A 115,343-nucleotide genomic window follows, 5' to 3' on the forward strand; every position below is an offset into this window, starting at 1 on the left:
ACATAGCCTTCGCGACAACCCAGCCAAACTCCCCGTTCAACATCCTCTCTTGTTCGCGCGTCAGGTACATTACATTCAACACCGCTTAAAGTACATGATATACCAACCCGGAGGATAAAAGTGGGGTGTTACCCTGCCCCGGACTCTCGCCAGCTTCGCCTGGAGGAGTAGACGGGTGGGTGTATCCCACAAAGTTTTTCGCGTAGTCTCTACTGTATTTAGTCTATTTTTACTACCCCACCGTAATACCCCTAACAGGGTAGGCGACGAATGCCGTTCACCACGTACCACCTAGCCTCAGGGTTTCTGGTGGGGCTCCCGCTTAGAAGGAGGGTCCACTTACCGACCCTCTTGGTCGCGACGACTATACCAGTCGACCTCGGGTCTGTCCTCCTAGTCCTTGGCGGAATAGACGCTAGACCTCACGGGTTGACGCATGGTTTCGTCGTCGCGGCCCTTCTAGGGGTACTCACGGCCATCGTTGTCTACGTGCTCGACCGCTACTTGAAAGTCCATAAGACCCTGTACAGAGCATTCTACCTGGCTCAGGGCGACGAGGAGTTCCACAAGTATATTGCCGGAGGAGTTATCGGCGCGCTCCTCCACGTAGTTCTAGACGCGCCGTTATACGAGGACATGAGCCCCTTCGAGCCCTTTGTCTCGGGCGTAAACCCGTTCCTCCTCTCGGGCACTCAATTAACGCTGCCCCTATACGACTTAGTCTTGTACGCCGGGCTACTGGCGTACCTCGTATTCTTCTACGAGATGTCGAGAAGGGCGCTGGGGGGACCGGTGGCAAGGTTGCAGCTAGGTGTCCTTGTTATCTTAGTAGCCATATTACTCGCCCCCACCACGGTCGATGTCGAACTCCTATTCGGAGAGCCCGAGGCGTTTATACCCCTGGGTGTTGGGGTTCTCGGTGTAGTTCTCGCCGTGCTATCTCTCGTGGAGATGAGGTTGATGAGCACTGTACGGGCAGGCCTCGTACTCTCGGTGACGGCAACCCTACTTGCCACCGCCTACGCCGACCTGGGAGGCCTGCTACTCTCCTCTACGGCCGCTACTCTGGTCTACACTGGAGTCGCTGCGATAATAGTTTTGTTGAGGAGCCCGCTGACCCGTATCCGCATCACGTTTATGAATAAGTCTCTTAAAGCCGTAGACCTCCTATTGATGGGGTGGTTGAGCGCGTTGCTAATTGTGGGGGTCCCTGTCTTCGTCGCTGCCTTGTTTACAATACTGGTGGAGTCGAGAAGGCTGGCGGGCCTAGAGCCTCTGGCACGCCCGCGCTGAGCGCGCTCTTCGAGCCGCTACGTGTACGCGTCGGTCTCTAGTACTCGATGTACTCCTCCTTGAAGTCCTCTGTCAGCCTTATGGTGGAGGCCCTCACAACTCTCACGGGGAGTTCCGGGCAGGGGGTTCTAGCGAGTAGTTTACCCGCGTCGAAGTCTATCTTCTCCACGATACCCGGGCACTCGCTACCCTTCCCGTCGGAGAGCGAGACGTAGAGCCCTCTCTCGAAGCCCTGCGGGTAGACTGTCAGCTTTTCTCTCCCCAGGCTAGCCGACAGCTCCTCGTAGACTCTCCTGGTGTCGCCTCTAGCCACTACGAAGTACTTGCCGCCTAGTACACTGCTGTACACCACCCTCTCGTCGTGTAAGTCGACTCGAGCCCCCTGGAGCAGGGGCATGTCTACGAAGACCAGCTGGTTGAGGTCGTACTTCACCATGGCCGCGTTGGCGAAGAACTCCCTGTACCTGTCGCTCCGGTACTCTCTCCTCTCAGACCTGTCCCTCACCTTCTTCACGCTGGGCGACGGGACAGTTCTGTACTTGACCCCCAGTCTCTCGAGGGCTGAAAAAGAGGGGTCTGAGCCGCCCACGTGGACCAGGTAGTCTGGTCTCACCTCTACCACGAGCTTGGTCTTGTACAGGACCGCTCCGACCTCCTTCATCCAGCCGTCAGTGTCGACCACAACGGGTGTCCTACCCTCGCTGACAGCCTGCTCCACCAGCCTCTTGACGTAGTTGACTATTGCGTCCGTGCTCCTCTGGGGCTTGTTGTCCCCGACAAAACACATTCTCACGGGCTTTAGCCCCCTGTTCCACAGGGTCTGCTCGCTCGGGTAGGCGAGTGATACGTAGCCCGGGGGCGCAACGTCGGCTTGACCTACGTCCGCGTCTACGAGAGCCGGCCTCATCCCCCTCTCGAGGGCCTTGTTGAGGAGAAGCGTCGTGAAAGAAGACTTGCCAGAGTCTACTTCGCCTATAACCACTACTACTGTAGGGTTACTGCTCACGATTTCCTCGCTAAGCTTAACCCACTCGAAGTAGGCCTCGTTGTCCTCGAGCCTCTTAATCTGCGCCTCGTTGACCATGCTCAAGTCGAGCTCCGAGTCCTCGAGAGCTACCACAGCGTAGCTCTTCAGCCTGTGGATTATGACCCTCTCCCCTACGACGACCTTCTTGCCCAAGATCTCTACCGTGCCCCTCAAGAGCGTGAACGCCATCGGCCCGAACAACTTGACGCCCTCACCTTTGTTCAGCTTAAGAGTCGGCACAGCCGCTCACACCACTCGTAGTGGGTTTCACCAGGCCTTTTTACATGTGATGGTAACTTGGTGGGCGTCTATTAAGCTTCCTACAGGAGGAGAATTCCAATAGCGGGCCCGCTGTTAGGGCACGCCGGCCCTCCTATACTTGGACCACGGCTCATTGAAGGGTTTCGTCGCGATCACTATTAGTTTGTCCCCGACCCCCTCCGGGCTCCTTGGGTCCAGCGTACTAGCCTTGGCGTTCCTCAGCACGACGACGTCTTCGCCGGGCTTGCTGCGCGTCGCTATAGCCCACTCGACCTGTAAGGGGTCGTCGACGTCTATGTCCTCGTCTACGACTACGACCACCTTCATGCTGGGGTGGGCCGTGAGGGCCGCCAGGGCCGCGCTGAGGGCCTCTCCCCTAGTAGACTGCTCGATGGCTATGACCCCTATGAGCCAGCTGCCGCCGCCGACAGCCAGCCGGACTGCCCTGACGCCCGGCGCCACCTTCTTGACACTCTCGTAGATAAGCGGCTCTCTCGGGAGGCCCATCAAGTAGAAGTGGTCGCTTGTCGCCGGCACTATGGCGTGGTACACCAATCTGCCCTGGGCGTTAACGTAGTAGGCAACGGGCTTGAAGACGTTCTGCCTCCTCCTCTCGTCTACTAGACTCAGTATGTCGACGAAGGGGCCCTCCCAATCCTCCTCCCTGGAGATGACCCCCTCGACAACCAGCGAGGCGGTGACCGGTACAGGTATGTTGAACAGAGGAGTCTTGGCCACCCTGTTCACCCCGCTTAGGGCTGCCCCTATCCCCACCTCGAAGACGCCGTAGGGTGGGCTCATGGCGGCCGCGATCTCCTGGTAGACGTCTAGGCCTAGCACCATAGCCACGGGCAGGTCTCTACCCGCCTCGAAAGCCTTTTTCACCATGTAGTGCAGGTGCCTCGGGACGATCCTGAGCGTAGCCCTGTCGTCGTCGATGTACATGACCCTGTGGAAACTCGAGTTGCAAACGCCCTCCCAGCACGCTATGAAAACAGCGCTGGTCAGGTAGGGGCCCCCGTCCTCGCGGTAGAACTTGATGAAGGGGAGGTCTCGTAGAGCCATGTCGGCTCTCCTGAAGCTGCCGGCGAAGTCCACAACCTCGAGCTGTGAAGGGCTGTAGTACGCTCTCAGGAGCTTCTCGTACAGCTCGGAGTCGCTCCTCGCACCCACCAGCTCGTATACGTCTCCCCGGTCCCTCAGTATATTTGAGACGCACTCCCACTCCTTGCCCTTGAGCCTGAACACTACTCTCTCCCGCCTATGCCCGTAGACCGCCCTCGTGGGCTCGTATTCGGGGTCTAGGTCGCCGGCAAAAAACGTGTCTTTGCGCCCCTTTAAAGAGTCCACTAGCGAGGCGAGCGTGGTCAAGTAGACGCCCTCTACACTCATCAGCTAACGTAAATTAATCTCTGGCGAGACGGAGACTTAACCTTATCTGGCGTCGGTAGCCGGAAGTGCTATAGCACCTCGACCCCCTGCTTCAAGGCTATCCTCAGGGCTGCCAGGACGTCCTTATTGCCTCTAAGGTACTGCCTGTTCACGACGAGGCCCTTCAAGAGGAGCCGGGCGCTAGCCCTACTGTGTGAGGGCGTGGTGTTGTACTCGCTCACGAGCTCTACTCTAACACCCGGGACCCTTATCTTGACGTCTCTGGCTATTTCGAGCCCCCGACCGTGAGCCCCCACTCTAACGACGACGGATGTCGCCGGGACGCACTCTACCAGCTCCCTCACTTTGCCGACCAGGTCGTCCATGAACCCCCAGTCTACTACAACCGAGTCGCCTAGAGCTATGAACGCGTGCCTCGAACCCGGGTCGACCCCTATTGTCAGGCTACCGTACTCGCTTTTCATGAGAGAGGCGAGCACTGCCTTCTCCAGCCCTCTACAAGTCCTCTCCGGGTCGTAGACCACTGTTAAATCCCTCCTGGCGCCGACCTCGTCTCTTATCTCGCTAGAGTCCGTGTAGACGACGCTGTACTCAGGTACCTCGCCGAGCGTGTAGTAGAAGGAGAACTTGATACCCCTCCTCCTGAGCTTGTCGACGACTTCTCTAAACCACTTAGGGTCGTATACTGCGACTACCAGGTTCCTGTACAGCAATACAACCACTTCTATTATTAAAGGATACAAGAGTAGATTATAGGTTGTGAGCGATACAAAGACCCGTAGCCATCACCAGAGGTTTCGCGGGCTTGCGCGTGCCGACCGAGTTGAGGAGGCTGGTCTCCGGGTCTCCTACAACCCTCTTCTACGGCCCGGCAGCCGCTGGTAAGACGAACATATTGATCAGCCTGGCAAGAGAGTTCTGCGTCTTCGGGAAGAGGTGCGTGTTCATAAGCACCGAGGGCACCCTCCACTACGACAAGATAGCTAAGGCCGGCGTAGGTTTCGGGAACGTAGAGTTCGCGGACGTGGTGGACTTCGACGTCTTCGCCGAGCTGCTTCTCAAGCTATCATCGGCAACGGTATTCAACTACGTCTTTATAGACAGTATTAACGCCCTCTACAGGCCGATTGCTACTAGGGCCGACGTGCTGTCCAAGTACCTATTTACTCTCGCCAAGCTCTACAACTATAGCCTCAGGGGTGGTAGGGTGGTCGCCTCTGCGCAGGTGAGGGTGGGGGAGGACGGCGAGTTGGAGGCCTCGGGCTTCAAGCTACTAGACTACTACTTCGACACTATCTTCCAGGTCAACTTCGAGGGCTCCAAGAGGTTTATTAGACTCGAGAAGCCCCCTAACCAGAAGCTTAAAGTGTACTTTAGGGTAGGTGACGAGGGTGCTGTATTCTACTGACAGCACCCTGGTGGTCCTAGTCGAGTTCGTGCTTGTGTACTACCTCTCCCCGATGGTGGCAAACAGCGCCCCCGTCCTAGTCAGAGGGAGGACTCTCATCGACGGGGGGAGGCTGTTCCTGGACGGTAGACCGGTCTTCGGATCCCACAAGACCTGGGAAGGCTTCCTCGCAGGGGTAGTAATGGGTTTCACCTCCTCGTGTACTGTAGGCCTGGTTTTCGAGAGTCTGCCCCTCACGTTCCTCAACATGGGCGGCGTAGTAGCGGCATTACTAGGGGACCTGGTAGGGGCGTTCGTGAAGAGGAGGCTGGGTATCGAGCCGGGAGAGCCCCTGCCAGTCGTAGACCAGCTCGACTTCGCCCTCGCTGCGACGCTACTATACCTCCTCCTAGACGCGGGTTTCGCGTCGCGCCTAGACCTCGTGGTAATGTCTCTGCTTATTATACTCGTACTCCACTTGCTGACAAACAACGTCGCCTTCGTGCTCGGGTTGAAGAATAAAAGGTGGTAACGTTTTTAACCATTAATAAAATGGTAGTTGAGGAGGGTGCTTACTCGTGAAGATACCCAAGGTGATTGTGACCTACTGTCCGAGGTGCAGGAGGCACACCGAGCACACCGTGACGATCTACAAGCACGGTAAGAGGAGGAGCCTGGCCGAGGGCGAGAGGAGGTACGCCAGGAAGAAGCAGGGGTATGGTTCCAAGAGGAAGGCCGAGCAGAAGAGGTTCGCTAAGACTACCAAGAAAGTTGTGCTGAAGCTGAAGTGTAAAGAGTGCGGCTACACCCTCCACAGGGAGGGTATTAGGCTGAAGAAAGCCGAGCTCGTAGAGGTGGCCAAGTAGTGAAGAAGCGGCTAATCCCGGTACCCCAGCCCAGGAGCAGGTTCTATAGGGTTATCTGCAAGACATGTGGAGCGGAGAACGTAGTCTTCAGCCACTCGACGTACCCGGCGAGGTGCAAGGTCTGCGGCACAGTCCTAGTCAAGCCGACAGGGGGCCGGGCTATCGTACTCAAGGACAAAGCCGAGATAGTAGCCGAGCTAGGCTGAGACATAACCCGCTCTTGTCCCGAACCCTCCCTGCTCGACTGTTCTTCGTTGCGGGCCGTTAGAGTCGGCGCTGCGCTCGCTACACAAATTTTTTTAAGACTAAAGTACGTACCAGTAATTTAGGGAGGTGGTGTTTGCACTATAAGGGTGTTCTAGTCGCATTAGCTCTCATACTTCTCAGCCTTCTACCAGCTACAGTAGTCTCGTCTTACGCGCAACCAGGCGACGGCGTCTACTCGGTTAAGTACATAGTGGTCAAGGTCTCCCAGGTACCGGCGTTGATCGGCTGCAGACAGGACAGTCTAAGGGCGGTCACCTATCTACCGGGCGGGGGCATAGTACACGGACGCCTCTTCATCGCCCCCAGAGAGTTCGTCGCGTCCAATAGTACGCTAAAGGGGCTGATCGAGATCCCAGTACTCGGAAACGGCCTGGTCGACGCGGACACCGTGCTCATGGTCCAACTACTCGTACCTCAAGCAGGGAAAGACCAGCACGCGGCGTACCAGCCTGGAGTAGGAGAGACCTTCCCATGGCCGGTTGAGTACGCGAAAGACAGGGTTAGAAGCAGGGCGATTGTACAGGTAGAGCCGGGCAGCCTCGTAATCGACCCCGCTAGGGGATTAGAGTACGCTCAAGCACCGATGACTCTAGGGCTCTACTGTGATAGAGACCCGAGGGGCTCTAACGCTGTCTTCGATAAGGACGTCCTCCAAATTCTGAAGTACGCTGTTGAGAAGGGGGTGTTCTCGGCGGTTAGGATAGTCAGGGAAGAGCACTTTAAGGGGTTTGTTGTAGACCTCAAGAGAAACTCCATTAGCGCTGTGCTTTCTGACAACCAGTACAGTACAGAGTCGGTGAGTAGTCAAGGCCTGATCGTTATTGAGGGCGGTGGCGGGCCAAGCCAGCTCTATCAGTTTGTCTACCCGCTCGTACCGCCCGAGTTCGCGAAGTATTTGGCGGGGGGCATCTCCTACAACTCCATCTATCTAGGTCCCTACGTCTACAATGTGAAGTTGAATATCAAGTTCTCGGCGGTTAGCCCCGGTAGCGTCTTAGAGGTAAAGTATGTGCTCAAGAACATCGACCCCACGACAGGCCGGGTTTTGAGCATACTCGAGTCGAAAGACTTGTTCTTCGAGGCCCCTACAACGCCGACTCTTATTACGTTGTACCCGTCCAACGTCGATTACTACGGTAATTTGAGCATGGACATCTCGTTGAACACGTGGGTGAAATCGTCGGGCACGTTACAGAGCGGGGGGAACATCTCGCTTAGGACACTGTCCGTCTACGTGGAGAAGCTCTACCCCGAAATGCCGATACCACAGACGAGGAGAGCCGTGCAGGTCTTGTCTACAGGAGTCCAGTCCAGCATACTGCCTTCCAACACCAGCAGCTACTTCAGGGACGCGGGGGCCTACTTCTACGTGCCCTACACTATCTCGCTGTCGGCTACGCTTATCAACGGGCAGTACTTGAACTACATTACAGGCAACGGTAGTATAAAGGTCAGGGTCGTAATAGACAACGTCAGCCCCTTTGGTACTTCAACACCCTTCAGCGGCTGGGTGGCCATATATGTCAACAACTGGCTTTACACTAACAAGACTGTGTCCAGCCGCCTCGTAGGGAGCGTATACATGGCAGACACCTACACCGAGGTACCAATCGAGCTGGCCCTCGCGTATTTCGAGATGGCGGCGGGACCTCTCCTGACTATTACAGTTAACGCGACAGACATTTACGGCTCCCGGTCTTATATAAGGGCGTACGTCGACGCCTGGGTCGAAGAGTGGTACGCTCCAGAGGTGTGGAACCCCTACAACCCGTGCCCCTGGATAATCTACCAACCCTCTTCAATCCAGGTGTTCGCGCAGGCGATAGAGAGCGACCTGAGAGTTGTTGATCATCCCACAACCATACTTGGCGTTAGCTTGGCGGGGGTTAATCTAGGTGTTGTCACAAGAGCAAGCACGTGGCTGGCCTTTGAGATAAAGGCCTCAGGCGTGAGAACAAGTAATCTCGTCACCGGCGTACACTCGATAAACCTACGAATCAGGATGCCCCTCGAGATGGCCCGATACGTCGGCCCCTCTGCCATCTTTAAGTCGGGTGCTTCAATAGGAGGGGAAGAGACTGTCGTACAGCTAGCTGGTATTACACACTCTCTGATATCTTTCATCTTTAACGTCCTGGAGTACGCTGGAAAAATCAGTTCGGACGTCGCGTTGGTGATTGATACCGTTTTCACCATTCTTGGTATACTATTGGACGTCAGATCGGGGGGTGTTAGCGGGGAGAACCTCCGTACGTGGAGCGACGGGCAGTTCTACTACGTTCTCTACGAGTGGTCCCCAGCCTTCCAAACTGTTGAATGGGCCTCGGCTAGGATTTATTTGAACTCTGGAGGGGTCGCTATCCCGTCCAACAGATCGTACGTCATTTACGTGTCGGGTAGCGTGAACGGGAAGGAGCTCGGCGAGTTTCCTGTGAGTGTGTACTTGTTGCCCCCTCCCATCCCAGAGTACGACGAGCCTAGTGGTGTATATGGTGTATTCAATGCCTGGTGGTAGTCTCAGGCTACTACTAAACATTCTCGAGTACATCGGGGTCGTCACTCTGCTTGTTCTGCCCGCATCCTTCGCATACTCGTTTGTGATTAAGAGCTACTTACTAGCGTTCCAAGACGACAGAGTGCTACCCTACGTGACGGGTCTTGAGTTCACCCTGGCACTCTTCCTCCCAATCTTTCTCCTGCTCCTCCCACTATACGTGGCCGCTAGGGAGGGGGCGCTCGTGCCACCCGTAGTGATACGTATAGTGAGGAACACTGCCTTCGTGTTCGCGCCGTATACCATGTATTCTCTAGTGGGAATCCTGTTGTCAGCCTTCGGTATTAGGAGGTTGATCGACCCCGTTGTCTCGTTCTTTATCGTGGGGGTTATCCTCTCGCCGATTCTAGGGTTCCTTGTTTTGGCGATCTTCTTTCTCATGCCGGCTCTCTCGTGCTTCATAGTACACTACGACGGAGAAGTAAGGTGGGGTGCCTACAGGTACCTCTGGAGCATCGTCAAGTCCCTGTGGGTTAGATCGCTGGCAGGCTCCCTGCTAGCCCTATTCGCATCGGCTATTGTAGGCCGAGCCCTCTTCTTAACTCTGGCACCCCTCTTTCCCAGCTTCTTCCTCGAGAAGGTCGTAAGCTACACTGCGTACGACTGGTGGATAAGGGGCTTACTTGACAAGTACATCCTGAACTACCTCAGCGTTGTCCTGGGCATCCCCAGCACTATAGTCTACAGCGTGATAGCTATAGAGGTCGTGAGAGGTAAGTGTAGGTCGGTCACAGCCCCAAGCGCGTGAAGCCTCCGGCAGAGGCCTTTTTTAACAATTGGTTTAACCCGAAGTGCGGGGGGTGGGATTCGAACCCACGCAGGCCTACGCCATCGGGTCCTGAGCCCGACCCCTTTGACCTAGCTCGGGCACCCCCGCTCAGTTAATATATTTATTTGGAGACCCGTTTTAAGCAAGGAGGGTTTGCCTAAAGCGCCGGGGGCGGGATTCGAACCCGCGTGCCCCGTATGGGGCAGTAGGTCTCTCGCTCTAGCCGGAACTCGAGCCTACCCCCTTAGGCCGCTCGGGCACCCCGGCTCAACATATTCTATATTGTTAGAGCGGTTTAAATCGCTCGTTCTACTAGGGACTTCACGAAGCCCGTGAAAACGGGGCTCGGGCTCAGCGGCCTGCTCTTGAACTCCGGGTGGAACTGGACTCCTAGGTAGAACCTGTGCCCCTTCAACTCGACCACCTCGACAAAGCCCTCATCGCTCCAACCCGTGGGTTTGAGGCCCGCCTCGCTGAGCTTGTCGACGTACTTGGGGTTCACGGTGTACCTGTGCCTGAACCTCTCGTAAACAGGTGTAGTGCCGTAGAGCCTCCATACCAGGCTGTCCTTCTCGAGGTTCACCTTGTGGGCGCCTAGCCTCATAGTCCCGCCCAGCCTGCTCACGCCCCTCTGCCAGGGTATCAAGTCTACAACCGGGTGCTCTGTCCCCGGGTCTAGTTCCGTGCTGTTAGCCCCCTCCAAGCCGAGCACGTTCCTCGCCGCCTCTACCACCATGAGCTGCATGCCGAAGCATATCCCCAGGACGGGCTTACCCTCCTCCCTGAGCTTCTTCAAAGCCCTAATCTTGCCCTCGGCCCCCCTCTTCCCGAAGCCTGGTAGTATGACGGCGCCGTCGTACTCGTCGAGGACGTCCAGGTTCACAAGGCCGCTCTCTATGTCGGTCGACTCGATCCAGCCCAGGTTGACCCTCGCTCCCACCTGGGCGGCAGAGTGCCTCAACGCCTCCACGATACTTATGTAGCTGTCTCTGACCTTGGTGTACTTCCCCACCATGGCTACTTTAACTTCCTTACTGGCACTCCTCGCCTTCTCGGCTAGCGAGGACCAGTCGCCTAGGTATGGCTCCCTGTAGTCTAGCCTTAGCACTTCTGCCACGTACTTGAGTAGCCCCTCTCTGTGGAGGATTAGTGGCACCTCGTAGACAGATGAGACGTCGGGGTCGCTGAACACCGCCCTCTGAGGCACGTTGCCGTAGAGGGCTATCTTCGCCTTCTCCTCCTCGTTTAGCATCCTACCAGACCTCACCACTATCGCGTCTGGCTGTATACCGATCCTCCTGAGCTCCTGGACGCTGTGCTGGACGGGCTTGGTCTTCAGCTCGCCAGTGGATATGATCGGGGCCAGGGCCACGTGAATGAACACCGTGTTCGAAGGCCCCTCCTCGAGCCTCATCTGCCTAATTGCCTCTAGGAAGGGGAGGCCCTCTATGTCCCCTACCGTACCTCCTACTTCGACTATGAGTACGTCTGAGCCGCGACTCCTCGCCACCTCTCTGATCCTGCTCTTGATCTCGTCTGTCACGTGGGGGACGACCTGGACGCACTGCCCCAGGTACTCCCCTTCCCTCTCCTTCTCCAGGACTGAAAGGTATATCTGCCCCGCAGTGATGTTGTTCAGCCTCGACATGTCCTTACCTAGGAACCTCTCGTAGTGGCCTAGGTCGAGGTCTGTCTCGCCACCGTCCCCGGTCACGAAGACCTCTCCGTGCATGTAGGGGTTCATAGTACCAGCGTCTACGTTCAGGTAAGGGTCTATCTTGACAGCGTCGACGTTGTACCCAGCTCTACTGAGGAGCAAGCCTATAGATCCCACTATAACGCCCTTGCCCAGGCTCGAGAGGACTCCTCCTGTTACAAAAATGTACTTGACCAAGTGCCCTTGCCTTAATTAGCCTTACGTTACTTTATAAACTTGAAGCCAGATATGTTGATACATGGTCGACAAGACTTCTCTAAAGTACGTTACATGGGATGAAATACACAAAGCTCTAGCAGTGCTATCCAGGAGAGTGAAGGAGACCTTCAAGCCAGACATACTAGTGGCGATCGCTAAGGGGGGGTACATCCCGGCCCGTATACTCTCGGACTTCCTTAACGTCGGCGAGATAGGGTTCGTGGAGATAAAGTTCTACAAGGAGATCGGTAAGACGAGGGAGAGGCCTGTTGTCTACCAGTTCTCGCTCAGGAACATCGAGGGTGTCAACGCCCTACTAGTAGACGACGTCGTCGACTCGGGTAGGACCCTGCAGACGGCGACAAACCTCTTATCGAACTTCGGCGCGAAGGAGATCCGTAGCCTCGCCATATACGTCAAGAAGTGGAGCCCGGTCCTGCCCGACTACTACTGGGAGGTCTCGGACAAGTGGATCGTCTTCCCGTGGGAGATATGTGAGACGGCTCGCGAGGTCGGCGGCGGCAACCTGCCACCAGAGGTGGGTGTTGTAGAGCACTGCTACTAGCAGTGCTACAGCACGAGGGCCGTTATCACGGCCACCGACAAGACGGTCAGTAGTACCGAGTAAACCACGTAGACGCCCTCGTCGAAGACCATGAGGCTGAACATGTCCATTACCCTCCACAGCTCCGTGTTGGGCTCCTTGATGTGCACGTGAGCCCACCAGCTGGTCGGGAACATGAAGACCCAGAACGCGATGTAGGCTATGTAGACCATCGATGCCACCATTCTACGCCTGGACCCGCCCACCTGCAGGGCCGCCAGCCCTATCCCCGGCACGAAGTACTGGTAGTTCACTCTCCAGTACGAGGTCGTGAAAGCCAGGTAGAGGAGGAGTGCCAAGAGGCCCGCGTCGCGCTCTCTGGTACTAGTGAGCCAGATTGCCACCAGTACGTTTAAGACCAGGTAGAAAACCCACCAGTACGAGACGACCCACTCGTAGTCACCCCCACTGTACTGGTGCATGTATGTGGCTAGGCTCGACAGCCCGTTGAAGCTGTACACAATCGGGTAAGTGTACCCTGGTTTCAGCGAGGCGAGCACCTCGAAGGCCTTGGACAGGGTCTGGCTGTAGTAGGCTGCGAAGGGCGCGAAGGGCGATAATGCGCCCAGTACGAATGCCGCGAGACCGGATAGCCTGCTCTTTAAGCACTTGTCCTCCACCAGACTGGAGACCAGTACGCCTAGTGAGGCGGGGGCTACGTTGGGTTTGAAAGTCGCGGCTAGCCCCGCCAAGGCCAGGCTCGGCAGGCGCCTACCCGACCTGTACAGGTAGAGGGACGCGAGTATGAGGCTCAGGGGTATTTGGTCGAACATGCCGTAGACCGAGGAGGTGTATATGACCGCGGGGTTTAGGTAGTAGAGGGCAAAACCCACTAGCGCGGCCCGGCCGCCACTGTACCTGGACAGAATGAGATAGATCAGGACGCCCGACACGACGTCGAACGCTACAAACAAGCTCTTACACGCGACCACCCACTCGACGGGGACGTAGACGTAGTAGTTCCCGCTATTCCAGTACGCCAAGACAGGTTGTCTAAGTAGAGCCCTGAGAGGTGCTAGTAGAAGTACTAGCTGGGGGCCGTAAACATAGGGCCAGTTGTAAGGCCACCCCTCCTCCGCGTAGAGCTTCGCGTCCGCGTACTTGTAGAATTCGAGTCCGTGTCTCAGGAAGGTGTCGGAGAAAGAGGCGAACTGTGCTATATCGCTTCCCGAGGTGTACGGTACGAAGACCAGCCGTATCATTAGGCCTGCTACCAGCATCAGCGAGAAGGCGTAGTCCCTAGCGAGCCCCCTCAACATTTAGGAGGACCCGTGTACTAGTGGGGCGGCTGTAGCTAATAAAAGTTAAAGCGACTCACGGCTTGACGCTGAAGTACAGCCTCTTCTTACCCTTACCTTTATTCTCTACCCTGAGCAGGGCTATCTCGCCTATCTCGAGGGTGTTCTTGACGTGGGGCCCGCCGTCGGCCTGTACGTCTACCCCTGGTATCTCCACTATCCTCAGCTTCTCGACTCTCGGCGGCGCCCTGGAGGCCAATTTCACGATCCCGGGTATCTTCATGGCCTCGTCGTAGGGTAGCCAGTACACCTTCACCTCGATGCCCCTCTTCACGACGTTGTTTGCCATCTCGACAGCCCTCTGGAAGAGCGCCTTGTCCGCCGACTCGAGACTGTAGTCGTCGTAAGCGTACTCGGGGCTGACGTTGCCGCCCGTGATCAGCGCGTTGTACTCGCTGTACATGATCGCCGATATTATGTGCGCCGCCGTGTGCAACCTCATCAGCCTGTACCTCCTCTCCCAGTCCAGGACCAGCCTAACGACGTCGCCTGGCTTCAACTGGAGGTCGCCCGCGATCTCGTGGGCCACGTCGCCTGTGTCTCGGTCGTAGTATACCGACTCCACTCGAGCCGAGGACCCGTCCTTCACAATAAAGCCCTTGTCGTTGTCTACGCCACCGCTCCGCGGGTGGAAGATCGTCCTGTCTAAAAAGACCTTGTTCCCGACGACGTAAACGACTTTGGCGTCCAGCTCTTTGATGTACGAGTCGTGTTGATACACCAGCTCTGTCAAACAGTCCACCTACCACTCGTGTAACAGTAGCCGGGCGGGGATTCGAACCCCGGTCACGGGGTCTCCTCCCTGTGTGAGGACCAAAGCCCCGCATCCTTGGCCGCTAGACGACCCGGCTACTGGTAGGAGATATTACTTGCGTAGCTTATTAAACTTGGGACCGAAAAGTTTATTAACCCCCAGGATAAGGGTTTAATAGAGTGTGCCTAGGTGATCGTATTTAAACTTTACTCTTCTAGGGGGTGACCGTTTTGAGCGGTGAAAAAACCTCCTCTACTCCTAGTCAAAGCCCCAACGTTTCGAAGTGCCCTCCTAACAAGATCATTTTCGACCATGGTAAAGGCGAGTACGTCTGTCTCGAGACCGGCGAGGTGATCGAGGAGAGGGTCATAGACGAGAGAGCCGAGTGGAGAGCTTTCACGCCAGAGGAGAGGGAGAGGAGGGCCCGCACGGGTGGGCCTATTACGGGTACTGTGCACGACATGGGCTTTGCGACTTCGATAGACTACGCTGACAAAGACGCCTCCGGGAGGAGGATCATAGAGAAGAAGGCTCAGCTACAGAAGCTGAGGAAGTGGCAGGCGAGGACCAGGATTCAGAGCAGTGTGGACAGGAACCTCGCCCAGGCCTTGAACGAGCTGGAGAGGATCGCAGAGCTCCTAAACCTCCCCACTCACGTCAGGGAGGAGGCTGCCAGGATCTACCGCATGGCTGTCGAGAAGGGCCTGGTAAGGGGCCGTAGTATAGAGAGCGTTATAGCAGCCGCCGTCTACGTAGCCTGCAGAGAGGCGAGGGTCCCGCGCTCGCTCGACGAGATAACGAAGTACACGAGGATACCCAGGAAGGAGATCGCGAGGTGCTACAGGCTACTACTGAGAGAGCTGGGCATCAAGGTCACCGCAGTAGACCCGATAGACTTCATCCCCAGGATAGCCCACGCCCTAGGGTTGAGTGGCGAGATAATAAAGAACGCTACGGAGATCCTGAACAAGGTGAGGAACAAGGGGGTGACCGCTGGTAAAGACCCAGCCGGGCTGGCCGCCGCGGCCGTCTATATAGCCGCTATAACGGCGGGCGAGAAGCGTACACAGAAAGAGGTGGCCCACGTCGCTGGAGTAACCGAGGTCACCGTGAGGAACAGGTACAAGGAGATAATCGACGCTCTGGGGATCCAGGAGAAAATGGAAGAGTGAGAGAAAAACCTTTTTTGCTCAGTCTATTATAATCACGTTCTCGGGTGGGAACCCGAACTCGTTAACGAGGATCTCCTTGACCCTATGCCTGTGGTCTCCCTGTAGCTCTATAACACCGTCGTCTCTATAAGTTCCTCCGGCTGCGAGCTTCGTCTTCAGTGTCTTGGCAATACTCTTCAAGACGTCTTTTTCCTGTGGTAGGCCTTCGATCACCGTCACGGCCTTGCCGAACTTCCTCATGTCAACCCTTATCTTTATGATCTGCTCTTCGCGGCCTAGTTGTTCGCATATCTCCGGGGGTAGCCCACCACAATCCAGCTCTTTTGCCACCATTACTTTATCCAACCTTTGATCCGAGGTATTCCGTATCTACTTTTATCCTAGTAGCCTTAAAAACTTATTTAAACAATAAGAGTCTATCCCGGGGATGTGTCGGTTGGTCAAGTACGTGTGTGGCAGGTGCGGCTACGTCTTCGACGAGGAGGAAATGAGGGTTTACAGAGGTAGGATTAAGTGCCCGCGCTGTACGTACGAAATTATCTACAAGATCGCTAGGCCTTACAGGCTGGTCAAGGCCGTCTAGTTCTTCTCTGAGAGAACACCTCTATTCATCGAGTAGGGCTTGTCTGCTACTGCTAGGTCTTCGAGGTCGTGCGAGACTACGACCGTGGGGACTCCAAGGGCCTTCACGAGCCTCGCGATCTCCTTTCTCAACTCCCTCCTAGACTCCACGTCTATGTTGGCGAAGGGCTCGTCTAGCAGGAGGACGCGGGGGTTTGAAGCGAGCGCTCTGGCTAAGGCTACTCTCTGCTGCTGCCCGTAGGAGAGCTCCCAGGGCTTCCTGTTCTCGAAGCCCCGGAGGCCTACGAGCTCTAGGATTTCGCTCACCTTCTCCTTGGTAGGCCTGATCTTCCTACCCCTCATAGCGTAGGCTATGTTCTCGTAGACGCTCATGTGCGGAAACAACAACAGGTTTTGAGGCAGGAAGCCAACCCTCCTTTTCTCTGGGGGCTTGTTGACCTCGACCCTCTCATCCGCCTTGAAGACGACCTCCCCGCCTATCACTATAGTGCCTCTCACTGGCCTGATGATGCCCGCTATCGCTTTCAGGAGTGTGGTCTTGCCTGCCCCGTTAGGCCCCTGTATCACGGCGATCTCGCCCCGCCCCACACCAAGGTGCCCAACCCTCACGCTGAAGCCTCCGACTATTACGAGGAGGTCCTTAACCTCGAGACCTTCCCCAACCACCACTCCTCATCACCCTGGCGACGATGCTTATGGATAGCGATACTACAACCGAGAGCAGTATCATCGCTAGAGCCACGTTGATGTTACCAGTGCTCATCTCGACGTATATGGCGCCTGGAAGGGTCGCCGTCTTTCCCAGGATCATGCCGGCCACCATGACGGTGGCGCCGAAGTCGGAGAACGCCTTCATGAAGCCCATGAGTATGGAGGACACGAGCCCCCTCTTAGCCAGGGGGATCACCACGTTGAAGAAGGTGCTGAGAACGCCGTGTCCCAGCGTCCTCGAGACGTGCTCGTACTCCACGCTCACGTTCTTGAAGGCGTCAGTCATGGGGGTGATCATGGTGGAAAACGCCAGTACGAACTGCACGAGGACAGCCCCGTTCAACGTGAAGAGCAGGTTAAGCGCGTTGTTTAAGGCTCTGCCCACGCTCGTCTGGACAATGAATAGTAGAACAATGCTGCCTGTCGCGACAGGAGTTAGCATGAAGGGGAGGGATAGGATAGACTCGACCAGTAGAGGCGTGAATCCCGCTCTCCTCGAGAGCAGGTAGGCGACGACAACAGCTAACGGCGTCGCTAGTAGCGTGGCGAGCGAAGCTGCGACTAGGCTGAGCGATAGCGCGCTCTTGAACTCCCACGAAGTGAAGGCGGCAACCAACGACTCTACACCAGAGCTGGCTACTACACTCCCCAGAACGTACGCGACTACGAACAGCGTTGCCAATAATATTATTAACATGCCGAGATCCATTTTTACCACCGCTCTCGATTAGACTAGTCCCCCCAAGGCTTATAAGTATAACAATGTTATACACTTTTGGGGTGTTGGGTCGTATGAGGTCAATTATCTTATTAACGTTAATCATAATAGTAGTGGTCGCTGGAACCCTATACTACGTCTACCAGTCCAGTACTCAGGGTAAGACCTCGACGCCCATCCAGACGACCCCGCTAACCTCGTCCCCGGCAGGCAGCACGTCCTCCACAACTCCCTTAACGACCACCACAGCTCTCCCTACAACAACACCCTCTACTACCACCACCACTGAGAGGGTAGGTGGGGAGATAATTGTTGACGCCGCACCTATAGCCAAGCCGATCCTAGAAAAGGTCGCAAGCGTGTTCGAGAACCAGACTGGCGTAAAAGTACTGGTCTCGTACGAGGCCTCCGGGAATATCTACACGAAGATCAAGGAGGGGGTTCCGATAGACGTGGTAATTTTCGCGTCAGAGGACTGGGGCGTTAAAGCGCTGAACAACGGGTTAGTCTACTCAACCCCCACCACGGGACTCGGCTACCAGCTCGTCCTAATCTACGTCAGAAACACAGTCCCGTACAATATAACGTGTGTGGACGACCTAGCCAAGTACGACGTTAGGATCGGGATCCCGAACCCGCAGGCCGCGCCGGCCGGGGCTGAGGCTCTGAAGATAATCAACCAGAGCCCCAACGGTGACCAGGCGATGAGTAAGATCGTTGTAGCCAAGGACATCGCCGAGCTAATCACGTGGTACAAGTTGGGTAGTGTCGATGTCATTTTCGTATGGAACACGTTCAACTCGACGCTGGCTAACTTGACTAAGACCATGATCTACCCGTGGAGGTGCGGCTACAACACGAGCGTGTACTTCTCACCGGTCTACGTTTCGAAGACCAGCAAGAACGTGGAACTGGCTAAGAAGTTCGTCGAGTTCCTTTCGTCAGACTACGTCAAGAACGTGGAGAGGCAGCAAGGCTTCTTCGCCACGAAGGAAGAGGCCGAGTCCTTCATAAGGTCCACTTCAGCGTAGGTACAGCCCTATAACCTCTAATATTATTTTTGACGCCAACACAGAGGTAACGCCTCCCGGGTCTACTAGTGGGTTTACCTCCACTACATCTACGCCGACGACTCTACTAGAGCTTGCCACTAGCTCCTTTACTAGTTCCAGCAACTCCCAGGGCGTCAAGCCTAAGGGCTCGGGGTTCCCGACCCCGGGAGCGTAAGAGGGGTCTACGACGTCCATGTCCACACTGATGTAGACAGAGCCCAGTTTACCTGTGTTCACCCCTCTCCTGGCCTCTAGTACGTCCACTACCCTCACGTTATCGACGTCTTTGACGTACTCGGCCTCCTCGGCGCTCAACGCCCTCGAGCCGATGTGTACAACCCTGAAACCCTTCTCTACCAGCCTCCTGGCGAACGTGGCGTGGTTGAGTGTCGAGCCCAGGTACTCGCTTCTCATGTCGAGGTGGGCGTCGAATATAACGACTGTGTCCACGAGGTCGCCCAGCGACTCGACAATGGGTAACGTCACGAGATGTTCCCCGCCCACGAATATCTTCAGCGAGTCGGGGTAGTCCTCTTTCACGCCTTTAGCGACCGTCTTAATGTTCCTCAGCGACAGCTCTACGTCCCCCTGAGGTATGACGATGTTCCCCAGGTCGGTCAAACCGATGTGCTCGAGGCTCCTCTTGCCAAGCAGAGAGTAAAGCTCCAAGTTGCACGCCGCCTCCCTTACACTGTCGGGGGCAAGCCTCGAACCAGGCCTGTACGTCGAGGTCGAGTCGAGGGGGACGCCAACTATGACGGTGCCCGGCTCTTCCTTCTCGATGCAGCCGAACGGCTTGGTCCTCGTCAGCAAGTGCCTCCAGCTCATCTAGACACCTCGTGTGATTTGTCTTTATATTATCCGGTGATTTAATATGAATCCCCTAAGGTGGGCGGTAATTGAGCGACGTGTACGATAGACTAGCCGACCTGGCAAAAAAGAGGGGGTTCTACTGGGTCTCTTACGAGATATACGGTGGGCTCGCGGGCTTCTACGACTTCGGCCCCGTCGGCGTGCTCCTGAAGAGGAACATCGTCGAAGAGTGGCTTAGGACCTTCGTCTACGCCTTCGACTTCATGGTGGAGGTCGAGACGCCGGTCATAAACCCCCAGGTGGTGTTCAAGGCCAGCGGGCACGAGGACCACTTCACAGACCCCATAGTCGTGTGCACGAAGTGTGGTAGAGTGTACAGGGCAGACCACTTGGTCAAGGAGGCGACAGGCCTGAACGTGGAAGGGGCCAGCCTCGAAGAGATCTATAGGGTGATCGTGGAGAAGAACGTGAGGTGCCCCGAGTGTGGTGGCGAACTGTCTAAGCCCGAGAACGCCCTCCTCCTCTTTAAGACCGAGATCGGCCCCTACAAGGGGCAGTTGGGGTACCTGAGGCCCGAGCTCGCCCAAGGGATGTTCGTCAACTTCAAGACCTTGCTAAATGTAGCTAGGAACAGGCTACCGCTCGGTATAGCGCAGATAGGGAGGGTTGCCAGGAACGAGATATCGCCTAGACAGGGGCTCTTGAGGCTGAGGGAGTTCACTATCATGGAGCTGGAGTTCTTCCACGACCCCTCCGAGAGCGTTAGAGAAGTGGAAGAGTACCTGCCCTACGTTGAGGGCGAGACGTTGAACATTGTGACAGCGGATAGCCGTGAGAGGGGTGTCGAGGAGCCTGTCACGGTTACTGTCAGGGAGTCTATTGACAAGGGTATAGTCAAGAACCCGTGGCTGGCCTTCTGGATGGGGGTCGGAAACAAGTTCGTCAGGTCGCTTGGCATCCCGCCCGACAAGACCAGGTTCTTCGAGAAGCTGCCACACGAGAGAGCACACTACTCGGCTCAGACGTTCGACCAGGAGGTCTACTCGACTAAGTTCGGGTGGATCGAGGTGGCGGGGTACGCCTATAGGACGGACTACGACTTGAAGAGGCACATGGACTACAGCGGTGTAGACATGTTCTACTTCAAGAAGTACGAAAAGCCCGTTGAAGTTGTCAAGAAGAGGGTGATCGTAGACTACAAGGTCCTAGCTGAACGCCTAGGTGAGCGGTTCCAAGAGGCGTTGAAGGCCCTCCAGGGGAGGAGCCAGGAGGAGCTGTACGAGGAGCTATCGAGCAAGGGCTACATAGAGGTGGGGGACCTGAAGATAGGGAGGGAGTTCTTCACGCTGAGGGAAGAGAAGTCCCTCGTCCACGGGGAGAAGATCGTACCCCATGTAGTGGAGCCCTCCTACGGGGTTGAGAGGCTACTTTACGTGCTCCTGGAGTACTCCTACAACGTAGTCGAGGACAGAGTGGTGCTGAAGCTACCACCCAGGTTAGCGCCTTTCCACGTAGCCGTCTTCCCGCTTATGGCCGGGAGCAGGGAAGAGCACAAGGCTATGGTCTCGTTGGCGAGGGGCATCGCCCAGAGCCTCAGGGAGCGGGGGCTACGCGTAGTGTACGACGAGGAGGGTAGTATAGGTAGGAGGTACGCTAGGGCGGACGAGATCGGGATCCCCTACGCCGTTACGGTAGACCACCAATCACTCCAAGACAACACCGTCACGATCAGGTTCAGGGACACGCGTAGACAAGTGAGAGTGGGCGTCGGCGAGTTGCACGATACCATACTTAAATATCTCAGAGATAATACTATGATATGACTTTGAGAGATGGCGCGTCATGAGCCAAGAGAGTAAGGAGACTGGGGGAAGCAAGCCCGACATAAACAAGCTACTCGCAATAGTCCCGCCCGCCAGCGAGTTGAAGAAGAAGGAGACCAGTATTAAAGAGAAGAGGATTAGAGTCCAGTTCGACTCTAGCCTAGACCCCTCTAAGATGAAGATCCCCACAGAGCTCGCCAAAATGCTCGGCATTAAGGAGGGGGACACGGTAGAGCTCGTTGTGGCAGGGAAGAAGAAGTTCACCTACACAGCCACCCTGTTCGAGTCGAGCGATACCAACGTCGTGTATGCTCACCCGGACGAGTTGGCGAGGCAGGGGGTCGCAAACAACAGTATAGCCACGGTTAGGAGGGTTCACTAGCTTCGTAAGGGACGGACTACAGTACTCTAAAGTCAAGGTGTTTCCTGGATGGGATCTGAAAGCGTGGACGTTCTAACAGCTTTGAAAAAGCTCGTAGACGACTACGAGGAGATCTTGGACTTCGCCAAGGCTATACCGTATACAAGCGACAGGAAGCTTATCACCAGCTTTATACAAAGGCTCGCAGACGCGGTCGAGAGAACAGGGCGGCTCGGAGCTGAGTACAGGATAGCCGACGTCCGCGACCCAACTCTATCCAGGTATGTCCAGACCTATTACACCTACTTAACCGCAGTCTCGATACCATACCTGAAAGACCTCCTCTCCGATGCCGTGCTCGAGCTGGAGAAGAAGGGGCTTGTAGAAGAGTCGGCTAGTATAAGGAGGCTCCTCGAAAAGATAAGTGCTATGCGGCTACCCTAGAGAGGGCCGCCGTTCACCCACGAGTCTTAGTCCGTGTTCTACTCGGTTAAGCCGATCCTCTGGGCTATATCGTAGACTAGAACAGGCCTCCAGTACTCGCCTTGGGCCGCTTTAACAATGCCTATGATCCATAGTACTACTACGAGTAGCCAGAACAGCGCCGATAACACGTTAGCGAGAATACCCAGGTGTACAAGAATAAGGAACAGGTCTACTATCCACAATACCACATACCCGGCTATCACCAGGATGAACAATCCTATGGAGAGGAACGACCAGTGCTTAACGTACTTCAGGTTAGGCTTGAGGACCAGCGCTAGCACCGGCCCGACTATGGGTATCAACCACGCGATGAGACCCCAGATCTTCTCCTCTTCTTGGAGTGACATTTATTACTACACCTCTAACTCATCCACAATAGGCAAAACAACTAATAAACGCTTCTAATTAAAGACCTGTTATTACTGTTGTCCGCAGAGGCCCTTCTTCCTCATTTCTCTGTATACTTGGATGAGCTTCGCTAAGACCTCGCTACGGAACTCTCGTAGCTTCGCCTTAGGCGGCGTGTTGCCTGTCACCAGCACTATGTAGTAGTTCTTATCGCTCTGTTCCTCGACAAGTACTTTGAACTCGCCGAGCTCACTTAGAACCCTCCTGACAGACTCTAGGACTTGGTAGGGGTCGCAGTCGACAGGGAACTCGAACCTGACTTGGAACCGCTTCTCCTCCTCGACCTCCTCTAAGACTATGCTCCCCGAGAACAGAGTCGAGTTAGGTATCTTGACTAGCTCGCCAGAGTCGAGGACTACCTTGGTGTACATCAACCCTACTTCCACTACGACGCCCTTCAGGGACGGGACTATGTAGTCTAGGCTGAAGGCCTTGTAAGCAGGAAAAGTCACGGCTGATACGGGTAGGCCAGGGCTGCCGATCCTGACCCTCGAGCCTGGCTTTATGAAGCCGCTACCGAGAATTATCAGCCCGGCGAACAGGTTGGCTAGTACAGGCTGGAGGCCTAGACCGATCACGAGGCCCGAGAAAGTGGCACCGGCCAGTATGCTCTCGCCGCTGACACCCAGTAAGGCCAGTATTACGACACCAAGCACCACGTAACCAATTATCAGGACTACGTTCCTGATCAAGTAGGCTTCTCTACCTATGTGCTTGACCCTCGTGAGTATCATCGAAGAGACTAGCTCGATAGAGGACACCCCGAGTATCAGGGCCAGTGTTACCTGGATGATGGGGTAGTAGTTGACTACAACAACGCGGATCTCGTCGGGGAGGATACCGGGCTGCCTTATCGCCCAGGCTAGGATACCGACCACTATTATTAGCAGTAGCAGGTACACTAGCCTTCTCAAGTCTCCCACTAGCCTAGGTTTAAAGACAACACGACCCTATAAACGAAAACGTGAGAGGATGTGTAGGCTTATTGCGCTCGTAGACCAGCACCCGAACTACTATACTATCAGTAGACTTGTGTGGGCCTTTGTCGAGTCCAGCAGGTTCGACGAGTACTTGTCTAGGTTGACTAACGGTAGGACCTACTCGCACGACGACGGCTGGGGGTTGGCGGGAGTCGGTGCTGTAAAGTCGGGCTTCGCAGTAGTGTACCACAGGAGCCTGCTACCGTTGTTCAGCGCCTCGAGTCTCGCGGAGCTACAACTCTTATTAGACAGGCTGAAGCGCTACGACAGCGTCTACCTTATAGCTCACGCTAGGAAGTCCAGTAGAAGCGAGCCCTACGGTCTGGAGTACACGCACCCCTTCAAGTTCGAGGTAGGGGGCGGCGTGTTCTGGTTTGCTCACAACGGGGGTGTCGACAAGAAGTCCCTGGCTAAACTGATGGGGATAAACCCATGGGTACACGTAGACTCCGAGCTGGCGGGGATGTACCTAGCGAGGCGCTTGTCGGAGTGCAAGAGCAGGCTCGAGGACTGTCTCCTGGACGCTTACCGGGGACTGGTCAAGTATACCACGAGCGGGTTGAACACGCTTCTCTTGCTCCTGAGCGGCGAGAACCCCAGGCTGTTCGTCACCTACTTCTTCAAGAAGACCGGTGACAGAGCGAGGGACGGGGCTTTGAAGGAGTACTTCCAGCTATACCTACTTGAAGAGGGGGGGCTTAAGACCGTGGCTAGCTCGACTGTGGCGAAGTACTACGGAGGGGGTGGCTTCCAACCGCTCGACGAAGGCTTGTACGAGCTCGGCTTAGGCGGCCTCCGCAGGATCGGCGACATAGGCGTGGAAAGTTGAGTGAAGCTTAAAAGAGTTGTTCACGGAATATAACTATTGCTTGATGGTGGTTACTACATGAGCAAGACCTACGAGACGCTTGGAAACTTGAAAGTGGGTAGTTTCATAGTCATAGACAACGAGCCCTGTAGAATAGTGGAGATGTCGAGGGCGAAGACAGGGAAGCACGGCAGCGCCAAAGCCCACGTTGTGGCGATAGGCCTCTTCAGCAAGGCCAAAAAGACGCTGGTGGCACCAGTGGACACGCAAGTGGAGGTACCGATCATCGAGAAGAGGGTTGGGCAGGTCATAGCCGACATGGGGGACAAGGTCCAAGTGATGGACTTGGAGAGCTACGAGACCTTCGAGGTGGAGAAGGAGCTCATCGACGAGAAGATCCGGGACAAAGTCCAGACAGGTGTCGAAGTAGAGTACTTCTCGATAATGGGTAGAAGGCTCATCGTCAGGTTGAGGTAGCTCACTGTAGGTCTGGTATAAAGTCCGGTTTTGCCGCCAGCCTGATCAGCGGTATCGTAAGCCCTGGCTTCGGGTGTTTCGAGAACTCGAACCTGTCCTCGCTTAGAGACGCCACTATATAGTTGGTGTTCTTCAAGTCCTCCGCCTCTTTACCCTCGGCTATGTAGTAGTAGAACACGGGGATCCCGTAGTACTTGTAGTAGTCCCTGAAGACCCCAAGTATCCCCAAGACCACCTTATCGCCCGTCTCGAACCTCAGGATATAGGAGGTCCCCTGGGGCATGGAGATGGTGGCGGCGAGCCTGACGAGGTCAGATAGGCTGCCCAGCTTGACCGGTACCACCTTCTCTAGGGACTCCCCCATATATGCTGTACCTCTTGTACAGGTGTCTGTAGAGTCTATAGAACGTCCTGGAATTTAAACCGATAGTCCTAGGCGTAGACCTGAGAAGGCCTCTCGGTATCACGATAAACGCCTCCTCTAGACCGTAGTGCTTGTAGATTATCTCGCCCTCGGGGTTGATCAGTATCGTGGGGAGAGCGTAGACCGTGCCGTCCCTCCTCACGAACCTGCTACCCGGAACCAGAACCCACACCCTGTAGATCAACGCGAGGCTCTTCGACAACTCGATGTAGTTCTTAGGCGGTTCTACTTGCGGGAGCGCCACTATGAGCAGGTTCGCGTTGTTCTCCGTAATGAACCTCGCTATCTCAGGGTAGAAGAGCTCGTCTTCCATTAGTGTGTTGAAGACGAACCCCTTGTCTACGAACATCGGCAGGTCAACCCCCCTCGAGAGCCCGAGCCTCCTCTCCTTCTCGTTGAGCACGAGCTTCCTGCGGGTAGCCAGGCCGTCTTCGAGCTCCCACGAGGTGAAGGCCGTGGAGACGTATATCTTCGATGAGACCCTCTCGAAGTAGCCTGGGAGGACGATGTTAACACCGTAGTGGTCTGAGAGCGTGATCAAGGTCTTGACGTAGGACGACTCCCTAGTTAAAGCGAAGAACTTGCGGAGGTCGTCCCTCTGGATCACATCGTACAACTGGATAATGGGACCGTACGGCTGCATGTAAGGCAGGACAATCGTGGAGACGTTGTTCTCGCTTGCGTAGAACACTATTTTCCTCGTGGCTTCCAGGTTTAGCCTCAGCCCGGCCTCGTGAACACTCAGGTGAGCTACGGCCAGTAGCCCCCCAGAAGGCGCCTCCTTGCCCCCCGCAAACTCTACTTTCATTCACCGGGTCCTCGCAACGGCCTGCTAGCTCTCCCTCCCGCAGTAGAACGAGTAACTGTCCCTGAGCTTGCTCAGGAGTTCTTCGTTGTTCAAGACCATGCTGTGAAGCTCACTATATATCGCGTTGAGCACGCTCAAGTAGTCCTCTTTACCGGTTGCTACGTCGTCCATTTTACTCTCCAGTAGCCTCGTAGCCTCAACACCGATCATAGGCGTTTTCGCCCAGCTTCTCCTCCCTGACGCGTTGTGCGGGAACACGTCTTTGAACAGGAACTCCGCTACCATCTTGCCCTTTTTAGCTACTATTAGCCTGTTCTCCCTGATAATCACGTAGCCCCTCTCCACGAGAGTAGATATGATTTTCGCGTAAGTACTCGGTCTACCGATCCCCTTCTCCTTCATCCACGAGATGACCTCGTGGGTTTTCGGGAGTGGGGGTTGAATGAATATCACGTCTTTGACGACCAGTTTCACCGGTGTCTCGACTTCCGGCAGTTTTTTCTTGGGGTCTACAGTAAACGGCTTATACATTTCCAAGAAGCCCGGCTCGACCACGTCTACGTAGTCGGTTTGCTCCAGCGAGACTTTTTTCGCACACTCGCCCTCCGCTCCGCCCTTTAAACAAAACTCCAGCCCATACTTCTCGGCAAGAACTTTCGCCGCCTTCATCTGGCTGGCAATGAACCTCCTGAATATAAGGTCGTACAACTGGTAGTGCTCTCTCCTCAACTGGATGGGGAAGTCCAGCACTCCCTCCCTTACAAGTTCCCTCAGGCGCTCGGCGTCGATAGGCCTGGTGGGTCTTATACACTCGTGCGCCCCGCCCGTACCCCACTGCCTGGGCTTGAACAGGGCTGTGTCACCATACTTCTCCTCAATGTACTGCCTCGCCACGGCCAAGCCCGCATCGCTTACCCTAGTGCTGTCGGTCCTGTGATACGTTATCAAGCCCACCTCGAAGAGTTCCTGGGCTATATTCATGGCTAGAGAGGCCGTGAAGCCTAGGGTTCTCGACGCTTCCGCCAGCAGGGTGTCTGTCGTGAACGGGGGCGAGGGTTCCACCTCTCTCTCCTCGTGCCTCAGTTTTACGAGTCTCACCTCCACGTTCTCCTTGAAAGACTTCGACAGCTTGTCCCTCATCCTCTTAGAGGTCACCTTGAACTTTCTGCCACGAAACTCCCTCTCAGCGAGTTCGCTGAGAATGCTCGAGAACCTCCTCATCTTTAATGGTATCTCCACTCTCTTCTCGACGCCGTCGTGAGAGAGTGTCACTGAGAGCCTGTACCCGCTGAGCTTACTTTTTTTCGTCACGCCCTCGAGTACGTACTTGAGGACGGGGCTCTGCACCCTTCCGGCGCTCCAGTTGTAGTTAGGCCTGCAACAGTCGCGGACGCTCTTAATCCCCTTCTTGGGGTTATGCATTTCTTCGTAACAGTATTTGACCCACAGGTACTTCTGGAGGATAGCGGATAGCGTGAAGCCGACCCACCTATCGTCAAGCCTCCTCACGATCTGCGCCTTAACCATGTTGAGGTCTATGTCCTCTGGGTTCGTAATGGCGTTCAGGATCGCCCTCTTCGTGACCTCGTGGAACCTTATCCTCTTAATGTTCCTGTTGTAGGGCCTTAGTAGTACCGTTAGATCCCAGGCTATCTTCTCACCCTCGGTATCCGGGTCTGTGCCCACTAGGACGAGGTCTACCTCCCTAGCCAGCTCTCTCAGCACGTTTATCACCTCGAGCTTCCGCAACGCTATCTTGTCGCAGAGAGCCTGTTCTTGTGGCTCTTCTGTGAACTGGCGCCCGTCCTCGCACTTCTTAATGTCCGTGTAAATCGGGATGAACTTAGACCCGTCTCTCAAGATACCGTAGACGCTCTCGTCATCCACGTCCCTCCCGGCCAGTTTCTCGAATATGAGGTCCCTGTTCTTGCTCGCTACTAGGTCGTATACGTGTCCCCCGCTCGCGACGATCGTGAGGATGTAGTTGCCAGTGGCAACTTCGTAGGCGAGCAAGCCCTTGCCGAGAATCCTGATAGAGGGCCTTCCGAAGAACCTGGCTATCGTCCTAGCCTTGTTCGGGGACTCGACTATCAAGAGCGTGGACTTTACCAGCTGGTGCACCTTGCTCTCCTTCACCTCGCCCTTCATGACCCTCAGTACTTCCTCCCTGTCCCTATCTATCTCCGACATCACCGCGTCTAGGTCCACGTCCTTCAAGTCCTTGAACTGGAAGTCTTCTAGAACCCACCTCAGCCTCCTAGCGAGCCCCCTAAGAAGCCTGACGTCGTCTACCACCAGCACGGAAAGCCCCTTCGTCAGCCCGCCAGGGTACAGCCTACTGGTTCTACCACTAGCTTGGATGTAAGTCGTGTAGTCCGGTATCATGATGTACTGCTGGCCGTCCTCCGTCACCAGCGCGACCTCCCCCACGCTGCTCAGCTTACTCCTCACGTCCTCCCTAGACAGAAGCCTCCTGGCGTACTCGAGAGCTGTAACCAAGTCCCTTAGTAGGGGGGTCTCCTCGACCTGCTCGCCACTGAGCTTCTTCTTGAAGTCCTCCCTGACCCTGAAAAGCGCGGCGCCGCTGAGTCTCCTGAACCTAGAGGACAGCCTACCAAAGATTTTCTCCAGGTCGCGTTTCTCGTCTCCCTCAACGACCTCTAGAAGAGCCGCTATTAGCCTCAACAGGTCTATTGGGGAGACGTCCTCGAGTTTGCTACTGAACTTGTGGCGGGGTACTCCAGCGAATACTGCGTACCTTACTCTAGCAGGCATGTCAAGCCCTCTCACCAGCGTCCCGTAGTAGACCGCGACGCCGACTAAGACGTCTACATCGCCTCTCTCGAACTCAGAGAGTATCCGAGGCGGCTTCTTGCTGTGGAAGGACTCCGCTTTAACACCGCGCTCCCTCAACAACCCGGCTAGTTTATCGGCGTACTCAACGCCTTTGTCGACGGGGACGAAAACAAGCCCGCCGCTACCCAGTTTCGAGACCAGGTCTACGACCGTCTCCTCGACGCTCTCCTCGGGTACAGTGTACGTGTCCACTATATTCCTCAAAGCCTCGGGTCTCGAGCCCGCCACGAAGCCCAGGAAAACCTTGAACAGCTTCGGGTAGACTCCCCGGGGCCTACCGGTCGCGGTGTTCACCACTAATACGGTGTCTACTCTCCTCCTGACTTCGCCCAGCTTCCTCTCCAGCTCCTCGACCTCCTTCTCGAGCTCCGACCTTTCTTCGTCGCTCAGCCTCCTAGCTAGCCTCTGCGTTGCCCTGACGAGCTTAATACCCTCCTCTATCTCCTCTTCAGTAATACCTATCAGTCTCATTACGGTGGACACAGACCGCTTACTCCTCAAGACCGCGTCGACGTCGTCCATTACTACCAGCTTGTACTTGTGCCTACTCAGTACTTCGACGTTTTCCTGAAGGAACCTGTTAGTTACAAGTAGCACGTTGAAGCTGCCTTCTTCTATAGCCTTCATCGCCTTAGCTCTCTCCTCCTTCCCCATCCTACCGTAGAAGTAGACTACTCTCACGCAATCGCTCTCGGCGTTCTCGTCCTCGGCGCATAGGCGGAGACCCGCGTTCTCAGCGAGCTCTTTGACCCTGCTAATGGACTGGGTTAGTAGTACTACTGTGGGGAAGGCGACTACTACCTTGTACCCCCTGTTCTTAGAGACCAGGTAGAGCGACATAACGAGGGAGAATAGGGTCTTACCCATACCCGTCGGCGCGACAATGGTGAACGAGACCCCCCTCAGTACCCGCCTAGCCCACGTCTTCTGGGCGCTCGAGGGCCTCGAGCCCTTTGTAGCCCTAGTAAAGAACTCCTCGAACTCTCTAAGGGCTTCCTCCTCCTCGAGGAGCTTCTTCAGCCCGCCCTCTTTGTTGGCCAGCCTCTCGTAGTACGTCTTGAAGAGGTCTAGGTCTTCTAGTCCCGCCCCCGACTCGTCGATCTTCTTCTTGAGCTCAAAGAAGTCCTCGTCTCTCAAACACGACTTGCAGGGGGCCCTGTAAAAGAGGCGTAGGTCGTCGATGTCCCTACCACAGTTAGGACACGCGTGCCTGTAAACGGCTATGGGCTCGTCCAGCCTCTTTAAACCAACCTCCATGGAACCAGCCATTGTTTTCTATGTGATTAAACCGTTGAAGGACAGCTTATATAACTTTCCTTCTACAATGGGCAAGCAAAAAATTCTTAACCGACAACACCACGTGTCTTCACGACTTTGTCCGGGTATATCACGATACCCTTGTCTGTTATCTCGAATGGGTGCCTCTTCAGGCTGTGGCTGGTGCCCCTCATCTTCCAGACTATAACGCTCCTGATCAGCTCCCCGTCGACCTCGTCGAGGTCGAGCCTGACGATACCGTCCGCCGCGTGTTCTACGCCCGGGCCACCGAAACCCCTCTCTGTCACCGACACCTGTGACACCAGTATTGACGTGGTGCCTGTACCCGAGAGCACCTTCTTCAACGACATTATCACGCTCCTCGCCACTGACGGTTTAGTCAGGTATAGAGTTGAGACGCTGTCTATCACCACCCTCATAGCGTTCACGTCTTTGAGAGCCGTCCTCAGGACGTCCACGAGCTCGCCTACGTCTGTCGGGTCTTTGACGACGTACTTCTCCCTCTTCGCGGCCTCCCCGATCCCCCCGGTGAACGCGTCTACGACCGCGAAAACCCCCTGCTGCTCGTATTGCTTTACATCCCAGCCGAACTGCTTCATGTTGACCCTTACCTGGACGGGGTGCTCCTCTAGAGCCACGTACACGCCCGGCTCACCCATCTGGAGACCGTTCCACAGGAACTGGCTCGCCATTATAGTCTTACCCGTGCCCGGCCCGCCGCTCAGCAACACCACGTTCCTCTTCGGAATACCGCCGTTCAGTATCTCGTCGAACCCCGGGATACCCGTCTTTACTCTCTCTACCATCTCTGACCACCGCCAGAACAGCCGCATTAATCACTCTGGAAAAACAGTATTAAAAACCTTGTACCGTGGAGATTGTCTAGCCGTCCCAAACCACATTTGTGTGAGTAGACAGGTTTGGTCTCTAGACGGCTCGCTACTCACACACCGTGACCACGTGGGGCTCGTCTACAGGGTGTTAAATTATAATAACTGATTATCGCCCTAATTACAAATCTGGACTAGAGGTGCTTCTCCGTGAGTAAGACTGGCGAGGTCAAGTTAAGGGTTCTAGAGGCGAGAACCAGCGACGTCGGCAGGAAGATCGCGAGGATGGACGAGAGAGTAATGAGGAGCCTCGGTGTAGAGTCAGGCGACTACATCGAGGTCATAGGGCCTAAGGGCTCTGTCATAGTGAGGGTACTCCCCGCTAGGCCCGAGGACGCTGGGAGGGAGGTGATAAGGCTAGACGGCTACATAAGGAATAAGATCGGTGTCGGGATAAACGAGTACGTCACTGTGAGGCCCGCTAAGATCGAGCCGGCTACAAGGGTCGTCTTAGCACCCGTGGCGCCCGAGGGTTACGGTTTCTACGGGATCTCCCTAGATCCGAGCTACGTGAGGCGCCTCCTACCCCCCTACACGCCTGTGAGCAGGGGGGAGATAATCGTAATACCGTTTTTCGGCATGGAGTTGAAGATGGCTGTAGTGAGCACGCACCCTACGTCGAACGTGTACATAACCGAGAACACTGAGATAGTGGTCAGAGAAGAGCCTGTGAAGGGGGAGGCCGTCGCCAGGGGGATACCCAGAGTCACATGGGAGGACATAGGCGACCTGGAAGAGGTCAAGGAGAGGATCAGGGAGATCGTCGAGCTCCCCCTTAGACACCCAGAGCTCTTCAACAGGCTGGGTATAGAGCCCCCGAAGGGGATACTACTCTATGGTCCCCCCGGTACCGGCAAGACACTCCTAGCCAAGGCACTGGCCAACGAGATCGGCGCCTACTTCATAGCGATCAACGGCCCGGAGATCATGAGCAAGTTCTACGGTGAGTCGGAGGAGAGGCTTAGAGAAGTGTTCAAGGAAGCCGAGCAGAACGCCCCGGCCATAATCTTCATCGACGAGATCGACAGCATAGCTCCGAAGAGGGAGGAGGTCGTAGGAGAGGTCGAGAAGAGAGTTGTAGCACAGTTGCTCACGTTGATGGACGGTTTGAAGGAGAGAGGCAGGGTCATAGTGATAGGCGCCACTAACAGGCCCGACGCGCTGGACCCGGCTCTAAGGAGGCCGGGCAGGTTCGACAGGGAGATCGAGATACCGCCACCCGACAAGAGAGCTAGGAGGGAGATCCTCGCCGTCCACACCAGGAACATGCCCCTCGCCGAGGACGTGGACTTGACTAAGCTGGCCGAGATCACGCACGGTTACACGGGGGCAGACCTAGCAGCGCTAGTCAAAGAGGCGGCTCTCGCGGCTTTGAGGAGGTTCGTGAAGGAGGAGAACGTCGACCTCAACCAGTCTATACCTGCCAGCAAGCTTGAGAAGCTCAAGGTGACGATGGGTGACTTCCTGAACGCACTCAAACTCGTACAGCCCTCGCTGATCAGAGAGGTCTTCGTCGAGGTACCTGAGGTCAGGTGGAGCGATATAGGCGGTCTAGAGGACGTCAAGCAACAGCTCAGGGAGGCTGTCGAATGGCCGCTCAAGTACCCTGAGATCATTAGCAAAATGGGTATAGAGCCCCCGAAGGGGATACTACTCTATGGTCCCCCTGGTACTGGTAAGACCCTGCTGGCCAAGGCTGTTGCGACTGAGAGTGGTGCTAACTTCATCGCTATCAGAGGGCCCGAGGTACTCAGCAAGTGGGTGGGCGAGTCCGAGAAAGCAGTAAGAGAAGTGTTCAGGAGGGCCAGGCAGGTCGCCCCGTGCGTGGTCTTCTTCGACGAGATAGACTCGATAGCGCCAGCTAGAGGAGCGAGGTACGACAGCGGCGTCACCGACAGGATCGTGAACCAGCTACTCACCGAGCTCGACGGTATACAGCCCCTCAGGAAGGTTGTCGTGATAGCGGCCACCAATAGACCGGACATACTAGACCCCGCACTACTGAGGCCAGGCAGGTTTGACAGGCTCGTCTACGTGCCCCCGCCGGACTACAAGGCTAGGCTCGAGATCTTCAAGGTGCACACGAGGAGAGTCCCGTTGGCGAGCGACGTTAACCTGGAGGAGCTAGCGAGGCTCACGGAGGGTTACACTGGCGCCGACATAGCCGCTGTCGTGAGAGAAGCGGTGATGCTCGCCTTGAGGGAGAGGCTCGAGGCCAGGCCTGTGGAGATGAAGTACTTCCTTAAGGCGCTCGAGGTCGTGAAGCCGAGCCTGACAAAGGAGCAGATCGAGGAGTACGAGAGGCTCGCTTCGGAGATCAAGAGAATGAGCGGTGTCACTAGACGCGCCGCCCCCTCTCCATACGGTTAGACGAGGCTAGACCAGTTGGCAGGAGAAATACCCTCGTCGTTCAATAAGCTTTTGTCTACTATTGGGAAGAGCGAGGAGTTCCTAGTCAAGAGGAGGCTTAGGAGCCTACTCGTCATATCGGGCTCCGACGGCGAGAAGCTGGGGCACCTGGCCGCGAGGGCTATCTCCTACCACGAGCGGGTTAGGCACAGGTACGACAAGAGGAAGTACACTGGCCTGTACGTCTACCACGACGAGTTCCCCGAAGCAGAGTCCATGAAGGAGGTCTTCGAGGGGCACGCCAAGAACTTCAAGTACACCAAGTTCGAGTTCGACGTCTACGAGAAGTCGGAGAAGTACCTGGGCAAGACCTACTCCTACCTAGTCCTAGACCTGACCAGGGACTTGAAGCCTAACGACATAGGCAAGTTGACCGGCATAGTCGAGGGAGGAGGGCTCGTAGTATTCCTTACGCCGAGCTGGGAGGACTGGGACAGCCACTTGACGATATTCAAGCAGAACCTGACCGTGCCGCAGTTCCCGGAGCCGCGTCACGTGTTCATAACCTGGTTCAAGAGCAAGCTACTGGAACACGAGGGCGTGGCCGTATACGACTCCGACGAAAACAGGGTGCTGAAGAAGTTCGCTCTAGACAAGGAGAAGTACAGCGAGGCGGCGAGCCGGGACGTAGTCATGCCCGAGGAGACGCTCTTCCCTAGAGAGCTCTACGAGCTCGCGTTGACGAACGACCAGGTGAGAGTCGTCGAGCTGATGGAGTGGTTCTACGAGAAGCCTAAGGGCAAGAAGGTCCTCGTAGTCACCGCTGACAGGGGTAGGGGGAAGAGCTGTGCCGTCGCGATAGGCTCCGTGGGTCTAATACACCTGCTATCCAAAGTCAAGCCCAAGCCGAGGGTGCTAGTGACCGCCCCCTCGCCCGGTAGCGTACAGTCTTTCTTCACCATGGCCGCCACCGCCTTAGACGCACTGGGCTACAAGTACGACGTCGTCAAGAAGGGCGGGGACGTGATAGAACTGAGGAGTAGCAGGTTCAGTATCGAGTACTGGGAGCCTCTCTCCGTGCCGAAAATCAAGGCAGACCTCGTCGTGGTGGACGAGGCCTCCGGTATACACGTGCCCATGCTGTACAAGATATGGGAGGCCCACAGAAGGACGGTCTACGCGACTACGATCCACGGCTACGAGGGTGCGGGTAGGGGCTTCTCTGTCAGGTTCTTGAGGAGGGTGAAGAGCGACAAGTCCACCGAGGTGCTGGAGTACGAGATGACGGAGCCCATACGCTACGGTAGGAACGACCCTGTAGAGGTGTGGTCCTTCAAGACCCTCCTCCTAGACGCCGAGCCAGCCGAGCTCGACGAGGACGACCTGAGAGACATCGACGAGAAGAACCTCGTCTACATCTCCTACGACCCATCGTATCTATTCAGTAAGAGTGGTGAGGAGGAGCTCAGGCAGCTCTTCGGCATATACGTCCTAGCCCACTACAGGAACGAGCCAGACGACCTCGGGATGCTGGCTGACGCCCCACACCACTTGATCAGGGCTGTCAAGACAAGGTCGGGGAAGATCGTCTGCGCTATCCAGATAGCCGAGGAGGGCCCGATACCGGAGAGCATGGTCGACGAGCTCTTGAAGGGGGGTAGGATACCCGGTAACATAATACCGGACAGGTTCCTGAAGCACACCAGGCTCCGGGAGTTCGGCGAGTTAAAGGGATGGAGGATCGTCAGGATAGCGACACACCCCAGCGTCCAGGGCAGGGGGATTGGCAGCTGGGGGCTCAAGAAGCTGATCGAGGAGGCCACCCTCAGGGGCCTGGACTGGGTCGCCTCGGGCTTCGGAGTAAACGAGGAGCTACTGAAGTTCTGGGTCAAGAACGGGTTTAAGACTGTTCACATAAGCCCCGACAGGAACCCCGTCAGCGGCGAGTACACGATACTCGTCGTGTACCCGTTGAACGAGAGGACGAGGGGGTTCGTCGAGGTGTCTGAGAGAGAGTTCAAAGCCAAGCTACTACTCAGCCTACCGATAAACTACAGGGACATGGAGCCGGACGTCGCGAAGCTACTCGTCGACTCGACGCCCCCTATACTCGAAAAGCTGGACAAGAGCTACCTCACTCCTATACAGATGGACAGGCTATGGGTCTACTGCTTGGGCCCTATGACTTTCGAGGCGGCGGCGGACCTCATGTTTAAACTAGCTAACCTCTACTTCTCGCTCCCGGCCGGGTCGAGACCGCAGCTCTCACACCTCGAGGAGTTTGTCCTCTTGACTAAGGCCCTCCAGGGGAGGAGCTGGGAGGACCTCGAGGAGATCCTCAAGAAGCCGGCTAAGGACCTCCACAAAGTGGCACACGACATAGCCTGCAAGATGTTCGAGTTCTTGACAGGAGTTAAACCAGAGGACTACAAACCGGGTATCAGGCTCGGGGACTACGGTGGCGGTAGGCTACTCTTCCTCTAGCTCCTCGTCTCCGTAGAGCTCGAGGTTCTTTCTCAGCTCGGCCTCTAACATCTTCCTCATGACCGGCGCGGGTAGCGCGAAGTCTCCACGCGAGAGAGCGTGGGGCCCCACCACGACCATCCCCTTCCCGTCCACGATGTCGATCTCGAAGACCCTCTTGTCGTGGTCTGTCTGCCTCATCTTCTCAATGACTACGAACCTCTTCAGGTAGCCGCCGACAAGCCTCTTCCTAAACCTTATTATCCCGTCGGCCACGTGCTCTACTCCGAACCCGAAGCCGAGGCTCGTCGTCACTGCGTACTGGCTCGTGAGGACCGTCGTGAAGTCCCACTTACTTAAAACCCTCTTCACGTGGTAGCTGTACTTCCTCGCCATGGCGGGCTTGTCGAGCCAGAACGCGCTCATCGAGTCTATGACTAGCCTCGTGTGGCCGTGTCCAAGGTACTTCTTGGCCTCTATCACCATGTTCACCAGCTCCTCGACGTCGAGGTCTCTCAGGCTCCAGGCGTCCCCTCTATCCCCCATGAGCGCGTCGATCACTACTAGGTCGCCCCTGTTTATGGCCTGGAGGAAGTCCATGTTGAACGCGGCGGCCTGCCTTATAATGCTGGCCCTGCTCTCCTCTGTAGTGACGTAGATCGCCTTCTCGCCGTTCACTAGGCCGGCGTTGACGAAGTGTAGCGCGAAGACGGTCTTCCCTGTACCAGGCTCGCCGACCACGGCCACTGTGAAGCCCTTGGGTATCCCGCCTCTCAGGATCTCGTCTATCCCGCTGACACCAGTCGACAACCTCTCAACAGGTGTAGACACCGATTATACCCCCCTTGTCTGTATTCTTGTTCTAGAAGAGTATTTACTTTGACGCGCATGCGGTGTACCAAATGACTATCGTGGCTAGAGTAGACCCCTTGAACCCGGACGAGGCGGTGATCGAGAGGGCCGCCGACGTCATCCGGAGAGGGGGCCTCGTCGCCTTCCCCACCGAGACGGTCTACGGGCTCGGCGCCAACGCCTACAACAAGTCCTCGGTGCTCAGGATCTTCGAGGTGAAGCAGAGGCCGGCTGACAACCCCCTTATTATACACGTCGACAGCCTCGACATGCTACACGAGGTCGCAAGGGACATACCCGAGGAGGCCTACAAGCTGATGTCGAAGTTCTGGCCCGGCCCACTGACCCTTATACTGCCGAAGACGGAGAGGGTCCCCTACGAAGCGACGGGCGGGCTCGACACGGTGGCCGTCAGGATGCCCGCGCACCCCGTCGCGCTGAGGCTGATATCCAGGTCTGGGGTCCCCATAGCCGCACCAAGCGCGAACTTGTCCGGTAGGCCGAGCCCGACGAGGGGTGAGCACGTCGTCGAAGACCTATACTCCAAGGTGGAGATGATCATAGACGCCGGTGAGACCCTCTACGGTGTCGAGTCGACTATTGTAAACCTCCTCGTGAAGCCCCCGGTCCTGCTCAGGCCGGGCGCTTACCCGGTCGAGGAGATCGAGAAAGTGCTGGGGGTCAGAGTACACGTACCGGGCTTTGCGCGCGGGCTCTCGGAGGCTGAGATAGCCCTGGCCCCGGGGATGAGGTATAGGCACTACGCCCCGGAGACCCCGCTACTCCTCGTCGAGACAGGTCGATACGACGAGGAAGGTCTAACGAGGCTAACCCGTAAGGTGGTCGAGCTGGCGAGAGAGTTCGGAGAGGGGAGGGTCTGCGTCCTAGCCTCACAGGAGACTCTGGCCCGTTACAGCGGGCTGGGCGTCGAGGTCCTCAACCTGGGTAGTAGGAGCAACCTCTACGAGGTAGCGCACAACCTCTTCAGCGCCCTGAGGAAGATCGACGAGCTGGGTTGTAGAGTGGCCATAGCGGAGGGGTTCCCCGAGCAGGGGCTCGGCCTCACTATAATGAACAGGTTGAGGAAGGCCTCGTCGAGGCGTTTCTTCACCTGAGAAACTTCACCTCCAGGTTGTAGCCGGGCAGGTACCTGGCTACTACACCCTCTATCTCCCGTGCGATCGCCTCGTTCAGCTCACGGGACTCCGCGTAGACCCTGACCTCTACCAGGTTGTAGCCGGGGTAGAAGTGGAGGCTCGCCACGAACCTGCCCTGGTACATGACCCTCATACTGTACGAGTGCCTCTCAGCCCACAAGCCCCTCTCGCGTAGGTCTCCTATCATCTTGTTGAATACCCTCGGGTGTATGCCCTGTGGGACGTAGCTCAAGAGCGGGCGCCTCGTAGTCAAGGTATATTACTCGAGGAGGGGATAAGTTTGACTGAGTGATGTGGCTCGAAAGGCCTGAACCGTGATGACCCCGCGCAGGCCTGACACCAGGACCCTCGTAGTGGGCTTGACCGGAGCTAGTGGTGTGAGGTACGGTCTGAGCCTCCTAGGAAACATCTCCCTGGCTAGGAGGGTCTACGACAAGGTCTATGTCGTCTACACGGGTAACGCCGCCGAGGTGGCCCGCCTCGAGGAGGGCGTCGACCTACCCGAGTACCTGGACAGGCTCAGCGGCCTAGACGGGGTCTACCCCAGTAGCGACCTCTCCTCGGACATAGCCAGCAGTAGTAACCTGGTGTCCACCGACATGGTAATAGTCCCCGCCTCTATGAGCACTGTCGCCAAGATAGCCCACGGCATCCAGGACAACCTCCTCACGCGTGCCGCCTTGGGGGTCCTGAGGCTGAGGAACAAGCTAGTCCTGGTACCGAGGGAGACCCCCCTGTCCCCCGTGGACTTGAGGAACCTCTACGAGCTCTCGCTGATGGGTGCCGTCGTGGTCCCGGCCATGCCTGCCTTCTACATCAAGCCAAAGAGTGTCGACGACATGGTCTTGTTCGTGGTCGGGAAAATCCTCGACGCCCTAGGGATCGAACACTCCCTCTACCGAAGATGGTCTCCAGGAGGCTAGGCTACCTCAGCCACCTGTCGTCGACGTCCTCTATCGCCTGGATCTCCTTGAAGAGCTCCTCGTCCGACACGGGCTTGACCTTCTTCTCTAGCGCCTTAGCGCACTTCCCATCCGGCAGTAGCGCGTTCAGCCTACAGGACGCGTACTGGCACTCGCCCCCGATGCACTCGCCGCCCGTCAGCCTGCACATCGCAACCCTGAACGTCTTCCCCCTGTAGGACTTCGTAGTCACGAAGAGCGCGTTTCTCGTGCACTTGAAGAGCGGGCACAACGGATTGCACTTGTCGTCTATCGGCATCGGTACCTGCCGCTCAGCTTGTTGCCTGGGGTTGAAGCCCCCTTCTCTCCCGGGTCTTCTCCAAGCCAATAAAAAGCACCTCGACAGCTAGCCCTGCTACCCACCCTACGTTTTGAAACATGTTTATCCTTATTATTAAGGCTTCCACCAACTAAACAACAGGTAGTTGATAGTGTTCTTCTCGTCTACGATTGCTACTATGAGCCTCTTCCTCACCGAGTGGAGGAGCCTCCCCATCCTCACTATCTCGATAGGGTCTGTCGATTCGTCTTTACTGTACACCTGGACGCCGTAAGGGGCGTGGTCTATCCCCGGCCCGCGCCTGTAGACTAAGTAGTCGCAACCGAATTTGAGGCCCCTCCTCACGACGAACCCTCTCTCCCTCAAGTCTTTGTAGACGACGTATAGCTCCCTGAACCTGTTGACCCTCTCTAGGCCGATCGAGTACAGCTCCTCCGGGGTGAGAGGTGTGGGCCCGTCGCCTCTATCGGCGTAGACCCTCAGGAGGTTTTTCTCGAGTAGGTAGAGCGCCTCTATGAGAGAGAGCTCTAGGGGTGCCTGGTCGCTCCTACTCCTCGGCTTCTCGATCCCTAGGAGGGAGCCGTAGTACGAGCTCCAGTATATCGCAGAGCCGCATGCAGGGTCGGGTACTATTACCCGGTTGTGTAGCAGGATAGAGAAGCACTTGGTCACGTCGACGCTGTCTTCAGGAGTGCTAGGAACCGTATCTCCTCACCGATGAGCTTGGCGAAGTCGCATATGTCCTCGACGAAGTCGACTATCTCCTTACCGACCATGAGGGCTACTATGTTCCCCGAGTGGAGGGTGTACAGGCTGAAGGTGGTGTTCCTGTACGTCTCGTCCGCTAGAGCCTCTAGCTTGCTCACTTCGCTGCAGTTGCTCAAGCTCTTCCTGGGGTTGAGCCTCAGTTTCTCCAGGGAGTCTCTTATCAGAAGCATTTGCTTCCTCGCGGTCTTCACCAACTCGATTACGCTCTCGACTATCTTGCTGTCCAGTCTTATGTTGTTCTCCTCCAGCAACATGAGCCTGTAGCCCGCGCCGTCGGACAACTGGGCTATCTTGTCAAGCCCCTGGGCCACGGCTATGTAAGACCTGGCGTTCATTAGGGCTTCACCCAGCCTCATGAGGTACTCCATTATCAAGACCTTGCCGTCCTCCACCTTGTTCTTCAAGTCTCTTATCTTGGGGTAGACCCTCGAGACACTGTTGCCCCCCGCATAGGCTTTCACGGCCTCCTCTAGTACTGCCAGCACGTCCTCGACGTCCCTCACCATCATGGTCAGGTAGTCTATGCTGTTCATCTCCGCTATCGATGTCTCTGCTGGCATTATTTACCCCGTGTAAGTTTACATGTCAAAGGGTATATAAAGAACTCCAAGTGAGTCTATGAGAGTCGCCGTAGTAGACGCGCTAGCGAGAGGTAAGGGGTCTAGGTACTCCACCTTCGACGTCGTGGGGGCGGGGCCCCGCGTCGTAGCAGGCATCGTAGCTACCCTGGGCTACAGCGTGGGGCTACACACCTACGAGGACGTGTTACTCGGGGGAGCTAGGCTCGATAGAGTAGACGTCGTCATGATAAGCGCCATGTCTACAGACGCCGGCGCTGTGAGGGCCCTCTCGGACTACGTCAAGAGGAGGAACAGTAGAGCCGTGGTAGTGGTTGGCGGGCCCATAAGCTTCTCTTGGAGGAGGCTACTGGAGACGGTGGGTAGCGTCGACTTCGTCGTGCTGGGGGAGGCCGAGCCCGTCCTACCCGTCCTCCTAGACAAGATGCGGGAGAGCGGCGCCGAGGGCTTCGACCCCAGGGGGGTCCCAGCCCTCGCCTACAGGTCGAGCAACGGGGCCAAGCTGACCACGCCGCACTTGTACGCGGCTGTCGAGGAGATCACGAGGTTCGAGCACTGGACTAGAGTCGACCGCGTCTACAGGCCTGTCAAGGTCTACAGGTACTACGTCGAGGTGGTTAGAGGCTGCAGCAACTTCTACAGGCCCCTGCTAAGGGAGCTCGGTTGCATCAAGTGCATGCTCTGCCGCCACCCGGACAGTGCGAGAAGGGTGAGCTGCCCCGTCGACATACCCCCCGGCTGCGGCTTCTGTAGCGTCCCCTACATGTTCGGCGCCGCCCGCTCGATCCCGGTGGAGTACGTGAGGAGAGAGGTGGAGGGGCTGGTCGAGAGCGGCGCTAGGAGGGTCGTGCTGAGCGCGCCCGACTTCCTCGACTACGGTAGGGACTGGCTAGTGAAGGGCGTCCTGGCAGACCCCTGCAAACCCCCAGCCAACGTGGACGCTATAGAGGGGCTCCTCTCCGCCCTCAGCGACGTCGGGGTCTTCAAAACCGGCGAGGGCGCCCTGATGATAGAGAACATAAAGGCCTGCCTGGTCGACGAGGGAGTGGCGAAAGTCCTCGGCAAGTACCTGAGGGGCACCACTGTCCACATAGGGCTGGAGACAGGCGACTTCGAGTACAACAGGGACGTACTAGGTAAGCCGATAGGGCTGGAGCACGTGGTGAGGGCCTCCAAGCTCCTGCGGGAGGCGGGCCTGAGGCCCTACGTATACTTGATGTACGGGCTCCCATTCGAGGACGCGAGAGTGTACCGTAGGACGCTGGAGGGGCTGAAGGCGCTGTCCGAGACCGGAGTGGAGAAGATCACCCTCTACAAGTACACACCCCTCCCCGGCACAGCCTTCGAGAAGCTGGGTAGGCCGGTCTTGTCCGGTAGCGAGAGAAGAGCGGTGGAGGAGCTGAGGAGGGCGGTCAACGAGTACAACCTGGCAATGAAGAAGAGCCTGCTCGGTAGCGAGCTGGAGGTCTACCTGCTCTACAGCAACGGGAGGTTCTACGGGTACCCGGTGAAGCACGGGCCCGTGGTCTTCGTGGAGGGCGTACAGTCGAGCAAGTTCAGCGGGTGTAGGGCCGTCGTGAGGGTGACTAGCGTCAGGGAGAGGTACGTCGTGGGGGGCCTCGTTAGAATAGCCTCCTGCTAGTAGAGGGCCCGGGGAGTGGGCCCGCGGGGATTCGAACCCCGGACCTCCGCCGTGTGAGGGCGGCGTCCATACCAGGCTAGACGACGGGCCCTAATTATTTTCATGGTTGTTCACGGGTTTAATAAACGTGAGCGCTGACCGCCTACTTCCCCCCGCTCTTCTTCTCGGAGAGCACGAGCTCGGCGAACCTATCTCTCACGGGCTCGTAGACCTTCCTGTAGAACTCCTGTGGGTCTAGCAGGACCCTCTCGGGGAACCCCCTCACGTACTCCACGGCGGCCTCCCAGGCCTTCTCGTAGGGGATCCCCGCCATTTCGATCTTGTAGGCTATGTTCCTGTCGTAGTCCTCGGGCGTCTGCTCCACTCCCCCCATTGTGTAGTAGCCGCGGGGCGAGACCTGCGCCTTCTCACCGCCCAGCGAGTCCCAGCGGAGTTCCTCGTCCCTGTACGTGCTCCGAGCCGAGGCGCTAAAGGCCTCCCTGACCTTGCTCATGAGCCTCCTCGACGAGGGACCGTAGTACTTCGCCCACGCGTAGAATATGGCCCTGTTAAGGCCCCAGCTCTTCGCCTTCTCCAAGTCCCCCCTCAACACGTAGTAGCGGGCCGCCTGCAGTAGCCCCATTACCTGGAACCTCCCCAGCTTAGGCACGTTGACCGGCTCCTCGGGGGCCGGGGGCACCACCTCAGCTCTCCTCTCCACGGGCTTCTCGACGGAGATCCTCGTGTGCTCGCCCCTACCCCTCTTACCGAGGGCTTTAAGGGCCTCCTCGACTAGGGGGTCCGCCTCCCCTCTCCTGAAGCTCCTCCACGCCTGAGGGTCGTGGCGGGGGTTTGAGGGGTTGGACCACTCGGGGTCGAAGCCGTCTATTGCCCCTGGCTTGAAGGCGACTGCTACCCTGTTCTTCTCCCTGTGGAGGCTTAGAGGGGCTGTGAAGACCCTCTTCGGGTTCACGATGTTCTCGACCTTGACGCAGCCGCCGCAGCCCTTTATAACCTCGAGCAACTTCTCCTCCAGGCTCACGAGGGTGTACTCGACGAGCGCCCAAGCCGCCTCCACGGGGCTGGCCTTCCTCAGCGAGTCTTCGATAGCGTTCTCGTTGACCCTGACGTGGAAGCCGTTACCGCTCCACAAGACGTACACGCTGTCCTTGACGCCCCTGTCCTCGAGGAAGCCCACTATGGTCTTTACGACCTCGACCCCCCTCCTCCACGCCACCCCGAAGTCCTCGCCCTCCAGGTCAACGTCTATGAAGGGGGTCGCCCTCTCGACGTTGAGCTCGTAGTCGTCCTCGACGTCGCGCCTAGACTCCAGCCTCTTGAACACCTCTATACTACCGTAGACGCTCCTAGGGTTCAACTTGACGTACTTGGAGAACAGGGCGTAGACGTCCGAGGGCCTCGACAAAGCCAGGGGCCTGTCGCCCTCCCACCTAACCCACTTCTTGCCGACCCCCTCCAACCCAGCCCAGCGCCCCTTGAGGAAATCGAAGACCTCCTCCTGCACGCTCCTCCTACTGTAGTAGGCGAGAACCGCCAGCGACAGAAACAACCCCTCCAACAGACTAATCCTAGTTCGTACCGTGAAAAAGTGGGGGCCCAGCTACCAGAGCTGAGGTGATAGTGCTTGCCACAGTATTTTACGGTGACCCAGAAATTATTGTGAGGGCTCAGAAAATGGCCCCTGAGATCGTAAAGCCCCTGCGAAGAGCTGGGTCCAAAACCTCGAAGTCTCCGCGATACACAGATCTGCTCTAACAACACCCGCCTTAGCAAAGACCATTAGATGTTCCAAAACAAAATCCTTTGCTTCGCTTGTTTACAGGTAAACCTCATTCTTGTATGTTGAAGAATGTTGAATTTTACTATACATGCTTTCTCGTTGTAGCATTCATCAGTTAGTTTAAAAGTTAAACATATAAGTTAACTGTGTATGTCTTAATATCGGTTGGGTATAGACCATGTATCGAGATGTTGTCAGGGTTCATAAGAAGGGCATTATTGTTTTGCCTAAAAGTGTTCGCGAAGTTCTGGGGATTGAGGAGGGGACGCTTTTGCTTCTCGAGGTTGAGGGTGATAGGATCGTGCTAAAACCGCTCGACCTCTGGGAGAGAGTCTGGAGGTGTTGCCTGGGTAGCGCTGAGAAGGCAGAGCGTGAGTTAGATTATGAGGAGAGAGAGTATTGGGAGAAGAGAGAAATGTAAAAGCAGTTGTTGTTGACACGTACGCGATACTTGCCATGGCATACGGGGAACTCGGGGAGAGAGCTGAGGAGACTATGCTGAGAGTTAGAAAAGGAGAGGTTACAGGGTATCTACCCACCACAGCTGTTTATGAACTATATGTTCACTGGTTGAGAGGTAGAATCCCAGTTATTAAAAGTGAAGAAGAGCTCAAGACCTTTGTGACGAGGTACTTCAAAGTAGTAGAGCTGAGACTGGACGACTACGTCGAGTCCGCTAAAATAAAGGTTGAAGGCGATAAATTTCTCAAAGAAGCCCCGGGGCTAGCGGGTAGATCACTGAGCATTGTAGACTCAACATTAATATGGCTAGCACAAAAGCTGCACGCACCAATTGTAACAGGAGACAAGGATCTAATACATGTCGCTAAAAAGAAAGGAGTGGCCACGATATGGTGACCTATCTTCCCTTCTCCTCGAAAACCCTCAACCGGTAAACCTCAAAGGGCTCATTGCATTATATACTCCAAAAGTGCTCTGTAAGACTGGCTAGAGAAGGTGTGTGGAGTGAGGCTAGTAGAGCTGAGGGCGGTCAAGGGGAGGCTTGCCGGGTTCGGGGAGGCCCTGCCCTACATCAAGGAGATACTAGCCTCCTGGAGGGCTCCCCCGCTACCAGTCGACGGGGAGCTGAGGGCTCTAGACGACGCCCTGTACACCGCGCTCTGGTCTCTCGGCCCCCGCTTCGTCCCCGTGGACGAGCCTGTCTCTTTGGACGCCCTCGACTTCTACTACAACGTGAGGGGGGACGCCGCGAGGGTCTACGACTCCGTGCTAGACCTGGCCGCGCGGGACGCCCCGACGCCGCTCGTGAAGCTCAGGAGCCTAAGCGGCGAGAGGGCGAGGGTCTGGGCGAAGCTCGAGTGGTACCACCCCTTCAGCCTGAGTATCAAGGACAGGATAGCCTGGTTCATGCTGTTGAACAACCCCGGTGTGAGGCCCGGGCTCAAGGTTGTCGAGGCCACGTCGACTAACACGGGGCTGGGGCTCGTCGGGGTCGCGAACAACCTCGGGCTGAAGGCCAAGGTCTACCTGCCCCAGACAGCCCAGAGGTGCGTCGACTACATATTCGAGCTCATGGGGGCCGAGGTCGCGAGGCTGAAGGGGGCCTTGACCACGGAGATCCTCGGCGACGTGAGAGAGGCGGCTAGGCGGGAGGGGCTGCTACACCCAGACCAGTTCGAGAACGACCTGAACGTCATAGCTCACCTCCAGTACACGGCGAAGGAGGTCGACTACCAGGCCTCGCAGTCGGGCCTGAGGATAAGGGGGGTGGTGGGGGCCCTTGGGACCTCCGGCCACTTGTCCGCGCTCTCGGTGTACTTCAAGTCTAGGCTCGGAGGCGTGAAGGTGTTCGGCGTCCAGCCCGCGAGAGGCGACTTCATACCGGGCATGAGGAGGGTGGAGACGGGGATGAAGTGGGTGCAGCTAGCGGGTGTAGACGGGGTCCTGGAGGTGAGCCTAGACGAGGCGTTCCAGGAGGTTGTCGCCCTGGCGAGGAGCGAGGGTTTGCTGGTCGGGTTGAGCGCCGGGGCGGTACTCAGGGCGACCCGGGAGCTCTCGCGTAGAGGGGTGCTGGAGGGCGACGTGGTAGTAGTCCTACCCGACCACGGGCTGAAGTATGCCGAGCTACTCGAGGCCCTCTACTCCAAGGTATGCCCCGACGTGGCGGGGTACAAGGGAAGGGGCGACTAGGGGCCGGGTCTATGGCCGATGTCTGCGTGTACGGAACCGTTTTCAACAACGCTCGCTACGTCGAGGAGTCAGACTTTTTGAGGGTAAGACGGGTAGGAGTACCAAGTGGGCACGTGAACCAGAACACTACAGGCACGTCTACTTATAAGATCCGAAAGTCTTCCACTATACTGGAGCACTCTTCTAAGAGGCCGGGTCTGTAGAGGTGTTAGAGTAGTGGTAGTGGTGATCGTACACCCCCTCCTCGAGGTAGGGGGTGGTGCCGAGAAGCTGGCCATCGAGATGCACCGTGCGTTAACCGAGCTGGGCTTTGAGAGCAAGATCGTGACCTACTACCTGGACGGGGACAGGCTGGCCGAGATCATCAGGCTGCTCTCGCCTGGTTTCAAGCCTTTGATCGAGGCGAGGCCTCTCCCTCCGACAGCCAGTATAGTGGACTCTCTCGCGAGGGCTCTGACAGGCAACCGGCTTACGAGTCTGAGAAGGGCTCTTCTCACAGGTGTCCTAGTGAAGCACATCAGGGAGGAAGTGGGCGGGGGCATTATCGTGGACACCTCCTCGCATGTCCCCACACCTGTTGACGTAGCCTACATACACTTCCCTCTCATAACTCCGAGCGGTAGAAAGGGGTTCGTGTGGAGGGGCTACGAGACTCTTCTTAGAAAGCTGGCAGACTCCCTCACGGGCGAGCCGAGACTCGTCTTAGTCAACAGTAGCTGGACACGAGCAGTCTTCCACAGTGTTTACGGGGACCATTTCAGTGTCGAGGTGGTCTACCCGCCAGTCGACGTAGAGTACTTCAAGAGCCTGGAAGAGAAGAGAGAGAAAGTCGTTGTAACCGTCTCCAGGTTCAGCCCCGAGAAAAACCTTGGCAAGGTTGTAGAGACGGCTAGCACGCTACCGGACTACGATTTCTACATAGTGGGCTCTGCCACGAAAAAAGGCCTGAAATACGCCGGCTACCTGAAAAGGCTGGCTGAAGACCGCGGGGTAAGGAACGTGCACGTGGTGCCTAATTTACCCCGGAGTAGACTAAGAGACCTTCTACGGACCGCCTTGTTCTACTTCCACCCCCCTTACGCGGAGCACTTTGGTTTATCGGTGGCCGAGGCCGTCTCGGCCGGGGCCATACCAATAGTGTACAGGGACGGCGGTGCCTGGTTCGACATCGTGTCTAGGATCAGCCCTGCTCTGGGCTACACCGAGGTCGGCGAGGTGCCGTCTATTGTGAAAAGAGTCGAGGGAGACCCAGCTCTAGCTAGAGACTTGAGAGAGAAAGGTCTCAGCGTAGTGCGGGGCTTCGACTTCGAGTCGTTCAAGAGAAGGCTCTCAAAGGCCTTATCTTCTTGCTGCCTAACAGCCAGGGACCAGTGAATAGGCTTCTTCAGGAGTATTTTACCCCGGCGTTTCACACCCATCCTCAACCCCTGTTATCAGCCTCCCACTTTCCCAGCCTCCAGCCCGCACTTTACAGCTACAACAGCGAGCCTCAGACCACTCATCCAGAAACTGGTGGACGGCTACCCGTGGGGAGCAGCCCTATCTATCTCCTCTAGCAGGGACCTAACAGTCGCGGACACGCTAGCATTAGAGCTCATCGACGGGCTGAAGCCCAGCTTCTTCAACTTGTCTATTCTCAAGGCTATGCGCTTCACGTCCCCCGGCCAGCCCACGCCGTGGGCCACGGGCTTGTAGACCAGCTTCACCCCTTCCAGCCCCATCTCGCTCAGTACGATCCTCACCACGTCGTTGACGGTTATCCAGTCGTCGTTCCCGACGTTGTAGACGGCGAAGCCCTCCCCCGCCCTCCGCCAGGCTAGGAGAGTGGCCTCGACGGCTTCAGACACGTGGAGGTAGCTCCTGGTCTGAGTCCCGTCTCCCAGCACCTCGAGCTCCCTGGGGTTTGCTAGGAGCTTGTTTATCAAGTCCCATATAACGCCGTGCCTCAGCCTGGGCCCCACGATATTAGCGTACCTGAGGGAGACGGCCCTGATACCGTAGAGCCTGGAGTACGCGTGCATCAAGTTCTCGCAGGCGGCCTTGCTAGCCCCGTACACCGAGACGGGCCTCACGGGCTCCTCCTCGCCCACTGGTATGTGGTCTGGCTCCCCGTAGACCGAGCTAGAGGACGCGAAGACGAGGTCTCTCACGCCCCTCCTCCTCATAGCCTCGAGGAGGTTGAAGGTCGCCACCACGTTCTCGCTGAAGTGTACCTCGGGGTTAGTAGTGCTGACCCTCACCTCGGGGTTCGCAGCGAAGTGGAAGACGGTCTCGACGCCCTCTACGGCCTTTAGGGCTACACCCGGGTCCTTGAGGTCGCCCACCACTATTTCAACGGAACTACCCCCCTTGTGTCTCTCCAGGTTCTCCAGCCTACCGCTACTGAGGTTGTCGACTACTCTAACTCTGAAACCCTCGAGCACTAGTCTGTCCACGAGGTGGCTACCGATAAACCCTGCTCCCCCTGTGACTAGGATAAGCCTACCCAACCGAGCACACCGCCGATTACGTGGCCGTGAATACGCAAGCTAGAATTAGAGGCCCGCTTGTTAATAAAACTTCGAAAAGACCGCGGCCCAGGCTGGTTCTCCCAGGGGTCTACCGGCCCAATTTACTTAGTATGTTGGTGTGGGACGTGCTAGCGGGCTATCTCATTCACGGTAGCTCTGGGAACAGGCTTGACCGTTTACGAACCGACCTACGTGGCAGCGGGCTGTAGCAGTAGGCCTCTAATAACCGGAGGCCTTTATGCAGGCTGGCGTAACACGAGGAACAGGTGTTGAGGTAGTCGAGAACCAACACACGGGCTACGTGAAGCCCCGCGACCGCTAACACGCGGCTGGGGGTCTAGTAGGAGACCCTCGTCAACCTCCACTTGACCGATCTACCGGCTCTCTCCGTCAGCAAGTACTCTAGCGCGTTGAATAGAGTCGACCTGAACACGTTGTCTCTGAACAGCTTGTGCGCGTAGGCTCCCGCCAGGTAGGAGACCGGTATCTTCGCTGGGAGCTCTACGAGCCCATCGTCTACCAGCTTGTTCAAGCACACGGATATTTTTAGAGAGTCCCCTACCCCGAGCTCTCTTGCGAGCTCGAGAGCCCTCTTGTTGAGCCACCTCCTCACCGTGAAGTAGTCTGCTAGGAGGTAGACGTGCTCTTTGTACACGGCGTGGGCTGCTGTGACGACTACCTCTGCTTCCCTTGTTAGCCCCCTTAGCTCTAGGCCCTCCCACTCGAACTCCTCGGTGCAGCACTCGAGGAGCTCTTCCCCGTCTAGGTACACAACCCACGCGAAGGATGGGTGTGTGTAGAGGTCTACTATAGCCCGCCCCCTCGTCATCGTTACCGTGTACTTCTCCCAGACCTCGACCCTGAAGCCCCTCGACGCCAGCCTCTTGACCGCCTCGGGTAGCTGCCTCGTGTTGACCAGGACGTCTACGTCGACCGAGACGTGCTCCACGGGCTTCCTGAACTTGTGTAGCGCGTAGTCCAGCCCCCTCAGCGCGCCGGCCACCTCCCCCACGACGCTGCGGAACCACTTGTACCTCTCCTCCTCGCGGCGCCTCGCCTCGCCCTCCACGCCCGCAGACCTGAGGAAGCCCAGTAGCACCTTGTTCAAGCCCGCTACCTCGGCTAGCTCCCCCACTTCGCCTCCTACCGGTTTCTCCAGGCCCTCCAGCGCCCTGACCAGCCTCAGGGTCCTAGAGCTCAAGCCTGGACAACACCTCCGCGGCCGTCCTGGCGGGCCTACTACTAGAGGTGTTCACGGTGGCCGAGGCGAGGTACCTCGCTAGTACACTGTAGTAAGCGTACTCTGTTTTAAGGAACGAGGAGGGGACGTCAGCCCTCCTCCTCAAAACGTCCAGCCTCGCCGTCAGGACTACGGGTCTCTCCTTGAGAGCCAGGGCTAGCAGGAATTTGCCGAGCATTGTACCGAGGAAGCTCTTGTACTTCAGCGTGGCGGAGACCCAGACTAGGAAGTCTAAGACGCCCCTGTCGCACACTACGACATCGCTGAAGGCGAGCCTCAACCGCCTCGCGAACAGCTGGGGTAGGAACCCCGTGAACTCTAGTAGCGCGAATAGCCCCCTGAGGCCCGGCGGCACCGATAGCTTGTAGTAGGGGTTGTCGGCTCCGCTGAAAGCCCTCGTCTTAGAGAGGAGCCTGTAGAGTAGCGAGACGTGGAGGTGGCTCCCCCTCAACCAGTGAGTCGAAGCCCTGTACGAGCTCGCCAGGTATGAGGACAAGAGCCTCACAATAGTCGTCTTACCGCTACCGTCGCAGCCCGACAAGACAACTGCTCTACCCATAGTGACCAGAGTTGATAAATTGTCTAGCCAGGCATTAAAACAGGGTAGCCCCCACTAGGCAGCCACGCTACAGCCTAGCAGTCCCACCACTACTACTCTTGAATAGCTCCCTCTTCCATGCGAGCGTCTGCTCCCCCGGATGGTCCAGGACGTCCCGTGGTTTCGGGGTCGTCTATGGTCGCCTCTAGGAACAGACAGTTCTTCTCCCGCTTATAAGCCGGGCACCTCCATTTCTCTCTTGGGGTCGGTGTTTGCCCCCCAGGGTCACGGTCATCTGGCTCAACTACAACTCCTCCAGGTTTATCGGGGTAGTCTTGAGGTCTCTCGAGTCCGTCCTGTCCGTGGACTACCCTCCTGACATGCTGGAGCTTGTCGTCGTTGACAACGCCTCGACAGACGGGAGCTTCGAGAGTGTGCGGGGCTACCTGGAGGCGCACAGGGGAGGCGCGAGGGTCAAGGTTGTCAGGGCGGGCTCGAACCTTGGCTTCACGGGCGGGAGCAACCTGGGCTTCGCCGCGAGGGACAGGGATTCCAGGTACGTCCTCCTCCTAAACAACGACGCCGTGATCTACCCGGACGGCCTGAGAGCGCTCGTGGACTACCTCGAGGAGCATCCCCGGGTGGCCGCCGTCCAGGGCGTGGTCCTCAAGCTGGGGACGAGGCTTATAGACACGGCCGGCGACTACGTGGACGAGATGCTGGTCTCCCACCCTTTCGGCGTCGAAAAAGCCTACCCGTGGATCCTGAGGCACCCCGTCTACGTCTCATACGCTGACGGCTCCTGCTCCCTCTACAGGGTGGAGCACGTGCTCAAGTGCGTCGGGGAGCGGCTATTCGTAGGCGAGTTCTTCGCTTACGGCGACGACAACGTCTTGGGCCTAGAGCTATGGGGCTGCGGACATCCCTCCGTGGCCCTGGAGAAGGCCGTGGCAGAGCACTACAGGTCGGCCACCCTAGGAAGTAAGAGAACCCGCAGGCTCCTGGCCGAGTACTACGACGCGAGAAACGGGGTCGCACTCGCCCGGGTGAGTAACAGCAGGCTCAGGGGCGTGGCACCCGTGTACAGGCTGGTCAAGGCAGGTCTCCTCTTCCTCAGGTACAAGGACAGGCTAGTCCTGAGGACTGTCGCGGACGGCCTAAGGCTCGCCCGCCTGTTAGAGGCCAGGGGAATGGTCATAGACGTCCACAGGGCGCCCGTCATCCCGCTCACAGCCAAGGCGGTGCTCGGCTCGTTCGCCCCGTTCGCCCGCGCCTCGCTACTCAGAAAGTACATTGACGAGTGGGTGGCCAGGAACTACGACGGTGTACTAGACGCGAGAGAGGAGCCGGCCACAAGCTAGCTTTTCCCGGGGAACCCGAACTTCTCGGCCTCCCTGAACCCGGGGCACTTCTTGTCCTTCTCGCTTAGTATGACGCCCTCTCTTATCGGCCAGTCTATGGCGAGCTCGGGGTCGTCCCACTTTATACACCTCTCGTGCCGGGGGCTGTACTCCTTGGTGACCAGGTAGAGGAGGAGCGTGTCCTCCAGGGCCTGAAAGCCGTGGGCGAAGCCCGGTGGCACCCAGAGGGCTAGGCCCGGCTCCAGGACGACCCCTACGTGCCTGCCGAGCCAGGGCGACCCGATTCTTATGTCCACCGCCACGTCGTAGACCCTCCCCTTGACAACGTAAACCAGCTTCCCCTGCTCCATTGGCTCGACCTGGTAGTGCAACCCCCTCACCACGCCCCTCCTGGAGTAGCTCAGGTTAACCTGGGCGAAGCCCGCGGGGAGGCCGCTTGAGGCGAAGTCGCTCCCCTTGAAGAGCTCTGCGAAGAAGCCCCTGTTGTCAGGGAAGACCTCTAGCCTTACTAGCACTACGTCGGGTATACCAAGCCTCTCGACAGACTTAACGGGCATAATCTACGCACTCCCCCGCGAAGGCCCTCAACGCCTCCCGTAGAGGCCTGACACCCACGCCCATACTCCTCGCGAGGGAGGAGTCCAGGCTCGAGTCCCTCGGCCTCCTAGCCCTGAGCACCGCGCTGGCTATACTAGTCGGCTTCACGAGGTCCTCGCTCACGCCCAACACCCTCGCGAGCTCAACCGCGAACTCGTACCTCGAGACCCTCTCACCGGCCACGTGCAGGAAGCCCCTCGGCCTACCCTCCAGGAGCCTGGTTATGGCGTCGGCCAGGTCTGGTGCGTAGGTGGGGGAGAGGAACTGGTCTACGAAAGCCTCCACGACCTGGCCCCGGCTCAGCTTGCCCAGCGCGTCTAGGGCGAACCCCCTCTTCCCGCCCGGGCTACACCCGTAGAGACCGCTCGTCCTCAGGACGAGGTAGTACTCTAGATTGGCCGCCACGGCTATCTCCCCCATCAGCTTCGTCAGCCCGTAGTAGTTCAGGGGGTTAGGTGGGTCTCCCTCCCTGTACAGCCCCTTCTCCCCGTCGAAGACGTAGTCTGTCGAAATGTAGACGAAGTACTTACAGACCCCCCGGCAGGCGGTCGCGAGCTCCCTGGTGGAGACGTAGTTCACGTTTAAGGCTAGGAGCTTGTTCGCCTCGCAACCGTCCACGTCCGTGTAGGCCGCCGCGTGCACTACGACCTCGGGTCTCAGGGACTCCACGAGAGGCCTGGCCTCGTGGGGGTCGTCGAAGTCCACCCACACCCACTTCACCCCCTCCGCCACGGGCGGCCGAGTAGCGTGGTAGGTGGCGTAGACCTCGAACCCCCTCTCGACAAGCCTATTAACCAGGCTCCAGCCCAGTAGCCCCGTGCCTCCCGTGACAAGCACCCTCGCCAATCCGCTCACCACGGCGTGTCCGCTAGTACGTACGCCTCCTCGACCAGGGGCCTCCACCACCACTCGTTACCAAGGTACCACTTGACCGTCTCCCTCAGCCCTGTCTCGAGGTCGTAGACGGGCCTCCAACCGAGCTCCCTCAGCTTGTCGCACCTCATAGCGTACCTCATGTCCTCGCCCGGCCTCCTCTTTGCGTACACGACTTTCTCGGAGGGGTCGAACCCCATGTACCTAACGAGCCTCTCAACCACCTCTCTCACAGTAGCGTAGTTGCCCCGGCACACGTTGTAGACCTGGCCTTTGGGGGCCTTCTCGAGGAGTAGGAGTAGAGCCCTAGAAGTGTCCTCGACGTGAATCCAGTCCCTCACCTGCCCGCCGTCCCCGTAGATGACCGCTGGCTTCCCGTGTAGTAGCCTTATTATAGTCCTGGGAACGAGCTTCTCGGGGTGCTGGTAGGGCCCGTAGTTGTTGCAGGGCCTCACTATAATGTACTCGAGCCCGTAGGTCCTCGCGTACGCCTTTATCAAGAGGTCGCCTGAGGCCTTGCTAGCGGAGTAGGGGCTGGAGGGGTTCAAGGGGTAGTCCTCCCCCGCCTCGGCGCTAGACCCGTAGAGGTCCCCGTAGACCTCGTCTGTAGAGACGTGGAAGAGGAGGGTGTCGCCTCCCTGTCTCCTCAGGGTCTCCAGCACGGTGAAGACGCCGAGTACGTTCGTCCTTATGAAGGGGGCCGGCTCGTTTATCGACCTGTCCACGTGGGTCTCCGCCGCGAAGTTGACGACGGCGTCCGGCTGGTACTCCGAGACCACTCTCTTGAAGGACTCCTCGTCCGCGATGTCGCCCCTGACGAAGCCCACCCTACCCTCCCTCACAAGGTCGGCTATGTTCTCAAGCCTCCCAGCGTAGGTGAGCTTGTCGTAGACGAGCAGCTCGTAGCCCGTTGCTTTAGCCACGTACCTGACGAAGTTGCTACCTATGAAGCCTGCCCCTCCCGTGACGAGCAGCCTCATCTAACCACCCTATATCTCCACCAAGCTGTTGTCGGAGACCACCAGCCTTATGTCGCCGTGTAGCTCCCTCGTGTTCCTCACCCTGGCCCTTGAGCCGAGCACGCTGTCCACGAGCCTCGCCCTGCCCAGGTCTAGCTCCGAGTACTCCATTACCAGGCTCCTCGCCACCCTGCCCGAGTAGACCCTGGCCCCCTCCTCTATGGAGGTGTAGGGCTCCACCACCGAGCCCCGGGAGACCAGTGCGCCCCTGCCTATGTACGCCGGGCCGTAGACCCTCCCCTCCACCACCGCACCCTCCTCGACTACCACCCTCCCCCTCACCTCCCCGTTCACGGAGCCCCTAACGCCGCTTTCCACCCTGTCCAGGAGCATGTAGACGGCGTCCAGCAACCCCTCGTAGGTGCCCACGTCCTTCCACCACCCCTTTATCTTTGAGTACGTCACCCTGTACCCCCTGTCCACGAACCACTGGACCAGCTCCGTCACCTCGTACTCGCCCCTCCAAGAGGGCTTCAGGTCCTTGAAGGCCCTCTCGACGAGCTCCGGGTCCCTGAAGAAGTATACGCCCACCACCGCGAGGTTGGATACCGGCTCCTTCGGCTTCTCAACGAGCCTCACCACCCTCCCCGAGTCGAGCACGGCCACCCCGAACCTCCCCGGGTCCTCGACCTCGGACAGCAAGATGTGTACGTCCGACCCGTTCTCCGCGAACTCCCTCGCGAAGCCTGCGACACCCTCCTCGACGATGTTGTCCCCCAAGTAGACGACGAAGGGCCCGTCTAGGAAGCCCTCTTCGACAGCCCTGTAGACAGCGTGGGCTATCCCAAGCCTCCTCTCCTGTGCTATGTAGGTGAGCCTCGCCCCGAGGCGGGAGCCGTCCCCCAGGGCCTCCCTCAAGAGGTCGCCGTAGTAGCCCACCACCACCCCTATGTCCACGACGCCAGCCGAGACCAGGTCTTCGATAGGGTACTGCACCATCGGCTTCCCGAGGAGCGGGATCAAGTGCTTCGGCCTAGAGTAGGTGAAAGGCCTAAGCCTAGACCCCTCCCCAGCGGCCAGGACAAGGCCCTTCAAGACCAGACCTCCGAGCAGTCGGTTGACAAGCAGGTCTCTACACCAACATGTTACTGCCCCGTGTCTATTTAAGCCTGTTTTTACAACCGAAAGCCTCGCCCTTTAGGGCGGGGAGGAGGTCAGCCAATATACCTTTTATCGAGGAATCCTATCTCATGCATTAACCCATGCGTGAGCCCGAGCACTAGGGGCTTGAGGAGTTTTGTTAGTCCGTCGGCGAGGAGTATCCTGGCGCCCCAATTCGCTAGTTGATGTATGTATGTTGCTGGGTCTATTAATCCCTCCCTCAGTAGTATTGTTGAGTTCCTGACAATGTAGTAATACCTCCACGGAGGCTCGTAATCAATAGCCCTACCTAGGATACTCGAGATTATTGGGATCCACCTTTCCCTGCCGAGTTCGTGATCGATCAACTTACAATCGAGCCTAAGCGTTAGGTAGCCAAGCCTCCTAACCCTAGCGTAGAAGTCGAAGTCCGACTGGTCGAGGAAGAAGTCATCTCTAAACCTAGCAAGCCTAAAGATGCCAGCCCTAACCAAGGAGCCCGATGTAGGTTCAAACCGCACCGCCTTTACTTTACAATCACCATTAACTGCACCAAGGGATATGATGCCAACCCTACCCCTAAGAGCACTGGGTAGGCTTTGGTAAGCATTGAGGGCCTTCTCGACGGCTCCCTTTAGGAGTACTGTGTCATCGTCAAGCAGTAGAAACCACTCCTGGCTTAACCACCTCATCGCATAGTCGACGCCGATGTTTATCGCATGGGCAACGCCAGAGTTAAAACCAACCTCGATGAACCAGCAATTCCTGAACCCATTACATGAGCCCTCAATGAATTCCCTATTAATGGAGGCATTATCAACAACCACCACATTATTAACTTGGGAAGCCGCGGAACCAAGGACAACCCTAAACCTACCCTCATTAGGGTTATGGGCGACAATAATGGCCGTAACACCCATTGAATTCACCGAACCACAATACTTTTTAAGGCTTCTTGCCAACAAGACACTTATGGTTAAGGCATCTGCGGTATAGCCTAATTACAATAGCATGAGGTTCATAGACGTCGCCCGAAGTCGATCGGCTCCGTGCTTAGTCTGGACTTTGATTGTTTTGAGGTTATCGTTGTTGATAGTATCTCTACGGATGGCGGTTTTGAGCGTATTGGGAAATTCGTCAAGGAGCGTAGGTCAAGTAACGTTAGGGTTAAGTTCGTCCGTAATGATGAGAATCTTGGCTATGCTGGTGGTATGAATGTTGGTTGGGATGTGAGGAACCTGGATGCCAGGTACTTCACGCTCCTAAACAACGACCTAGTGGCAGAACCAGGATCACTAAGAAAAGTAATAGAGCACATGGATGAAGACGAGAAGGTAGCAGCAAGCGGACTATTATACTACCTAGACAAAAACTTATACTCAACCGGTGGCTGGATAGATGAAGTATTAGTCTTAGGAAGTATTTGCAATGGTTTAACAGTAGGTGATTGTCCTGCAATAGTAAAGAGCAGTACGTAACATATGCCGATGGAGCATATATGGTGATTAGAGCCGAAGCCGTGAAGAAATCCATGCCCAACGGTAAGCCATTTATAGATGAAACATTCCTATACCTAGACGATAATCTCCAGTGCCCGTGTCAAGCCGTCTACATCGCCAGGTTTTATAATTATCCCAACGCCCCTAACAACCTCGGAACCGCCGGTCTCCGAGGTGATTACCGGCAGGCCAAAGGACATGTCCTCAACCCTAGCTATACCAGAGCTTTCCATGTATGATGGAAGTACGAATATAGAGGCCCTCGAATACTCCTCAACCAATTGAGAGTCGCTGATAGGACCGACAAAATCAACCCTACCATTGAGCCCTAACCCGTTAACTAAATTCACAAGCTTGCTGAAGTACTCTCTGTTGGTTACTGGACCAACAATCCTCAACTTCCACTGAGGATGCTTATTTGCCACTTTGGCGAAGGCGGTTATGAGGTCGTGAACGCCCTTGACCGGCTCAACCCTAGCCACAGTAAGCACAATAGGCTCGCGCGGAACATTAGCCGGCTTCAAAAGCTCATCGCAGTAACCATTATACACAACCCTAAGTTTAGAGTAAAGGCTGGGCACGGACCTGGCCGCATTCAGTAAGGCCTCATAACTCTCAATAATCACTAAATCGGCAAACTTAGAAAACAACGCCGATGACAAGCCCCTCGCGAGTCTCTTAACGTAGCTGCCACGAATAATCCCATCCCAATCCATCTTGACAACGACACGAAACTTAAGGAGCCTACTGAGGAGTGAGAGTAGCGGTAAAAGCGACGGGTAGTAATAGGTAAGCACAAGGTAAGGCCTAATCCTCACCAACAGCCTTACTAACTTAAGGCCATGGTAAAGGGAGGACGCCAAACTATTCAGTATATTACAGACATAGAGTGGTATTAAACCACACCTATGGCTGATGAGACCGAGCTCGTAAACCTCAACACCGGGAACCCTAACCAAAGCCCTACCAGTAATCAAAACACTCCTAAAACCGAGCCTAGAGAACTCGTAGGGAATACATACAGGGTCCTTCTTAACCATAACCCAAGATATGGCATCAAGCACAATAGTAACTACGGATTTCTTTTGCCCGCTCATAACCTACGCCTACAATACAGTATCTTATCAAATACTGAGCAATCATAGTCTCTCTTCATAGTATTTAATAATGGCATTAAATTGCCATGATACTCAAGGATGACTTCACCAAATAACTTGACATGCTCATAATCATTGAGTATAACGTCATACTCGCAACCCTCACAATCCATCTTTAGAACAGCGTTGTTAGGGATACTGTATTTATTGATGATCTCGCCTAATGTTACGGTCATAACATTGCCAAAATTGTCGATTTTATATAATGTCGTCGCAGTACTATCTACGTCAACACGACTTATTTTAATCCAACCCGTTCTGCTCGCCAGTCCCGCGTTTATTGGTATTATTTTGTCTTCCATGTTATTTAGCCTAATGTTCTCGAGCATCTCTTGGTAAGCTCCCGGATGAGGCTCGATGGCAATAACTTTCTCAGCACCCCTCACGGCGAAGTATATGGCTGAATCGCCAACAAAAGCGCCAACGTCAACGACAACCCTGCCAGCGACGTTGAGCTTTTCATAAACCCTAGTTATGAAGATCTCTTTGATTGACGGTAATTCCCTTTTAAACTTAGCAATGAACAAATCAAAGCAGTTGCCCAACCGATTAATCCTGATTTTCTGCCCGTTTATTAAAAATTCGTTACCGTTGCAATCAAATTGGTAAATAAACCCCTGAAAATATCCCCTCACAACCCTTCCATAGATATCCCGCGGAAGATACGCCTCACCACTTAAACACCTAACTCTTATACGGTCCCTTCCAAGTAAGTACAATATCGACGCCGTAAGCCAATTCTTAATGATGTTCCTTGACTTAACGACAGCCAAGAACCTCTTAAATCCTGGTATTCTAGACTTTAACATGATTTGAAGTTTTGAGACATAACTAATTAAATCTTTGACTACTCGCCTTGTGGGCAGGTATAGGGCGAAACTACGCTTATTCGCATTGCCTTAGTTAAATTCCTAATTCTCGTACTATTCGTACGCGATCGTCTTAACCATGTCAACATATAATGGTACTACCTTCCTCGTATCATAAATTTCCGCTATATGCCTACTTAATTGCACAGAGCTTAAATAGGCACGTTCCTCGTACCTCCAAATACTGTATAATAACTGTATCTTATCGGCTAAATCCCGAGGATTGCCGGGCCTAAACCTAAGCCCAGTACCCACACCGGAGTTGCTCATGTCTCTTAGGAACCACTCTGTCGGCGGCAGGTCACTCATTACTATGGGGGTACCACAGCTAAGGCTCTCAAGGGCCCTCTATCACTGCCTTCTTCCTAAAGACTTATTATAATACGTTTACCCTCATAATAAGAAACCGTATATTCACTGTATCATTTCACTCAGTGTCATGAATCGAGCGTTTAGCACTCGTAAGGCATTTACAATAATGCTTAATTTAAAGACTGACGGCGAATGCGTGTAGAGAATAAACCTATCAAAGTTGCGCACTAGCCTTGGCAACTCATGCATATTTAAAAGCCTTAGGTTAAAGGCTATTACACAACCGTGCTCATCAAATAGTTGGTACCTACTGGCTGGGCCTATGTACGTGGTCCTAACAACCCTATAGATAGACCTGGCAAGTTTGGCTGCTTTTTCGCTGTGCGGTCCGTATGGGTAGGCAAAGCTCACGACCTCGTTGCCTATTGCATCCTCGATCTTCTTCTTTGACTCCACTAATTCTCTCGCGATCAAATCCTCGCTAGACTTAACCATGTCTATGTGGGTCACAGTGTGGCTACCAACCTCATGCCCCAACCACGCCAACTCTCTCCACCGGGCTGGACCCATTAACTCATGCCCCATGTACTCCCTAAGCCCAGTTATTACGAAGAACGTGGCTCTAATGCCGCGCTTGGCCAGGTATCTGGCAATTTGTAACTGCTCCACAAAACCGTCATCAAACGTTAAACCAACAAGCACCATACACAGACGTCAAATTCCTCAATCAATTATTAAATTCAACACCGGGCTTTATTTGTGGCATCATATCTTATTACATATCGCAAACATCCGTAATCTGTGTTGCTTAACTACGTATAGGTTAGCCTCATGATTATTTATGATGGTTATTAATCAAAGTAAGTACTTGCTCAATTTATAAGCCACGGCATTATAGCTAAGGTTATTGATGGCGAATTCCCTACTTTTCATCGCGAGGTTCTCGTGTACGTCTTTATTATTGAGTGTTTCTAGAACAAAATCTGCGTAGTCCTGCTTATCTCTAACCACCACGTATAAATCTCTGTAGTCCGCCATGCTCGGACTATCACCGCCTATTACTGGGGTCCCGGAGGCTAAAGCCTCAATAAGCGTCATTGGTGGTTCAGTTGGGTAGTCGCCACGTATTGGCAGTAGGAGCGCGTCCACGGCATTGTAGAGGTACCAAACAGGCACCTCGCGTCCTAGGACTATTAGTGCCCCATCCTTAACAGCCCTCCTTAAGTCCCTAACTAGCTCGGGTGTAGCGTTATCGACCCTTAGTGATGTTACCACGGTCTTTACGCCATACTTAGCCAGTTTAAGGGCGGTCCTAACCACGATATCGAAGCCCCGCTTAACATCCACATCGCCTACGTAACCAACGATAGGTCTATCCCGGGGCAAATCGAACAAGCCCCTAGCCCAATCCCTATCCCTGGGCCTGAAGAGCTCGGTATCAACGGGCGGGTACGTAAAAACCCCGTTATTGAACAGCCCTGCTATACGCCGCGACGTACCAACCACAACTCTGGAACCGCGCTCTATCGCCGTCTTCTTCAACCTCCAGAAGCTATGTATTGTTAGCAAGTGTGAGAATTGGTAAGTGATCGATTCCTTATTGGTGAACGTGTTCATGAACGTTATCAGCGGCTTGTTAACATTGAGTAAATGCACCGTGTCGCAGGAATTCACGAGGACCTTAGCACTTTCTAGTAGGTAGAAGAGTTGTTTTGGCGCCTTTACCCGAGCTGTGTCTATCACGTGAACATTGTTATAGATGAGCCTAAGGACCTCGAGAAAGCCCCTAGCTAAGGCGGTCTGCCCTTCCTTAAGGCTTGGGTGCCTAATTACTGCACAGATCATTGCAGGAGTTTTAGGCAGTTAAGCAGTTCTAAGGCGCTCTTCACGCATGTAAACTCCCTCGCCCTCTCAATACCAGCCCTGCTAAGCCTAGCCCGTAGCTCCTCGGTAGTCAGTACCGCTTTAACAGCGTCAACCATAGTATCGATCGTCGTTGGGGCCACTAACACAGCGGCATCGCCCACAACCTCCATTATTGACGGCTCGGCGAACGCCACTACAGGCAATCCACTAGCCATCGCCTCCAGGACTGGGAGTGCGAAACCCTCATGTAGAGATGGGTATAGAAATAAGTCGGCGCACGAATATAACCTGGCCAGTTCCGATTCGGTGAGGTGGGGTAAGCACAACACATCCTTTACAAGCGATGCATGTGGTGGGCAGGGACCTCTAATGACGAGTTTTACGTTCAGTTCCTTACTAACTCTCGAAAACACGGCCAGCGAATTGAGGACAATATGCCTCTTAGATGCCACCGTTAAGATTGTGAGCCCTTTACGTTCACAGTCACGTGGGTGATAAACTCCGGTGTCTACGCAGTGATGTACAACACACGGCTTTACACCCGTGTACTCGCTAACTGTCTGTGCCACCGCATTAGTTGGTGATAGGAAAAGATCCACAAAGGGCTTAACCGCACTCAGCGATACTAACCTCCTCAATCTCTGCTCAAGCGGTCTCCTCCCAGCGTCCCAGGCTGTCAGTTCGCTATGGCTTATCGATCTAACGTCATGCATATAAGCGACAACTCGGACACACCGTAACTTAGACCTAACGAAATCAAGTAAGTACTTCGGTGTCGAGTCAAGTGCTACAATAATGTCGTAATGCGAGTTGCCGCTTATCCTCCTAACTATATCTACGCCCAACGTGTTTGCTAATGCCCTGGCTATTTTCAAGTGGCTGATGGGCCCCGGCTTAACCAGGAAGGCTATTCTAGGCATTGTATAATTAAAGACGAGACCTGCCTTACTATGTTAGACCTGGATAAGTATTCGCCTATGACCTTCCTAACAACCCTACCTAAGTCCCTTAGTAATAAGTCGTTGTTGAGAAGTTCTATTATTATCTTAGCCATAGATTTAGGGTTGAGGTCCGTCACTAGGTTGGCATCGACCTTTGTTATTACGTCTTTACTACCCACGTACTTGGTCACCACGGGTACGGAGCCGAGAGCCGCGGCTTCAACTGCGGCGATCGAGAACGCGTCAAAGAGCGAGGGCTGTATGTAGACGCTACACTTGCTCAACAATCTAAGGAGGTCGCTCCTGGGCAATCGACCAACGATCTTTATGTTATCGCTGATACCGTACCCATGGGCCTTCTTAATAATGTAGCTGCCTAGTGTGTCTCTCTGAGAGCCCCCAGCGAGTATGAACTTCACTTCTCTGCGCAGTTCCCCTACGACGTCCCTGGCTATTTCCGGTATCTTGTGAACACCCTTTATGGGTATGAAAACACCGCTGTAGCATACCCAGGGCATTTTGCTGTCAATAGGGAATTTAAGCAAAGTGTCGAGCTCTGGGGGTCTCGGGTGAAGGATTAGGGACTTGTTCGTGATTAAGTCCTTGACCAGGCTTGACACTGCAATCACCAGATCCGGCGCTGAGTACAGCGTGTTCACGGGTGGGCTGAGTATTGATGGCGACGCCGCTATCGCCGACCAGCACCTATGGGTCACAGCGAGGAGTCTCCCAATTGCCGTTGGCCTGACCCCCTCGGTTATCAGGACATCGCCGGTGATTTTTCCAAAAGGCCTCCTTAGCGTCATTACCCTCACATCGTGCCCCAACCTCCTCATTGCCCTGAGCCAATCCAAGTGACCTAAGTGTGGCTGTGGACCTAGTGTCACATAGGTTATCTTAGCCATAATCCCCAAATACCATCCTTATACACAATACTGAAATGCGTGTTTAAGTGATCGATTTCGTCCATTAACTGGTTAATCGACATGTCCAGCCTGTACGTGTTCATCGCCCTATAGAATATAGCTACGTAACTGCAGGCCGATACCTCGCTCGGCGTTATCACGGGGCTTAAGTACGTAATCGGTGCATTAACGCCGTACAGCCAGTAATAGAACCAGAGGAGCTCGTGAACGCCGGAGGCGCATATTGCTGTGTTAGAGCTCACGTGCGTCGCTATGAATGACGCCTCGGCAATGTCGTGAACAGTGGGGAAGGCTATTGGTGAAAAGCCCCACTTAACCGCTGGTGACAATGCAATCAGTAAAATACCAATGACTGTCGCAAACATCCTAAACCACTTACCTTGCATCCCCATTATCACTAACACGGGTAGTGCAGATAGTACATAGAGTGTATATGGTACCATGCCCCACCTACTCATAACCAATGCCATAGCCTGCAAAGCCGCAAGCAAGAAGTAGAGTAGCACCCATGGACGTGCATCAGCATTGAAGCTTCTTTGCCTAGCCCTAGCAAGGTGTGTCAAATATACTAGAGACGACGCAAGGCCCAATAAAAAGCCTAAAAACACGGTTAACTCCCTTACGTAGTTGTAAATCTTCATTACGGGGTTTACGGCTGGCACTACTAATGAGGGTACGGGGTTTACTGGCGACTCTAACATAGCCATCAACTGCATTATAAGGGATGCCATGCTACCCGATATGTATAGGATCAGGTTAACAGTGAACCACGTCGTTAATGCTACAATTGCTGTGACTAGGAATCCCCTGCCGAATACCGCGACTACCATGAGCATAATAGGTGCCATGAGAGACGTCGGGTCGGATATTAAATAGGCGAGGAATACTACGAGGATAACCACGGCGCTTGTTACAGAGATACCGCGCCGGCTGTCATGGCCCCGCAACCTATTATAGAGGAACACCGTAAAGAGTACTAGGTAAGCCCACGCGAACGGGGTTCTACCGTATAGTATCGGGTTAAGCATTGAACCGAGAACGATTAATGCCACTATAATTAGGTCCCACGTGGTCCTACGGCGTAGTGCCAGTAATGGGGTTACGTATAGAATCGGTAGTGCGGACTGGACAGTCACAACACCCCAGAACGGTTTAAGCCCCATCACCGAGGTGAGAACTGTAGTGAAGTACGCGTGACCTAGCGATGACGGTTCACCCTGTATCGGTTCAACATGGCCAGTAATCAAGCCGCTAAGGGCTTCTGCCACGAACCCCAGCTGGTCGTTGTATAGGGGCATGGAACTCACGTAGATTATGTATGGTGTATCGAGGACAAGGAACCATAGAAGTAATATTAGGACTACGGTTTCCGTAAAAACATCTCTGTAACACAGCAGTACCAGTATTAGTGAGATCGCGATGAGTGATAATACATATATCGGGTCTCCGTATAGGAAGAAGGGGCTCTGCGTAACAACGTCAATACTTAACGCGGATAATGACTTTATTGACGCTAAAGTAAGCGCTATGGCAATTCCTACCAATAGGGCGTCGAGGATCGCCGGTTTACTGCTTAGTATCCTCGTTACTGAGCACCTCCTCGTAGAGCTTCACGTACTCTCTAGCCACTGAGTCCCAGCCAAATCTTTGGGCGTAGTTAATGCCCTTCCTGGAGTACTCCTGCCAATTCCTCAAAATCTCATCAACAGCCTCAAGCAAGGACTTTGAATCCCTGAAGAACAGCCCTGCCCCTGAATTAATTATGTGCTCCCTCCTAGCATCATCCCTATCCCATGCTATTACCGGTATTCCTGAGGCAAAGGCTTCAAGTATTGGTAATCCAAAGCTTTCCCACCTTGATGTTAGCAGATAGACATCAGCATTGGCATACCATTTAGGTAACTCTTCATAGGGTAGGAAATCTAGGTCTATTACATCTTTCTTTACGCTATTCGGTAGTCTCTCAGCCTTAGATAGATTCCTAACTATTAACTTAGCCTCTGGATACTTCCGTTTAATGGCCATAAATGACCTGAGTAATATATCTGAACCTTTAAACCTATTATACGAGGTAATATTGATTATAGTTGGGTATCCAGGTTTCTTAGTATCTTTACTCGGTTTAAATAACGTTAAGTCGATACCATTCGGTATCAGTATTGAATTAAGGTTATACATATTTTTAAGCTGATTCCGCACATACATACTTATTGCTGTGGTCACTGGTTTGTACTTTCTAAAGATTAATTTATAGCCTATATTATTTATGTATATATGAATTAGTTTATTAAATACACCAGGGACAACCCATATTGGTGGGAAACCATGAGATGTAAATACTACATTAGTTAACCTAGCCTTAGCAACTATACTCAGGTATGGATACGATTGATGTATGTGAATTATATCAAAGTGCTTAGCCTCCCGTAAGAACTCCCTAGGCGTGAGCTTAACTAGGTTGACATAGTCTGATGGTTCAGCCCTGATAACCCTGGTCGCCACCGTAACCTCAACACCATACCTAGGCAGGTACTTGCTCAAGTTATCGACTACCGTCTTAAACCCGCCGACCTCGTAGTAACCGAGTCCCATCAAAACCCTTATCATGACCACGAGAAAGAAATATGACTAAACTTAGTGTAGTAGTAATATATCAGTCTCTTCGCGAGTGTGGGGTTTAACAAGTACGTGAGGCCAAAAATGGCTGTCCCTAAATACCTAGCTGAGGGCCTATTACCAATTATATAGTTAGTCAACGGCTTTACCAACCACGCACCCCAATCGCTAAAGACTCCTCCTATAATCGATGCCTCGTCGTAGTTGGTATATTTTGCTAACCACTTATCCAGTAACCCGGCTGTTACGACTAAGGCATGCCTAGCTAGTGCGTGCCTAATGGAGTTCTTCACAGCACGCCTAAAGCGTGTCTCAGGATCTTCGACAAAGCGGACACTACTAGCGCTTGTACTACTTAGTCTAAACAGCGTTAGCCTCTCCGGGCTGTGCAGGATTGTCCCCTCGCTCGAAAGGGCCAGCAGGTAAAGTAGTACATCGACGGCATCCGGAAAAAGCCTGATCACATTAACAAATCTCTTAATGAAATCCCTCCTAACAGCCATTGAACTATTCCTAAGGCCTAGTGACCAACCATACTTAGCGAATATCGCTTTCTTCTCATTGGCAGACTCCGCCCTGACGAACTCGTTAACGTTTGAATGCTCAATCAGTTTATCAAATATGGGCTTTCCATTCTTGTCAATTGCGGCCACATTATGGTGAAAGTAAATCAGTTTCTCATCATTAGAGAACACATCATAAATGCGAACAAGCTTAGTTGGCATGTAAATATCGTCATCCTCAAGAAATGCGACAACCTCGCCCTCCGCTTCTTCAATACCTCTCGCAAGTTTTAAGCCTATTGATGCGGCATCAAGCTCGATTACCTTACCCCTGCTTTGCTCGATTAATCTATCGACTTCGGGATCTTTGAAATTCTTAACCACAATTATTTCATAAAGACCTTTATCTAGGGTCTGATTAAGAACAGACCTAACAGCATGTTTAAGGAACTCACGCCTATTATAAGCAGTGATGATAACACTAATGAACGGACTCATTGATGAGAGAGCACAACACTCCTAAAGAATCCCTACTATTAAACTTAGACCCGAAACCCAACGGTCACCTAGCTGTGTAAATGTTTAGTAGCTTACTCACTATCTCATCCCAGGTAAACACTGATTTCCTACCCTCCATCCCCAACCTTACACTTAACTCCCTATCTTGCACTAATGCTATCATAGCTTCAGCAAGCGCTTTGGGGTCTCCGGGCGGTACTAGAAGCCCGTTAACCATGTGCTTAACCCTATACGGTATTTCGCCCACCGCTGATGCTATTACTGGTTTTTCCCTAGCCCACGCCTCCGTTATTGCTAGAGAGAAGACCTCAACATGATCGCTCACGCTTGGTAGGGTTAGGGCTATTGATGCATCGATGGCCCCGACCTTAGTATCTTCATCGACAAAGCCCGTGAATAAGACTTTATCGCTAATGCCGAGCTTATCGGCTAGTTCCCTATATGGCCTTTGGTCACCTGGCCCCGCTATAACCGCCTTCAGACTGGGCTCCTTCTTGGTGGCTATTGCCAAGGCCCTTATGAGCACGTCAATGCCTTTTAGCTTATGGAGCCTCCCCACGTAGACTATTAAGGGGCCCTGTATACCAAATTTTCGCCTAAACTCCACAGCCATGTTAGGCTTCCTGAGGAGCCCCTCATCAACGCCGTCAGGCACATACTCTGCCTCTATGCCGTACCTATTCCTTAATATCTCCATGTCCCTGAAGCTTTTAACAAGCCTAACGTCACTAGCCTCAATAGCCTTCCTGACACTCCACCTGCCGTAGTATGGTGCCAATAATCTAATTAACCTACTTGGGTGGTCGTTAAACGAGTCAACAGCCATGAAGTGAATCACGGTCCTGGCACCAAGCCTCTTGGCTTCCCTAATCATCTCGACTGTAAATAGGCTGTTCTGGCTATGCCCATGAACAACATCTGCATCCCTCAAAATGCCCCTAGGCACCTCCAGTGGGTAGGTTAAGTCTGGGTAACCTAGCCTAATTGACTTAACCCTATGAATATGGACACCGTTAATAACCTCCTCCCTAGGCCTACCCTCAGCACCATAGGTGCTTGTCACCACGTGAACCTCGTGGCCGAGCCTAGCCATGCCCTCAGCCAGCGCCTTGACCACGTTTTCCAAGCCACCAATCACGGGCCAGTAGTGATGGTGAACGTGGATTATCTTCATAGTGTTTTATACACTTTATGCTTCTCTTAGAAGATAGTTGAGCTCCCTTAGTAGTCCTCTACGCTTGTAGCCTCTGGCGCTCACTAGTACTGTCTCGTTTATATCGAACTTGAAAATCTTTGAACCAAATCTCCTATAGGCGTCTTCGCCGAATTTGTAGTCTTCCGTCGCTAATGCTGCATTTATATCAAATTGGACGTAATCATATAATTCTCGAGTGTAGGCTATGAAGTGTCCTGTCGTTTTATGCGGTTTTCTGAAGTATTTATCGTAGTAATGAGCTGCTAAATTATACAGAGCATTAGCATCATAGTAATAATGCGAAACATGATAGATACCAAGCTTTTGTTTCATTAAGTTGATCGCTGTTTTATAAAGTAAAAGTGGTGTTAATACAGTATCCGCATCAATTTGTGCTATTATTTCGCCTCTCGCCTCCAGCGAGCACATGTGCCTGGATAGGCCTAATTTACCTACGTGAGTATTTTCAATAATTTTTGCGCCGAACGTTTTTGCTATATCTCTTGTCCTATCACTCGATAAATTATCAACTACGATGACTTCATATCTGGGATATATATTAATTCTCTGTATTGCAAAGAGTGCCTGCCCTATGTACCGTTCCTCATTTCTTGTTGGTATACAGATTGTGACTAGGGGTAATCTTTTAGCACTTATTGGTTACACTTTCCCCTCTAAGGCATCCCTTATCTCGTGAAGTGCCCTATTGATTTTCAAGTTCATCTCCCTTAATTCAAGTAATAAACGTCCAGATAGTGCATGCAGTAGGAATACGGTTAGTCTATCCATTGCTGATAAGCTTACTGTAGAGTTCTTCGTACTTAGGCAGTATTTTGTTCCACACGTGTTTTTGCGCCCATTCCCTGGCTTGACCGCCGAGCCTCTTCCTTAGTTCCTCGTCGGTTAGTAGTGTGGTTATGGCTTCTCCGTACTTCTCTGGCTTGGGCTCCGCCCATAAGCTCGCCAGATTTGGTGGTGAGGCTTCCACTTGCCCACCGTTCCCCGTTATTATTGATGGTGTTCCGTGGATCCCAGCCTCAAGTAGCGTTATTCCAAACGGCTCGTACAGCGATGGTAGTGCGTAGACCGCGCTTTCAAGGTATAGTCTGTGTTTCAGCTCCTCACTTACCTCGCCCAAGTACTGCACGCTTATGCCGTGCCTCTCTGCATAGTTTAGCATGCCGTGGATTAGGTCTTCGTCTGGCCCGGCGAGGGTTAGCTTAGCGCCCCTCACCTCCCTGATCACGTACTTCATCGCCTTGAGGAGTAGGGTTATGTTCTTCGACTTGCTTATCCTACCCAGGTAGAGGACCCGGTTCTCATCCTTGGCGCTACTATTAACGTCGCATCTGTCCTCCTCGACGCCGTTTGGTATGACCTCAATCTTCCCTTCATCGAGGCCTAGTCCCTTGACAATGTTTGCTTCGTGCCTAGTCAGCGCTATGTACTTGTCGTAGGTCCTCAGGTAGTTTCTGCCAAACGTGTCCGCCAGCCTGTGGTACGCCCAGGTGGCTACGCCTAGTTGGTCGAGTTTGTGGAATGGTGCGTGGCCGTGCAGCACCGCTTTGAACCCCATTTCCCTCCTTAGCTTGGCTACTTGGAACACGTGTGGGTGCCTCCAGACGTGTACGTGGACAATGTCGGGCTTTAGCGCCTTTATTATTTGGGGTAGTTCCGGGCTGTACGAGCCGTGGCTCCATGTTATAGCTGGCTTAAGCCTGATTACCTTGACGCCGTTTATAACCTCCTCCCTAGGCAGTAAACCGATGCCGCCTACTCTAAGCCTATTGTAAGTCACCACATAGACCTCGTGGCCTCTGCCGGCCATGTACTCGGCTACGTGCTTAACCACGTCCTCGACACCGCCGACCACGGGGTGGTAGAAGGGCGCTACGTAGACTATCTTCATTTCCTCGCTAATACTACGATTCTCCTTGCTAGTGATGGTATTTTGAGAGTAGTTTGACTAGGTGTGCTAGCCCTTCGGGTTCTACTCCTAGTGCTCCTCCCACTTCGGCTACTGACAGGTGTTGCCTGAGTCCCTTGGCGTCAACGTACGCTAGATCATTTACTGTCGAGTAGTAGCTTCTGACTATCTCGAAGCCGTTTGCGGCGAGTAGTTCCTCCACATCGTTCTTCGTATACTCGCGTGCATGGTACCCGACTGTGGCTGTACACCCAGTAGCAGCTTCAGTCTCCTGAATAGGGGTTGCTGTCGAACCGTGTTTAGTAGTATAGCTAACCGGGTTAAGTGTTTCACGACTTTCCCTGCTTTCTCCACACTAGCTCCTTGGTCCACAGGTTTCTGACCATCGCTATTACTAGGAAGGCTTGTGTCGCAACCCACGCCCTGTAGGGCTTGTAGAGGAGTAGTAGTGCCCCCAGTGCCAGCGCGGCCGCGGGGAGTACCATGCCCGCTGCCGCCGATGCTGCGAGCAGCGCTGCTGCCGAGAGGAGTAGCCAGGGGTTCACCAGGTGGAGGTAGGCCTCCGCTAGGAGCACCGCCTTGAAGCGCCCCGGGGCCCTCGAGCCCCTCAGCCGCCTCAACGCCTTGGCGAAGCTCTGCACCAGGTGCTGGGCCCTCCTGGTCCTCCAGGCCGCGTAGCCCCTCCCCGGGACGTACTCCACGCAGGCGAGGCCGTCGGGCGTTATCGCCCTCAGCCCCGCGAGGGCGGCCGCTACCGCCGTGTAGCTGTCGTCCGCGCCGACGTCCGTGGGGAACCCGCCGATCTCCTCGAGAAACCCCCTCTTGAACGCCGCGAGCTCCCCGTGGAAGACGGGGGTTGACCAGGCCTTGCTCTCCGCGAGCCTGACGGTGTTGTAGAAGCCCCTGTAGGCCTCCTCCACCCCGGGCACAGTTCCGCCCCCCGGCAGCTTGAGGCAGGAAACCGCGGCCACCCTCTCGTCCGACAGCCACTTCACGGCCTCGCTCAGAGCGCTCCTCGGCCAGAGGGAGTCCGCGTCCGTCACCACCACGACCTCGCCCCTAGCCCGCCTCAGAGCCTCGTTGAGGGCGGGGGCCTTCCCCCTCCTGGCGGGCTCGACCACCACCTCCACCCTCAGGTCCCCGTGCCTCCCAGCCCACTCCCTAGCGGCCTCCGCGGTCCCGTCGCCGCTCGCGCCGTCGACCACCAGCACCTCCAGCAGCTCCCTCGGGTAGTCCTGCTCGTAGACGTTCTCCAGCTTGCCCTCTATCAACCCCCTCTCCATGTACGTCGGGACGACGACCGTCACCCGGGGCCTGTAGCCCGGGTCAAGCCTCAGGCCCCATGGCCGGCCGAGCCACCTCGCCTTCAGGTAGGCGTAGTAGGCCAGGGGGAAGGCGAAGTGGGCCAGGGAGAGGGCAAGGCCCGCCGCGCCGAGGGCGTCTACCAGCCCCATGGACTCCCGCGGGCTACCCCTCGCCCCCGCGGCCCCCAGCGCTCTCCCCGTGCTCCTCGTTGGGGGCCTCCAGCTCCACCACCTCCCCCCTCCCCACGGCCTCGGCCACCTCCTCGATCGACAGCAGCCTGCCGGGTGCCCGCCTAGGGGCTAGCACCCTGAAGCCCCTCTCCCTCAGGAGGCTGAACGCGCCGGGGCCCACCTCGCTGACGACGACCGCGTCGACGCCCCTCCTCGCCAGCTCCTCGACTATGGCCCTAGCCCTCCCGTACCCCTCCCTCCCCAGCCCCGGGTTCTCGAAGACCTCGACTACCCTGTAGCCCCCCTCGCCGACCTCCACCACCGCGAAGTGCCTCGCTCTCCCGAAGTGCGGGGACAGGAGCAGCCCCCTGCCGGTCTTGACTACAGGCGAGGCGAACCTCATACCCCTACCCGTAGAACCTGTAGACGGTGGGTAGGTTGAGGTAGAATATGCCCAGGGTTAGCAGCCTCGAGGCCTTGGACACCAGCTCCCCCAGCCTGCCCCAGCCCTCGGCCAAGGCGACTATAGCCCCGTAGAAGAGGGCCCTACCCCTGAGCGTGTAGAGCTCTATCTCGAGGAAGACCTCCCTCAGGACCGCCCTGAGCGTGGGGGACTTGACCACCCCCCACCTCCTCAGGGCTAGCAGGAGGCCCCGGCTATGCGCCGGCAGCCTCCTCCAGGCGCCGTGGCGGAGGGCCTTCCTGAAGTACTTCTCGACCACGGAGCCGTCCACTCTCTCCGGCAGCAGAACCCTCGCCACAACCTCTCTAGCCCTATACTCCACCTCCCTACTGAGGCCCTCGACCGCCCTCTTCAGAAGGCCCTCCGCCACGAGTGTCATGAGGTAGGACACCAGGCAAGACATCTTGATGGAGGCGGCGAGATAAAAAGCTTTCACTGGAAGCGGGGGGCCCCCTAACTTTCGCCCCACCGGCCCCCTCAACAGCCGGCCTTAGGGTAGGGTGGTCTAGTGGAGGAGTTCGTCGCCGCCTCTCTAGCCCTCCTCGCTACGCTCGCGGGCTTCGGGCTCGTGCTGGCCTCGGTCATCAACGCCGAGGGGGCTCTCAGCGGGGTGGAGTACCAGTGCGGGAGGCTCGCCTACGTGGCCTACAGCGGCGGCTACGTGTACGCCTACTACCAGGGATGCCCCGCCTCGCTGAAGAGCGGGGTCGAGGCCTACGTCAACGGGTCGTGGACACTCGTGGACAGGCTGGTGGACGGGGTGCTCGTGAGGGCCCCCAGCAGCGACGGGAGGCTCGTGCTCGAGACGAGTAGAGGGGCCCTGGTGGCGTCGCCTTGAGAGCGGTCAGCACAGTGGTGGGCCTCTACCTCGCCCTCATAGCGATGGTGGTCGTGGGCCTGGCGGTAGCCGGTAAGCTGTGGGAGTTCTCGAACACCTTCGACTACGCCGCCAGTAGAGCGGGGGACGCGCTGGGGGAGGCCTCGAGCCCGCCCCTGATGACGCTCGCCCTGTCCGGGGACACCCTCTACCTTAACGTCACGCCCCTCAGGCCCTTCACCCTCAAGTACCTCTTACTGGAGTACTCGAACGGGGCCGTGGACGTGAGGGAGCTGGACCTGCCGGTCCTCAACTCGACGCTGCTAACCCTTGTACGCGGCTACAGCGGGGAGGTTTTCAGGCCCGTCCTGGTGACGGGGAACGGCGTCACCTACGCCTACACGCCTGGTAGAGACCCCCTACTCGCCCCCCTCAACCCCGCCCTGGCGGGGAAGGCGTTCATAGACCAGGACGTCGTGGACGCCCTGAGGGGTGCGGCCCCCCTGGTGAGGGCTGCCGCGGGCCTCAGAGAGGTCTACGACCCCCTGAGCAACTCGCCCCTACTGGTGCTCTCGGGCTCCAGCCCCCTCAACTACACGAAGGTCAAGCTCGGCACGGAGCTGACCTTGGAACTGGCTATAGGAGGCCAACCTAGCTGGCCCTACGCCTGCCCCGCGGTGTATATCGACTATAGCGGCTGGGTAGTCATCCCCTGCTCCCTCCAGGAGGCCGGCTTCTTCGACAAGGTCTTCTACTACAAGAGGCTGGACCTGGGAGGCTACCCCGTCGACCTCTACATCGAGGTATACGGCCTCAGCAAGGGCTACGTGTACTACTGGTACCCCAGCCTGGAGTCGGGCACAACAATACCCCTGGCGTCCTTCTACGTGGCCCTCAGGTTCAAGCCCGCCGGCCCCTACGCACTGCTACTAAACGGGACCGCCTCTGTCGAGGTCCGCTTACCCGGAATAGCCTTCCCTCCGAAACCCACTGTGAGCGTCCCCTTCTACGTCCCCGGCACTAACGTCTGCGACGCTGTGCTAAACGACTACCTCGGCCCCTCCGCCCTCGTCCCCCTAGTACTAGCCCCCTACTCCACCTTCACCTCGAACGCCAGCTTCATCGCCTACGTGGTCAAGACAGGGGTGTCGGGGGGCTTCAACTCCACCAGGCTTTACTCCTTCACCAACGCGACCGTGATATCCGCGCTCTCGGACGGGCCCTTCTACGCGGCTAACGCGGCGGGTGTCTTCACCACGAGCGACTACCTTGTAGTCCTAGCGGCGGGCACCTACTTGTTCCCACCGCTCACAGACCCGGTGTCCGTAGCCAGCGTAGCCGTGACCCTAGTACTCGACACCCTCACCGTGGCCCCACCCCCCTACGTCGCCGCCCCCGTCCCCGAGTCCTTCAACGCGACCTTAGAGAGGCTCGTCGACTACAGCCCCCCACCCCTCCTCCAGAAGTCGTGGTACACGCTGGGCTACAAGGTGGTATCGGACTACTTGACTCCGAGGGCCCTCGTCAACGTCAGCGTGGCTGGGGGCGTCCAAGTAGAGCTCGGGTACGGGGCCTCCACGGTCCTCTACGCACCGACCCGCGACCTCATACTGCTGGACACGCTCGCGCGAGCGCCCGTGGAGTCCACCTGGAACCTGACGTGCGCTGGGAGCGGCGTGCCGTCTACTACTGGAAACCCGCTGTACTTCAACTTGACCGCCTACGCCGTGAGGCTCGCCTCCCCCGCACCACCCGCCCCTCTAGCCCTCTCACTCTACAACGGCTCAGCTACGTTGAGGATGCTCGTCTCCCCCGCCAGGTCCCCGGTAGCACTATCGTACGGGGGGTACGAGCAGACGTTGTACGCCTACGCTTACAGGGGCTACAACGTGACGCTTGTCAACACGTACAACGCCAGCCTCCAGGCGCTACTAGTGAGACTGCGGCAAAGCAACGGGGTCTTGGTCTACGACACTAGTTCCAGCCCTGTACTGAGCTTTGTTCTGAGCCCGGGCCTCAACAGCCTCCAGCTCCCGGCGTGGCTCGAGAGAGGGTTCTACGCCCTAGTGGTTAAACCGGTTGATGAAGCGACCCCGGGAGTGGTCAGCGGCCTAGTACTCCTTTACGTTATTTAAACATCTAAGTCAAGGAGCCTGCGGGCGCCCCCTCGCGCGCCGACCAAACACGTTTAAATAATTGCGTGTAATGATTTTATATATTGGCGAGTGGGCTATGTACGCGTTAACGAAGGTACAGGCCGTACTGATCGTTATCGTAATCGTCCTAGCAGCGATAGGCGTGGCGATGTACTTCGCGACTTCTAAACCCTCAGCGCCACCCACGACCACCCCGCCCGCGACGACAACTACCACGACTACTACTACGACCACCACTACGACGACCACGACGCCGTCCGTTCCAACCCTCACCATAGGCAACACCACTATCAGGGTTTCCAGCGACCTGGCAAACTTCGTCGCCGCGTGCAAGTCCGGGAGTATACCGGCCGGCAGCGTCGAGATAATATTCGGCCACGCCCTGGCCAGCAACGAGATACCCGCCTTCAACAAGGTTATCCAGGACTTCATGAGGGAGTACCCGTGCATCAAGGTCACAGTTAAGCCCTACGCCGACATGAACTCCCTGAAGTCCGCTGTGATAGCCGCCGTGGCCGTGGGGCAGCCGGGCGCTGGCCCAGACGTGTTCACGTGGGCCCACGACTGGATAGGCAGCTTCGCCGACGCTGGTAGGATAGTCGCCCTGGACAAGTACCTGCCGCCCGAGTCGATCCAGGACATCAGGGCCCAGCTCCTACCCGTGGCGGCTACAGCCGTAACGTACAAGCTCAAGATGTACGGCGTACCCTACGCTGGCGAGGCCATAGCCCTGATCATAAACAAGAGGATGGTCTCGACGCCCCCGACCACCTTCGACGAGATGAAGGCCATTATGCAGCAGTTCTACAACCCAGGCCAGGAGAAGTACGGGCTGGCGTACCAGATAGACCCCTACCACATATACCCGTGGATAACAGCGTTCGGAGGGTACTGGTACGACCAGTTGACCGACACCATAGGTGTCAACTCGACGCAGACGAGAGAGGGCCTGATATTCTTCATCGAGAACATACTGCCCTACCTCTACTACCAGGCACTGGACGCACCCGCTCAGCCCAACCTGTTCTTCACTGAGAAGGCCCCAATGATCATAACAGGACCCTGGAACCTGGCCGGCATAAACCAGACCATCGGTCTTAACAACGTGATCGTCGAGGCCATACCGCCGATCATCATAAACAACACCAAGTACATACCGAAGCCGTTCAGCGGCTTCAGGAACATGTACATAACGGCCCTGGCCGAGCAGGGCGGTAAGAACAGGGTACTAGCTTCTATACTCTTTACCCTCTACGTCGGGCTCAACGACGACGACGTCAAGACTCTCATGGTCGAGAACGGCTACGTCCCCGTCAAACTGAGCGTTCTACAGTACCTCGAGGCCAACAAGGACAAGTACCCCATCGTCTACGGCTTCGCTCAGGCGGTAATCAACAGTACCCCGATGCCGAACTCGCCCAAGATGGACGTCGTGTGGAACGTGGGCACCTACCTGAACGCCATTATAAACGCGTACACTGATGCTATGAGCGCCGGTAAGCCGCAGAGCGAGGCTATACAGGCAGCCGTAGCAAAGGTCGGGCCGCAGCTAGACCAGGCCTACGCCGAAATAATGCAGGCCCTGTCTACGTTGACCACATAGCTTTTTTCCCCAACTTCCCATCGGGGGGTCCAGATGCCCTCTCGCAAGACAAGGGCCGAGGTGCTCTACCCTAGGAGAGTAGCCTACTCTCTCGTTGTCGCGAGTATAGCCCTCTACCTGTTCTTCTCTATATGGCCAATCCTGTTCTCGATAGGGATAGCCTTCACTAACGCGAACGACGTCAACATAGCCCCGAACCCCCAGCTAGTCGGGTCGATCAACAACGCCATAGCGTGCGCGGAGGCCCTCAGAGACAACGCGTCGTACGTCGAGAGGGCCGTCGACGCGGTCAAGCGCGTGGACGAGCTGTTGACCTCGATAAACCAGAGCCTCGCGAACATATACAACATGGTCTCTAACGGGACAAGCCCCTCGAGCCTCGAGTACCAGCTGGCGGTCTCAGACCTCTACAACAAAGCGAACATGTTGCCGGGTATACTGAGCGACTTCGAGAAGGCGTTCAACTGCACGGCCTTGGGGTACCCCACGGACAAGACCATTATCAGCTCTGCCGTAGAGTCCAACCTGACCAGGCTCATGGAGCTCTCCTCTTACCTCCCCACGCTACAGGACCCCAACAGGATACTCAACTTGACGTCGATGGGCCTGAGCATCGTCTCGGCTAGCGAGGCGTACTTCAAGTCCATCGAGACGGACTACAAGGGCTACTTCAACTCGGTGATCAAGAGCCTAGAAGCCGACAAGTACAGCGTGGAGATGCACTTCGTGGGCTTGAGCAACTTCCAGAAGCTCTTCACGGACCCCAGGTTCGTCTACTCGCTCTACAAGACACTCCTCTTCGTGGCTACGAGCGTCCCCTTGAAGGTCTCCGTCGGAGTACTACTGGCCTTCCTGTACTCCACGCCGCTAGTCTACGGTAGGAGGGTGTGGAGAGGCCTGCTCCTTACGCCGTGGGCTCTACCGATACTCCTATCTGGAATGATGTGGAAGTACATATTCTATCCCAGCGGACCACTGGGCATGGCGTTCCACCTAGACATAAACAACAACGAGTGGCACGCCTTCCTAGTCTACAACCTGTTCGAGGCCTGGCTAGCCTACCCCTTCATAATGACCGTGACAATGGGGGCTCTCTCGGGCGTCTCCAAGGACTTGATCGAGGCATCCTACATAGACGGGGCCAGCCTCTTCTTCAGGGTGAGGCACGTGGTCCTACCACTGATATCCAGGCCCCTGGTACTAGCCACTATACTGACAACAGGCGCCTCTCTCCAGGCCTTCATGGTACCGCTGCTCATAAACGGCGGCGGGCCCACAAAGACTATAACCGTCCCCTACCTCGGCTCCGCAACAGGGAACGCGAACGAGGTTCTGCTACTCTTCGGCTACGACAGGGTGACCATAGACAAGCAGTACGGCTACGCGGCGGCGACGTACGTGGTCGTGGTCTTGATAATACTCGCGTACGTAGCTCTATGGTTCTACTACAGTAGGAGGGGTGGTAGAGGGTGGTGAGGTCTATCACATTCACTAACATAATGCTGAGAGTGGCCTTGACAGTAGCCGGCGTACTGGTAGTCTCGATACTACTGTACCCAGTAGCCTACGCGTTCCTCATGTCGGTCATGGGGAAGGAGGGGATATTCCTAACCAGCCTCAGCCAGCTGGAGAAGTACGGGATAGACCCATGGAGGTACGTCCAAGTCCTGAGGGACCCGGAGTTCGTCAAGTCTCTCGTCACGAGCCTCGTCGTAGCGTTCCTCACCATACTGATATCGGTCATCGTAATCACGCCCGCCGCCTACGGGTTCTCGAGGTTCAGGTTCTGGGGCAGGGACTCCCTGCTCTACGTCTACCTGATAATGAGCCAGGTGGGCGGCGGCTTCGGCATCATGGCGACGGTGGCACTGTACATATTCCTGCTGAGGCTCAACGCCATGGGCGTACCGGTGCTGGGGAACATGTTCGTACTCCCGGTGATCTACAGCTCCGGGCTGGTACCTTTCATGACCTGGTTACTGAAGACCTACTTCGACAGCCTACCAAAGGAGCTGGACGAGGCAGCCTTCATGGACGGCGCGAGCTGGACTACGATCGTGTTCAGGGTGATACTGCCCGCCTCCAGGTCGGCTATCATCATAATAACCCTGTTCGCTTTCATGAGCGCCTGGGGCGAGTTCATCCTAGCTAACTTCCTCGGCGTCAGCACGCTGGCGCAGTACATCTTCCAGACCGCCTTCGGAGCCAGAGGGCTGGAGCTCCCGGCCAGGTTCGCCGCTAACGCCATACTCTTCGCTATACCCACGATAGTGATCTACGTAGTGGCGCAGAGGTACATCGGCGAAGCGATGAGAATGGGGGCTGTGCGAGGCTGAAAAACTAGACTATAAGCTTACCCGTTTTTTTATCGAATACCAGCACTCTCCTCGGGTCGATTAAGAGGTACGCCTTGTCGCCCGGCTTGAACCTGGCCTCCCCTGTCAACTTCACCTTGACGAGCTCGTCGCCTAGCCTCGTCGTAGCGATAGCCTCGGAGCCGAGGTTCTCCACCATCTCGACCGTCGTCTCCGTCACCGCGACCTCCCTCACCCTCTTACCCGAGAGGGCCAGGTGCTCCGGCCTAATACCTACGTAGACCTCGTCCACGCCCGCTATCTTGGAGGCGATCCCCGGCTCGATAGGTAGCGCGATGCCGGGGCACTCTAGTCTAAAGGTCGTCTTAACCTTACCAGACCCCATCACACCACCTGACAGATCCTCGGGGACCGCGTACTCCACGGGCTCGGCCTCCCTCACTCTACAAGGGAGGAGGTTCATCGGCGGGGAGCCTATGAAAGTCGCCACGAAGGTGTCGGCCGGCTTGTGGTAGAGCTCGCTCGGCGACCCGACTTGGAGGACCCTACCGGCGTTCATTACGGCTATCCTGTCCGCCATGCTCATGGCCTCTACCTGGTCGTGCGTCACGTAGACCGTGGTTATCCCCAGCTTCATCTGGATCTTCTTTAGCTCGGTCCTCATGGCTACTCTCAGCTTCGCGTCCAGGTTGCTGAGAGGCTCGTCTAGGAGCCAGACCTTGGGCTTCCTCACCAGGGCTCTCGCCAGCGCCACTCTCTGCTGCTGCCCTCCACTCAACTGCGACGGGTACTTCTCCAGGTGCTCTTTAATGCCCAGGAACTCGGCTACGGAGACCACGAGGCTCCTTATGTCGTCCTCGGTCAAGCCGAGTTGCTTCTTCCTAGCCCTCAGGGGGAACGCTATGTTGTCGAAGACAGTCATGTGGGGGTAGAGAGCGTAGTTCTGGAACACCATGGCTACGTCTCTGTCCCTGGGGTGTACGTCGTTCACGAGCCTGTCGTCTATGTAGACCTCCCCCTCGTCGGGGGTCTCGAGCCCGGCTATGATCCTCAGAGTAGTGGTCTTACCGCAACCAGACGGGCCGAGTAGAGCGAAGAACTCCCCGTCCCCTATGTCGAGGTTGACGTGGTCTACCGCTACGACCCTCCCGTACCTTTTAACGACGTTGACGAGCCTAACCCTAGCCAACTAGACCACTCCCCCACATATTATTTGTGTGAACGGGTGTGAAAAAACTTTTGAGCTCAAGCTACTTCGCCCTCAACCCGAGGAGTACCGCCGCTACTAGGACGACGACCACTACTACGACGATCACCCACAGCTCAACTGCTGGCGCGCCCGCAGGCGGTGTAGCCGGCGTAGTGGCAGGTGTTGTGACCGGTGCTGTAGTGGTTGTCGTGGTAGTGGTCGTGGTAGTCGTTGTCGTCGTGGTGGTCGTGGTCGGAGGCGGCGTGGTCGTAGTAGTTGTAGTAGTCGTAGTGGTCGTTGCCGTGGGCGGAGTGTACGTAGTGTACGAGGGGCCGAAACCGACTATGACCGCCAGCTTCCCGGTGTTAGGGTCGAAGGAGTTGAGCATCTCGTACTGGTCCTTGGCAGTCGGGGCAAGGATGTCGAAGACGTAGGGTGCCACACCCTTCGCCACCGCCAGAGCGTACTTGCTACCAGTACCACACACCCACTGCTCCGCGTCCACGCTGAAAGCCCTCACCTTGGTAGCCGAATAGCCGTCGTAGCTAGTGACGGCAACAGCGAACCTCCACTGGTTGATGTTGGACAAGTCGAACAACATGGACTTCGGTACTTCGGCTACTATAGAGTTCGAGGTCGGGTCGGCGTACACCTTGAAGCCGTTGGTGTCCTGGACTACAACCGTGTCGTTGTAGTAGTAGAGGGCCGATCTCTGGCCCTTGGGAACCGGGTCCGTTTCCCAACCAGGCGCTAGTAGGAGAGCTATGTGCCAGGCGCTATCAGTAGACAAGTTGACGTTCAGCCCGTAGGTGTCAGTCCTACCCCCGCTCATAGTCGTGTGTATGTATATGTGTACGTACTGTAGCGACCAGCCGTTGGGCCCGTTCCACGGGTTGCCGCCCAGATTAGCTAGTGTCACCGTGAACACTAGTTTGTCCCCAGCGTCGACGACCTTGAACTCCGTCAAGTCGAAGACCCCCTTCACGAAGACGTTGGCCTTCGGGTACATGTAGCCTCCCGGACCGTCGTCGTCTCCCACAGGGTCTTTCATGTCGAAGACTACCGCTCCTCCAACCGCACCCCTCGGCACCTGTACCAGGTAGACCAGCCCAAGCCTGGTCGAGGAGCCCACATACTGCCCGTTCGCGTAGGAGGCGACGGTGATGTAGACTCTGTCGCCCTGGGTGAAGTTGAGTGTGCTCCAGGGTACCGCTACGTTTACTATCGTCCCGTTGTCCTGGACGAGCTTGCTCGAAGCTGTGCCGACGGCGACCCAGCCTCCTCTGCCGTCCGCCTTCAGCACCACTGCGCTGCCCGTCGCCTGGTCGACCTTGACAGCGTACACCAGGTAGACGCCTAGGTCCGCAGTGCTGTTCTCCGGGTACACGTTGTAGCCGGGGTTGAACGGCGAGAGGCTCACCTTGGGGGAGGGCATGTAGAAGACGGCCACGCCGTTCGTCGAGGCGGTTGTGAAGTGGGCCGCGAGGTAGAGGTTACTGCCGTCAACTCCCACGTAGGCGTAGTCCACGAAGCTGGGCTCGACTGGGAGGACCAGCGCAGTGCCCGCGGAGACCAGGCTGTTCCAGTCCGAGAGCTTGTTGCCCAACGGGCTGGACGGGACCGGCTTGGGCACGTCCGGGTTGAGCCAGCCAATGGGCTGGCCGTCGGGGTACGCCGTCACGTTCAGGTAAGCCGGCGGCGTCAGGCCCGCCTTAAGGTAGGCCTCTCTCAGGAAGCCCTTGAAGATCGGGTCGAAGGTCTGCGCCGACCCCGTCTCCTGCCCGTACCACCACCACCAGTCGCTGGCCTCGGCCCTCAGCAGGTACTCCGCGACGTCCTTGTTGACCTTGATAGCGTCCACGAGGGTTGAGACGCCTAGTTTAGACAGGATCTCGTCTCTCGCTTTAGCCAGCCACATCCAGGCCACGTTCTCCTGCCTGTCTCCGATCCACATTGCGAGGTTGCCGCCCCAGGAGCCCTCGGGTATCCTCCCGCTGACCGTCTTCACGGGGAGCATGGAGTAGCCGTCGCCGTAGCTGTCGGGCGGTATGTTGGATATGTCCTTCCCAGCCAGGTCGAAGTACTGGTACTGCTTCAGCGGCAGCTCTTTCGCCGTGCTGGAGTAGAGCCTTACGAACTCGCCTGGAGTAATGGTCTTAATGACGCCCTGGCTCTGGAGCTGCTCGAGCGTACTGTAGAGCTTGTTCAGGAAGTCGTCACCGAAGTTGACGTAGTTCTCCCACGGGTTCTCCCCGTCGAGGGCTATAACCACGACCCTGGGACCGGTCGCGCTAGACGCCGCCGCCTTGACCCTGTTCACGAGGTCGTTTACAGCCGAGTCCGTCGCCCAGGCGCTGTACTGGAAGCTCACCATGTTGCTAATGTCCGTGTTCCTAAAGAACACGTATATTATCGACCCGCCGTAGTCGGCGTACCAGGGTACACCGTAGTTGTTTATATCCGAGGCGTCCACGCCCGTCGCTGCGAGAATAGACTGGTCGGTGACAGCCCACGTCATGCCGGCCGAGGCGAACGCCTGTAGTACGTAGTCGTTCACCGCCTGCTCAGCCGGCCAGACGCCGACGGGCGTGTAGCTGAAGTACGTCTTGAAGAGCTCTATGCTCCTGGTTATGTGGGCTACCAAGTCGCTACTCCAGCCGAAGTCGGCTATGAGGGGTGCCAAGGGGTGGCTGTAGGGCACTGGTATGAGCTCCGCCTGCCCCTTGCCGGCCAGGTCCCTGTATATGCCGGTTATCTTCGACATTATGTCCTTCTGAACGCTGAGGACGAGCTTCAGGTCGTCCCTTGTGAACATGGGGTTAGCCGAGGACTTAGCCCTCTGCATCAGGTCGTATACCTGCGGGTACTGCTCCCTAGCGACCTGGGGGTCTATCCAGAACAGGTTGAAGAGGACCGCTAGGTCTATCACTCTCTGGGAGGAGTAGTTGCCCGCAGTGAACTGGTTCGCCACGCACTTGATGAACTCCTGTTGTGTCAGCGGCTGCGCGCTGCAGATCTGGAACGCCGACTGAGCCGCGTTCCTCAGCTCTGCGTACCTGGGTATTATGTTCACGATCCTGTTCCAGTTTATGTCGAAGAACCCGCCGGGTATCTTGATCATGTTGTATACGTCCTCGGCTGTCAGGTTCTCGTTGTTGGCCACCTTGTAGGCGAGTATCTGGTAGCTGTCCATCCTACCGGTGGTCACGTAGTCGACCAACTGGTAGAGGAGCGAGCCCGAGAACGTGAAGGTGACCTTGATGTCCGGGTATTTAGAGAGGATGTACGCCATCTTGTAGTAGTTACCGACGCTGTGCATCCTGACCCAGGGCAACACGAAGTAGGTGCCGTCGGGGCTGTAGTACCAGGGCTGGTGGTAGTGCCATATGAAGGCTACGTATATAGGCTGGCTCTCGCCGACCATCACTGGTTGTACTGACACTAATATAGACATAATGAGGACGAGTTGCAGAACTAACAGTATTTTCCTCAATATACCACCCAATTTTATCTTGAAGCCACAAGTTTTAAAACTTAAATTGTTTTTGTATAACGAAACGCTTAAAACGTTTGTTTAAAGATTTAGTTATTTAGGGTTCCAGAAATAGTGTAGATACGGGTATTTATGGAGACGGGCTTCTCCTGGTTTTGTCCCAAGTGCGGTTTTAGAGAGGAGTTTGGCAAGTCCTACTACTACAAGTGCCCGAAGTGTGGAGGCCCCCTGACGATCTCTACTAGCAAGAGATACGAGTTGTCCGAGGGTAAGGGCCTCTACAAGTTCAAGAGCGTTCTCCCCGTCCTCCCGTACAAGTACACCGGTGAGGGGGGTACACCCCTAGTCGAGGTCGTTGAGGAAGGGGTAAACGTGTGGTTTAAACTCGAATACACGAACCCTAGCGGTAGCTTCAAGGACAGGGGTACGAGCCTATCCCTCGCATACGCTAAGAGGCTGGGGTACACGAAGGTCGTTGACGACTCCTCCGGTAACACCGCTATATCCATATCGCTCTACTCCCGTGTACTCGGGCTAAAGCCCGTCCTCTTCGTGCCCAAGACCGCGCCTGAGGGCAAGAAGAGGGCTCTCAGGTTCCTCGGGGCCACGCTCTACGAGTCGGAGAGTAGGGGGGCCGCGAGCGTGGACGTGGTTAAGTACGTTGAGAGAAACCCCGGCACGTACTACGTGGCTCACACCTGGAGCTACTTCTACGTGTTAGGTGCCGCCACCATCTCCTTCGAGGTATTCGAGGAGGCTGGGGTACCGGACTACGTGATAGCCCCCATAGGCTCGGGGGGCCTACTACTAGGGCTGACACACGGCTTCAAGACGCTCCTCGAACAAGGCCTGACGACCAAGATGCCCAGGGTGATAGGCGTACAGGGCTACAGCGCCCAACCAGTCAGCGTAGCTCTCAAGGGTGTCGAGACGCCCGGAGAGGACTCCAGCCTAGCCGACGGCATAATGGTCCCCAACCCTCCCAGGCTTGGCGAGATCGTAGAAGCGATCAAGGAGACGGGTGGAGACGTCTACCTGGTGGGCAACAGCGAAATCAGGGAGGCGTGGTCTAAGCTAATAGACCAGGGCTTCCTCGTAGAGCCGACCTCGGCAGCCGCGTACGCAGTACTCCAGAAGCTGAAGAGCAGGCTCCAGGGCAAGACAGTGCTGATACCCCTCACCGGCTCGGGGCTGAAGATAATATCGCAGGCCTAGCCCACGGGCCCGGCCCCGCTGAACCCTACACAGGTTGACCACCAGAGCCGTCCCACGCCCGGCTCAGCCCCGTTGACCCATGAACGCCAGCGTCCGGGGTTAGGTTGCTCCCTTCCGGGCCTGGCCAGGTTCCCCCAGCTAAGGCGGTTGACCCCTCTCCTCCGAGAGGGGCTCCGCCTCCGCTAGCCCCATGGGGCGGGGGTCACAGCCTACTGCGTGGGGGATGGTGGGCCTGTGTAGGGCCCAGCGGTTATCTGGCCCCGTGTTACAGGGCCCTACCCGCGGCCCGTGGGCGATATTATATTTTGTCACACGGGCTTAAAAACACGCTAGGGGACAGGAGCGAGCGATAAGACTAGGGCGAGCAGCGAGGCCGCGTTGACCAAGAGAGCCGCCTTCTTGAACCTCTCGCCTAAGACCTCGAAGACTATCCTACCCCCGTCCGTGATGAAGAGGGGGGCCGCGTTCAGTATAGCGAGGTTGAAGTTCACTAGGTAGAGCCAGAAGAAGGCTCTCATGAACTGGACTGCGGGGTAGACCCCGACCGCGTCGATAAGCCAGCTCGCGGGGGGCGTAGTCACGTACACGCCCAGCGCCCTCTCGGTAGCGTTTCTCACTATGGAGATAGTCTCGACCACGCCCCTAGGAGTCAGGAGCGTTATGTTCAATACCGTAGTAGTCGTGTTAGATAGCAGAGACCTTAGGTCTTCTACGCCTCTCAGGCTGACCCCGTTAACGCTCAGCAGGATGCTGTAGGGCTCGATACCAGCTCTGGAGGCGAGGCTGCCCGGGACTACGCCGGTGACCAGTACACCGCTGGGCGACGCGGCGATATTGAAGAGGGCTAGGCCTAGTAAGCCGAGAGCCAGGTTCGCGGCCACCCCGGCCGCGAGAATACTCGTTTTAACGAAGCGGCTCGACTTGTTAAAGTCCGACTCCTCGATCTCGGTGAAAGCCAGGGGTACGATGACGGCTACAGCGAGGCCGAAGGACTTCACTCCCACGTTGTGGCTTACCGCTGTTTTCCCGTGGAAGAGCTCGTGCAAGACCACCGCGACCCCCACGGCTACGACGAAGTAGACCAGGTCGAGACCCGTGATGTCGACGCCGGGGACGAGGACTCTCAAGGCGCCTGTACCGTTGAGCTTCGCATCGATACCGCTGTACACTACTAGGAAGAACCACGCGACCGAGACTGCGTATGAGGCGACCAGTAGTACAGACGCCCGCCTCCAGGCTCCACTGGCTCCTCTCACTCTCCCGGCGCGGTAAACGAGTACACCACCGTACATCAGCCGTATACGCCTCGACTCGAAGAACTCCCTCTTGCGGTAGTAAAGCAGGTTTAGAGTAGACCAGGCGGCCAGTAGACCCCCCAGCACTGTGAGAGCGGTGTTCAATACTGTAACCCTTACCGAGCTTCTTAATAAGTTCGAAACACCTGCATAGTAAGATGAGCGCCGCTTATAAAAGTGTATTGGAGATGGTCAGAGAGAAGGTCGAGAAGACGCCCGAATACCGGGAGGTCGAGTACACTCCCGACCACTGGGTGCTACTAGCCGAGTTGAGGAGGACGGCAGGGGAGTTGATGAGTGTACTGGCCTCTCGCGGGCTGTACTCCGTAGTCCACGGGAGTATCGCTCGGGGCGACGTCCACGAGAAGAGCGATATCGACGTCTTCATACCATACGTTATATCGTCCTTCAAGCTCGAGCAAGTCCTGGAAGACGCCGGGCTGAAAGTCTACTCTAGGACCATCATCATGGCCACGCCCCAGAGCACCCCCAAGGCGTACTACGCTCTAGACCCCGAGGAGAGAGTCGTTATCAGCTACCCGCTCGCAAAGCTGAAGCCCCGCGAGATAGAGTTCTACAAGTTCGGGGGCATGCTCGAGCTCGAGGAGCTGGAGAGGGGCGTCCGGAAGCCGGGTGTCAACAAGAAGCTCGTCCTGATAGTCCCCTCGGAGAAGGGCCACCTGGAGGCACCGGTGATAGGCTTCGAGAGCTACGTGGCTAGGGTCATAGGAGTCAGCGTCGACACAGTCCTTGAGAGGGTGCGGGTCTTGACCAGGAGGGACGAGGTCGGCAGGACCGGCGTCTTCCTAAAGATAAACGTGCCTTCAACGCTGAGCATCGAAGAGGCCTTAGCCGAGGAGACGACCAGGAACCAGTACTTGCGGAGGGTACTCGTCGAGGCCGACCTCCTCTGAGGTGCTAAGATTGAAGATCCTCGAAGCAGACGAGAAGAAGGGGGTCTACAAGATCCTGGTCGAGGACGAAGAGGACCTGTGGGCACTGAGGAACATACTGAGAGAGGGCGACCTGGTCGAGGCTGTTACGACCAGGGAGGTCAAGCCTGGGGAGGGCGGTGAGAGCCGGCGGTTCCCAATGGTACTCAGGGTGAGAGTGAAGGACGTAGAATTCCAGCCTTTCACGGACAGGCTCAGGATCAGGGGGGTTGTCGTCGAGGGGCCCGACAAGTTCGGTGTCGTGGGTAAACACCACACACTCAGCATAAAGCCGGGGGACACCGTGGTCTTCGTCGAGAAGGAGCTCGACGACTTTAGCAGGAGGTTTATCGAGACCTACTCGAGGAAGAGGAGGATACTCGTCGTAGCACTAGACTACGACGAGGTCTGCATATCCCTGGTGTCGGAACAGGGTGTCAAGGCTGTGAGAGAGTACTACACCAACCTGCCCGGGAAAGACGCTGTAGAGGAGTACGAGGAATCCGTCAGGAGGATGGTAGAGCAGGTCGTCGAGGAAGTAGTCGAGTACTCCAGGTCGCTCAGAGTAGACGGCGTCATAGTAGGCTCACCGGGTTTCCTGAAAGACGAGGTCGTAGCCAGGCTGAAGAGCAGGGGGCTCGACAAGCCGCTGTTCGCGGACTCCGTATCCTACGGTGGTTGCAAGGGCGTTGACGAGATACTGAGGAGGGGCGGCGAAAAGAACGTCGTGAGGGAGCTGAACATAACGGCGGCCGTGAAGTACTTCGAGGAGTTCAAGGAAACCGTGACGCGAGACCCGGAGCAGGTGGCCTACGGGCTGGAGAACGTCGCGAAGGCCGTGGAGCCCAACGCTGTGAGAGTACTACTGGTGTCCAGCAGGCTCCTCTGGTCCGGCGGGGAGGGCGTAGACCCCAACGCCGTCGTGCTCGAGGCCTTCAAGAAGAGAGCCGAGGTCTACATCGTGCCACCGGACTCCAACATCGCGCCGGAGCTGGAGGGTTTCGGCGGCATAGTAGCCCTCCTCAGGTTCAGGCTCCCCCTGGGCTAAGTATACCGCACCCAGTCGTGGCTCTCGTTAAGGTTTATCACGTTCGAAAACATGATTAACCATTGTGAGGTCTAATAATGAAGATAGAGTTCTACATGCTCGACGACACCTACGAGGTCGTCGGGAACGAGCCGCACGTCCTCATCTACGGTGTTACCAGGGACGGGAGAAGGGTCGTCCTGAGGGACAGGCGTTTCAGGCCCTACTTCTACGTCGTACTGTCGCCCGACGCCGACCCCGACACCGTCGCGAAGAAAATCAAGGCCCTCTCCGAGACGTCCTCGCCCATTATAGACGTGAGCGTCGTGGACAAGAAGTACTTTGGCAGGCCCGTCAAAGCCCTCAAAGTCACGACCGTGATACCGGAGAGTGTTAGGAGGTACAGAGAGAAGGTCAAGGGCGTACAGGGGGTCGCCTACGTTCTCGAGGCGGACATCAGGTTCAGCCTGAGGTACGTCCTAGACCACGGGCTTAGACCGTGCGGCTGGCACGTAGCAGAGGTCACCGAGATCCCAAAGAAGCCCGGCCTGAGAGTAGACGCCGAGTACGAGGTGACCGGCCCGATCGAGTCGCTCGAGGACTCAACACCGCCCCGCGACTTGAGGATACTCGCCTTCGACATCGAGACGTACACGAAGACGGGCAGCCCCAAGCCCAGCCAAGACCCCGTCATCATCATTGGAGTAATGAACGACAAGGGGGAGCTGAGGTCCTTCACCTCGGACGGCCTAGACGACAAGAAGGTCATACAGGAGTTCGTCAAGTACGTACAGGAGTACGACCCCGACATAATCGTAGGCTACAACTCCGACGCCTTCGACTGGCCGTACCTGCTGGAGAGAGCCAAGAGAGTAGGCGTCAAACTAGAGGTCACCCGCAGACTGGGCGTGGAGCCCCAGACCAGCACTTACGGGCACGTGAGTATACAGGGCAGGCTTAACGTGGACCTCTACAGGTTCGCGGAGGAGATACCCGAGATAAAGGTGAAGAGCCTCGACGTGGTCGCGGAGTACCTAGGCGTGATGAAGAGGAGCGAGAGGACTCTAGTCGAGTACACCGACTTCCCGAAGTACTGGGACGACCCGTCGAAGAGAGGAGTGCTCGTGAAGTACAACCAAGACGACGTTAGGTCTACCATGGGCTTAGCCGAGAAGTTCCTGCCCTTCGCGATGCAGCTGTCCTACGTAACGAGGCTCCCGCTAGACCAGGTGGGCGCGGCAAGTGTCGGTAACAGGCTAGAGTGGTTCCTGATGTACGAGGCGATGAAGGCGGGGGAGCTGATACCCAACAGGGAGGAGAAGGAGGCCGAGCCGTACAAGGGCGCCGTGGTCCTCCAGCCCGTTAGAGGCATACACGACAACGTAGCCGTGCTAGACTTCTCCAGTATGTACCCCAACCTGATGATCAAGTACAACGTGGGCCCCGACACCATTGAGAGAGCGGGCGAGTGCGATGTCGGGACCCACAACATAGCACCCGAGGTAGGGCACTGCTTCAGGAGAGAGCCGCCCGGCTTCTTCAAGGACGTCTTGACTAAACTACTCGAGCTAAGGAAGTCTATTAGGAGCGAGATGAAGAAGTACAAGCCCGACACCGTGGAGTACAGGATACTGGACGAAAGGCAGAGAGCTATCAAGATACTGGCCAACGCGACGTACGGCTACATGGGCTGGGTCGGGGCCAGGTGGTACTGCCGCGAGTGCGCTGAGGCCGTGACAGCCTGGGGTAGGGCCACGATCACCAACGTCATCAAGTACGCAGAGGGGCTAGGCCTGAAGGTCATATACGGCGACACGGACTCGATCTTCGTCAAGTACGACAAGGAGAAGGTCGACAAGCTCATCAAGTACGTGGAAGAGGAGCTCGGCTTAGAGATCAAGATCGACAAGCTCTACACCAGGGTCTTCTTCACAGAGGCGAAAAAGAGGTACGCAGGGCTCCTCGAGGACGGGCGCGTCGACATAGTGGGCTTCGAGGCTGTCAGGGGCGACTGGGCCGAAATAGCCAAGGAGGTCCAGGAGGAGATAACCGAGATACTGTTGAAAGACGGCGACTTGAACAAGGCCATCGAGTACGTGAGGAGCGTCGTGAGCCAGGTCAAGTCCGGGAGTGTACCAGTAGAGAAGCTAGTAATATGGAAGACCCTGACCAAGAGGCCTGAGGAGTACTCGGCTGAGGCCCCCCACGTGTCGGCCGCTAGAAAGCTGATGAAGAGAGGAGTCCGCGTCGACATCAACGACAAGATCGGCTACGTGGTCGTGAAGGGGGCCGGCAAGATATCCGACAGGGCCGAGCCGTACATATTCGTGAAGGACCCCAAGTCGGTTGACGACGCGTACTACGTAGACCACCAGATAATACCCGCCGCTATGAGAATACTCGAGTACTTCGGGGTGTCCGAGGCGCAGTTGAAGAAGACTTCGCAACAGGCCCCTAGCCAGAAGAGCCTGCTAGACTTCCTGAAACAGAAGAAAAACTAGCTATGTGAACTCGGAGAACGTCAGTACTAGTACTTCGGGCGGTTTAAGGGTTATCTTGCCCACTTTGGCCCCGACGAGTATCTTAACGTTTTTCTCCACCGCCTTGTCAAGGAGCCTCTGCGTCACGATACCGTCGAACACGACCGCGTTTACCGAGCCCTCCTGCACGTTTGACAGCTCGTCTACCAGGTCTCTAGTCGGTATCCTCTTTATCTTACCCCAGTTACTGTCGTACAAGATAGCCTCGAGGGTGCCTACCAGGGACTTTATGTCCTCCACGACCGTGGAGGGTATCACCACCTCCTCCCTTGTTACCTCCTCGGTCTCCTTCCTCAGCCTCTCTTGCGCCTGGAGTAGTTGCTGAGCGTCCTTAACGCCCTCTTTCGATAGCTCCTCGAGGTAGGTCTTGTAGTCCACAGCCTTGCTCAATGCCTCCTCGATGTCCTTGCCCGTTAAGTCCTCTACCTCCTTGCCCGGCGGCGCTCTCGCGATCAGGTCCACCTTGATGCTCCTGAGCAACTCTCTCAGTATCAGGTCGCCTATGTGGTCCCCGTCCACGAAGACTATTGTCTTCTTCTTCCTCGCCAGCTCTTTCACCGTGTCGGGGACTTTCCTCGCGCCGCCTATCGCTATGACGTTGGTCTTACCATACCTCAGAAGGTTTATGACGTCGGCTCTCCCCTCGACAATTATCACCGTGTCGGACTTGTCTACGTCGGGGCCTGCTGGAAGCTCTTCTTTACCGTAGGATATCGGCTCGGGTACTTTGAGCATCTCCTGTATGTCTCTCAGTATCTCTTTTATGTCAACGGTCTTCTCCTTACCCCATCTCCTGAGTATGTCGACAGCCCTGTCCATTATCTTCTTGAGCCTCTCGATCCTCAGGTCGACTATCTCGGTTACCTCGACTTTGGCATCGTAGGGGCCTACCCTATCGACGATCTCGATCATGGCCGCCAGTAGTGCTGTCTCGACCCTGTCGAGGTTGCTCGGTATCTGGATCTCCCCCACAGTCTTGCCGCCCTGGGTCTTCATATTCACTATTATCCTTCCCACCCTGCCCTTGTCCTGGAGGGCCTTCAAGTCGAACTGCTCGCCGAACAACCCCTCTGTTTGACCGAAGAGAGCGCCGATTATGTCGTGCTTCTCCACGATGCCGTCTACCTGGATACGTGCCCTGATAAGGTACTTGCTCATATACTCCACGCTACTAGCCAAACAGATCTCAATTCTTAATAATGTTTTTAAAGACCTAAATTAAGGCTGTTTAAGCAAGGCTCCTTTAGACTATCCTAACCCTGTTGACCTTCTTGTTAGCCCAGCTATACCTCCTAATCCTCTTGCTCCTACCGAATCCGCAGGCAGCACAGTAGCCCTTGGCCACGTTGAAACTGTGCCTCCCGCACCTCCTACACCTGATGTGCGTCTTGCTCCTACCGTGTTTACCCATTGCCGTTGTTCCTTTGACCATGGCTCAAACCCTCAGGCCTGGAGAGGTGATATGAGTACTACAGTGTCTCCTCTTATAACTAGAGTTCCGAGCTTCCTGCTAGAACCGTCTCCTCTGACCTCCTCGGCGTCGTCGAGGACTATGTTCAAGTGCTGGTCGTAGCTCCTGAGCTTCCCTCTTATAGAGACCTCGCCTTTCATTTTGATCAGCACTATTTTACCAACGTTCTCTTCGAGCAGCTTGTACGTTGTCTCAGCAATCATGAAGTCATCCCTAGACCAGGTATCTAATGCGTGTTAAAATACCTGACACTCTTTAAATACTTGACTAGCAGGTTTACTGGAATGCTGCGACACCCGTTGTCCAAAAAGGAGAAGAGGGGCCTACTCCAGGAGTTGTCGGCCAAGTTCGGGTTTCTCGGGCTAGACGTAGAGCAACCTCTCGAGCACGGTAGAGACGAGGACGGGGAGTACATCATAGTGGGCAGGAGCATAGCCCTGGTCAAGACAGGGGACAAGTGGTTCCCCGCACTAAGGTATGTGCTGGAGAGGGGTCTCAAGCCGAGCCCGGGTATCTACGTCGACAGAGGCGCCACCAACGCGCTTCTCCGCGGCGCCGACCTCATGGCACCTGGTGTGAGGAGAGTCGAGGGCAACTTCAGTAAAGACGACATAGTCTTCGTATACGACGAGGAGTCGGGTAAGCCAGTGGCCCTCGGCGTTGCGCTCTACTCCTCAGACGAGCTCAAGTCGTTGAACCGGGGTAAAGTAGTGAAGGTAATCCACTTCGTTGGCGACAAGTTCTTCAACAAGAAGGTCTAGCACGCGAGAGACAACAGCGGGGGTACCGGCCGGGGAGCGGGTTTAAGAAACGTCATTCTTTAAAAAACCGTATACAGCTCTAATTAAAGAGGTGGTTTAGATGCCATTCGAGAAAGGGGACTTCCTGTTAGTAGACTACACCGTGAGGGTTAAAGAGACGGGCAACCTCGTCGACACGACCGACGCGAACACGGCGAAGCAGGAGAACATGTACGACGAGACGAGGGTCTACGGCCCGACGCTAGTAGTCCTAGGGAAGGGGTGGATGAACCAGTTCGTCGAAGAAGAGATCATGAAGATGAGCGAAGGCGAGGAGAAGACTATTGAAGTCCCGCCTGATAAGGCCTACGGTGACAGAGACCCGAACAAGGTAAAGATCTACAGCCTTAGAGAGTTCACTAAGAGGGGCTACGACGTCAAGGTGGGAGACATAGTCGAGACGGAGTCCGGGAGAGGAGTAGTCAAGAACATAAGCGGGGGTAGGGTCGTAGTAGACTTCAACCACCCGCTAGCTGGTAAGGTGCTAGTGTACAAGGTCAAGGTCGTGAGGAAGCTCGCCGACGCCAAGGAAAAGCTCCTCTACCTCGCGGTTAGACACCTGGGTATACCCGGCGAGGAGCTCAAAGTAGACCTCGACGAGGCTTCGAAGAGAGTGACGGTTAGTCTCCCCGGCAAGTACATCAGCAGGAGGGACCTACCGTATGCCAAGATAAGCCTCGCCACGGACATCCTAGAGACGTTTAAGGACGCCGTCAACGAGGTCGTATTCCAAGAAGTGATCGCCAGGAAGTCCGAGCAGTCGCAGAAGAGCTAGGCGACACCAGTCTCCTTAACGAGCCTCCAAGCGGCCTCCCACGTCAAGCCGTTTTCGCCGAGTATAGTGTATCGCTCGGGCCTTATTTTGTGAGCGATTGTAAGAGCCTTGACTATGGTCTCGACTGGTATACCTATCTCGTCGGCTCTCGTGGGCAGACCTATCTTTCTCATGACGTCCCTGACGAGCCTCCACCTCCTATCCCCGTACAAGTAGAGCATGAGTATAGTCCCGAGGGCGACCTGCTCGCCGTGTAGTGCTCGCCCCGGGGCTAGTATGTCTAGTGCGTGGCTGAACAAGTGCTCGCTACCGCTCGCGGGCCTACTCGACCCAGCTATACACATGGCGACCCCGCTACTAATGAGAGCCTCTACGAGTATCCTTACACCCTCCTCGCTACCGCTAGCGATCAGCTCGTGGTACCTCAGGACGTGCTTAGCGCTCATTAGTGCCAGTTGGGCAGCGTACTCCCCGTAGTACTCCCCCTTCAGCCTGTGGGCGAGCCTCCAGTCTTTAACAGCCGTGAACTTCCCCAGTAAGTCCCCTACCCCGGCTAGTATCAGCCTCCTAGGCGATCTAGATATAACGCCCGTATCGGCGATAATAGCACTGGGCGTCGTCGCATACACGCTGGTCGGCCTCTCCAGGCCCTTTAAGCTCGCGAAGGGGCTCGCGATACCGTCGTGACTAGGGGCCGTGGGGACGCTCACCATTCTGGCACCCGCTTTCCCAGCCGCGAACTTCGCCAAGTCTATAGACCTGCCACCGCCAACACCCAGCACGAAGCTCACGTTCTCTCCTCTCACCTGCTCCGCGATCTTCTCTGCCACACCGACGCTGGCCTCCCCTGCCTCGAAGACCCTCACCCTAAAGCCGCCGGCTTTCAGGTTCTCCGCGACCTCTCTACCGGCGACTTCGAAAGTGCTCCTCCCCGTGACTATGCCCACTAGGTCGCCAGGCCGGCCGCCCAGGGCCTCCAGGACACCAGCGGTCTTGCCGAGTACTCTACTGCCGACGACGACTATGAACGGCAGTTTTATCTCGTGTATACTCAAGTCAACACCCTTTAGACATACGTTTATATAAGCTTAAAACCCGATTCATAACACCAAAGAGGTGTCCTCTACTTGAATACCGAGAGCAGGACGACGACTGTCGGCCTAGTAGTAGGCGACTACGTAGTGCTGGCCGCTGACAAGAGGGCTACTGGAGGCCCCATGGTATACCACAAGAGGGTCAAGAAAATACACAAGATAACGGACTACGCAGCAATGACTATATCCGGGCTTGTGGCGGACGCGCAAGTACTCGTCGACGAGGCGAGGTACATAGCCAGGCTCTACGAGCTGGACTACGGGAGGAGGATCACCTTAAGGTCCCTCTCGAACTACATGTCCCTCATACTCTCAGCGTACCTGAGGTACGTCCCCTTCATAGTCCAGCTCCTGCTCGGGGGCGTCGACGAGGAGGGGCCCTCACTATACTACCTGGACCTGTACGGCTCCATCTCCAAGGAGAAGTACGCTTCCACGGGCAGCGGGTCGCCAGTAGCTTACGGGGTTCTAGAGAAGGAGTACAGGAAGGACATGAGCCTCGAAGAGGCAAAACACCTGGCATTCAAGGCTGTAGAGGCAGCTCTGAGCAGGGACGGTTTCAGCGGCGAGGGCGTTGACGTGGTGGTCATAGGCCCCAACTACTACACCGAGGAGTCGTTCCTCTTCGCGAAGAAGCTCTTGTCCAACCAATAGGCTTAAAAGTATAAAAGTTAATTAACGTCTTACACAAAGATCCACACAGAACCACGACTTCTCCCCGCGTAATTAAGGGTGTGTAGGGAAGTGACTTTACCTAGCGACATACTGGACAAGAACAGGAAAACGTTAGTGGAGCTACTATTGAAGGAGATACCGCCGGAGCTCAACTTGGCGAGCATCGAGTTTGAGGGGCCGGAGATAGTCCTCTACGTCAACAACAGGCAGGCAATCGTAAAGTTCCTAGACACCATAAAGGCCATTGCCAAGAAGATACGTAAGAGGGTCGTGGTAAGGGCCAGCCCTGATGCGAGGCTCCCCCCGGAGGAGGCCAAGAAGAAGATCCTCGAGCTAGTCCCGAAAGACGCGAACGTCGACCCGAACAGTATAGTCTTCGACGAGACCCTCGGCGAGGTCTGGATAAAGGCAGAGAAGCCGGGTGCGATAGTCGGCAAGGGCAACATCATAAGGCACTTCGTCCTGGCTGAAACGGGCTGGAGGCCCGTACCCCAGAGAGCCTCGCCGCTAGAGTCCAAGATGTTGAACACCATTATGTCCAACCTGCTAAAGCAAAGCAAGTACAGGCTAGAGTTCCTCAGAAGAGTCGGCGAGAGGATTCACAGAGACGTGATCTTCAAGAACAACTACGTCAGGGTCACCGCTCTCGGGGGCTTCATGGAGGTGGGCAGGTCTGCGATCCTCGTCGAGACAAAGGAGAGTAGAGTGCTACTAGACCTCGGCATTAACGTGGGCGCTATACACGACCCCCTCAAGGCTTACCCCGAGATCGACCTCGACGCTATCAGAGTAGACGAGCTCGACGCTGTCATCGTGACTCACTCGCACCTAGACCACGTAGGGGTAGTACCGCTACTCTACAAGTACGGGTACAGGGGCCCGACGTACATGACCAAGCCCACTAGGGAGCTGTCGGCGATCATGATCCAGGACTTGATCCAGGTCGCCAGGAGAGAGGGGAGAGACATCCCCTTCGGCGAGAAAGACCTGTCCACAATGATACTCCACACAATACCAGTGGAGTACGACGAGGTCACCGACGTAGCGCCCGACATAAAGCTCACAATGTACAACGCTGGGCACATACTGGGGTCGGCTATCGTCCACCTCCACATAGGCATGGGGTTACACAACATAGTGTACACGGGGGACTTCAAGTACTCTAGCACCAGGTTGCTGGACAAGGCGGTTAGCGAGTTCCCTAGAGTAGAGACTCTAATAATAGAGAGCACCTACGGTGCCACTAAGCAGCAGAGTAGGCAGGCCGCCGAGCAACAGTTGGTAGACATAGTTAAGAGGACTATAGAGAGACGCGGCGTCGTCCTAATACCTGTCTTCGCCGTGGGTAGAGGACAGGAGATCATGGTAGTACTAAACGAGGCTATCGAGAAGAAGCTGATCCCGCCTGTAAACATTTACATCGAGGGCCTGATAAACGAGGTGACAGCTATACACACCGAGTACCCCGAGTACATGAGCAAGAGCCTGAGAGACGCCATATACAGGGGCGAGAACCCGTTCACTAGCGAGCACTTCAAGATCATAGAAGGGGACGTCGGCAGGCCCGATATCGTGGAGGACAGGCCTTCCATAATCATGGCTACCAGCGGCATGCTCACCGGCGGCCCCGCCGTCGACTACCTCAGGCTGATAGCCAGCGACGAGAGGAGCTCCTTGATCTTCGTCGGGTACCAGGCCGAGGGGACACTGGGGCGGAAGATAAAGGACGGTATGAGGGAGATAACGAATGTCGTCGAGGGCAAAGTCGAGGTACTCAAGATAAACCTTGAGGTTCACAGCATAGACGGCTTCAGCGGCCACAGCGACCAGACAGAGCTTGTCAGGTACGTGTTGAACATCAAGCCTAAACCGAGGAACATAATACTGAACCACGGCGAGCCCAACGCTATATACACCTTCGCCAGGCTCATATCGCGGGCTGTCAGAGACCCGTCTAGCGGCTACCAGACCGTGCCGAACATCTTCACTCCGAGTATCCTGGACAGCGTCAACTTGACAGCCTCTAGATAGCCTCTACTGGTGGGGTCTGTGGGCCGGGTACTCTACCCCGGGAGATTTCAGCCGTTCCACAACGGGCACGCATACGCGATAGGGTGGCTCCTAGAGAGGTACGACGAGGTCGTAGTGGCTGTGGGCAGCGCCCAAGAGGGCTTCACCTGCCAGAACCCCTTCACCGGCGGCGAGAGAGTCGAGATGATCAGGAGTTACACCAAGGCGCGGGGTATAGACGGGAGAGTCTGGATTATAACGGTCCCCGACATAAGGATGCCGCCGGCCTGGACCTCCTACACGCTCTCTTTATCACCCCGGGTTGAGGCCGTCGCCTCGGGGAACCCCCAGGTACTCGACCCGTTCAAGTGGCTGGGGCTCAAGACTATTGAAATACCCCTCGAGAAGCCCGAGCTCTACAAAGGCACCGTGATCAGAGGGTTTATGGCGAAGGGGTTGGAGTGGAGGCACCTTGTACCAGAAGAAGTGGCGTACTTTATAGACGAGATCGGCGGTGTCGAAAGAGTCAGGAGAGTGTGTAGTAGTGAGGGTCGTTGAAATAGACGGTAGCATGGGAGAGGGAGGGGGCCAGATACTCAGGTACAGCCTAGCTCTCTCGGCCCTCACACTAAGGCCTGTGAGGATCTACAACATCAGGGCTAAGCGGGACAACCCTGGCTTGAGGCCCCAACACCTTACAGCCGTCAACGCCTTGAAAGAGGCCACCAACGCCATCGTGAGGGGCGCCGAAGTAGGGAGCATGGAGCTGTACTTCGAGCCCAGAGAGAGGAGAGGGGGCTTCATGAGGCTCGACATCGGGACTGCTGGCAGTATAAGCCTGGTCATGCAGGCCATGATACCAGTGCTGCTCTTCAGCGAGAGGGAGGCCAGAGTCCAGATAACAGGGGGCACAGACGTCGAGTGGAGCCCTCCCATCGACTACATGAAGCACGTCTTCGCGTACAACATGAGGCTACTGGGAGTTGAGGTGAGAATTGACGTGTTGAAGAGAGGGCACTACCCACGCGGCGGGGGCCTAGTAGAGTTCACAGTGAAGAAGACCGCCAGCGTGTTGAAGCCAGTCAAGCTGGTCGAGCACGGGGGTGTCGTAGCGGTCAGGGGGGTTAGCCACGCCGTGAGGCTGCCGAAGCACGTCGCAGAGAGGCAGGCATCTAGCGCGGCCAGCGTCGTGATGAGCAGGCTCGGCATCAAGCCCGCGATCGACCTAGAGTTCTACGAGCCGGGCAAAGACCACCACTTGGGCCCCGGTAGCGGCATCGTGCTGTACGCCGAGACAAGGTCTGGCACTAGGCTGGGAGCAGACTCGCTGGGGGCTAGGGGGAAGCCGGCCGAGAGAGTAGGCACCGAGGCCGCAGAGGCTCTCGTCGAGGAAGTCTCGACAGGAATGTGCTTTGACAGGCACATGGGCGACATGCTCGTGCCATACCTTGTCTTAGCGGGGGGTCAAAGCGAGGTAGGCGTGTCTTCTATAACACTCCACACCCTGACGGCAATAGAAGTTGCGAAAATATTCTTCCCAGAGACAGAGATCAGAGTAGAAGGGGGTCTAAATAAACCCGGTATTATAAGGGTCAAGGGGGTCTCTTACCAGCCGTAAGCTTCTCCAACACTACTTTCTTCAAGTAGTCTAAATTCAGTTCTTTCAGGGCTGAGACTCGTACTAGTTCCCCGGGTATCTTCTCGCCGAGCTCTCTTGCGAGCTTCTCGAGTTCGTCTTCGCGCAGGACGTCGACCTTGTTCAACACCGCGATCACGGGTTTGTCGCCCAGTAGGCTTCTCACGGTACTGTACGTCTTCAACTGCTGTTCGAGGCTGTAGTAGCTGTTCGGGTTAGCGTCGAACACGTAAATAGCCGCGTCGGCGAGGTACTTGACTGCGTAGACGGCTTTGAGCTCTATCTCGTTCATCTCGTCCACGGGCCTGTCCAGTATACCCGGTGTGTCGACGAAGACGACCGTCCCATACTCGCTCTCCCAGTGCCCGACTATAATGGTCTTGGTCGTGAACGGGAACATCCCTATCTCTGGCTTAGCCCGGGTCAGCTTGCTGAGGAGAGTGGACTTCCCCACCTGGGGCATGCCCGCTATGACCACGACGTAGTCTCCTTTAACACTGGGCATCTTTGCCAGCTCTGCGACCCCCTGCTTTACTCTCACGACGTCCCTGTTGAGCCTCTTGTATAGTGAAAGGCACCTACCCAAGCCTTCTCTAAACGACGCGACCGCTTCCCTCCTAGTCCCGGCGCTCCTCAACCTGCTAGCGTAGTCCTCCTCTATCCTGCCAACAAGCCTGCGGCTCCTCCTCAACTTGCCGAGCAGTGCGTCCAAGTCTAGCCTAGTGTACAACTCGAACAGCTTAGCGTAGAACTCGCCCATGCTCTTAACTAGGGAGACGGCCTCCTCTACCCTCTCAAGCTCCTCTCGAACGGTCTCGCAGGAGACTCTGAGCTTAGCTGTGAGAACCCTCCTGATCTTCTCGTCGCCCACGAGCCTGCGAGCTCCCACACTCTTGTCGGTAATAGACCTCATCTTCTCGTCTACTAGAGCGTAGACCTCTTTGAAAGACCTCACCCTAACCCTCTTGAACTCCTCCAGCGAGATCACCGCGTGGCCTCAGTCACGGCTCCGCTTCACGCTTATGGAAAACGTCTGAAAACCCTTATTTAGCCGATAGCTCGTAAGTGCACTCGTACCACGGTGATGGTGCACTACCTTGGTCTTGTCCAGCGGGAACCTAAAGGTCCACTGGCTTCTCAGGAGACCGGCTCGCATGGAGCTGTTCAAGGTCGTAGACGCAGGCTTACACACTAAAATGGTTGGAGAGAGCATGAGAGACAGGAGGATAGGCGTCTACGTTCACATACCGTACTGCAAGACTACATGCCCCTTCTGCCCCTACTTCAAGACCGTACTGAGATCAAGGGACGAGGTCGAGAAGTACCTCCGCGCCGTCGTGAGCGAGATAGATGTCTACGGGAGACTACTCGAGGGCGGCGGCTACGAGGTCGTCGAGATACACGTGGGCGGCGGCACGCCGAGTCTAGTACCAGCATCCTTCTTCAAGGAGCTCTACGAGAAGCTGTCAGAGTACTTCACCTTGAAGACGAACATCGGGATAGAGGCGAACCCCGAGGACCTAACCAGTAGCGAGTACACTGGTGAGCTCTACAAGAACGAAGTCGGCGAGGTGAGTATAGGGGCCCAGAGCTTCAACGGGAAGGTCTTGAAGGCGCTCGGCAGGAAGCACACTGTCGAAGACAACGTTAGGGCTGTCGAGAACGCTGTCAAGGCTGGTTTCAAGTGGGTTAACGTAGACTTGATGTTCCTTCCGCCTAGTATAAGAGGCTACGTGGAGATCAGCCCGGAGGAGGGCTTGACCATATTCGAGGACGACCTAAAGAGGGCTCTCGAGCTAGGAGCGCACCAGATAACGTTTTATCCCACAATAATCCCACGCCACTCGCCAGGTTTCAAGCTGGTGGAACAGGGTAGACTAGCCCAGGACGAGAGACTAGTCGACAAGTTCGTGGAGAGGGCCCTGGACTTCGTGGAAAACAAGAAACTCAGATTAGTCAGAGTGTACTCGATCTCGAGAGAGCAGTACGAGTACGCGACCGTGAACCTGGAGATGGTCGGCCCACTCTTAGGCCTTGGCGCAGGGGCGTGGAGTAACACGGGTCTCTACCAGTACATCAACGTGCACGATGTCCAGTCCTATGTACGTCTAGTGAACGAAGGTAAGCCGCCGGCAGTGTACTACAGGAGCCTCGAGAAGTCCACTATCGCTTGGAGAGCCCTCTTCGACCAGTTGAGTAGTGGAGTGGTCAAGACAAGGCTTTTCAACGAGCTAGGTGTAGAAAAGATCCCCTACAGTATTAGGGCCTTCCTCGAGTTGGCTACTCTAGCGGGGCTCCTGGAGAAGAGAGGTGGAGACTACTACCTGACGAGAAAGGGCGTCGTCGAGGTCTACAAGTCCGTCATAAACTACGTCGCCGAAATACCCGTGAAAGCAACAATGATCCTCGAGAAGCACAGCAGGCAGGAGAGCATGCCGGATAAGATAGTAGTTTAGAGTAATGCCATAACAGACTGACACAGTAAACTCCTTGTAATCTCTAGGAGGGTTATTTTTAATTGGTTACCTAGGTAACCTATTACCTAGGTAACCTGCATGTTGTTTGACCTAAGACCCAAGGAGAAGAGAGAAGAGTTATACGGGCGGGAGAAAGAGCTCGAGGAGCTACACAGGCTCACCAAAAGCGAGTGGGTTGTAGTCCTCGGCAGGAGAATGACGGGTAAGACCTCGCTCCTAAAGGTCTTCTTAAACGAGGTGGGCGGTTTGTACGTGAACCTCGCTGGAGTAAGGAGTATGCGAGGGTTTGTCGAAGAGTTGATGAAACACGCTAGGAAACTGAACATAGAAATAACCATGGGGCCCCTGACTATAAGCTGGACAAGGCTCGCTGAGGATGTCTTCTCGAAGCTTGAGGGCAGAATTATCGGGTTAGACGAGGTGCAGGAACTCCCACGTAACTACATGTTGAAACTACTCAAGAAGGTCTGGGACACTTACGACGTAAAGCTCGTCTTCACGGGTTCCCTGGTGGGAGTTATCACGGGGCTACTAGAGCCCACGCCGCAGAGCCCCTTGTATGGGAGGCAGCCGGCGAAGATAGAGCTAAAGCCTTTCCCTAGCGATGTCGGAGTCGAGTTCCTGGAAGCAGGCTTTAGAGAGTTCGATATGAGGCCTCCCCGGCTTGAGGTGGAGGAAGCGGTGGAGTCGCTAGGAGGCTACCCTGGCTGGCTTGCTTACTACGGGAACATGAGGTGTGTCAGGGGTCTAGGGCATAGAGAGGCCCTAGAACAAGTCTACTCCGAGGGAAAGCAAGTCCTTACCCAGGAGCTCAAGAAGTTCCTAGCGGGGAGGAAGAACCCGGAGAGATATGTCAGGCTCCTCAAACTTCTCCCAGCCAAGTGGAGCGAGCTCGAGACCGCGCTAGGCATCAACGCTAAAGTGCTCTCAGACATGCTAGACAGCCTAGAGAGAGCCATGATCATAGAGAAAAAGGGTAGCACCTATACGATACCCGACCCTATAATGAGAAGACTAGTCTTGGAGCTCTGAAAAAACGCCCGCCACCCCCTCTCGGCGGTGGGGATGAATCGCGCGAGCGTTACGAGACTGGGCGGGGTGTAGGTTAGCGCGGTCGCTTAACACGTTGTCTACTTCTACTCTTTCCTTAACACGACTATCTTGCCCTGGCATTTGGGGTCTCCCAGGCTCCTGGCTACAGGCGGGCACTTCGGTATGAGTATGAAGAACACCTGCTTGCCGAGGTCTACCTCCGACAAGTACTCGTAGTGGCTCATGCCCTTGGCGACGACCACGTCTGCTTCCTTGACTAGCCTCCTCGCCTCGTCGCCCAGTTTCTCCAAGTGTACTGTGGAGCACCTGCAGCCGTAGGACGCGACGCGGTCTAACACCCTGTCCAGCCCGATGAGTGCGGCGTCCTCTATAGTGACGTCGTTCTGGAAGCCCGGCTCGTCCTTAACCAGGCCCCACACCGTGTTGCCGTACCTCTTGACCTCCCTGATCAACAGTGTGTCGTAGACAGCCTCGCCGGCGTTGTCGAAGAGCCAGAGCACCCGGAGCCCGCCACGCGAGACGGCCTCGTAGAGCTCCACCGTGTCGTCTATGCAGAACTCGTACCCCTCTACCAGGCCCGGTGTGAGCGCTTCCGGGTTGATGTGGTTATGCCCGGCTACCCCGAGGTCTATCAAGTTGCCTAGAGCTGATAGCTTGACCAGGTACCTGAACCTACTAGGCCCGTCCAGCCCTGTAGCGTAGTCTTGGTGGAGGCCCAGGCTCCTGATCGCCAGCTCGTTCAGCTCTCTCTTGACCTTCTTGTAGTAGTCGACCACGCTGGGGAGGAGGGTTGTCAACGTGTTGTACAAGTCTGTCGCTAAATGCGTCAGCTCGGCCTCATAGCCGAAGGACGACTCGGCCAGAGAGAGGACTCTCCTAGCCGTCTCGAGCTTTTCCTCGCTGCTTGCTCTCGAGTTCTCGACCTCTCTAAGCCTGATGGTCAACAGGCAGCGTAGGCACTCGAAACTCGGCTTCATGCTAGAGACCCCGTGCACTGCTGAATGATAGACTGGCTACCAGCGCTAGCGGGCCCGCCGGGACTTGAACCCGGGTCCTCCGGCTCCGCAGGCCGGCGCCCTATCCAAGCTAGGCGACGGGCCCTACTTAACTCTCATCTACTAGGCCCAATTTTAACTTGCAGAGACGGCCCCGCGGTTTTCAAGGAGTCTTTCTGTCTAAGAGCCTCTTGACTTCCCTCGAGTACAGGTCTGCCTGGTAGAGCGGCTCGGGCAGCTTGTGGCCTAGGAGGGTTTTCTTGACGAGTCTCACGGCCTGCTCTAGTGTAACGCTGTAGCCTATACTAACGTAGAGCTCCGCGCCGCCGTGCTCGACCACGACGCCCGCCTTCACGCCGTGGGCGTACACGTACCTGACACCGCCCTCCACCTTCTCCTCCCCGTATAGCCTGCTCTTCGCCACCCCTACGCTGGGAATCCCGGTCACGAGCCCGACGTGGGAGGCTATACCGAAGCCCCTGGGGTGGGTTAGACCGTGCCCGTCGACCATTAACACGTCCGGCTTCTTCTCGAGCTCTAGCAGTGCTCTTATAACCCCCGGCGCCTCTCTGAAGGCGAGTAGCCCCGGTACGTACGGTATACCCGCTCTTACAACCGCGTACTTTTTGTCGACCACCCGCATTTCGTGTAAGTCCATTAGCACCGCAACGCCGACCGAGAGGCCCCGCGTATACGAAGCGTCCAGCCCCGCGACAAGCCGGGCCTCGTCTTCGCGGAAGAGAGGCCTCTCTACGCTCGCAATGACCTGTTTAAACAGTTCTCTCTGTAACCTGGTCGCCCTGCTGTAGTCGAACAACTCCACCATCTAGTGAGAGAATGTGGGTGCCGGGAAAAAAGGGGTTTCAGGTTTAGAAGCCGGTCGTGATGACCGCGTTGTACGCTATGCTGAAGACTACCAGGCTGTTCGAGGTAGTGTTGTAGTAGTAGAGGCCTGTCGCGTGCCACGTCCAGCTGGGTAGTACCATTACAGTCTCGACGTAGCTCGCCGAGGAGACCGTGTAGGACACGTAGTAGTTGATGCCGTTGCTCGAGGTGCCCAGGTAGTAGCCCTGGCCTTCCAGCACTGTCGCTGTTGAGCCGTTCTGGAACGTCCTCGTGCCGAGAGGTATAGTGCTCAGGCTTGCGCCGGCTACACTACCGTCTGTGACAGCGTAGGCCTTAGCACCTAGTAGCGGATACGCTATCGAGGGCGCGGTGAAGTAGGCTGTCACGCTCAGCCCGCTGGCGGTCTGTGTCTTGACCTGGTAGGCCCTCACCACGGTTATCTCTAGCGTGACGGGGTCGTAGACGAGCCTACCGCTGTAGCTGTTGAAGGCGACTAGAATCCTGTAGAGCCCGCTCAAGGCACCTGGATACGCGTAAGTTATTGGTATGGTCGTCTCCGTGTAGCTCGTCGGCGAGACTGTTATCCTGTAGTGTGCGAGTATATCGGCGTAGGCGTGTAACGTACTCCACTTCACGGGCGCGTAGAGCCTCAAGACACTGCTCAACTGGTCACTGGGGTTCGGGTTGTACACGTAGCCTATCGACGCCGCGAGCTTGTAGCCCGAGAACAGGTTGAGGTCTCCTGAAGGCAGGAATGAGCCTCCCGGCGGCTGGACCAGGAGCTCGAGGGAGCTGGCGGGCCCGCTAGACCACCTGGCTATCAGTAGAATGCCGGCTATCCTCGGGTCTGACACGTAGACAGGTATCATCCTCCAGTCGAGGCTCTCAGTGTACCTGCCGGAGGCAGGGTCTGCGAGGCCGACCGGCGTGTAGGAGTCGTACGACAGCACTGACTTGAAGCCGCCTAGCCTGACGTACCACGTGGAGTCTAGTACAGCCGGTACGACTACTGTGGCTGGTATCACTATTACCTTGTTAGACGTGTACACCTGTATCTTGAAGTCGTAGACTCCTGGAGGCTGAGTCGAGGGCACCACTATTCTACCCGTTATCGAGCCCGTGCCGTTGACGTAGGCGTAAGGTACACTGAGCGACACCAGGTACGGTGACGCCTCCTTGTACACCCTGGCAACTATACTGACAACAACGGGCGTGGGGGCGGGGACGCTCGGGTTTGGCCTGAGCCTCAGTACAAGGTCTCCTTTAACTCTCTGCATCACGTTGCCCACAGGGATCCTGTCCTCGGTCGCTACCTTGGCGTCCGTGGTCAGCCTGTACAAGCTACCGTTGTAGCTGTCGAAGATGTCCGCCCTGATCATGTAGCCGTTGCTCGAGGGCAACATACCGTAGTATGGCGGATTGTAGGACAGGTTCTGGAAGACTATGTAGAACTCTACGTAGTCCGCGTCAGCGAAGTACACCCTGGGTAGTACGAAGTACCTCGTGGTGAAGTAGTACACGCCGCTGTAGACGGGTACCTCCCTAACGAGCTGGTGCCACACAGCTCTCGCGAAAGCTGGGCCCTGGCCCTTCAGGTATATCGTGAAGTCGTAGGAGGAGCCCGGCGGGACTACGGCGTACAGCGCCGTGTCGGCTAACATGCCCGCTATAACACTCGTGTAGCTACCGTACACGTTAGCGTAGTTCTCGGTGAAGGCCGCTGCTATCGGCTGCGTCAAGTACGCTGTCATGCCCCCGCTCAGTATCGTGGATACCAGTTTGTACGCGTCGACCAGCCCGCTACCCTGCTCTAGGGCAGGGTACTTCAAGTCGTTCGTGCTGCTCTTGAGCAGCACCTTGAGCTCTATGGGGGATGGCACGTAGCCGTACTTGGACATGTAGGCCTGTACGCCTAGGGCTAGGACGCCGCTAGTGAAGGGTGTCGCCTCGCTTGTACCGCCGAATAGCGTTAAGCCCCCGCCGGCACCCTCGTTGTACCCTATTACGCCACGGCCTCTACCGTCGACCGTCCTAACGCCGGCCCACTCGAACGCGCCTATGGCAGCGACGTCGGGCTTCGGGTAGCCGAGCGCGTTGGGCCCTCTGCTACTGAAGGGTACTATATCACCGCTGTAACCGGGCGGGAACCCGTACAACCTGAAGTACTCCATGTTCGTGGAAGCGGCAACCTCTATTATCAACAGGTCGGCACCGGGCGCGGATATAGTCGTGTAGCCCGGCCCGTAGTTCCCAGCCGCGAACACTATGGTTACGTTGTGGTTGACCAGCAGGTTGACGGATATTATCTGGTCAAAGACTGCCGACAGGTAGTCCATGCCGGGGCCCTGGTGACCCCACCTAGCCAGGTTTACGTAGCCCCAGCTGTTGCTGATTATGTGAGCCCTCCTCACGCCGCTAGGCACAGGGTAGAGGGCGTTGTAAGTCGGGTCGTAGACCCAGTCCCAGCCACCCAGCCAGTACTCCACTGGTATCAGGTCTCCGAAGTAGAACCCCGTGCCGGCAGATAGCTTGGCCTCGGGGGCGACACCGAATAGTTTGTACACCTCACCGGGGGTTTTGGAGTAGCCTGTGTAGTTGAGCCTACCCCTAGCGGCGATAACTGTAGCCACACTAGTGCCGTGCCCCTGCCAGTCCGTCAGTATAGCGATGTAGTTGCCTCTAGGGTCTAAGCCGGGGTACTCGCCGGGCTGACCGAACGTGAAGGTGGGGTACGAGTAGGTGTAGTTCGCTAAACCGTACGAGTCTATGTAAGCGCCCGCTATCACGCCGACGCCGAAGTCTATAATGCCGTCACCATTGAAGTCCCTGCCGACCACGTCGTTTACGCCCAGCTTGAAGAGTTGCTCGTCGTTAAAGCTGTAGTCTAGCCAGGCGGGGTTCGGGGCAGCCCATAACACTGTGCCCAGCGTGCTGTTCTCCAGGCTCCTCATGGTCACGGACAAGGCGTAGAACGCCGAAGACAAGTCGAACATCACGGCGTTGTACACTCCGGGAGTGTCGGCGTCCACGAGCAGAGTGGGGATCCTTACTCTTACGTAGTTGCCTGTCAGCGAGTCGGAGAAGAACCACTCTAGGAAGCCGAACTTGTAGACGCCGCTCTTACTCACGGGCGGAGCCGTGTAGTTGACCGTCACCCTTACTGTGTACACGTATGGGTACCCGTACTGACCGGAGTAGAGGGTGCTGAACACTGGGACGATAGCGCCGCTCGTGTTCAGGTAGCCGTTAGCGTCTCTCACAACAGTAATGGGCGTCAGCGCTATGTGCTCGTCGTTGACTACCACGAGCGGTGTACCAGAGGAGTCCCTCGCGACCGCGTCTAGCCCAAGCTCGGGGTTGGTGAAGTCTACACCGGTGTCTACTATGCCAACTATCACTCCCTTACCTTTGTAGCCGTAGGTGGACCACTCCCTCTTTACGCCTAGTACGTCTAGGCTCGAGAAAGTACTGTAACCGCCAGCGCCAGCGACCTGGCTGGGGCTCTTGTCCTCGAACGCCATCGACTTAAGCCTGGCCTGGTCCGAGAACAGCTCCTCCAAGGATGGTGAAGGCATGATACTCAAGACGCCGGGTAGCCCGGCTAGCTTGACGAGCCCCTCTCTCGAGACAGCCACGTGCGCGACTACTACGCCGTTGGGTAGCGGGACGTAGTACTTTATCTTAGCGTACTCCCTGACGTAGGAGAGCGCCTGCTTGAACGCCACGAGGATGAAGGGCTTGTATACCTGTGAGCCACCGCTGGTTACGACCTGGACGCCCGGCTCCTGCGCGTCTACAACCTTGGGGCTAGGGCTATCGAAGACCTCTAGCAGGCTCTTCACGTCCGTGACCCTGCTTGGAGGCAGGTTCGCTGCCTGACCCACCGGCACTACTGTAAGGAGGGGTAGTACTACTATAGCCAGGAAGAGTATAGGGAAAACTGCCTTCACGCGTATATTCATACAGAGGTACACCTGTCCCACTCGACTAATTATTCTAGACTTAAGTCGAGTAAATAAATTTTCACCAACGGTCTTAGAAAAGCGGAAGGGTCTTCCCTCAGCGGGTCGTGGACCTGGCCAGCAAGTGTTCCTCGCTCTTAATACCCTCCCTAGTTATGACTAGGACGTCGACGCCGTCGCCCGACAAGACGTCCCTCTCTATAGCGGCCAAGACAGCTTTGACAGCCAGGTTCTTCGCCTCTTCGAGCGGCATGTCCTCCCTGTAGCTCTGCTCGATTATGCTCAGAGCTAGCTGAGAGCCCGAGCCCAGCGCAGTGTACCTCTCCTCTAGCAGACTGCCTACGGCGTCTAGCACGAAAAGGCTCGGGGCCTCGTCGAAGCCGCCCACCACTGCCTCTGTCAGCATTGGGAATAGCTTGTAACTGTAGAGGATTATAGAGAGCAGCTTGGCGAGGCTCCTGGTCTTGATCTCCCTCCCGTGCTCGAGCTCGTAGTTCTTTGCCTCGGTCTTGAGCACTCTATACAGGAAGTTCATGTCCCCTGTTAAGCCCGCGAACCCTACCGCTGTGTGCTCGGTGATCGGGAACAGCTTCCTTACACTCTTACTCAAGATGAAGCCGTCGTATGTCATCCTCTTCTCGCCGGCCAGGACTACGCCGCTGCTGGTCTTGATCCCGATTACTGTGCCTGGTAGAACAGCCCCCAATACAACCACCTTGGCTAATGATAGACTTTACAAGGTTAATAAACGAACTCTACCCAATACTTTCGCTTAACCCTCCCCCTCCCCTCGGTTGAAGCCTCCTCTAATAACAACGGCTGACGTATGCTAGCTTGGTGTCGTGATGGAGAAATGCCCTGTATGCGGGTCCAGCCTCGTATGGGACTACGAGGAGGGTTTCGTGGTATGTAGTGCTTGCGGCCTCGTCGTAGACAGGATTTACGACTGTGGACACGCACCCGACACCGACGAGGACGAGGCAGTGCACAGGCGAAGGCACGGCCCGAGGAGCGTGATCGACAGGAAGACGTACAAGTTCAAACTCAGGCTGTACAACAAGGCCTACAAGATCGCTAGGGAGAAGCCTTGGATGATCGTCGACACAGACAAAGTCCTAGAGACAGGCAGGTTTGTTAACACGGTTAAGAGCAAGGCGTCTATAGTGGCAGAGAAGAACATCGAGAAAGAGGGGGTGAAGACCTACGTGGAGAGAGGGCTCGAGATCATTAGAAGGGAGAACCCAGCTCTCCTCTCCAGGAGTCTCCGTGGCAGGTACGCGCTAGCGTACATGGTGGCCTACGCGGCTTCAACGAGAGTAGTGCCCCCCGAGGACTTCGTAACCAAGGTGTTTAATATTAGCAGTACGAGCTACAAGCGCCTCAAGTCGATCACCGTGAAACTCCTGGGGAAGTACGGCGGCCTCTCTCAGATGCCGGGAGTAGTAGTCGGCGAGGTCCTCTCCTTGGATACCACCGTGTAGTGTAGGCTGAACCCCCTCGTAAAACTCGTCTCAGCTGAGACAGGTCCGCTCATCTCTCGCGTTTTAGGGGTTCATCACCAATTACTACGAACACGATACACGCTATTAAGCTTCTTCAACGAGAGCAAAGTATTAAATGAGCCTCGCTCATTAATGCACCAAGCCTTAAAGGGATGGGTTTTGAGGCTACTTCTAATACACGCGAAGAGGTTCTCGTACAAGGCGAGGGAGCCGGCTGTCAAGGAGCCGGAGAGCCTCAGCGAGGCGAGTGCTACAGGTGATTTCGAGAACGCCCTAGTAGTCTTTTCGACTGTGGAGCAAGGCGACGACGAGAGCGTCGCTGAAAGGGCTGCCAGCGAAATCTACGAGACAGCCTCTAACCTCAAGCCCAGTACCGTGGTGGTCTACCCCTACGCGCACTTATCGAGCGAGCTAGCTCCCCCGACGGTAGCCATGGACGTCCTCAGGAAGTTCGCCGACAAGTTGAGGGAGAGGGGTCTAAGGGTAGAGAGAGCCCCCTTCGGCTGGTACAAGGAGTTCGTCTTGGAGTGTTACGGTCACCCTCTCAGTGAGCTATCCAAGACCATAAGGAAGCAGGAGACAGGTGTAGTGAGGCGGGCGGTGGAGAAGACCTTCTACATCGTTACCCCAGAGGGGAGAGTGTACAACCCGGCCGAGTTCGACTACTCGAAGTACCCCGACCTGAAGATCCTTGTGGACAAGGAAGTATTCGGAGTCGAGCTGGCCGGCGGGGAGAACAGGGTGAACGACTACTGTAGGAAGTTCGGCTTCGAGTGGGAGCCGATGAGCGACCACGGCCACATGAGGTACGGGCCCCACGCTGTGGTGATAATGGAGTCCGTTATGAGGTACAGCTGGCAGACCGTGAGGAGCCTGGGCATCCCCGTCTTCAAGGTCATGGGCAGTAACATGTTCAACCTGAAGGAGAAGCCTGTCCTAGAGCACGCGCTCTTGTTCGGGGACCGGCTGTACGAGGTCGCTGTAGACGAGGACAGGTACGTCATGAGGTACGCTGCATGTCACCAGCAGTTCGCCATGTTGAGAGACTGGGTTATAAGCTACAAGGACTTACCGTTCGGCATGTTCGAGGTCGCAGACAGCTACAGGCTTGAGCAGAGAGGCGAGCTCAACCTCTGCTTCAGGCTTAGGAAGTTCTACATGCCAGACCTCCACATACTAACCAGAGACCTCAGGGAGGCCATAGAGGTGTCGAAGCTAGTCCAGGAGAAGATCATGGAGGAGGCTGGTAAAGTCGGTAGGAGGTATGTCGCGCTGTACAACGTCTCGAGAGACTTTTTCGAGAACAACTTCAACGACATAGTTGAGTTCGTCAAGAGAGAGAACTACCCAGTCCTGGTAGCTGTAATACCGGGCGGTATCTACTACTGGGTTCTCAACGTGGAGTACCATATAATAGACAACATCGGGAGGCCTAGGGAGATAGCGACATTCCAGATAGACGTAGGCAACGGTAAGAGGTTCAACATAACCTACACGACACCCGAGGGCGAGAAGAAGCACCCAGTGATAATCCACACAGCTATCATCGGCGGCGTCGAGAGGTACATCTACATGCTACTAGACACCGCTGCGCTAGAGGAGAAGCAGGGGAGGACGCCCAGTATACCCACCTGGCTAGCCCCGGTACAGGTGAGGATAATACCGGTCTCCAAGGACTACGTGGACTACGCCGTCAAGGTGGCCCAGGAGTTAGCCGGCGAGGGCTACCGGGTAGACGTCGACGACAGAGACGAGAGCCTGGGGAAGAAGATCAGGGACGCGGGGAGGGAGTGGATACCGTACATCGTAGTGGTAGGCGAGAGAGAGGTCAAGAGCGGGACGCTCAGCGTCAGGGTGAGGGCGACTAACGAGACTATCGCTATGTCTGTGAGCGAGCTTCTCACCAAGCTCGGTGAAGAGGTCAAGGGGTACCCTAGGACAGAGCCCACGCTACCTCTCCTGGTCAGTAGGAGGCCTTTGGCGAGCTACCAGCTGTGAGTAGAGTAGCTAGGGATGTCGCCCAAGAAGTTTCTCGGGAGGCACATAGTCTTCCGGGGAGAGTACGCGGAGAAGATAATCGAGGGTTCTAAAACGACAACTATCAGGAGGGGTATTGTAAGGCCGAGATACAAGCAAGTAGTAGTACACGCGGGCTCGCGCCCGATAGCCTTAGCTAGAGTCGAGTACGTGTACTATAAAAGACTGAGAGACATCAGTGAGAGCGAGGCTAGAAGAGACGGGTTCGAGAGCAGAGCCGAACTCGTGAGCGAGTTAAGGAAGATATACCCTGGTATAAGAGACGATGAGTACGTCACGGTCATCGGTTTAAGAGTTGTTAAAAGGCTCGATAGTGTCGACACTAGTAAGCCCTTCGGCGGACTAGAGCCGGTTGTTCTAGCCCGGATAGCCCTAAGGTATCTCTCAGACGTGCTAACGGACTTGGAGGCGAGAGTTCTTTTGGACTTGACTAGGACAGGCGATATAGACCTGACAGCTATCAGGGTTCTGGGCGATGTTAATAAGAGGGACCTTGTCGTAGACGTTTTAAACCGGGTACTGAGAATGTTGGTCGAGAAAGGTATACTGCGAGAAAAGGGGTGACCCGGAATACCCTACTGGCTACTGAAGTGTAAAGAGTGTGGCAACACGTGGAAGCTAGAGGTCAGCTTCCCCCTCAAGAAGGAGTTTACACAGCTTTTCCACTACTGCCCATACTGTCGCCGGAACACGTTCCACGAGATCCTAGAGTACCGGGAAGAGGTAGAGCCCAGTTAACGTAAATAGCCGGTTTAAAAACAGCTATTACATAGTAGGGTGGTCGTGTGAGCGAGGGTGGGTCTTCTAGCAAGGTAATTTACGTGAAGGATTTACCGGGCGTCAACCCTCAAATAGCCGAGAAGCTCGAGTCTGCTGGGTACACTACTGTTTGGGCTCTAATAGTCGCTAGACCCGAGGAGGTCTCGGAGAAGACCGGGCTGCCCCCCACAACGGTGTCGAGGATCATTGACTCCGCGAGGAAGGTTCTCGGGCTGACCTTCAAGACGGCCAAGGACGTAAAGTACGAGAGGCTGTCTATAAAGAAGATAACGACGGGTAGTAGAGAGCTCGACAACATCCTAGGCGGAGGGGTCGAGACCAAGACCATTACCGAGTTCTTCGGCGAGTACGGCACGGGGAAGACCCAGATATGCCACCAGCTCAGCGTTAATGTGCAACTACCGCCCGAGAAGGGTGGACTGTCTGGGAAGGCGGTCTACGTAGACACCGAGGGGACTTTCAGGTGGGAGAGGATCGAGGCGATGGCTAGAGCTGTGGGTCTAGAGCCCGACAAGGCTATGGAGAACATATTCTACCAGAGGGCGTACAACAGCGACCACCAGATCAGCATAGTCGAGGAGCTCTTCAGCTTCGTGCCCAAGAACAACGTGAGGCTTGTAGTGTTAGACAGCGTCACGAGCCACTTCAGGGCGGAGTACCCTGGTAGAGAGCACCTGGCCGAGAGGCAGCAGAAGCTCAACGCGCACCTACACCAGTTAATGAGGCTCGCGGAGGCTTACAATCTAGCGGTGGTCGTGACAAACCAGGTAATGGCCAGGCCCGACGTGTTCTACGGCGACCCTACCGTAGCCGTGGGAGGGCACGTACTAGCGCATACACCCGGTGTTAGAGTCCAGCTGAGAAAGTCGAAAGGCAACAAAAGGATAGCAAGGATCGTCGACGCCCCCCACCTACCAGAGGGGGAGGCGGTCTTCGTAATAACGGAGGAGGGTATTAGGGACGCCGAGGAGTGAGGTCTAGAAGCCCCTTACCAGGAATATTATGAAGCCAAACAATATGTAAACCACTAGCGGGTGGCCGTAAGAGGCCCATACTACTTCGTCGTGTTTGACTAGCCCTCTTTCCAGGAACTCGCCGATTCTAGACCTCAACTCCGAGTCCTCTACTTTCGTTAGTCCCTTAAGTCTCCACTCGACTCCCAGAGGGGTCTCGAAGGGCTCTTGTAGTGGCACGTAGTAGTCTTTCTCCAGTAGTTCGCTAACTGTAAGAGGCCAACCCGCTACCACCAGGAAGACCTTGTCCCACGCGCTAAAGCCTTTGGGAACCCTAAACCCCAACCCGTGTAATCTCACTACGAGAACCCCGTAGTGGACCGCGATCTGGAGTACTAGGGCGTAGATCAAGACCGAGTAGACTATAGGAGGTACAGGGACGCTGTATCCACCTAGTAGAGTGGGGTAGTTGAGCGGTGCAGAGTATGCGATGGCGATCGAAGTTACCACGTAGAAGTCGGCTAGCCCCACGAGCTCTAGCTTAGTCAGGATCAGTAGCACTAGCGGGACAGGCACCACGGACACTAGAGTGTATAGAGCCTGGGCTTGGAAGGGTATGAGGTCTTTTACCAAGTAGAAATTCAGGAAACAGAAGACCGCCGACACCGCTAGGAACAAGTACACGAGTTTGTCCGGTATGTCCCTCTTCTTGTAGTCGTAGACGGAGAAGGGGGCTAGGAAGAGCAGTGTAATAGCGTACTCGACTACTGCGAGTAGCGATGGCTCGATCAAATAAGACCACTCTCGTCTGTAGACAGCGTTTTTGTTGATTTACTACACATATAATCTGCTCTGAGCTAAAATATGCTATGCGACGAGGTGTCTACATTTGAGGATACTCTGGTCGCCCTGGAGGTACCAGTACGTCAAGACGCTGGCGGGCGCGCAGGAGTGCCTCTTCTGCAAACTCCAGGGCGCGAGGGACGAGGAGGCCTACATAGTGTACAGGGGGCGGTTCAACTTCGTGGTGTTAAATACCTTCCCCTACAACAGCGGCCATGTAATGGTGGCGCCCTACAGGCACGTGGACAGCCTCGAGAAGATGAGTGACGAAGAGCTTCTAGAACTAGTGCAGCTTGTTAACAAGAGCATGGTCGCCATAAGGAAGTCTCTCAACCCCGAGGGCTTCAATATCGGGGTTAACATAGGCAGGCCCGCCGGCGCAGGTGTGCCAGGTCACGTCCACGTCCACGTAGTACCTAGGTGGACAGGCGACAGCAACTTCATGCCGATAATAGCCGAGACCAAGACCCTCCCCGTGGCCTTATCTGAGGTCTACAAGTTATTAAAGGAGAATTGGCCTAGTTAGAGATTGTATGAGGAAGTCCTCGATCGCTGAGGAGTGATGATAAAGGGGTTGGCTGATTGAGCGAGGTGTCGAAGAGCGACCTAGTCTTGGTCGAAAAGTACGTTTTCCTGGGTAAGACGAGGTACAGGATAGCGTTGTCGGGCACGAACATAGTCTTCAACGTGGAGGCGTCCAGCGACGAGGAGGCTTACAATAAGGTGCTCGAGATCGTTAGGAAAATGGGTATAGACAGGAGTTTGCTCGAGTCTATTAGGGCGAAGGTTAAGAAGAGCTAGGAGAAGTCGCTTAAGCCGGTGCTCTTCCTCTTCCTCGCCTGGAACTCCTCGCTCGTCTTCTCCAGGACTATCTCGTACAACCTGGCCTCGCCACCACCGGGCTTCGGTCTCAGGATCCTGCCCAGCCTCTGTACGAACTGCCTCCTAGACCCCGTGCCGGAGACTATTATACCGACGTTCGCATCGGGTATGTCCAGCCCCTCGTCGCCTACAGTCGTGACCACGAGTATACCCGACTTCGCAGACTTGAACTCCTCGAGGGCCCTCCTCCTCTCCTCCCCGGGCGTCTCGCCTGTCAGCAGCCAGGCGTTAAGCCTCTTCGCTAACTCCTCGGCCTGCTCGACGTACTGTGTGAAGACTATGATCTTGCCCCCCTTCGCGAGCTCGCTTCTGGCGATTTCAACAGCCTTCTCTATTTTGGCCTTAGACTTCGCGAGGATCCCCCTGATCTTGCTGTGGACCCTGAGCGCTTCGGCAGCCGACTTGTCCCCTCTAGACGCGTCGTCCACTAGTTGCTCAAACGTTCTGCCCGCAGCGTACTTCTCAAAT

General features: G+C 56.0%; 111 protein-coding genes, 5 tRNA genes and 1 other RNA gene (2 of these 117 only partly in view). 50 read left to right on the plus strand and 67 right to left on the minus strand.

Annotated elements, in window-relative coordinates; genetic code table 11:
* Positions 1–70: the beginning of an aconitase X catalytic domain-containing protein gene (locus TCELL_RS00655; RefSeq protein ID WP_014736799.1), read on the minus strand. It extends 1,109 nt beyond the left edge of the window; only the first 70 of its 1,179 coding nucleotides appear in the window; the start codon lies at positions 68–70; its stop codon lies beyond the left edge, outside the window.
* Between the two features lie 200 nt (positions 71–270).
* Between TCELL_RS00655 and TCELL_RS07275 the strand changes: the two genes are divergently transcribed.
* Entirely contained in the window at positions 271–1,293 is a 1,023-nt protein-coding gene (locus TCELL_RS07275; RefSeq protein ID WP_014736800.1) for a hypothetical protein, read from the plus strand.
* Positions 1,294–1,330: 37 nt separating this feature from the next.
* Here the strand turns inward: TCELL_RS07275 and TCELL_RS00665 are convergent, their stop codons facing one another.
* From TCELL_RS00665 to TCELL_RS00675, 3 genes are all read right to left on the minus strand, one after another.
* Positions 1,331–2,560 (minus strand): Clp1/GlmU family protein, encoded by a 1,230-nt coding sequence (locus TCELL_RS00665; RefSeq protein ID WP_014736801.1) that lies wholly within the window; start codon positions 2,558–2,560, stop codon positions 1,331–1,333.
* A gap of 114 nt (positions 2,561–2,674) precedes the next feature.
* The gene (locus tag TCELL_RS00670; RefSeq protein WP_014736802.1) at positions 2,675–3,973 is read right to left on the minus strand and encodes a UbiD family decarboxylase; all 1,299 of its coding nucleotides are present in this window, start codon (positions 3,971–3,973) and stop codon (positions 2,675–2,677) included.
* Positions 3,974–4,041: 68 nt separating this feature from the next.
* The gene (locus TCELL_RS00675; RefSeq protein ID WP_014736803.1) at positions 4,042–4,695 is read right to left on the minus strand and encodes a hypothetical protein; all 654 of its coding nucleotides are present in this window, start codon (positions 4,693–4,695) and stop codon (positions 4,042–4,044) included.
* An 83-nt stretch (positions 4,696–4,778) separates the two neighbouring features.
* Here TCELL_RS00675 and TCELL_RS00680 point away from each other — a divergent pair, with 83 nt between their 5' ends.
* From TCELL_RS00680 to TCELL_RS00705, 6 genes are all read left to right on the plus strand, one after another.
* Positions 4,779–5,381 carry a hypothetical protein gene (locus TCELL_RS00680; protein ID WP_048162810.1) on the plus strand — a complete coding sequence of 201 codons (603 nt, stop codon included), beginning with the start codon at positions 4,779–4,781 and terminating at the stop codon, positions 5,379–5,381.
* On the plus strand, positions 5,356–5,892 hold the full coding sequence (locus tag TCELL_RS00685; protein ID WP_238529024.1) for a CDP-archaeol synthase: 537 nt from the start codon (positions 5,356–5,358) through the stop codon (positions 5,890–5,892). Before TCELL_RS00680 ends, TCELL_RS00685 begins: the two co-directional genes overlap by 26 nt.
* A gap of 46 nt (positions 5,893–5,938) precedes the next feature.
* Positions 5,939–6,226, plus strand: a complete 288-nt coding sequence (locus tag TCELL_RS00690; RefSeq protein WP_014736806.1) for a 50S ribosomal protein L44e — start codon at positions 5,939–5,941, stop codon at positions 6,224–6,226.
* On the plus strand, positions 6,226–6,432 hold the full coding sequence (locus TCELL_RS00695; RefSeq protein WP_014736807.1) for a 30S ribosomal protein S27e: 207 nt from the start codon (positions 6,226–6,228) through the stop codon (positions 6,430–6,432). The genes TCELL_RS00690 and TCELL_RS00695 overlap by 1 nt, the downstream gene beginning before the upstream one ends.
* Before the next feature lie 134 nt (positions 6,433–6,566).
* Entirely contained in the window at positions 6,567–9,008 is a 2,442-nt protein-coding gene (locus TCELL_RS00700) for a hypothetical protein (RefSeq protein WP_014736808.1), read from the plus strand.
* Positions 8,995–9,795: a hypothetical protein gene (locus tag TCELL_RS00705; RefSeq protein WP_014736809.1), complete on the plus strand. Its 801-nt coding sequence runs from the start codon at positions 8,995–8,997 to the stop codon at positions 9,793–9,795. Before TCELL_RS00700 ends, TCELL_RS00705 begins: the two co-directional genes overlap by 14 nt.
* Before the next feature lie 44 nt (positions 9,796–9,839).
* Here TCELL_RS00705 and TCELL_RS00710 read toward each other — a convergent pair.
* The 3 genes from TCELL_RS00710 to TCELL_RS00720 all read right to left on the minus strand — a co-directional run bounded on the left by TCELL_RS00710 (position 9,840) and on the right by TCELL_RS00720 (position 11,710).
* Positions 9,840–9,924 (minus strand) — tRNA-Leu (locus tag TCELL_RS00710).
* A 55-nt stretch (positions 9,925–9,979) separates the two neighbouring features.
* A tRNA-Ser gene (locus TCELL_RS00715) sits at positions 9,980–10,083 on the minus strand.
* Positions 10,084–10,111: 28 nt separating this feature from the next.
* Positions 10,112–11,710: a CTP synthase gene (locus TCELL_RS00720; RefSeq protein WP_014736810.1), complete on the minus strand. Its 1,599-nt coding sequence runs from the start codon at positions 11,708–11,710 to the stop codon at positions 10,112–10,114.
* Positions 11,711–11,771: 61 nt separating this feature from the next.
* Between TCELL_RS00720 and TCELL_RS00725 the strand changes: the two genes are divergently transcribed.
* Positions 11,772–12,296, plus strand: a complete 525-nt coding sequence (locus TCELL_RS00725) for a phosphoribosyltransferase (RefSeq protein WP_014736811.1) — start codon at positions 11,772–11,774, stop codon at positions 12,294–12,296.
* A gap of 5 nt (positions 12,297–12,301) precedes the next feature.
* Here the strand turns inward: TCELL_RS00725 and TCELL_RS00730 are convergent, their stop codons facing one another.
* The 3 genes from TCELL_RS00730 to TCELL_RS00740 form a co-directional block, all read right to left on the minus strand.
* Positions 12,302–13,594: a hypothetical protein gene (locus TCELL_RS00730; RefSeq protein ID WP_014736812.1), complete on the minus strand. Its 1,293-nt coding sequence runs from the start codon at positions 13,592–13,594 to the stop codon at positions 12,302–12,304.
* 55 nt (positions 13,595–13,649) lie between these two features.
* Complete coding sequence (gene alaXM / locus TCELL_RS00735; protein ID WP_048162813.1) at positions 13,650–14,366, minus strand: alanyl-tRNA editing protein AlaXM; 717 nt, start codon at positions 14,364–14,366, stop codon at positions 13,650–13,652.
* A 27-nt stretch (positions 14,367–14,393) separates the two neighbouring features.
* A tRNA-Gln gene (locus TCELL_RS00740) sits at positions 14,394–14,484 on the minus strand.
* Between the two features lie 124 nt (positions 14,485–14,608).
* Between TCELL_RS00740 and TCELL_RS00745 the strand changes: the two genes are divergently transcribed.
* Positions 14,609–15,559, plus strand: a complete 951-nt coding sequence (locus TCELL_RS00745) for a transcription initiation factor IIB (RefSeq protein ID WP_014736814.1) — start codon at positions 14,609–14,611, stop codon at positions 15,557–15,559.
* Between the two features lie 18 nt (positions 15,560–15,577).
* Here the strand turns inward: TCELL_RS00745 and yciH are convergent, their stop codons facing one another.
* On the minus strand, positions 15,578–15,892 hold the full coding sequence (gene yciH, locus TCELL_RS00750) for a stress response translation initiation inhibitor YciH (RefSeq protein WP_014736815.1): 315 nt from the start codon (positions 15,890–15,892) through the stop codon (positions 15,578–15,580).
* A gap of 103 nt (positions 15,893–15,995) precedes the next feature.
* Here yciH and TCELL_RS00755 point away from each other — a divergent pair, with 103 nt between their 5' ends.
* Positions 15,996–16,142 carry an Rpo12/RPC10 RNA polymerase subunit family protein gene (locus tag TCELL_RS00755; RefSeq protein ID WP_014736816.1) on the plus strand — a complete coding sequence of 49 codons (147 nt, stop codon included), beginning with the start codon at positions 15,996–15,998 and terminating at the stop codon, positions 16,140–16,142.
* Here TCELL_RS00755 and TCELL_RS00760 read toward each other — a convergent pair.
* Complete coding sequence (locus TCELL_RS00760; RefSeq protein ID WP_052307193.1) at positions 16,139–16,810, minus strand: ABC transporter ATP-binding protein; 672 nt, start codon at positions 16,808–16,810, stop codon at positions 16,139–16,141. The genes TCELL_RS00755 and TCELL_RS00760 overlap by 4 nt on opposite strands.
* Positions 16,782–17,561: a molybdate ABC transporter permease subunit gene (locus TCELL_RS00765; RefSeq protein ID WP_048162815.1), complete on the minus strand. Its 780-nt coding sequence runs from the start codon at positions 17,559–17,561 to the stop codon at positions 16,782–16,784. Before TCELL_RS00765 ends, TCELL_RS00760 begins: the two co-directional genes overlap by 29 nt.
* Positions 17,562–17,644: 83 nt before the next feature.
* Between TCELL_RS00765 and modA the strand changes: the two genes are divergently transcribed.
* Positions 17,645–18,601, plus strand: coding sequence for a molybdate ABC transporter substrate-binding protein (modA, locus tag TCELL_RS00770; RefSeq protein ID WP_157864670.1), 957 nt, complete (start codon positions 17,645–17,647; stop codon positions 18,599–18,601).
* Here modA and speB read toward each other — a convergent pair.
* Positions 18,593–19,450, minus strand: coding sequence for an agmatinase (gene speB, locus TCELL_RS00775; protein WP_014736820.1), 858 nt, complete (start codon positions 19,448–19,450; stop codon positions 18,593–18,595). The two genes, modA and speB, sit on opposite strands and share 9 nt — an antisense overlap.
* 71 nt (positions 19,451–19,521) lie before the next feature.
* Between speB and glyS the strand changes: the two genes are divergently transcribed.
* The 3 genes from glyS to TCELL_RS00790 are packed head-to-tail and all read left to right on the plus strand — an operon-like array spanning position 19,522 to position 22,063.
* Complete coding sequence (gene glyS, locus TCELL_RS00780; RefSeq protein ID WP_014736821.1) at positions 19,522–21,258, plus strand: glycine--tRNA ligase; 1,737 nt, start codon at positions 19,522–19,524, stop codon at positions 21,256–21,258.
* Positions 21,259–21,277: 19 nt separating this feature from the next.
* On the plus strand, positions 21,278–21,640 hold the full coding sequence (locus TCELL_RS00785) for an AbrB/MazE/SpoVT family DNA-binding domain-containing protein (protein WP_014736822.1): 363 nt from the start codon (positions 21,278–21,280) through the stop codon (positions 21,638–21,640).
* 48 nt (positions 21,641–21,688) lie between these two features.
* Positions 21,689–22,063 carry a hypothetical protein gene (locus tag TCELL_RS00790; protein ID WP_048162818.1) on the plus strand — a complete coding sequence of 125 codons (375 nt, stop codon included), beginning with the start codon at positions 21,689–21,691 and terminating at the stop codon, positions 22,061–22,063.
* Positions 22,064–22,101: 38 nt separating this feature from the next.
* Here the strand turns inward: TCELL_RS00790 and TCELL_RS00795 are convergent, their stop codons facing one another.
* Positions 22,102–22,452: a hypothetical protein gene (locus TCELL_RS00795; RefSeq protein WP_014736824.1), complete on the minus strand. Its 351-nt coding sequence runs from the start codon at positions 22,450–22,452 to the stop codon at positions 22,102–22,104.
* Between the two features lie 72 nt (positions 22,453–22,524).
* Entirely contained in the window at positions 22,525–23,436 is a 912-nt protein-coding gene (locus tag TCELL_RS00800; protein ID WP_014736825.1) for a mechanosensitive ion channel family protein, read from the minus strand.
* 49 nt (positions 23,437–23,485) lie between these two features.
* Here TCELL_RS00800 and TCELL_RS00805 point away from each other — a divergent pair, with 49 nt between their 5' ends.
* Both TCELL_RS00805 and TCELL_RS00810 read left to right on the plus strand, forming a co-directional pair.
* Positions 23,486–24,322 (plus strand): class II glutamine amidotransferase, encoded by an 837-nt coding sequence (locus tag TCELL_RS00805; RefSeq protein ID WP_014736826.1) that lies wholly within the window; start codon positions 23,486–23,488, stop codon positions 24,320–24,322.
* Positions 24,323–24,379: 57 nt separating this feature from the next.
* Positions 24,380–24,778: a translation initiation factor IF-5A gene (locus tag TCELL_RS00810; protein WP_014736827.1), complete on the plus strand. Its 399-nt coding sequence runs from the start codon at positions 24,380–24,382 to the stop codon at positions 24,776–24,778.
* A gap of 1 nt (position 24,779) precedes the next feature.
* Here TCELL_RS00810 and TCELL_RS00815 read toward each other — a convergent pair whose 3' ends face one another.
* The 4 genes from TCELL_RS00815 to TCELL_RS00830 all read right to left on the minus strand — a co-directional run bounded on the left by TCELL_RS00815 (position 24,780) and on the right by TCELL_RS00830 (position 30,950).
* Positions 24,780–25,142: a hypothetical protein gene (locus TCELL_RS00815; protein ID WP_048162823.1), complete on the minus strand. Its 363-nt coding sequence runs from the start codon at positions 25,140–25,142 to the stop codon at positions 24,780–24,782.
* A complete protein-coding gene (locus TCELL_RS00820) occupies positions 25,090–26,010 on the minus strand; it encodes a carbon-nitrogen hydrolase family protein (protein ID WP_014736829.1) in 921 nt (306 codons plus the stop codon). The genes TCELL_RS00815 and TCELL_RS00820 overlap by 53 nt, the downstream gene beginning before the upstream one ends.
* Before the next feature lie 24 nt (positions 26,011–26,034).
* Positions 26,035–30,123 carry a reverse gyrase gene (gene rgy, locus TCELL_RS00825; RefSeq protein WP_014736830.1) on the minus strand — a complete coding sequence of 1,363 codons (4,089 nt, stop codon included), beginning with the start codon at positions 30,121–30,123 and terminating at the stop codon, positions 26,035–26,037.
* A gap of 86 nt (positions 30,124–30,209) precedes the next feature.
* The gene (locus tag TCELL_RS00830) at positions 30,210–30,950 is read right to left on the minus strand and encodes a KaiC domain-containing protein (protein WP_014736831.1); all 741 of its coding nucleotides are present in this window, start codon (positions 30,948–30,950) and stop codon (positions 30,210–30,212) included.
* A 234-nt stretch (positions 30,951–31,184) separates the two neighbouring features.
* Here TCELL_RS00830 and TCELL_RS00835 point away from each other — a divergent pair, with 234 nt between their 5' ends.
* Positions 31,185–33,404 carry a CDC48 family AAA ATPase gene (locus TCELL_RS00835; RefSeq protein WP_014736833.1) on the plus strand — a complete coding sequence of 740 codons (2,220 nt, stop codon included), beginning with the start codon at positions 31,185–31,187 and terminating at the stop codon, positions 33,402–33,404.
* Positions 33,405–33,419: 15 nt separating this feature from the next.
* Entirely contained in the window at positions 33,420–35,867 is a 2,448-nt protein-coding gene (locus TCELL_RS00840) for a tRNA(Met) cytidine acetyltransferase TmcA (RefSeq protein ID WP_014736834.1), read from the plus strand.
* On the opposite strand, the gene TCELL_RS00845 is transcribed toward TCELL_RS00840, so the two are convergent.
* Positions 35,853–36,677 (minus strand): KaiC domain-containing protein, encoded by an 825-nt coding sequence (locus tag TCELL_RS00845; RefSeq protein WP_014736835.1) that lies wholly within the window; start codon positions 36,675–36,677, stop codon positions 35,853–35,855. The genes TCELL_RS00840 and TCELL_RS00845 overlap by 15 nt on opposite strands.
* Before the next feature lie 71 nt (positions 36,678–36,748).
* Between TCELL_RS00845 and TCELL_RS00850 the strand changes: the two genes are divergently transcribed.
* A complete protein-coding gene (locus tag TCELL_RS00850; RefSeq protein WP_014736836.1) occupies positions 36,749–37,813 on the plus strand; it encodes an L-threonylcarbamoyladenylate synthase in 1,065 nt (354 codons plus the stop codon).
* On the opposite strand, the gene TCELL_RS00855 is transcribed toward TCELL_RS00850, so the two are convergent.
* On the minus strand, positions 37,806–38,087 hold the full coding sequence (locus tag TCELL_RS00855; protein ID WP_014736837.1) for a hypothetical protein: 282 nt from the start codon (positions 38,085–38,087) through the stop codon (positions 37,806–37,808). The genes TCELL_RS00850 and TCELL_RS00855 overlap by 8 nt on opposite strands.
* A gap of 85 nt (positions 38,088–38,172) precedes the next feature.
* Between TCELL_RS00855 and TCELL_RS00860 the strand changes: the two genes are divergently transcribed.
* Positions 38,173–38,778, plus strand: coding sequence for a UbiX family flavin prenyltransferase (locus tag TCELL_RS00860; RefSeq protein WP_014736838.1), 606 nt, complete (start codon positions 38,173–38,175; stop codon positions 38,776–38,778).
* 1 nt (position 38,779) lies between these two features.
* Here TCELL_RS00860 and TCELL_RS00865 read toward each other — a convergent pair whose 3' ends face one another.
* From TCELL_RS00865 to TCELL_RS00875, 3 genes are all read right to left on the minus strand, one after another.
* Entirely contained in the window at positions 38,780–39,145 is a 366-nt protein-coding gene (locus TCELL_RS00865; protein WP_202945691.1) for a hypothetical protein, read from the minus strand.
* A gap of 66 nt (positions 39,146–39,211) precedes the next feature.
* A complete protein-coding gene (gene endA / locus TCELL_RS00870) occupies positions 39,212–39,769 on the minus strand; it encodes a tRNA-intron lyase (RefSeq protein ID WP_014736841.1) in 558 nt (185 codons plus the stop codon).
* Positions 39,766–40,425 (minus strand): DUF47 domain-containing protein, encoded by a 660-nt coding sequence (locus TCELL_RS00875; protein WP_014736842.1) that lies wholly within the window; start codon positions 40,423–40,425, stop codon positions 39,766–39,768. Before TCELL_RS00875 ends, endA begins: the two co-directional genes overlap by 4 nt.
* 58 nt (positions 40,426–40,483) lie before the next feature.
* On the opposite strand from TCELL_RS00875, the gene TCELL_RS00880 reads away from it, so the two are divergent.
* Positions 40,484–42,085, plus strand: coding sequence for a B12-binding domain-containing radical SAM protein (locus TCELL_RS00880; protein ID WP_014736843.1), 1,602 nt, complete (start codon positions 40,484–40,486; stop codon positions 42,083–42,085).
* Positions 42,086–42,101: 16 nt separating this feature from the next.
* Here TCELL_RS00880 and TCELL_RS00885 read toward each other — a convergent pair.
* Positions 42,102–42,176, minus strand: a tRNA-Val gene (locus TCELL_RS00885).
* A 51-nt stretch (positions 42,177–42,227) separates the two neighbouring features.
* A complete protein-coding gene (locus TCELL_RS00890; RefSeq protein ID WP_014736844.1) occupies positions 42,228–43,643 on the minus strand; it encodes a bifunctional DNA primase/polymerase in 1,416 nt (471 codons plus the stop codon).
* 400 nt (positions 43,644–44,043) lie between these two features.
* On the opposite strand from TCELL_RS00890, the gene TCELL_RS00895 reads away from it, so the two are divergent.
* From TCELL_RS00895 to TCELL_RS00910, 4 genes are all read left to right on the plus strand, one after another.
* Positions 44,044–44,286, plus strand: coding sequence for an AbrB/MazE/SpoVT family DNA-binding domain-containing protein (locus TCELL_RS00895; protein ID WP_014736845.1), 243 nt, complete (start codon positions 44,044–44,046; stop codon positions 44,284–44,286).
* Entirely contained in the window at positions 44,265–44,723 is a 459-nt protein-coding gene (locus tag TCELL_RS00900; RefSeq protein WP_238529026.1) for a PIN domain-containing protein, read from the plus strand. The genes TCELL_RS00895 and TCELL_RS00900 overlap by 22 nt, the downstream gene beginning before the upstream one ends.
* 108 nt (positions 44,724–44,831) lie before the next feature.
* Positions 44,832–46,016, plus strand: a complete 1,185-nt coding sequence (locus tag TCELL_RS00905; RefSeq protein WP_014736847.1) for a PLP-dependent cysteine synthase family protein — start codon at positions 44,832–44,834, stop codon at positions 46,014–46,016.
* A 216-nt stretch (positions 46,017–46,232) separates the two neighbouring features.
* Positions 46,233–47,390 carry a glycosyltransferase gene (locus tag TCELL_RS00910; protein ID WP_014736848.1) on the plus strand — a complete coding sequence of 386 codons (1,158 nt, stop codon included), beginning with the start codon at positions 46,233–46,235 and terminating at the stop codon, positions 47,388–47,390.
* A gap of 146 nt (positions 47,391–47,536) precedes the next feature.
* On the opposite strand, the gene TCELL_RS00915 is transcribed toward TCELL_RS00910, so the two are convergent.
* The 3 genes from TCELL_RS00915 to TCELL_RS00925 form a co-directional block, all read right to left on the minus strand.
* A complete protein-coding gene (locus TCELL_RS00915) occupies positions 47,537–48,505 on the minus strand; it encodes an NAD-dependent epimerase/dehydratase family protein (protein ID WP_014736849.1) in 969 nt (322 codons plus the stop codon).
* A gap of 358 nt (positions 48,506–48,863) precedes the next feature.
* The gene (locus TCELL_RS00920) at positions 48,864–49,727 is read right to left on the minus strand and encodes a nucleotidyltransferase family protein (protein ID WP_014736850.1); all 864 of its coding nucleotides are present in this window, start codon (positions 49,725–49,727) and stop codon (positions 48,864–48,866) included.
* The gene (locus tag TCELL_RS00925) at positions 49,717–50,325 is read right to left on the minus strand and encodes a DEAD/DEAH box helicase family protein (protein WP_014736851.1); all 609 of its coding nucleotides are present in this window, start codon (positions 50,323–50,325) and stop codon (positions 49,717–49,719) included. The genes TCELL_RS00920 and TCELL_RS00925 overlap by 11 nt, the downstream gene beginning before the upstream one ends.
* Positions 50,326–50,576: 251 nt before the next feature.
* Here TCELL_RS00925 and TCELL_RS00930 point away from each other — a divergent pair, with 251 nt between their 5' ends.
* Positions 50,577–51,665, plus strand: coding sequence for a glycosyltransferase family 2 protein (locus TCELL_RS00930; RefSeq protein WP_014736852.1), 1,089 nt, complete (start codon positions 50,577–50,579; stop codon positions 51,663–51,665).
* Here TCELL_RS00930 and rfbC read toward each other — a convergent pair.
* From rfbC to TCELL_RS00955, 5 genes are all read right to left on the minus strand, one after another.
* A complete protein-coding gene (rfbC, locus tag TCELL_RS00935; RefSeq protein WP_014736853.1) occupies positions 51,662–52,222 on the minus strand; it encodes a dTDP-4-dehydrorhamnose 3,5-epimerase in 561 nt (186 codons plus the stop codon). The genes TCELL_RS00930 and rfbC overlap by 4 nt on opposite strands.
* Positions 52,212–53,099, minus strand: a complete 888-nt coding sequence (gene rfbD / locus TCELL_RS00940) for a dTDP-4-dehydrorhamnose reductase (protein ID WP_238529066.1) — start codon at positions 53,097–53,099, stop codon at positions 52,212–52,214. Before rfbD ends, rfbC begins: the two co-directional genes overlap by 11 nt.
* A gap of 14 nt (positions 53,100–53,113) precedes the next feature.
* Positions 53,114–54,115, minus strand: a complete 1,002-nt coding sequence (gene rfbB / locus TCELL_RS00945; protein ID WP_014736855.1) for a dTDP-glucose 4,6-dehydratase — start codon at positions 54,113–54,115, stop codon at positions 53,114–53,116.
* 9 nt (positions 54,116–54,124) lie between these two features.
* Entirely contained in the window at positions 54,125–55,189 is a 1,065-nt protein-coding gene (locus TCELL_RS00950) for a glucose-1-phosphate thymidylyltransferase (RefSeq protein ID WP_014736856.1), read from the minus strand.
* A 119-nt stretch (positions 55,190–55,308) separates the two neighbouring features.
* Positions 55,309–56,196, minus strand: a complete 888-nt coding sequence (locus TCELL_RS00955) for a glycosyltransferase (protein WP_202945692.1) — start codon at positions 56,194–56,196, stop codon at positions 55,309–55,311.
* Positions 56,197–56,283: 87 nt separating this feature from the next.
* Here TCELL_RS00955 and TCELL_RS00960 point away from each other — a divergent pair, with 87 nt between their 5' ends.
* On the plus strand, positions 56,284–56,712 hold the full coding sequence (locus TCELL_RS00960) for a glycosyltransferase (protein WP_052307194.1): 429 nt from the start codon (positions 56,284–56,286) through the stop codon (positions 56,710–56,712).
* A gap of 95 nt (positions 56,713–56,807) precedes the next feature.
* Here the strand turns inward: TCELL_RS00960 and TCELL_RS00965 are convergent, their stop codons facing one another.
* The 16 genes from TCELL_RS00965 to TCELL_RS01035 all read right to left on the minus strand — a co-directional run bounded on the left by TCELL_RS00965 (position 56,808) and on the right by TCELL_RS01035 (position 71,905).
* Positions 56,808–57,830 (minus strand): glycosyltransferase, encoded by a 1,023-nt coding sequence (locus TCELL_RS00965; RefSeq protein ID WP_014736859.1) that lies wholly within the window; start codon positions 57,828–57,830, stop codon positions 56,808–56,810.
* On the minus strand, positions 57,827–58,663 hold the full coding sequence (locus TCELL_RS00970) for an FkbM family methyltransferase (protein ID WP_052307195.1): 837 nt from the start codon (positions 58,661–58,663) through the stop codon (positions 57,827–57,829). Before TCELL_RS00970 ends, TCELL_RS00965 begins: the two co-directional genes overlap by 4 nt.
* 510 nt (positions 58,664–59,173) lie before the next feature.
* On the minus strand, positions 59,174–59,776 hold the full coding sequence (locus TCELL_RS00975; RefSeq protein ID WP_014736861.1) for a polysaccharide deacetylase family protein: 603 nt from the start codon (positions 59,774–59,776) through the stop codon (positions 59,174–59,176).
* A 150-nt stretch (positions 59,777–59,926) separates the two neighbouring features.
* A complete protein-coding gene (locus TCELL_RS00980; RefSeq protein WP_014736862.1) occupies positions 59,927–60,916 on the minus strand; it encodes a glycosyltransferase in 990 nt (329 codons plus the stop codon).
* Complete coding sequence (locus TCELL_RS07280) at positions 60,913–61,857, minus strand: glycosyltransferase (RefSeq protein WP_014736863.1); 945 nt, start codon at positions 61,855–61,857, stop codon at positions 60,913–60,915. The genes TCELL_RS00980 and TCELL_RS07280 overlap by 4 nt, the downstream gene beginning before the upstream one ends.
* Entirely contained in the window at positions 61,845–62,684 is an 840-nt protein-coding gene (locus TCELL_RS00990; RefSeq protein WP_238529067.1) for a glycosyltransferase, read from the minus strand. The genes TCELL_RS07280 and TCELL_RS00990 overlap by 13 nt, the downstream gene beginning before the upstream one ends.
* 86 nt (positions 62,685–62,770) lie before the next feature.
* Positions 62,771–64,348 (minus strand): hypothetical protein, encoded by a 1,578-nt coding sequence (locus TCELL_RS00995; protein ID WP_014736865.1) that lies wholly within the window; start codon positions 64,346–64,348, stop codon positions 62,771–62,773.
* Between the two features lie 22 nt (positions 64,349–64,370).
* Positions 64,371–65,411 (minus strand): glycosyltransferase family 4 protein, encoded by a 1,041-nt coding sequence (locus tag TCELL_RS01000; RefSeq protein ID WP_014736866.1) that lies wholly within the window; start codon positions 65,409–65,411, stop codon positions 64,371–64,373.
* The gene (locus TCELL_RS01005) at positions 65,408–66,421 is read right to left on the minus strand and encodes a glycosyltransferase family 2 protein (RefSeq protein ID WP_014736867.1); all 1,014 of its coding nucleotides are present in this window, start codon (positions 66,419–66,421) and stop codon (positions 65,408–65,410) included. Before TCELL_RS01005 ends, TCELL_RS01000 begins: the two co-directional genes overlap by 4 nt.
* Positions 66,422–66,485: 64 nt before the next feature.
* A complete protein-coding gene (locus TCELL_RS01010) occupies positions 66,486–67,616 on the minus strand; it encodes a glycosyltransferase family 4 protein (protein ID WP_014736868.1) in 1,131 nt (376 codons plus the stop codon).
* Positions 67,617–67,631: 15 nt separating this feature from the next.
* Positions 67,632–68,294 (minus strand): glycosyltransferase, encoded by a 663-nt coding sequence (locus tag TCELL_RS01015; RefSeq protein WP_083829943.1) that lies wholly within the window; start codon positions 68,292–68,294, stop codon positions 67,632–67,634.
* A gap of 124 nt (positions 68,295–68,418) precedes the next feature.
* On the minus strand, positions 68,419–69,546 hold the full coding sequence (locus TCELL_RS01020; protein WP_014736869.1) for a glycosyltransferase family 4 protein: 1,128 nt from the start codon (positions 69,544–69,546) through the stop codon (positions 68,419–68,421).
* A gap of 28 nt (positions 69,547–69,574) precedes the next feature.
* The gene (locus TCELL_RS07455) at positions 69,575–69,766 is read right to left on the minus strand and encodes a hypothetical protein (RefSeq protein ID WP_014736870.1); all 192 of its coding nucleotides are present in this window, start codon (positions 69,764–69,766) and stop codon (positions 69,575–69,577) included.
* A gap of 127 nt (positions 69,767–69,893) precedes the next feature.
* A complete protein-coding gene (locus TCELL_RS01025; protein ID WP_014736871.1) occupies positions 69,894–71,018 on the minus strand; it encodes a glycosyltransferase in 1,125 nt (374 codons plus the stop codon).
* A 13-nt stretch (positions 71,019–71,031) separates the two neighbouring features.
* Positions 71,032–71,442 (minus strand): NifB/NifX family molybdenum-iron cluster-binding protein, encoded by a 411-nt coding sequence (locus TCELL_RS01030; RefSeq protein ID WP_014736872.1) that lies wholly within the window; start codon positions 71,440–71,442, stop codon positions 71,032–71,034.
* Positions 71,443–71,446: 4 nt separating this feature from the next.
* A complete protein-coding gene (locus tag TCELL_RS01035; RefSeq protein WP_162097818.1) occupies positions 71,447–71,905 on the minus strand; it encodes a hypothetical protein in 459 nt (152 codons plus the stop codon).
* A 105-nt stretch (positions 71,906–72,010) separates the two neighbouring features.
* Between TCELL_RS01035 and TCELL_RS01040 the strand changes: the two genes are divergently transcribed.
* The 5 genes from TCELL_RS01040 to TCELL_RS01060 all read left to right on the plus strand — a co-directional run bounded on the left by TCELL_RS01040 (position 72,011) and on the right by TCELL_RS01060 (position 78,414).
* Entirely contained in the window at positions 72,011–72,340 is a 330-nt protein-coding gene (locus TCELL_RS01040; RefSeq protein WP_014736874.1) for a hypothetical protein, read from the plus strand.
* Positions 72,337–74,454: a hypothetical protein gene (locus tag TCELL_RS01045; RefSeq protein ID WP_014736875.1), complete on the plus strand. Its 2,118-nt coding sequence runs from the start codon at positions 72,337–72,339 to the stop codon at positions 74,452–74,454. Before TCELL_RS01040 ends, TCELL_RS01045 begins: the two co-directional genes overlap by 4 nt.
* A 70-nt stretch (positions 74,455–74,524) precedes the next feature.
* On the plus strand, positions 74,525–76,078 hold the full coding sequence (locus TCELL_RS01050; protein WP_014736876.1) for an extracellular solute-binding protein: 1,554 nt from the start codon (positions 74,525–74,527) through the stop codon (positions 76,076–76,078).
* 33 nt (positions 76,079–76,111) lie between these two features.
* Positions 76,112–77,554, plus strand: a complete 1,443-nt coding sequence (locus TCELL_RS01055; protein WP_014736877.1) for a carbohydrate ABC transporter permease — start codon at positions 76,112–76,114, stop codon at positions 77,552–77,554.
* Positions 77,548–78,414, plus strand: coding sequence for an ABC transporter permease subunit (locus tag TCELL_RS01060; RefSeq protein WP_014736878.1), 867 nt, complete (start codon positions 77,548–77,550; stop codon positions 78,412–78,414). Before TCELL_RS01055 ends, TCELL_RS01060 begins: the two co-directional genes overlap by 7 nt.
* A 4-nt stretch (positions 78,415–78,418) precedes the next feature.
* On the opposite strand, the gene TCELL_RS01065 is transcribed toward TCELL_RS01060, so the two are convergent.
* Both TCELL_RS01065 and TCELL_RS01070 read right to left on the minus strand, forming a co-directional pair.
* Complete coding sequence (locus TCELL_RS01065; RefSeq protein ID WP_014736879.1) at positions 78,419–79,582, minus strand: ABC transporter ATP-binding protein; 1,164 nt, start codon at positions 79,580–79,582, stop codon at positions 78,419–78,421.
* 61 nt (positions 79,583–79,643) lie between these two features.
* Entirely contained in the window at positions 79,644–83,075 is a 3,432-nt protein-coding gene (locus tag TCELL_RS01070; protein ID WP_157864674.1) for a glucodextranase DOMON-like domain-containing protein, read from the minus strand.
* Between the two features lie 132 nt (positions 83,076–83,207).
* On the opposite strand from TCELL_RS01070, the gene TCELL_RS01075 reads away from it, so the two are divergent.
* Positions 83,208–84,290: a threonine synthase gene (locus tag TCELL_RS01075; RefSeq protein WP_014736881.1), complete on the plus strand. Its 1,083-nt coding sequence runs from the start codon at positions 83,208–83,210 to the stop codon at positions 84,288–84,290.
* 6 nt (positions 84,291–84,296) lie between these two features.
* On the opposite strand, the gene ffs is transcribed toward TCELL_RS01075, so the two are convergent.
* Together ffs and TCELL_RS01080 are read right to left on the minus strand one after the other, a co-directional pair.
* An RNA gene (gene ffs, locus TCELL_RS07380) (signal recognition particle sRNA) lies at positions 84,297–84,570 on the minus strand.
* A gap of 49 nt (positions 84,571–84,619) precedes the next feature.
* The gene (locus TCELL_RS01080; RefSeq protein WP_014736882.1) at positions 84,620–85,690 is read right to left on the minus strand and encodes a site-2 protease family protein; all 1,071 of its coding nucleotides are present in this window, start codon (positions 85,688–85,690) and stop codon (positions 84,620–84,622) included.
* 83 nt (positions 85,691–85,773) lie between these two features.
* Here TCELL_RS01080 and TCELL_RS01085 point away from each other — a divergent pair, with 83 nt between their 5' ends.
* The 3 genes from TCELL_RS01085 (at position 85,774) to TCELL_RS01095 (ending at position 90,045) form a co-directional block, all read left to right on the plus strand.
* Positions 85,774–86,499 (plus strand): nucleotidyltransferase domain-containing protein, encoded by a 726-nt coding sequence (locus TCELL_RS01085; RefSeq protein WP_048162837.1) that lies wholly within the window; start codon positions 85,774–85,776, stop codon positions 86,497–86,499.
* A 10-nt stretch (positions 86,500–86,509) separates the two neighbouring features.
* The gene (locus TCELL_RS01090) at positions 86,510–87,565 is read left to right on the plus strand and encodes an mRNA surveillance protein pelota (protein ID WP_048162838.1); all 1,056 of its coding nucleotides are present in this window, start codon (positions 86,510–86,512) and stop codon (positions 87,563–87,565) included.
* A 77-nt stretch (positions 87,566–87,642) separates the two neighbouring features.
* Complete coding sequence (locus tag TCELL_RS01095; protein ID WP_014736885.1) at positions 87,643–90,045, plus strand: DNA-directed DNA polymerase; 2,403 nt, start codon at positions 87,643–87,645, stop codon at positions 90,043–90,045.
* Here the strand turns inward: TCELL_RS01095 and dnaG are convergent, their stop codons facing one another.
* The 3 genes from dnaG to TCELL_RS01110 form a co-directional block, all read right to left on the minus strand.
* Positions 90,046–91,242 (minus strand): DNA primase DnaG, encoded by a 1,197-nt coding sequence (gene dnaG, locus TCELL_RS01100; RefSeq protein WP_048162839.1) that lies wholly within the window; start codon positions 91,240–91,242, stop codon positions 90,046–90,048.
* An 85-nt stretch (positions 91,243–91,327) separates the two neighbouring features.
* Positions 91,328–91,516 carry a 50S ribosomal protein L37e gene (locus TCELL_RS01105; RefSeq protein ID WP_048162840.1) on the minus strand — a complete coding sequence of 63 codons (189 nt, stop codon included), beginning with the start codon at positions 91,514–91,516 and terminating at the stop codon, positions 91,328–91,330.
* A gap of 11 nt (positions 91,517–91,527) precedes the next feature.
* Positions 91,528–91,755 carry an LSM domain-containing protein gene (locus tag TCELL_RS01110; protein ID WP_048163522.1) on the minus strand — a complete coding sequence of 76 codons (228 nt, stop codon included), beginning with the start codon at positions 91,753–91,755 and terminating at the stop codon, positions 91,528–91,530.
* An 84-nt stretch (positions 91,756–91,839) separates the two neighbouring features.
* On the opposite strand from TCELL_RS01110, the gene TCELL_RS01115 reads away from it, so the two are divergent.
* Positions 91,840–92,316, plus strand: coding sequence for a DUF1947 domain-containing protein (locus tag TCELL_RS01115; RefSeq protein ID WP_048162842.1), 477 nt, complete (start codon positions 91,840–91,842; stop codon positions 92,314–92,316).
* Between the two features lie 100 nt (positions 92,317–92,416).
* Positions 92,417–93,130, plus strand: a complete 714-nt coding sequence (locus TCELL_RS01120; protein ID WP_014736890.1) for an FKBP-type peptidyl-prolyl cis-trans isomerase — start codon at positions 92,417–92,419, stop codon at positions 93,128–93,130.
* Here TCELL_RS01120 and TCELL_RS01125 read toward each other — a convergent pair.
* A complete protein-coding gene (locus TCELL_RS01125) occupies positions 93,127–94,185 on the minus strand; it encodes an NAD(P)-dependent glycerol-1-phosphate dehydrogenase (protein ID WP_014736891.1) in 1,059 nt (352 codons plus the stop codon). The two genes, TCELL_RS01120 and TCELL_RS01125, sit on opposite strands and share 4 nt — an antisense overlap.
* A 72-nt stretch (positions 94,186–94,257) precedes the next feature.
* Here TCELL_RS01125 and psmB point away from each other — a divergent pair, with 72 nt between their 5' ends.
* The 4 genes from psmB to rtcA all read left to right on the plus strand — a co-directional run bounded on the left by psmB (position 94,258) and on the right by rtcA (position 98,527).
* Positions 94,258–94,878 (plus strand): archaeal proteasome endopeptidase complex subunit beta, encoded by a 621-nt coding sequence (gene psmB / locus TCELL_RS01130; protein ID WP_014736892.1) that lies wholly within the window; start codon positions 94,258–94,260, stop codon positions 94,876–94,878.
* A gap of 90 nt (positions 94,879–94,968) precedes the next feature.
* On the plus strand, positions 94,969–96,930 hold the full coding sequence (locus TCELL_RS01135; protein WP_014736893.1) for a beta-CASP ribonuclease aCPSF1: 1,962 nt from the start codon (positions 94,969–94,971) through the stop codon (positions 96,928–96,930).
* Between the two features lie 18 nt (positions 96,931–96,948).
* Positions 96,949–97,467, plus strand: a complete 519-nt coding sequence (locus TCELL_RS01140; protein ID WP_048162844.1) for a nicotinamide-nucleotide adenylyltransferase — start codon at positions 96,949–96,951, stop codon at positions 97,465–97,467.
* Positions 97,454–98,527, plus strand: a complete 1,074-nt coding sequence (gene rtcA / locus TCELL_RS01145) for an RNA 3'-terminal phosphate cyclase (protein WP_048162846.1) — start codon at positions 97,454–97,456, stop codon at positions 98,525–98,527. Before TCELL_RS01140 ends, rtcA begins: the two co-directional genes overlap by 14 nt.
* Here the strand turns inward: rtcA and TCELL_RS01150 are convergent.
* The gene (locus TCELL_RS01150; RefSeq protein ID WP_014736896.1) at positions 98,502–99,533 is read right to left on the minus strand and encodes an NOG1 family protein; all 1,032 of its coding nucleotides are present in this window, start codon (positions 99,531–99,533) and stop codon (positions 98,502–98,504) included. The two genes, rtcA and TCELL_RS01150, sit on opposite strands and share 26 nt — an antisense overlap.
* A gap of 109 nt (positions 99,534–99,642) precedes the next feature.
* Here TCELL_RS01150 and TCELL_RS01155 point away from each other — a divergent pair, with 109 nt between their 5' ends.
* Both TCELL_RS01155 and TCELL_RS01160 read left to right on the plus strand, forming a co-directional pair.
* A complete protein-coding gene (locus tag TCELL_RS01155; RefSeq protein ID WP_014736897.1) occupies positions 99,643–101,001 on the plus strand; it encodes a coproporphyrinogen-III oxidase family protein in 1,359 nt (452 codons plus the stop codon).
* 99 nt (positions 101,002–101,100) lie between these two features.
* Positions 101,101–102,054 (plus strand): AAA family ATPase, encoded by a 954-nt coding sequence (locus tag TCELL_RS01160; RefSeq protein WP_014736898.1) that lies wholly within the window; start codon positions 101,101–101,103, stop codon positions 102,052–102,054.
* 104 nt (positions 102,055–102,158) lie between these two features.
* Here the strand turns inward: TCELL_RS01160 and TCELL_RS01165 are convergent, their stop codons facing one another.
* The 5 genes from TCELL_RS01165 to TCELL_RS01185 all read right to left on the minus strand — a co-directional run bounded on the left by TCELL_RS01165 (position 102,159) and on the right by TCELL_RS01185 (position 108,593).
* On the minus strand, positions 102,159–103,052 hold the full coding sequence (locus tag TCELL_RS01165) for a damage-control phosphatase ARMT1 family protein (RefSeq protein WP_048162849.1): 894 nt from the start codon (positions 103,050–103,052) through the stop codon (positions 102,159–102,161).
* Positions 103,053–103,101: 49 nt separating this feature from the next.
* Positions 103,102–103,176: transfer RNA gene (locus TCELL_RS01170), tRNA-Arg, on the minus strand.
* Between the two features lie 57 nt (positions 103,177–103,233).
* On the minus strand, positions 103,234–103,896 hold the full coding sequence (locus tag TCELL_RS01175) for an endonuclease V (RefSeq protein ID WP_014736900.1): 663 nt from the start codon (positions 103,894–103,896) through the stop codon (positions 103,234–103,236).
* 43 nt (positions 103,897–103,939) lie between these two features.
* Positions 103,940–107,878 (minus strand): S8 family serine peptidase, encoded by a 3,939-nt coding sequence (locus TCELL_RS01180; protein WP_014736901.1) that lies wholly within the window; start codon positions 107,876–107,878, stop codon positions 103,940–103,942.
* Positions 107,879–107,975: 97 nt separating this feature from the next.
* Complete coding sequence (locus TCELL_RS01185; protein ID WP_014736902.1) at positions 107,976–108,593, minus strand: Ntn hydrolase family protein; 618 nt, start codon at positions 108,591–108,593, stop codon at positions 107,976–107,978.
* 130 nt (positions 108,594–108,723) lie between these two features.
* On the opposite strand from TCELL_RS01185, the gene TCELL_RS01190 reads away from it, so the two are divergent.
* From TCELL_RS01190 to radA, 4 genes are all read left to right on the plus strand, one after another.
* Positions 108,724–109,359: a TFIIB-type zinc ribbon-containing protein gene (locus TCELL_RS01190; protein WP_014736903.1), complete on the plus strand. Its 636-nt coding sequence runs from the start codon at positions 108,724–108,726 to the stop codon at positions 109,357–109,359.
* A 180-nt stretch (positions 109,360–109,539) separates the two neighbouring features.
* Positions 109,540–111,378, plus strand: a complete 1,839-nt coding sequence (locus TCELL_RS01195) for a threonine--tRNA ligase (protein WP_048162863.1) — start codon at positions 109,540–109,542, stop codon at positions 111,376–111,378.
* Between the two features lie 15 nt (positions 111,379–111,393).
* Positions 111,394–111,981 carry an ASCH domain-containing protein gene (locus TCELL_RS01200; protein ID WP_014736905.1) on the plus strand — a complete coding sequence of 196 codons (588 nt, stop codon included), beginning with the start codon at positions 111,394–111,396 and terminating at the stop codon, positions 111,979–111,981.
* Between the two features lie 221 nt (positions 111,982–112,202).
* On the plus strand, positions 112,203–113,171 hold the full coding sequence (radA, locus tag TCELL_RS01205) for a DNA repair and recombination protein RadA (RefSeq protein WP_014736906.1): 969 nt from the start codon (positions 112,203–112,205) through the stop codon (positions 113,169–113,171).
* 3 nt (positions 113,172–113,174) lie between these two features.
* Here the strand turns inward: radA and TCELL_RS01210 are convergent, their stop codons facing one another.
* Positions 113,175–113,942: an A24 family peptidase C-terminal domain-containing protein gene (locus TCELL_RS01210; RefSeq protein ID WP_014736907.1), complete on the minus strand. Its 768-nt coding sequence runs from the start codon at positions 113,940–113,942 to the stop codon at positions 113,175–113,177.
* Between the two features lie 97 nt (positions 113,943–114,039).
* Between TCELL_RS01210 and TCELL_RS01215 the strand changes: the two genes are divergently transcribed.
* Together TCELL_RS01215 and TCELL_RS01220 are read left to right on the plus strand one after the other, a co-directional pair.
* Positions 114,040–114,519, plus strand: coding sequence for an HIT family protein (locus TCELL_RS01215; protein WP_014736908.1), 480 nt, complete (start codon positions 114,040–114,042; stop codon positions 114,517–114,519).
* 65 nt (positions 114,520–114,584) lie between these two features.
* Positions 114,585–114,794 carry a hypothetical protein gene (locus TCELL_RS01220; RefSeq protein ID WP_238529048.1) on the plus strand — a complete coding sequence of 70 codons (210 nt, stop codon included), beginning with the start codon at positions 114,585–114,587 and terminating at the stop codon, positions 114,792–114,794.
* Here TCELL_RS01220 and TCELL_RS01225 read toward each other — a convergent pair.
* On the minus strand, positions 114,791–115,343 hold the 3' portion of the coding sequence (locus TCELL_RS01225; RefSeq protein ID WP_014736910.1) for a DEAD/DEAH box helicase. 1,085 nt of this gene lie beyond the right edge of the window; 553 of the gene's 1,638 nt are visible here — the last part of the coding sequence; the start codon falls outside the window, past its right edge — the gene reads right to left on this strand; it ends in the stop codon at positions 114,791–114,793. The genes TCELL_RS01220 and TCELL_RS01225 overlap by 4 nt on opposite strands.

Origin of the sequence: Thermogladius calderae 1633 (assembly GCF_000264495.1) — an archaeon.
GTDB classification, from domain to species: domain Archaea; phylum Thermoproteota; class Thermoprotei_A; order Sulfolobales; family Desulfurococcaceae; genus Thermogladius; species Thermogladius calderae.

Excerpts from the sequence above, each read along its gene's own strand:
- TCELL_RS01020 (WP_014736869.1), bottom strand. The coding sequence starts at position 69,546 with ATGAAGATAGTCTACGTAGCGCCCTTCTACCACCCCGTGGTCGGCGGT.
- TCELL_RS00730 (WP_014736812.1), bottom strand. The coding sequence starts at position 13,594 with ATGTTGAGGGGGCTCGCTAGGGACTACGCCTTCTCGCTGATGCTGGTA.
- TCELL_RS01005 (WP_014736867.1), bottom strand. The coding sequence starts at position 66,421 with ATGAGTCCGTTCATTAGTGTTATCATCACTGCTTATAATAGGCGTGAG.
- TCELL_RS07280 (WP_014736863.1), bottom strand. The coding sequence starts at position 61,857 with ATGCCTAGAATAGCCTTCCTGGTTAAGCCGGGGCCCATCAGCCACTTG.
- TCELL_RS01075 (WP_014736881.1), top strand. The coding sequence starts at position 83,208 with ATGGAGACGGGCTTCTCCTGGTTTTGTCCCAAGTGCGGTTTTAGAGAG.
- modA (WP_157864670.1), top strand. The coding sequence starts at position 17,645 with ATGAGGTCAATTATCTTATTAACGTTAATCATAATAGTAGTGGTCGCT.
- TCELL_RS00850 (WP_014736836.1), top strand. The coding sequence starts at position 36,749 with ATGACTATCGTGGCTAGAGTAGACCCCTTGAACCCGGACGAGGCGGTG.
- TCELL_RS00875 (WP_014736842.1), bottom strand. The coding sequence starts at position 40,425 with ATGCCAGCAGAGACATCGATAGCGGAGATGAACAGCATAGACTACCTG.
- TCELL_RS00705 (WP_014736809.1), top strand. The coding sequence starts at position 8,995 with ATGCCTGGTGGTAGTCTCAGGCTACTACTAAACATTCTCGAGTACATC.
- TCELL_RS01175 (WP_014736900.1), bottom strand. The coding sequence starts at position 103,896 with ATGGTGGAGTTGTTCGACTACAGCAGGGCGACCAGGTTACAGAGAGAA.
- TCELL_RS01105 (WP_048162840.1), bottom strand. The coding sequence starts at position 91,516 with ATGGTCAAAGGAACAACGGCAATGGGTAAACACGGTAGGAGCAAGACG.
- TCELL_RS01030 (WP_014736872.1), bottom strand. The coding sequence starts at position 71,442 with ATGAGGTTCGCCTCGCCTGTAGTCAAGACCGGCAGGGGGCTGCTCCTG.
- TCELL_RS00975 (WP_014736861.1), bottom strand. The coding sequence starts at position 59,776 with ATGGTGCTTGTTGGTTTAACGTTTGATGACGGTTTTGTGGAGCAGTTA.
- TCELL_RS01055 (WP_014736877.1), top strand. The coding sequence starts at position 76,112 with ATGCCCTCTCGCAAGACAAGGGCCGAGGTGCTCTACCCTAGGAGAGTA.
- TCELL_RS00820 (WP_014736829.1), bottom strand. The coding sequence starts at position 26,010 with ATGAAAGTAGAGTTTGCGGGGGGCAAGGAGGCGCCTTCTGGGGGGCTA.
- TCELL_RS00815 (WP_048162823.1), bottom strand. The coding sequence starts at position 25,142 with ATGGGGGAGTCCCTAGAGAAGGTGGTACCGGTCAAGCTGGGCAGCCTA.
- speB (WP_014736820.1), bottom strand. The coding sequence starts at position 19,450 with ATGAGCTGGAGGCACTTGCTGACGAGGACCAAGCCGTTCGGCTGCATC.
- TCELL_RS00765 (WP_048162815.1), bottom strand. The coding sequence starts at position 17,561 with ATGGATCTCGGCATGTTAATAATATTATTGGCAACGCTGTTCGTAGTC.
- TCELL_RS00925 (WP_014736851.1), bottom strand. The coding sequence starts at position 50,325 with ATGGGTAGAGCAGTTGTCTTGTCGGGCTGCGACGGTAGCGGTAAGACG.
- TCELL_RS00725 (WP_014736811.1), top strand. The coding sequence starts at position 11,772 with ATGGTCGACAAGACTTCTCTAAAGTACGTTACATGGGATGAAATACAC.
- TCELL_RS01120 (WP_014736890.1), top strand. The coding sequence starts at position 92,417 with ATGCCATTCGAGAAAGGGGACTTCCTGTTAGTAGACTACACCGTGAGG.
- TCELL_RS01050 (WP_014736876.1), top strand. The coding sequence starts at position 74,525 with ATGATTTTATATATTGGCGAGTGGGCTATGTACGCGTTAACGAAGGTA.
- TCELL_RS00670 (WP_014736802.1), bottom strand. The coding sequence starts at position 3,973 with ATGAGTGTAGAGGGCGTCTACTTGACCACGCTCGCCTCGCTAGTGGAC.
- TCELL_RS01010 (WP_014736868.1), bottom strand. The coding sequence starts at position 67,616 with ATGAAGATAATCCACGTTCACCATCACTACTGGCCCGTGATTGGTGGC.
- TCELL_RS01025 (WP_014736871.1), bottom strand. The coding sequence starts at position 71,018 with ATGGGGCTGGTAGACGCCCTCGGCGCGGCGGGCCTTGCCCTCTCCCTG.
- TCELL_RS01035 (WP_162097818.1), bottom strand. The coding sequence starts at position 71,905 with ATGTCTTGCCTGGTGTCCTACCTCATGACACTCGTGGCGGAGGGCCTT.
- TCELL_RS00895 (WP_014736845.1), top strand. The coding sequence starts at position 44,044 with ATGTATCGAGATGTTGTCAGGGTTCATAAGAAGGGCATTATTGTTTTG.
- TCELL_RS00980 (WP_014736862.1), bottom strand. The coding sequence starts at position 60,916 with ATGATCTGTGCAGTAATTAGGCACCCAAGCCTTAAGGAAGGGCAGACC.
- TCELL_RS00880 (WP_014736843.1), top strand. The coding sequence starts at position 40,484 with ATGAGAGTCGCCGTAGTAGACGCGCTAGCGAGAGGTAAGGGGTCTAGG.
- TCELL_RS01160 (WP_014736898.1), top strand. The coding sequence starts at position 101,101 with ATGTTGTTTGACCTAAGACCCAAGGAGAAGAGAGAAGAGTTATACGGG.
- TCELL_RS00810 (WP_014736827.1), top strand. The coding sequence starts at position 24,380 with ATGAGCAAGACCTACGAGACGCTTGGAAACTTGAAAGTGGGTAGTTTC.
- TCELL_RS00860 (WP_014736838.1), top strand. The coding sequence starts at position 38,173 with ATGACCCCGCGCAGGCCTGACACCAGGACCCTCGTAGTGGGCTTGACC.
- TCELL_RS00990 (WP_238529067.1), bottom strand. The coding sequence starts at position 62,684 with ATGACGCTAAGGAGGCCTTTTGGAAAAATCACCGGCGATGTCCTGATA.
- rgy (WP_014736830.1), bottom strand. The coding sequence starts at position 30,123 with ATGGAGGTTGGTTTAAAGAGGCTGGACGAGCCCATAGCCGTTTACAGG.
- TCELL_RS00965 (WP_014736859.1), bottom strand. The coding sequence starts at position 57,830 with ATGAGCGGGCAAAAGAAATCCGTAGTTACTATTGTGCTTGATGCCATA.
- TCELL_RS00785 (WP_014736822.1), top strand. The coding sequence starts at position 21,278 with ATGAGCCAAGAGAGTAAGGAGACTGGGGGAAGCAAGCCCGACATAAAC.
- TCELL_RS01000 (WP_014736866.1), bottom strand. The coding sequence starts at position 65,411 with ATGATAAGGGTTTTGATGGGACTCGGTTACTACGAGGTCGGCGGGTTT.
- yciH (WP_014736815.1), bottom strand. The coding sequence starts at position 15,892 with ATGGTGGCAAAAGAGCTGGATTGTGGTGGGCTACCCCCGGAGATATGC.
- rfbC (WP_014736853.1), bottom strand. The coding sequence starts at position 52,222 with ATGCCCGTTAAGTCTGTCGAGAGGCTTGGTATACCCGACGTAGTGCTA.
- TCELL_RS00795 (WP_014736824.1), bottom strand. The coding sequence starts at position 22,452 with ATGTCACTCCAAGAAGAGGAGAAGATCTGGGGTCTCATCGCGTGGTTG.
- TCELL_RS01200 (WP_014736905.1), top strand. The coding sequence starts at position 111,394 with ATGTCGCCCAAGAAGTTTCTCGGGAGGCACATAGTCTTCCGGGGAGAG.
- dnaG (WP_048162839.1), bottom strand. The coding sequence starts at position 91,242 with ATGAGCAAGTACCTTATCAGGGCACGTATCCAGGTAGACGGCATCGTG.
- TCELL_RS00830 (WP_014736831.1), bottom strand. The coding sequence starts at position 30,950 with ATGGTAGAGAGAGTAAAGACGGGTATCCCGGGGTTCGACGAGATACTG.
- TCELL_RS01165 (WP_048162849.1), bottom strand. The coding sequence starts at position 103,052 with ATGAAGCCGAGTTTCGAGTGCCTACGCTGCCTGTTGACCATCAGGCTT.
- TCELL_RS00805 (WP_014736826.1), top strand. The coding sequence starts at position 23,486 with ATGTGTAGGCTTATTGCGCTCGTAGACCAGCACCCGAACTACTATACT.
- TCELL_RS07275 (WP_014736800.1), top strand. The coding sequence starts at position 271 with ATGCCGTTCACCACGTACCACCTAGCCTCAGGGTTTCTGGTGGGGCTC.
- TCELL_RS01180 (WP_014736901.1), bottom strand. The coding sequence starts at position 107,878 with ATGAATATACGCGTGAAGGCAGTTTTCCCTATACTCTTCCTGGCTATA.
- TCELL_RS01190 (WP_014736903.1), top strand. The coding sequence starts at position 108,724 with ATGGAGAAATGCCCTGTATGCGGGTCCAGCCTCGTATGGGACTACGAG.
- TCELL_RS01095 (WP_014736885.1), top strand. The coding sequence starts at position 87,643 with ATGAAGATAGAGTTCTACATGCTCGACGACACCTACGAGGTCGTCGGG.
- rfbB (WP_014736855.1), bottom strand. The coding sequence starts at position 54,115 with ATGAGGCTGCTCGTCACGGGAGGGGCAGGCTTCATAGGTAGCAACTTC.
- TCELL_RS00790 (WP_048162818.1), top strand. The coding sequence starts at position 21,689 with ATGGGATCTGAAAGCGTGGACGTTCTAACAGCTTTGAAAAAGCTCGTA.
- TCELL_RS01085 (WP_048162837.1), top strand. The coding sequence starts at position 85,774 with ATGGTCAGAGAGAAGGTCGAGAAGACGCCCGAATACCGGGAGGTCGAG.
- TCELL_RS01115 (WP_048162842.1), top strand. The coding sequence starts at position 91,840 with ATGCTGCGACACCCGTTGTCCAAAAAGGAGAAGAGGGGCCTACTCCAG.